This is a genomic window from Escherichia sp. MAL-1, from assembly GCF_052948035.1.
Map to the genome: position 1 here is coordinate 921025 of NZ_CM129609.1, position 115343 is coordinate 1036367.

Here is a 115343-nt window from a genome sequence, read left to right on the forward strand (position 1 = left end):
GGAGCACCCCTCTGATAGTGTAAGGCCAGAGGGAGAATGGCAGTGGGCCATTCCGGTTGGGACGGAACTCGCTCCGGCCGCATTAGTGTGGCTGGCGCACCAGCTGCGCCAGACGCCAGAGGCAAAATGGATCTACGGCGATCACGATCTGCTGGATGAAAAAGGAAAACGCCACTCGCCGGACTTCAAACCGGACTGGAACGAAACCCTGCTGCACAGCCAGAACTATGTCGGCTGGAGTGGCCTCTGGCGGGAACAGGGTACCTTCGCCATCCCGCAGGACGGGGGTGAAAACTACCGCGGCTGGTTGCAGCTGGCCCGGCAGCTCGCGCCCAAAGATATCGCGCATATCCCCGCCCTGCTGATGCACGTCCCGGACGCGCTGGTGCAGCACGATGGCTACGAAACCCTGGCAAACCAGCTGCAAGATTTACCCGTCGGGGTAACGCTGGAGTCAGCTCCGCACGGCATCTGCCGCTGGCGCTGGCCGCTGCCGGAACAGCTTCCCCGGGTGTCGGTGATCATCCCCACCCGCAACGGACTGGCGCATCTCAGGCCGTGTATCGAAAGCCTGGTGCAGCACACCCGCTACCCGAATATCGAAATCATGGTGATGGATAACCAGAGCGACGATCCCGACACGCTGGCTTATTTTGGCTACATTACCCGGGAGTACGGGGTGCGGGTTATCGCCTGGGACCATCCGTTTAACTACTCTGCGATCAACAATGCGGGCGTGCGCGAGGCCACGGGCGAGCTTATCTGCCTGCTCAATAACGACACCGAGGTGATTAACCCGCAGTGGCTGGATGAGATGGTCTCCCACCTGCTGCGCCCGGGCGTCGGCATCGTGGGGGCAAGGCTCTTCTACGGCGATGGCCGGGTCCAGCATGCGGGCGATGCCGTCGGGCCGGGTGGCTGCGCCGATCATTTTCACAGTGGGCTGGCCGCCGATGAACCCGGCTACCAGCGCAGGGCGGTGAGCGCCCAGGAGCTCTCCGCCGTAACGGCGGCCTGTCTGCTCACCCATCGCCAGCTCTTTTTATCCCTTAACGGCTTAGATGAAGTTAACCTGCCGGTGGCCTTTAACGATGTGGATTACTGTCTGCGGGTCGGCGAGGCTGGCTGGCGTATCGTCTGGACGCCCTTTGCCGAGCTGTATCACCACGAGTCGGTCTCCCGCGGCAAAGATGTCACGCCAGAACAGCTGGCACGCTCCCAGGGTGAGCTGCGCTATATGAAAAAACGCTGGGCGCAGCGGCTCACACACGATCCCGCATACAATCCCAACCTGAGCTATGACCGACCCGATTTCTCATTAAGTCATGCTCCTAATGTGGTGCTGCCATGGACGAACTGATCAGAAAGGCACTCTTTAAACCGTATCTGAAGTTGCATAAGCAAAGCAGCGAGACGCCTGCTGACAACTGGACGTGCCGCTCTCTGTTGATTCTGCATGAAGGGAATTCACCGACGCTGGCCTATTTTGAAGCGGCCATCCGGAGTCGCTTTCCCGGCGCGGTCTGTCAGCTGGTGGATACCTTAACCACGCCCACTATCGACGTGGATAAAGGGGCGGCCATTGTGGTTATCCGCTTTATCTCCGCCGAGTGGCAGCGCGAAATTGCGCGCAACATCGACGATCTCTCACAGGTGGTCTACTTCATGGATGACGATCTGTTTGACCCGTCCGCGTTAGGGGCGCTACCCAAAGCCTACCGGACGAAGATCATTCGTCGTTCTGCGGCCCAGCATCGCTGGATCACCTCGCACTGCGACAGTATTTGGGTGTCGACGCCCTACCTGGCCAGTAAATATGCCCACCTCAACCCCGATGTGGTGCCCGCGCAGCCCACGCCGCTGCTGCTGGCCGTTAAGCAACCGGTAAAAATTGCTTACCACGGCTCCAGCTCGCACCAGGCCGAAAAGTACTGGCTGCGCGAGGTGATGGGCGGGGTGCTGGCCCAGTGCCCGCAGGCCAGCTTCGAAATCTTTGGCGAACACGAAATCTATAAGCTCTATCGCGATCTGCCGCGCGTGACGGTACTGCATCCCATGAGCTGGCAGAACTATCTGGATTACACCCAGCATCACCGAATCGATATCGGTCTGGCGCCGTTACTGGCGTCAGAATTTAATATGGCGCGCGGGCCGGTAAAATTTTATGATTTCGTTCGCATGGGCGCAGTGGGGGTTTACAGCAACTGCGCGCCCTACAGTGACTTTATAGAGCAAAATATCAATGGCGTGCTGCTGAATAACGATCCACAGAAGTGGATCGATACCCTGGCGCTGCTGGTGAATTCCGGGCAAAAACGTCAGACGCTGGCGAAAAATGCGAAGGAATACTCGTACTCGTTAATCAGTTAAAAACGGGACGGCAAGGGAAATAATGATTTCCACCCTGTAACAGGCGTTGTATTTCAGACTGCCTGCCGCTAAAACACGGTCTGAACGGATAGCAGAGATTGTGTTCTGGTGACCATTTCATTCAATAGAAAAGTAAAAATCGCTTATGAAAATCCTTGTAACCGGTGGAGCCGGTTTTATCGGTTCTGCTGTTGTTCGCCATATCATCCGGGATACGCAGGATGCGGTGATCAACCTTGATAAGCTTACCTACGCGGGCAATCTGGAATCGCTGGCCGAGGTCGCAGCGAGCGACCGTTACGCCTTCGAACAGGTGGATATCTGCAATCGTGCAGAGCTGGATCGGGTCTTTGCCACCCATAAACCGGATGCGGTGATGCATCTGGCCGCCGAGAGCCATGTGGATCGCTCCATTACCGGCCCGGCTGATTTTATCGAAACCAATATCGTTGGCACTTACACGCTGCTGGAAGCGGCTCGCGCTTACTGGAGCGAGCTGGATGAATCCCGCAAGCAGGCGTTCCGTTTCCACCACATCTCCACCGACGAAGTGTATGGCGACCTGCCGCACCCGGATGAAGTGAGTTCGGGTAGTGAGCTGCCGCTCTTTACCGAGACCACGCCGTACGCGCCAAGCAGCCCGTACTCCGCGTCGAAAGCCTCCAGCGATCACCTCGTGCGCGCGTGGCGTCGTACCTATGGTCTGCCGACCATCGTCACCAACTGCTCCAACAACTACGGCCCGTATCACTTCCCTGAGAAGCTGATCCCGCTGGTGATCCTCAATGCGCTGGATGGCAAAGCGCTGCCCATCTACGGCAAAGGCGATCAGATCCGCGACTGGCTGTATGTGGAAGATCACGCCCGTGCGCTCTACACCGTGGTCACTACCGGCGTGGTGGGCGAGACTTACAATATCGGCGGCCATAACGAGAAGCAGAACCTGGACGTGGTCCACACCATCTGCGACCTGCTCGACGAGATGGTGCCGAAGGCCGGTTCCTACCGCGACCAGATCACCTACGTGACTGACCGCCCGGGCCACGACCGTCGCTACGCCATCGATGCCAGCAAAATGAGCCATGAGCTGAACTGGCAGCCGCAGGAAACTTTCGATTCCGGTATCCGCAAAACCGTGCAGTGGTATCTGGATAACCAGCAGTGGGTCAACAACGTGAAAAGCGGCAGTTATCAAGACTGGATCGCGAAGAACTATCAGGAGCGTAACTGATGCATATTCTGCTGTTCGGTAAAAATGGCCAGGTGGGCTGGGAGCTGCAGCGCGCGCTGTTGCCGCTGGGTCGCATCACCGCGGTGGATTTTGACTCCACCGACTACTGCGGCGACTTCAGTAACCCTGAAGGCGTGGCTGAGACCGTGCGTCTGCTGAAGCCGGACGTGATCGTCAATGCCGCCGCCCATACCGCGGTGGATAAAGCCGAGAGCGAGCGCGACTTTGCCGAGCTGCTCAACGCCACCAGCGTAGCCGCCATCGCTAAAGAAGCGGATGCGCTGGGCGCCTGGCTGGTGCACTACTCCACCGACTACGTCTTCGATGGCAGCGGTGAAAAACCCTGGGTGGAGACAGACCGGACCGCGCCGCTGAACGTCTACGGCGAAACCAAGCTGGCGGGCGAGCAGGCGGCTGCGCTCTGCTCCCGTCACCTGATCTTCCGCACCAGCTGGGTCTATGCCGCTCGTGGCGCTAACTTCGCCAAAACCATGCTGCGCTTTGGCAAAGAGCGCAGCGAAATGTCGGTGATCAACGATCAGTTTGGCGCGCCGACCGGGGCAGAGCTGCTGGCCGACTGCACGGCGCATGCGATCCGTATCGCCCAGGATAAGCCGGAGGTCGCCGGCCTTTATCACCTGATCGCCTCCGGCACCACCACCTGGTTCGACTATGCCCAGCGGGTGTTCGCGACTGCACGGGCGGCAGGCGTTGAGCTGGCGGTCAACCAGGTGAATGCAGTGCCGACCAGCGCGTTCCCGACGCCGGCGAAACGTCCGCATAACTCACGCCTCGATACCAGCAAGTTCCAGCGCACCTTCGGGCTGACGCTGCCGGACTGGACCCTCGGCGTCGATCGCATGCTTGCCGAAACCCTTGGAAAGTAAATGCATCAGGGTATGCTATGCATGCCTTGTTTTATCGACACGGACCTTTGTCAGGGAGCGACGCGTTTAGCTCCCTCTACAGCAATCAAACAGATGCCGGATGGCGGTTCGACGTCATCCGGAGCAAAACAGAAGAAATGAAGGATTATGAACAAGCGTAAAGGTATTATTCTGGCCGGTGGGTCAGGGACTCGGCTCTATCCGGTCACCATGGCGGTGAGCAAACAGCTGCTGCCAATCTACGACAAGCCGATGATCTACTACCCGCTGAGCACCCTGATGCTGGCCGGTATCCGCGACATCCTGATCATCAGCACCCCGCAGGATACGCCGCGCTTTGAGCAACTGCTGGGCGACGGCAGCCAGTGGGGCCTGAACCTGCAGTACAAAGTGCAGCCAAGCCCGGACGGCCTGGCGCAGGCCTTCATCCTCGGCGAAGAGTTTATCGGCGGCGACGACTGCGCGCTGGTGCTGGGCGACAACATCTTCTACGGCCACGACCTGCAAAAACAGCTGGAAGCCGCCGCAGCCAAACCTGCGGGCGCCACCGTCTTTGCCTATCATGTACACGATCCTGAGCGTTATGGCGTGGTGGAGTTCGACCGTGAAGGCACCGCGATCTCCTTGGAAGAGAAACCGCTGGAACCGAAGAGCAACTATGCGGTAACCGGTCTCTACTTCTATGACAACCGCGTGGTTGAGATTGCCAAAAGCCTGAAACCGTCCCCGCGCGGCGAGTTGGAAATCACCGACGTGAACCGCATCTACCTTGAGCAGGGCGATCTGTCGGTCGCCATGATGGGCCGTGGTTATGCCTGGCTTGATACCGGCACCCATGAGAGCCTGATTGAGGCCAGCAACTTCATCCAGACCATTGAAACCCGTCAGGGGCTGAAAGTGGCCTGTCCTGAAGAGATTGCTTACCGTCTGAAGTTTATCGATGCCGACCAGGTGCGCAAGTTAGCTGCGCCGCTGGCGAAGAATGCTTACGGGCAATATCTGCTGAAAATGCTCAAGTAGTCACCATTAACACCTGGGGCGTCATGCCCCATTTATCAATCAGGCCGTAATCATGAACGTAATTCAGACCGCAATCCCCGACGTCTTTATCTTTGAGCCAAAAGTGTTTGGCGATGACCGTGGCTTTTTCTTCGAAAGCTTTAACCACCAGCAGTTCGAAGCTGCCATTGGCCGCAGCGTCAACTTCGTGCAGGACAACCACTCTAAATCCTCAAAAGGCGTTCTGCGTGGCCTGCACTACCAGCTGGCGCCACATGCGCAGGGCAAACTGGTGCGTTGCGTGGCGGGTGAAGTCTTCGACGTGGCGGTGGATATCCGTAAAAGCTCCCCGACCTTCGGTCAGTGGGTGGGTGTGCATCTGTCTGGCGAGAACAAGCGCCAGCTGTGGATCCCGGAAGGTTTCGCCCACGGCTTTATGACCCTGAGCGACTCCGCAGAGTTCCTGTATAAAACCACCAACTACTACGCGCCGGAGAGCGACCGCGGCATCCGCTGGAACGATGAGACCATTGGTATTACCTGGCCAGAAATCGACAGCGAGATCCTCACCTCCGCCAAAGACAGCGTTGCCAAATCCTTCCCTGACGCAGAGTACTTCTGAGTCCCACGCCCCGCAGTGACGCGGGGCGTTTTCTGATGCACAGAGCGCACATGACATTCTATACAGATTCAGCCGGGATCCTGGCGCGAAAAGCGCAGCTTGAGCCGATGCTGGGCCACCCGTTACACGCCTTTAAAACCAACACAGAACTGGCGCAAGACGATGTCCTGGTCGGCTGGGGCCAAAAAGCCAATACCCGCCAAATCAGACAAAAAGCCCACGATCTAGGCCTGCCGTACTGGCAGCTTGAGGATGGCTTTATCGGGTATATTGGCCATCCCGCCAGGGGGGGCAAAGCCGTCTCCCTGATCGCCGATCCTGTGGGAATTTACTACGATGCCCGCCAGCCGAGCCGCCTTGAAGAGCTGATCGCGACCCCCTGCGATGACAGCATGCTGGCGCGTGCCGAAACGCTCACAGCTGAACTGCTGCGTCTCGGCATCACCAAGTACAACTGCTATACCGCAGATAGCGGCCTGCCGGATACGCTGACGGCCCGCCTGCATAGCGACCCGCGCCCTAAAGTGCTGCTGATTGACCAAGTGGCAGGGGATCTCTCCATTCCTGGTGCGCTGGCAAGCGAAGAGGATTTTGTCGCAATGGTGGCGGCGGCCCGCCGTAATCACCCCGATGCCCGCCTGCTGCTGCGTACTCACCCGGATACCCGGCTGGGTAAAAAAAGCGGCGTGCTGGCGCGGCTGGCGCTGGACGACGTGGAGGTAGTGGCCGAACACTGCCATCCCCACGCCCTGCTGAATAGCGTAGAGGCGGTTTATACCGTCTCCTCCCAGATGGGCTTTGAAGCGCTGCTGCTCGGGAAAGCGGTCCACTGCTTCGGCATGCCGTTTTACGCGGGCTGGGGGCTGACCCACGACAGCAAAACCTGCCCGCGCCGTCAGGGGCCGATCGCCCTGCCCCAGCTGGTGGCTGCGGCGCTGATCCTCTACCCGCGCTATCTGGACCCGATCCTGGGCCAGCGCTGCGAAGTGGAACAGGTGCTCGACATTATTGCCGGTCAGCAGAGCCCAGCCCCGCGCTATCGCCGCCTCTATATGGTGGGCTTCTCGCTGTGGAAGCGCGCCTTTATGCGCGCCTTCTGCCAGCCGCTGGCCGAAGAGCTGCGCTTTGTGCGCAAGCTGCCTGAAACGCTGGCCGACGACGAACAGGTGCTGGTGTGGGGCAGCCGCCATCCTGAACGCCAGAACGCCATCCGGGTGGAAGATGGTTTTATCCGCTCCCGGGGGCTGGGCTCAAACCTGTGCCGCCCTTCGTCGCTCTCCATCGACCCGGTGGGGATCTACTTCGACAGCCGCCGTCCAAGCGGGCTGGAGCAGTTGCTAAATCAGCATGAGCTTACCGACCAGGAGCTGGCTCGCGGCGAGACGCTGGTGGATCTGCTCCGCCAGCATGGGGTGAGCAAATATAACGTTGGCACCATCAAACCGTTCACCCCACCTGCTGATGGCCGTTCGCTGGTGCTGGTGGTGGGCCAGGTGGATGGCGATGCCTCGATCCTCACCGGCAGTCCGGTTATCCGCAGCAACGAAGCGCTGCTATGGGCGGTACGTGACGCCAGACCGGAGGCGCACATCCTCTTTAAACCGCACCCGGACGTGGTGGCGGGCAACCGGGCCGGGGCTATCTCTGCCGAATGTCTGGCCCACTGCGTTGACAGCCAGGTGCTGGATCTCGGCCTGACCAGTCTCTATCCCCATGTGGATGAGCTGCACACCATGACGTCGCTGAGCGGCTTTGAAGCGCTGGTGCAGGGGGTGAACGTCACCACCTGGGGCCAGCCGTTCTACAGCGGCTGGGGACTGACCGAAGACAGACATCCTGCCCCGCGTCGTCAGCGCCCTCTGCCACTGGCGGCGCTGGTCTATCTGACCCTGGTGGCCTATCCGCGCTATATCGACTGGCAGAGCGGGCTGTGGATGAGCCCGGAGCAGTTGATACGCCAGTTGGCCGCGCAGGGTCACTCCTCATCGCAAAAAGCCAGCCGCTGGCAGCGCTGGCAGTTAAAACTGAGCTATCTCGCGCAGACGCTTCGCTAGCGAACGATTTATCCTGATGTATTAAAGAAAAGCGGTCATCAAGCCGTTAATCACCTGTCTCATCAACGGAACGGATCTGGGAAAAGAAATGGAAGAGCAAGCCATACGCCATTTATTAAATGGCCGCCGATATCTTTTATTACAAGGACCGATGGGCCCCTGCTTTGCACGTCTGGCGACCTGGCTGCAGCACAGCCACCGCGAAGTGAAGCAGGTCTGCTTTAATGCCGGAGACGCCTGGTATGCCGCAAAAGAGACGTCGCTGCACTACACCGGCCCGGTGAAAAATTTTGCCTTCTGGCTGCGCGATCTGCACAAAGAGTACGCCTTCGACACCATCGTCTGTTTCGGGGATTGCCGCCCGATGCATGTCGAAGCGAAGAAGTGGGCGCGCGGTAAAGCCATCGACTTTCTCGTCTTTGAGGAGGGGTATTTCCGGCCATTTTATATCACCCTGGAAAAAGGCGGCGTGAACGCCTTCTCCTCGATGCCCATCGATGCGAAATACTATCGCGAGCAGCCGCTGCCGGAGCTGAAAACCCCGACGCCATGGAAGCCCAGCGCCTTTAACCGTGCCGCCCACGCCATGCTCTACTACGCGGCAGGCTGGTTTGGTCGCCATCGCTATCGCGGCTACCGCCACCACAAGTCATTCTCCCCGTGGTATGAGATGCGCTGCTGGGTCCGTGCCGGCCGTCGTAAGCTGTGGTATCGCTGGAAGCAGCGCCACATGTTGAGCCATATCACCGAAACGCTGGACAACGCGTACTACCTGGCGATTTTGCAGGTCTACAACGACAGCCAGATTATTCACCACAGCCCGTATAAAGATGTGCGTGACTATATCGAAACCGTGATCCGCTCCTTTGCCCGCCATGCGCCGAAAGAACACCATCTGGTGTTCAAGCATCACCCGATGGATCGTGGTCACCGCTATTATGGTGTGCTGATTAATACGCTGTGCGAGAAGTACGGCATTACGACAGACCGGGTGATCTATATCCACGATCTCTCCCTGCCCGCCCTGCTGACCCATACCCGGGGGGTGATCACCGTTAACAGCACTGCGGGGCTGTCGGCGCTGATCCACAACAAGCCGCTCAAGGTGATGGGCAAAGCGCTGTATGACATCGAAGGCTTAACCTGGCAGGGGCCGTTGAACCAGTTCTGGCAAACGGATTTCGCGCCTGACAAACAGCTGTTCCACCGTTTTCGTACCCACCTGCTCTACAACACGCAGATCAACGCCGTGTTTTACGGTAAGTCCGACTGGCTTAACGTCCCGACCGAACTCCCCCTGCCGGATTCTATTATCGATTCCGAACTCGAACGCTAATTCACCACTCTGCCGGGGAGATTGCCCCGGCGGATCCGATCTGCCCCTCGCTTTTATCCCCTCGTTGTAAAAATAACTAATGTTTATCCCTAATCTGGCCGTTATAACCTAAGACAAATTTTCACGCCGTTTTTTGCACTGACATATTTTGTCAGCCCGCACCGGCGTAATTCACAGCAATGTTTTAGATCACGGGAAAGCTATATGACAATTCCGACCAGGAGTCGCTCGGCTGAAAGGTTGGTAGATATTCTGCTGGAGCTTCATTTACACGGCGTGGTTAACCGCCAGGCATTGATGCATAAATTTAATATTACTGAGCGCACCGTCTATCGCGATCTGAATGCACTCTCGCCGATTGTGGAGTACACCGGAAACGGGCTGTACCGGCTTATTCATACCCCGCAGGGACACACCGGCCCGGGGCTGCATCACGTCATTGCTAACTTCCTGAATGTGGATGACTATTTTCCTGATAAAGGCCGTGAATTCTGGCAGAAACTGGAGTCACGGGTGGAGGAAAACCATATTATGATCCTCGGTAACGAGGCCGAGCGAAAAGAAAAATGGGATATTCACGCGCAGCTTGCGGCCTTTGAGAAGGCGATTAAGGACCAGCAGGTTTGCCAGATCCTCTATAAAGGAAAATCGCGGCAGGTTAACCCTTATAGGGGTCAGTTTGGATATCGAAAATTATTGTACTATAAGGGCTTCCCCGGCATGTCAACGCCGGTTTTATAGTTTCTGTCTGCTCGTCAGTAAAATAAAGGGGAGAGACTGCGGTACTATAAACGGCCATGATGAATCGGGTGATGCTGCCAACTTACTGATTTAGTGTATGATGGTGTTTTTGAGGTGCTCCAGTGGCTTCTGTTTCTATCAGCTGTCCCTCCTGTTCAGCTACTGACGGGGTGGTGCGTAACGGCAAAAGCACTGCCGGACATCAGCGCTATCTCTGCTCTCACTGCCGTAAAACATGGCAACTGCAGTTCACTTACACCGCTTCTCAACCCGGTACGCACCAGAAAATCATTGATATGGCCATGAATGGCGTTGGATGCCGGGCAACAGCCCGCATTATGGGCGTTGGCCTCAACACGATTTTACGTCACTTAAAAAACTCAGGCCGCAGTCGGTAACCTCGCGCATACAGCCGGGCAGTGACGTCATCGTCTGCGCGGAAATGGACGAACAGTGGGGCTATGTCGGGGCTAAATCGCGCCAGCGCTGGCTGTTTTACGCGTATGACAGGCTCCGGAAGACGGTTGTTGCGCACGTATTCGGTGAACGCACTATGGCGACGCTGGGGCGTCTTATGAGCCTGCTATCACCCTTTGACGTGGTGATATGGATGACGGATGGCTGGCCGCTGTATGAATCCCGCCTGAAGGGAAAGCTGCACGTAATCAGCAAGCGATATACGCAGCGAATTGAGCGGCATAACCTGAATCTGAGGCAGCACCTGGCACGGCTGGGACGGAAGTCGCTGTCGTTCTCAAAATCGGTGGAGCTGCATGACAAAGTCATCGGGCATTATCTGAACATAAAACACTATCAATAAGTTAGAGTCATTACCGGGTTTTATTACTGCGTTATTTATTCCCACCGGTTGGCTGCCTAACGAACATTTCGCCAAAATTGTCGGCCCGATGATTACCTATTTATTGCCCGTGATGATTGGTTCTACCGGTGGTCATCTGGTCGGCGGTAAACGCGGCGCGGTCATGGGCGGAATAGGTACTATTGGTGTGATCGTCGGCGCAGAGATCCCGATGTTCCTTGGCTCAATGATTATGGGGCCGCTCGGTGGGCTGGTCATAAAATATGTTGATAAGGCACTGGAAAAACGCATACCTGCTGGTTTTGAGATGGTTATCAATAACTTCTCATTAGGTATCGCGGGGATGCTCCTTTGTCTGCTGGGTTTTGAAGTGATCGGCCCGGCGGTGTTAATTGCCAATACTTTCGTCAAAGAGTGTATTGAGGCGCTGGTACATGCGGGTTATCTGCCATTGTTGTCAGTCATCAATGAACCGGCGAAAGTGCTTTTCCTCAATAATGCGATCGATCAGGGCGTCTATTATCCGCTGGGAATGCAACAGGCTTCGGTTAACGGTAAATCCATCTTCTTTATGGTGGCCTCTAACCCAGGTCCGGGCCTGGGGCTGCTGCTGGCGTTTACCTTGTTTGGTAAAGGGATGAGTAAACGTTCTGCGCCCGGGGCGATGATTATTCACTTCCTCGGTGGGATCCACGAACTGTATTTCCCGTATGTGCTGATGAAGCCGCTGACCATTATTGCCATGATTGCGGGCGGTATGTCTGGCACCTGGATGTTTAACTTACTGGACGGTGGTCTGGTGGCTGGCCCAAGTCCGGGGTCTATCTTTGCTTACCTGGCACTGACGCCGAAAGGCTCGTTCCTGGCGACAATTGCCGGTGTTACGGTAGGTACCCTGGTGTCCTTTGCTATTACTTCGCTGATACTGAAGATGGAAAAAACGGTGGAAACGGAGAGCGAAGATGAGTTTGCTCAGTCAGCCAATGCGGTTAAGGCGATGAAACAAGAGGGTGCATTCTCGTTAAGCAGGGTTAAGCGTATCGCCTTTGTTTGCGATGCGGGGATGGGCTCCAGTGCGATGGGCGCGACCACCTTCCGTAAACGCCTGGAAAAAGCGGGGCTGGCAATTGAAGTAAAACATTACGCCATAGAAAACGTGCCTGCGGATGCGGATATCGTCGTTACTCATGCCAGTCTGGAAGGGCGCGTGAAACGTGTGACGGATAAACCACTGATATTGATTAATAACTATATTGGCGATCCAAAACTCGACACTTTATTTAATCAATTAACCGCCGAACATAAACACTGATTACAGAGGTAAAAATGAAAACCAAAGTTGCTGCTATTTATGGCAAGCGGGATGTCCGTCTGCGCGTATTTGAACTGCCAGAAATTACCGATAATGAATTACTGGTAAGTGTAATTTCTGACAGCGTCTGTTTATCGACCTGGAAAGCGGCGTTACTCGGTAGTGAACATAAACGCGTACCCGACGATTTAGAAAATCATCCGGTCATTACCGGGCATGAATGTGCCGGGGTTATTGTCGAAGTGGGTAAAAATCTCACTGGCAAATATAAAAAAGGCCAGCGTTTTGTATTGCAACCGGCGATGGGGTTACCAAGCGGATATTCAGCGGGCTACAGCTACGAATATTTTGGCGGCAATGCCACTTATATGATTATTCCCGAAATCGCCATTAATTTGGGCTGCGTATTACCGTATCACGGCTCTTATTTTGCTGCGGCGTCGCTGGCAGAGCCTATGTGCTGCATTATTGGTGCTTATCATGCCAATTATCACACCACGCAATATGTTTATGAGCATCGCATGGGCGTCAAACCTGGCGGCAATATTGCACTGCTGGCGTGTGCAGGTCCGATGGGCATTGGCGCTATCGATTACGCCATTAACGGCGGCATACAACCGTCGCGGGTGGTGGTGGTCGATATCGACGACAAACGTCTGGCGCAGGTACAGAAGCTGCTGCCGGTGGAACTGGCGGCCAGTAAAGGCATTGAGCTGGTGTATGTGAATACCAAAGGGATGAGCGATCCTGTCCAGATGCTGCGGGCGCTGACAGGAGATGCCGGGTTCGATGACATTTTTGTTTATGCGGCGGTGCCTGCTGTCGTTGAGATGGCTGATGAATTACTGGCGGAAGATGGCTGTCTGAACTTCTTTGCCGGGCCGACGGATAAAAACTTCAAAGTGCCGTTTAATTTCTACAACGTCCATTACAACAGCACGCACGTCGTCGGTACATCTGGCGGTTCAACGGACGACATGAAAGAGGCGATTGCCCTTAGCGCCACTGGGCAGTTACAGCCGTCGTTTATGGTGACCCATATCGGTGGCCTGGATGCGGTGCCAGAAACCGTGCTCAATCTGCCGGATATCCCTGGCGGTAAAAAACTCATTTATAACGGCGTGACCATGCCGCTCACTGCCATTGCCGATTTTGCCGAAAAAGGCAAAACCGATCCGCTGTTTAAAGAGTTGGCGCGGCTGGTTGAGGAAACGCACGGCATCTGGAATGAACAGGCCGAGAAATATCTGCTGGCACAATTTGGCGTTGATATCGGGGAGGCCGCGCAATGATGTCCCTGGCGTGGCCATTATTTCGCGTTACGGAACAGGCAGCGTTGGCTGCCTGGCCGCAAACCGGATGTGGCGACAAAAATAAAATTGATGGCCTGGCGGTCACCGCGATGCGCCAGGCATTAAACGACGTCGCTTTTCGTGGACGAGTGGTTATCGGCGAAGGAGAAATTGACCATGCGCCGATGCTGTGGATTGGCGAAGAGGTGGGCAAAGGCGATGGGCCAGAAGTCGATATCGCGGTTGATCCCATTGAAGGCACGCGGATGGTGGCGATGGGGCAGAGCAATGCGCTGGCGGTCATGGCTTTCGCCCCTCGAGATAGCCTGTTACATGCGCCCGATATGTATATGAAAAAGCTGGTTGTTAATCGGCTGGCGGCGGGCGCGATTGATCTGTCTTTGCCTCTGACGGACAACCTGCGCAACGTGGCGAAAGCGTTAGGCAAACCGCTGGATAAGCTGCGCATGGTTACGCTGGATAAACCGCGCCTGAGTGCCGCGATTGAGGAAGCAACACAGCTGGGCGTGAAGGTTTTTGCCCTGCCGGATGGCGATGTCGCCGCCAGCGTGCTGACCTGCTGGCAGGATAATCCTTACGATGTGATGTACACCATCGGCGGTGCGCCAGAAGGCGTGATTTCTGCCTGTGCCGTTAAAGCATTAGGCGGGGATATGCAGGCCGAGCTGATTGACTTTTGCCAGGCTAAAGGGGATTACACGGAAAATCGGCAGATTGCAGAGCAGGAGCGCAAGCGTTGCAAGGCAATGGGCGTTGACGTTAACCGTGTGTACTCGCTCGATGAACTGGTGAGGGGGAACGATATCCTCTTTAGCGCTACGGGCGTGACGGGCGGTGAGCTGGTGAACGGTATCCAACAGACGGCGAATGGGGTGCGGACGCAGACATTACTGATCGGCGGCGCGGACCAAACGTGTAATATAATAGACTCCCTGCATTGATGGTGATCTATCGGAAGACCAATGGCGACGCTGACAGAAGATGATGTGCTTGAGCAACTGGATGCACAGGACAATTTATTTTCATTTATGAAAACTGCGCATACCATTTTGCTCCAGGGGATACGCCAGTTTCTGCCGTCGCTGTTTGTCGATAACGATGAAGAGATCGTGGAATATGCAGTGAAGCCGTTACTCGCCCAAAGCGGCCCGCTTGACGATATTGATGTTGCACTGCGTTTGATTTATGCGTTGGGGAAAATGGATAAATGGTTGTACGCCGATATCACGCATTTTTCCCAGTTCTGGCATTACCTGAACGAACAGGATGAAACGCCCGGATTTGCCGATGACATGACCTGGGATTTTATCAGCAACGTCAATAGCATAACCTGCAATGCGACGCTCTATGACGCGTTGAAAGCGATGAAGTTCGCCGATTTCGCCGTCTGGTCAGAGGCGCGTTTTAGCGGAATGGTCAAAACGGCGCTGACGCTGGCAGTAACGACCACCTTAAAGGAATTAACGCCGTGAAAATTGAATTAACGGTGAATGGGCTGAAGATACAGGCACAGTACCAGAACGAAGAGATTGAAAATGTACATAAACCGTTGCTGCACATGTTGGCGGCCTTACAGACGGTAAATCCGCAGCGGCGTACGGTGGTTTTTCTTTGCGCTCCGCCGGGGACGGGTAAATCAACCCTAACCACCTTCTGGGAATATCTCGCGCAACAAGACCCGGAACTGCCCGCTATTCAGACGCTCCCGATGGATGGTTTTCACCATTACAATAGCTGGCTGGATGCGCATCAATTGCGCCCCTTCAAAGGCGCACCAGAGACATTTGACGTTGCGAAACTGACGGAAAATCTGCGCCAGGTCGTGGAAGGGGATTGTACGTGGCCGCAGTACGATCGACAAAAGCATGATCCTGTTGAAGATGCGTTGCACGTTACCGCACCACTCGTCATCGTCGAAGGAAACTGGTTGTTACTGGATGATGAAAAGTGGCTGGAGTTGGCATCTTTCTGCGATTTTTCTATTTTTATTCATGCACCTGCTCAAATTCTGCGGGAGCGCTTGATTAGTCGTAAAATTGCGGGAGGATTAACGCGGCAAGTAGCCGAAGCATTTTATGCCCGCACCGATGGCCCCAATGTCGAGCGTGTGCTGATGAATAGCCGTCAGGCCAATCTGATAGTAGAGATGACTGAAGAAGGCCGGTATCACTTCACAAGCTGACAATTTATTCCAGTTATTGTAGGGTTATTATTACGCCAGCCTGGAATAAAGCTTCCCACAAAAGGGGATAAAAGTGTGATGTGAGTCAGATAAATGTCTTCTTCGGCTGGACAAACATTCCTTTTATTCCACGTTTCGCTTATCCTAGCTGAAGCGTTTCAGTCGATTAAATGTTCGACAATTAACCAATCAGTCGCAGTTTGCGACAGGTAAGGTTTCCCCGGACGATTTGCTGGATTACTCTGTCTGGCAAATTTGCTCAGGGAAAACCTTGCAGGAGATCTATGACCGTACGCGTAGCGATAAATGGCTTCGGTCGCATCGGGCGTAATGTGGTTCGTGCTTTGTATGAATCCGGACGCCGGGCGGAAATTACCGTGGTGGCAATCAACGAACTGGCGGATGCTGCGGGCATGGCGCATTTGTTGAAATATGACACCAGCCATGGCCGTTTTGCATGGGAAGTACGACAGGAACGCGATCAACTTTTTGTTGGTGATGACGCCATCCGCGTATTGCATGAACGTTCACTGCAATCGCTCCCCTGGCGTGAACTTGGCGTTGATGTAGTCCTCGACTGCACCGGCGTATATGGCTCCCGCGAGCATGGCGAAGCGCATATTGCCGCCGGGGCCAAAAAAGTGCTCTTTTCACATCCTGGCAGTAACGATCTCGACGCGACCGTTGTTTACGGCGTCAATCAGGATCAACTTCGTGCGGAACACCGCATCGTTTCTAACGCTTCCTGTACCACGAATTGCATAATTCCCGTCATCAAATTGTTAGATGATGCGTACGGTATTGAGTCCGGCACTGTGACCACAATTCACTCCGCCATGCACGATCAACAGGTTATTGATGCATACCATCCTGACCTGCGTCGCACCCGGGCAGCCAGCCAGTCGATCATTCCGGTCGATACTAAACTGGCCGCCGGTATCACACGATTTTTTCCGCAATTTAACGATCGCTTTGAAGCGATTGCGGTACGTGTGCCAACCATAAATGTGACGGCAATCGATTTAAGCGTGACGGTGAAGAAACCTGTAAAAGCCAATGAAGTCAACCTGTTGCTGCAAAAAGCAGCACAAGGTGCATTTCATGGTATAGTTGACTATACGGAATTGCCGTTGGTCTCTGTAGATTTTAACCACGATCCGCACAGTGCCATTGTCGATGGCACCCAAACCCGGGTCAGTGGCGCACACCTGATCAAAACGTTGGTCTGGTGCGATAACGAATGGGGCTTTGCTAACCGAATGCTCGACACGACGTTAGCTATGGCTACTGTTGCTTTCAGGTAAGACGCAAGCAGCGTCTGCAAAACTTTTAGAATCAACGAGAGGATTCACCATGTCTGTAATTAAGATGACCGATCTGGATCTTGCTGGGAAACGTGTATTTATCCGTGCGGATCTGAACGTACCAGTAAAAGACGGGAAAGTAACCAGCGACGCGCGTATCCGTGCTTCTCTGCCGACCATCGAACTGGCCCTGAAACAAGGCGCAAAAGTGATGGTAACTTCCCACCTGGGTCGTCCTACCGAAGGCGAGTACAACGAAGAATTCTCTCTGCTGCCGGTTGTTAACTACCTGAAAGACAAACTGTCTAACCCGGTTCGTCTGGTTAAAGATTACCTCGACGGCGTTGACGTTGCTGAAGGTGAACTGGTTGTTCTGGAAAACGTTCGCTTCAACAAAGGCGAGAAGAAAGACGACGAAACCCTGTCCAAAAAATACGCTGCACTGTGTGACGTGTTCGTAATGGACGCATTCGGTACTGCTCACCGCGCGCAGGCTTCTACTCACGGTATCGGTAAATTCGCTGACGTTGCGTGCGCAGGCCCGCTGCTGGCAGCTGAACTGGACGCGCTGGGTAAAGCACTGAAAGAACCTGCTCGCCCGATGGTGGCTATCGTTGGTGGTTCTAAAGTATCTACCAAACTGACCGTTCTGGACTCCCTGTCTAAAATCGCTGACCAGCTGATTGTTGGTGGTGGTATCGCTAACACCTTTATCGCGGCACAAGGCCACGATGTGGGTAAATCCCTGTACGAAGCTGACCTGGTTGACGAAGCTAAACGTCTGCTGACCACCTGCAACATCCCGGTTCCGTCTGATGTTCGCGTAGCAACCGAGTTCTCTGAAACTGCACCGGCTACCCTGAAATCTGTTAACGATGTGAAAGCTGACGAGCAGATCCTGGATATCGGTGATGCTTCCGCTCAGGAACTGGCTGAAATCCTGAAGAATGCGAAAACCATTCTGTGGAACGGTCCGGTTGGCGTGTTCGAATTCCCGAACTTCCGCAAAGGTACTGAAATCGTGGCTAACGCTATCGCAGACAGCGAAGCGTTCTCCATCGCTGGCGGCGGCGACACTCTGGCAGCAATCGACCTGTTCGGCATTGCTGACAAAATCTCCTACATCTCCACTGGCGGCGGCGCATTCCTCGAATTCGTGGAAGGTAAAGTACTGCCTGCAGTAGCGATGCTCGAAGAGCGCGCTAAGAAGTAAAAAATCACAGGGCAGGGAAACCTGCCCTTGTTTCAGCGCGCTTTTAGAGCACGCAATTTTTCATACTCTAAATAATTCGAGTTGCAGGAAGGCGACAAGAGAGTGAATCCCCAGGAGCTTACATAAGTAAGTGACTGGGGTGAGCGAACGCAGACGCAGCACATGCAACTTGAAGTATGACGAGTATAAGGCCCGACGATACAGGACAAGAGACATGTCTAAGATTTTTGATTTCGTAAAACCTGGCGTAATCACTGGTGATGACGTACAGAAAGTTTTCCAGGTAGCAAAAGAAAACAACTTCGCACTGCCAGCAGTAAACTGCGTCGGTACTGACTCCATCAACGCCGTACTGGAAACCGCTGCTAAAGTTAAAGCGCCGGTTATCGTTCAGTTCTCCAACGGTGGTGCTTCCTTTATCGCTGGTAAAGGCGTGAAATCTGACGTTCCGCAGGGTGCTGCTATCCTGGGCGCGATCTCTGGTGCGCATCACGTTCACCAGATGGCTGAACATTATGGTGTTCCGGTTATCCTGCACACTGACCACTGCGCGAAGAAACTGCTGCCGTGGATCGACGGTCTGTTGGACGCGGGTGAAAAACACTTCGCAGCTACCGGTAAGCCGCTGTTCTCTTCTCACATGATCGACCTGTCTGAAGAATCTCTGCAAGAGAACATCGAAATCTGCTCTAAATACCTGGAGCGCATGTCCAAAATCGGCATGACTCTGGAAATCGAACTGGGTTGCACCGGTGGTGAAGAAGACGGCGTGGACAACAGCCACATGGACGCTTCTGCACTGTACACCCAGCCGGAAGACGTTGATTACGCATACACCGAACTGAGCAAAATCAGCCCGCGTTTCACCATCGCAGCGTCCTTCGGTAACGTACACGGTGTTTACAAGCCGGGTAACGTGGTTCTGACTCCGACCATCCTGCGTGATTCTCAGGAATATGTTTCCAAGAAACACAACCTGCCGCACAACAGCCTGAACTTCGTATTCCACGGTGGTTCCGGTTCTACTGCTCAGGAAATCAAAGACTCCGTAAGCTACGGCGTAGTAAAAATGAACATCGATACCGATACCCAATGGGCAACCTGGGAAGGCGTTCTGAACTACTACAAAGCGAACGAAGCTTATCTGCAGGGTCAGCTGGGTAACCCGAAAGGCGAAGATCAGCCGAACAAGAAATACTACGATCCGCGCGTATGGCTGCGTGCCGGTCAGACTTCGATGATCGCTCGTCTGGAGAAAGCATTCCAGGAACTGAACGCGATCGACGTTCTGTAAGATATTCCTTTCTGCTTATCTCAAGGCCCGCTCTGCGGGTCTTTTTTTCGCCAAAAGCAAAATTGCCTGATGCGCTACGCTTATCAGGCCTACACGTATCCTGCAATATATTGAATTTGCAGGTTTTTGTAGGCCGGATAAGGCGTTCACGCCGCATCCGGCATGACAAAGCGCACATTGATATCTGTCTGAGCCCCGCTCTGCGGGGATTTTTTCGCCAAAAGCAAGGTGATTCAGATGAGAAATCTGTGATCTATTTGGCAAAATTATGCTTTATTGTTTACCCTTGTCAGACTGCCCGTCATAAGGCGGCGGAGTGTATTTCTCCATTTTGAGTCAGTTGAAAAGGAATATTGAATGGAAGATTTGAATGTTGTCGATAGCATAAACGGCGCGGGAAGCTGGCTGGTAGCTAACCAGGCGCTGCTGCTAAGTTATGCAGTAAACATCGTGGCGGCACTCGCGATCATCATCGTTGGTTTGATTATCGCGCGGATGATTTCCAACGCGGTGAATCGCCTGATGATCTCCCGTAAAATCGATGCCACTGTTGCTGATTTTCTTTCTGCATTAGTCCGTTACGGTATTATCGCCTTTACGCTAATCGCTGCACTGGGACGCGTGGGTGTACAAACCGCGTCAGTCATTGCTGTACTCGGTGCCGCAGGCTTAGCTGTTGGTCTGGCTTTGCAGGGGTCACTGTCTAACCTGGCCGCTGGCGTGTTACTTGTCATGTTCCGCCCGTTCCGTGCCGGAGAATATGTTGACCTGGGCGGCGTAGCCGGTACTGTGCTGAGTGTGCAGATTTTCTCCACCACCATGCGTACTGCAGACGGTAAAATTATCGTTATTCCGAACGGTAAAATTATTGCCGGAAATATTATTAACTTCTCCCGCGAGCCAGTTCGCCGTAACGAATTTATTATTGGCGTGGCGTATGATTCCGATATCGATCAGGTTAAGCAGATCCTGACCAATATTATCCAGTCTGAAGATCGCATTTTGAAAGATCGCGAAATGACTGTGCGCCTGAACGAACTTGGTGCATCGTCGATTAATTTCGTGGTCCGCGTCTGGAGCAACAGCGGCGATCTGCAAAACGTGTACTGGGATGTGCTGGAGCGTATTAAACGTGAATTTGATGCCGCCGGTATCAGCTTCCCGTACCCGCAAATGGATGTGAACTTTAAGCGGGTGAAAGAAGACAAAGCTGCGTAATCAACGCTGAGGCCAGATAATACTCTCTGGCCTCTCTCTTATTACTTTTTCTGATTGCCAATTAATATTATCAATTTCCGCTAATAACAATCCCGCGATATAGTCTCTGCATCAGATACTTAATTCGGAATATCCAACGTGTTTTCTTATTACTTTCAAGGTCTTGCACTTGGGGCGGCTATGATCCTACCGCTCGGTCCACAAAATGCTTTTGTGATGAATCAGGGCATACGTCGTCAGTACCACATTATGATTGCCTTACTTTGTGCTATCAGCGATTTGGTCCTGATTTGCGCCGGGATTTTTGGTGGCAGCGCGTTATTGATGCAGTCGCCGTGGTTGCTGGCGCTGGTCACCTGGGGCGGCGTAGCCTTCTTGCTGTGGTATGGTTTTGGCGCTTTTAAAACAGCAATGAGCAGTAATATTGAGTTAGCCAGCGCCGAAGTCATGAAGCAAGGCAGATGGAAAATTATCGCCACCATGTTGGCAGTGACCTGGCTGAATCCGCATGTTTACCTGGATACTTTTGTTGTACTGGGCAGCCTTGGCGGGCAACTTGATGTGGAACCAAAACGCTGGTTTGCACTCGGGACAATTAGCGCCTCTTTCCTGTGGTTCTTTGGTCTGGCTCTTCTCGCAGCCTGGCTGGCACCGCGTCTGCGCACGGCAAAAGCACAGCGCATTATCAATCTGGTTGTGGGATGTGTTATGTGGTTTATTGCCTTGCAGCTGGCGAGAGACGGTATTGCTCATGCACAAGCCTTGTTCAGTTAGGCGCTATCTGATGGAAAAATAAAACAGAGGCGCTAAGCTTGCCTCCAGAGGTCCTGAATTTTGGGCAAGTCAATTAACACGGAGAGACTAACGTGAAGTTCAAAGTTATCGCCCTGGCGGCATTAATGGGTATTAGCGGGATGGCAGCGCAGGCTAACGAATTGCCGGATGGACCGCATATTGTCACCTCCGGTACGGCAAGCGTGGATGCGGTGCCAGACATTGCCACTCTTGCGATTGAAGTTAACGTGGCCGCGAAGGATGCCGCTACTGCCAAGAAACAGGCAGATGAGCGCGTCGCACAATACATTTCCTTCCTTGAACTCAATCAGATCGCGAAAAAAGATATCAGCTCAGCGAACTTACGCACCCAGCCAGATTATGATTATCAGGATGGTAAAAGTATCCTTAAAGGCTACCGCGCTGTGAGAACGGTGGAAGTCACGCTCCGTCAGTTAGACAAACTGAATTCCTTGCTGGATGGCGCGCTGAAGGCGGGTCTTAACGAAATTCGTTCTGTGTCGCTGGGCGTGGCGCAGCCGGATGCCTATAAAGACAAAGCGCGTAAGGCAGCGATTGATAACGCGATTCATCAGGCGCAGGAACTGGCGAACGGCTTTCATCGTAAACTGGGGCCGGTATATAGCGTGCGCTACCATGTTTCCAACTATCAGCCCAGCCCAATGGTGCGGATGATGAAAGCCGATGCCGCGCCGGTGTCCGCCCAGGAAACTTACGAGCAGGCCGCTATTCAGTTTGATGATCAGGTCGATGTGGTCTTCCAGTTAGAACCTGTGGATCAACAACCCGCTAAAACACCTGCAGCACAATAATATTTGTAGCCCGACGTATTCGTCGGGCTAATGCCTTTACCCGATATTGCCTCCTTTTTCTGTAATTTTCTGTAAAACCATGACGTAATCACCTATCTTTGCTCGCGGTTTCATCAAGGATAGGCTGACTGAAACGGTTAAGCGGACAAGGATGCGGGGGAGGGGGATGGACATTTTTATTTCGAAAAAGATGCGCAATTTCATTTTATTAGCGCAAACCAATAATATTGCCCGGGCGGCAGAAAAAATCCATATGACGGCTTCGCCATTTGGTAAAAGCATTGCCGCGCTGGAAGAACAAATTGGCTATACGCTATTTACCCGCAAAGATAATAATATCAGCCTCAATAAAGCCGGACAGGAACTGTATCAAAAACTGTTCCCGGTTTATCAACGGCTTTCTGCGATTGATAATGAAATCCATAACTCAGGGCGTCGTTCACGAGAAATTGTGATTGGCATAGATAATACTTATCCGACAATTATTTTCGATCAGTTGATTAGTCTCGGAGATAAGTATGAAGGCGTGACCGCCCAGCCAGTTGAGTTCAGCGAAAATGGCGTTATCGATAATCTTTTTGACCGCCAGTTAGATTTTATTATCTCCCCACAGCATGTATCTGCACGAGTTCAGGAACTGGAAAACCTGACTATCAGTGAACTACCACCGCTGCGATTAGGCTTTCTCGTTTCTCGCCGTTATGAAGAGCGACAAGAGCAAGAGCTGCTTCAGGAGCTGCCCTGGCTACAAATGCGCTTTCAGAACCGGGCCAACTTCGAAGCAATGATTGATGCGAATATGCGACCTTGTGGGATCAATCCAACCATTATTTATCGTCCCTACAGTTTTATGGCCAAAATCAGCGCCGTGGAGCGCGGACATTTTCTGACGGTGATCCCGCATTTTGCCTGGCGACTGGTGAATCCGGCAACGCTGAAATATTTTGATGCACCGCACAGGCCGATGTATATGCAGGAATATCTTTATTCAATCAGAAATCATCGTTATACCGCCACGATGCTTCAGCATATTGCTGAAGATCGTGACGGGACGAGTCATTAACCCAGCATCGAGCCGGTTGCAATTAAATTACGGTGTAAGTCGAAGACGTGGCTAAGATCGTGGTGAATATGTCCGCCAGGCGCATTTTCCAGATAGCGATGCAGATAATCCCGATACATAGGATGTGCACAATTATCAATGATAGTGCGGGCGCGTTGAAGCGGGGAAAGACCGCGCAGATCGGCGATCCCTTGTTCGGTGATGATCACTTTGACGCTGTGTTCGCTGTGATCAACATGGCTGCACATTGGCACGACGGTTGAGATCTTGCCTTCTTTAGCAATCGACGGGGCCATAAAGATCGACAGATACGCGTTGCGTTCAAAATCACCGCTGCCGCCGATGCCGTTCATCAGATCGACCCCGGCTACGTGTGTTGAGTTGGCATGCCCGTAAATATCAAACTCCAGGCCGACGTTCAGAGCGATGACGCCCAGACGACGGATGATTTCCGGGTTATTGGAAATCTCCTGCGGACGCAACACAATGCGGCTGGCAAAGTAATCCATATTGTCGTAAATCTTGCGCAGGGAATCGGCCGAGATTGTCAGGCTGGAGGCGCTGGCCCCGCTGATTTTGCCGGTTTCCAGTAAATGCACCACCGATTCCTGTAGCACTTCCGAATACATCATAAACGGAGGAATTACCGGGTTTTCCCCCAGACGCGCCATTACCGCATTATTGATATTGCCCACGCCACTTTGCAGCGGCAGAAATTCCGGCGGAATACGCCCATGCGCCATTTCCTGCAATAAGAACGTGACCACGTTATCGGCAATCTGCTGGCACATGGGATTTTGCTTATCCAGCATATTACCGGCGTCGGGCAAGTTGGTTTCCACGACGGCGACAATCTTTTTCGGATCGATTTGCACATAGCGGGTACCGACGCGATCCATTGCATGGAAGATCGACACGCTATTGCGCCGCGGTGGCGCGCCAGGAATCACAATATCCGCCAGTTCTGCAACGCGCGGATCGTGATAGTGATTGAGTTCAATGATCACTTTCTTCGCCCGCAGCAGCCAGGTCGGCGCATTACCGATCCCGCTGGTTAACCAGACTCGACCATCCGGTGCCAGTGCCGATGCTTCAATGACGGCAACATCAATGTCGCCGAAGAAACCGTAATTGACCATTTGCGCCACTTCGCTCAAATGCAGGTCAACGAAACTCACCGCGCCCTGATTGATCTTTTTACGTAAACCGGACGATGTTTGATATGGCGCACGCCAGGAAACAGCATCGGCGTCAGAAAGTACATCGTCAGCGGCGGCGCTGATTGACGCACCCGTCAGAAGGCGAATTTGATACGGCTTTTTGGCCTCATGCTGTTCGTTAGCTCTGCGGGCAATCGCGGTGGGTAGGGCTTTCGGCGAACCCGCCGGGGTAAAGCCGCTAAATGCCACCATGTCGTTATGCTGGATAATTTCTGCCGCTTCATTGGCGGTCATCCTTGTCCACTGAGTTTCCATTTTTACTCCTTCGTTCGCAGGGATTAATGACCAACGAAATTAGGTTTACGTTTTTCGAGGAAAGCGTTCATCCCTTCCTGGTAATCTTCGCTGTCATACACCGCGCGGCGCATCCCCTGAATACGTTCAAATTCATCGGAGTTCATGGTGTGTGCTTCGCCCAGTACACGCAGCTCTTCTTTGATAACGGCAATGGCTAACGGCGCTTTCTCAGAGATGTGGTGCGCCATTTGTAAGGTGAAATCTTCCAGTTCTTCCACTTCCACAACATGGTTGAGGATGCCGACAGCCAGCGCGCGCTGGGCGGTGATTGGCGAAGCGGTAAAAATCAGCTCTTTGACAATGTGGAAGCCCGCGTCGCGGGTCAGGTTGTGAATGCCGACCAGGTTATACGGGACGCCGAGGTTTACAGGCGTCATTGAGAAGGTTGAGGTACTGGCGGCGATGATCAGATCGGAACTCATGATCATTTCAAATGCGCCACCCCAAACACTACCTTCCACCATCGAAATGATCGGTTTCGGGAATTTTTGGATCATGCGGGTGATTTGACGCAATGGATCATCATAGGAGAGCGGATCGCGACCGCCAGACGGCAGTTCGTGAATATCGTGACCTGCGGAGAAGACTTTGGATCCACTCGGTGCGCGCAAAATGATACAGCGAATTTCCGGCCGGTTGAGATCGCTTAACGCCTGCATAAGATCATCAATAAAGACTTTACTTAAGGCATTAAGTTTTCGGCCATAGTTAAACTCAATGACCGCCACTTTGTTGATAGTGACAACGTTAACATACTGATAAGACATAAAAATTCCTTTAATCAAAATATTGCGTCTGGATAAATTCACTGAGCTGCCGCAGGCCGGTGCGCGGTGAGAGCGTATTGTTTTTGACCGCTAAAAGCGTCTGGCGGTAATAGCGATCGAAATCTTCATTCGCGAACAGGTGATTCAGTACTTCTTCTTCGGTCTGCTTACGCAGCCATTCCACCGATTGTTGTTGCCGCACTTGTTGTAAACGACCACTGGCAGTTAGCGCGGTTTTGAAGTCGATGATGGCGTGCCAGATCTCATCGATTCCACGTTTTTCCAGTGCGCTACAAGTCAGAACCCGTGGCTGCCATTCGTCGTATTTACGTCGCAGAATATGCAGGGCACTCTCGTACATATGCCGGGCAATGGCGACATTGGTATGGTTATCGCCATCGTCTTTGTTGATAACGATCAGATCAGCCACTTCCATCAGCCCTTTTTTAATGCCCTGCAGATCATCGCCGCCACCGGCAATTTGCAACGAGATAAAACAGTCCACCATGCGGGCGACTTCTGTTTCCGACTGCCCGACGCCAACCGTTTCGACAATCACTACGTCATAACCCGCTGCTTCGCATAACAGCATTAATTCCCGCGCTCGCTGACTGGCACCGCCCAGATGACCGGAGGATGGTACCGGGCGAATAAACGCCGCTTCGGCACGCGCCAGGTCATTCATGCGGGTTTTATCCCCGAGAATGCTACCGCCAGTGACCGGGCTGCTGGGATCGACCGCAATAACCGCGACCTTTAATCCCTCTCGAATCAACAACATGCCAAAGGCCTCAAGAAAGGTACTTTTCCCCGCGCCGGGGGTGCCGGTAACGCCCAGTCGCAGGGTGTTACCGCAGTACGGCATAATGGCATCAAGCAGCTGCGTACTTAGTGCCTGATGACGCGGGTGACGGCTTTCCACCAGCGTCATGGCCTGGGCGAGTGTGGCACGCTCACCCTGACGTAAGCGGCGAATACTTTCTGCCAGCGTGGCTTCATTAATCATGATGCTGGCTTATCAGATTCAGTACGTCGCGCACACTGTCGAGCATAGGTGTACCTGGACCATAAATCGCCGCCACGCCGCGCTCTTGCAGGAAGGCGTAATCCTGCGGCGGAATGACGCCACCCGCGACCACGCAGATATCTTCGCGTCCCCATTTTTTCAGCGCTTCGACCAGTTCCGGGATCAGCGTTTTATGACCGGCAGCCAGTGAGGATGCGCCCACTACGTGAACGTCGTTTTCTACGGCCAGGCGGGCGATCTCTTCAGGTGTAGAGAACATCGGGCTTAAATCTACGTCGAAACCGAGATCGGAATAGGCGCTGGCGATCACTTTCGCGCCGCGATCGTGTCCATCCTGGCCCATCTTAGCGATCAGAATGCGCGGGCGACGACCATTGTCGGCAAGGAACTGCTCCGTTTGCGCAACAATGGCATCGAACTCGGAGGCCGATTTCTCAGACTGATGATAGCTTTGCGCAATCACGCCGGTAACACACTGGCTTGGCACCAGATAACGGTCGAAAGCGACTTCCAGCGCATCGGAAATTTCACCCAGGGTGGCGCGAACGCGAGCGGCATTAACAGCGGCAGCCAGCAGGTTTTCGTTATGCTGTGCGGCGTGAGTCAGGGCGTTCAACGCGGCGGTTACGGCGGCATCATCACGGGTGGCGCGAATGCGTTCCAGCGAAGCAATTTGCTCGTTACGCACCATCACGTTGTCGATCTCAAGTACATCGGTTTCGTCTTCGTGATCCAGTTTGTACTTGTTGACACCAACGATGACACGCTTGCCCTGGTCGATCAGCGACTGTTCGCGCGCTGAGGCCTCTTCGATCATTCGTTTTGGCAGACCTGCTTCGATCGCTTTCGCCATGCCACCGGCTTCGTCGATCTGTTGGATAATAGCTCTGGCTTGTTTGACGATTTGATCGGTCAGCGACTCAATGTAATAGGATCCGGCCAGTGGATCGACGGTGCGGCAGAGTTCTGATTCTTCCTGGATGATGATCTGGGTGTTGCGGGCAATGCGTGCTGAGAAATCGGTAGGCAAACCAAGCGCTTCGTCAAAGGCGTTGGTATGCAGTGACTGAGTACCGCCCAGCGTCGCAGCCAGCGCTTCAATGGTGGTGCGGATAACGTTGTTATACGGATCCTGTTCAGTCAGGCTCCAGCCTGAGGTCTGGCAGTGGGTACGCAGCGCCAGTGATTTCGGGTCCTGTGCGCCAAATCCACTGACCGCTTCGCTCCATAAATAACGTGCCGCACGCAACATGGCGACGTTCATAAACAGATCCATGCCGATGCCGAAGAAGAACGACAGGCGAGGAGCGAAGTCATCAATTTTCAGTCCGGCAGAGATTGCTGCTTTGATGTACTCAATCCCATCAGCGAGCGTAAATGCTACCTGCTGCACGCAGTTGGCACCCGCTTCACCCATGTGGTAACCGCTGATACTGATGGTATTAAATCGCGGCATGTTGCCGGAACACCAGGCGATGATGTCGGCGATAATGCGCATTGACGGTTTTGGTGGGTAAATATAGGTGTTGCGGCAGAGGTACTCTTTGAGAATATCGTTTTGAATGGTGCCGGTCAGTTTATCAGGTGTAACACCTTGCTCTTCTGCGGCGACGATATAAAACGCCAGTACTGGTAGCACTGCGCCATTCATGGTCATCGAAACCGACATTTTATCCAGCGGGATCTGGTCGAACAGGACTTTCATATCTTCCACGGTGTCGATAGCGACGCCCGCTTTGCCGACGTCGCCCGCCACGCGCGGGTTATCGGAGTCGTAGCCACGGTGGGTGGCAAGGTCAAACGCAACGGAAAGACCTTTTTGCCCGGCGGCCAGGTTACGGCGATAAAAAGCGTTGGACTCTTTTGCTGTTGAAAAACCAGCATACTGACGGATGGTCCACGGTTGGGCGGTATACATAGTGGCACGCGGGCCACGAACGTAGGGCGGCAAACCAGGAAGGGTACCTGTCACCTCCAGATTATCGAGATCGGCTTCGGTATACAGCGGCTTGATGGCGATCCCTTCCGCGGTTTGATGAACCAGCGAGTCGACAGTTTTCTCCCGACGGCTCAATTCCTTGTTGGCAAGCTGTTGCCACTCCTGCACGTTAGACATTATTTGCTCCGTAAAACGCAATCAAAATGAGGGTATTTGCGCCTACGGTGAGCTTTTTACGTGGGTTTGTCGCCAGCAAAAAAAATGCATTCAGACGTCGTTTTTTGCCGCCTGAGATTTGTCTATTTTGTGATGTGATTCAAGGAATACAAAAAGAAGTGAGGACAACGCCTGATATGTGCTATCAGGCATTATTTGATGGATTAATCCTGACGAAGGACTTTGTGACCATAATCGAGTAACGCATCAGTGACTTTACGCATCATGCGGCTTTCAGGAGCAAAGCGGTGCCAGTAGAGCATCCGTCGTTGAAATAGCCCAGGCGTTAAGTCAATCAGTTCACCGCTGGCCAGCTCTTTCTCGATTTGCAGGTGCGGGATCATACAGCAGGTGGTGCCCTGGCGAGCAAGTTGTACGAACGCTTCTGAAGAATTAACGATATGGCAGGGCACGCTGCCTGGAGGCAGATCGAAGTTTTGCTGCAAAAAGGCCTGGTGCATATCGTCAAGATGGTCAAACGCGACCACTGGCGCTTTCAGTAATGCCGAACGCGTTACGCCGTTAGGGAAATATTTTTCGGCAAAGGGTTTTGAGCTGACGAACAGATAGTCGAGCGCACCAAGTTTATCGACAAGACAACTCGGCAGCGCCTGATGTTGAATACTCACCGCGCCGACCACTTCGCCGCGGCGCAGACGTTCCTGAGTGCGGGTTTCATCTTCTACCTGCAAGTTGAGGCGGATAGGCGAATCAGCCAACACAGGAGCCAGTGCAGGAAGCAACCACGTCGCCAGACTGTCGGCGTTGACCGCCAGTGAAAGCAGCAGCGGAGTCGAACCGGTTTGTTCATCGCCCAGCCACTCTTCTTCCAGCAACTCCACCTGGCGCAGCAGTGCCAGCAGTTTTTGCCCTTGTTCCGTCGGGCGCGGCGGTACGGTACGCACCAACAGCGGCTGCCCGAACATATTTTCCAGTTGCTTAATGCGCTGTGAGACGGCTGATTGTGTAATGCACAGCTTTTGTGCCGCGCGCTCAAATCCTCGTTCACGTATCACCGCATCCAGTGCCTGTAATGTTCTGTAGTCCGGGCGTTTCATTGCTGTTGTCTGCTCCTGGTAAATGCTTTTTCCTGCACTATGACACAATTTTGTGTCAGGTTGCATATACCGAAGCCGTCGGCGGGTAACATTTGTATTCGTGGTTAAACGCGCAGCTTAAAAGATCAGGGATTTGCGCTAATGCATTTCGCTCAGCGAGTTCGCGCCCTGGTTGTGTTGAATGGCGTGGCGTTATTGCCTCAATTTGCCTGTAAACAGGGGCTTGTGAACGGTGAACTGGTGCGCCTGTTTGCTCCGTGGAGCGGCATACCCAGATTGTTGCATGCCTTATTTGCGGGGCGAAAGGGGATGCCTGCCATTGCGCGATATTTTATGGATGAGTTAACCACGCGGCTTGCCAACGGGGTCTGAATCGCTTTTTTTGTATATAATGCGTGTGAAATTTCATACCACAGGCGAAACGATCATGACGCAGGATGAATTGAAAAAAGCAGTAGGATGGGCGGCACTTCAGTATGTTCAGCCCGGCACCATTGTTGGTGTAGGTACAGGTTCCACCGCCGCACACTTTATTGACGCGCTCGGTACAATGAAAGGCCAGATTGAAGGGGCCGTTTCCAGTTCAGATGCTTCCACTGAAAAACTGAAAAGCCTCGGCATTCACGTTTTTGATCTCAACGAAGTCGACAGCCTTGGCATCTACGTTGATGGCGCAGATGAAATCAACGGCCACATGCAAATGATCAAAGGCGGCGGCGCGGCGCTGACCCGTGAAAAAATCATTGCTTCGGTTGCAGAAAAATTTATCTGTATTGCAGACGCTTCCAAGCAGGTTGATATTCTGGGTAAATTCCCGCTGCCAGTAGAAGTTATCCCGATGGCACGTAGTGCAGTGGCGCGCCAGCTGGTGAAACTGGGCGGTCGTCCGGAATACCGTCAGGGCGTGGTGACCGATAATGGCAACGTGATCCTCGACGTCCACGGCATGGAAATCCTTGACCCGATAGCGATGGAAAACGCCATAAATGCGATTCCTGGCGTGGTGACTGTTGGCTTGTTTGCTAACCGTGGCGCGGACGTTGCGCTGATTGGCACACCTGACGGTGTCAAAACCATTGTGAAATGATCTGACGGGGGAACCTCCCCCGTTAAAAAAATTCTCTTCATTAAATTTGGTGACATGTGTCACGTTTTTACCTGGCTATTGTTGATTGCTCTAAATAAATCTTCTAAACCAGCATATTCATCCAAGAATTACCTTTGCGTGATATTTCCTCAACATCGCGACGCAAACGTTCATATTGCCGCAATATTATTTTTTGATATGTTGAAAGGCGGACGCAAATCCGCACACAACATTTCAAAAGACAGGATTGGGTAAATGGCAAAGGTATCGCTGGAGAAAGACAAGATTAAGTTTCTGCTGGTAGAAGGCGTGCACCAAAAGGCGCTGGAAAGCCTTCGTGCAGCTGGTTACACCAACATCGAATTTCACAAAGGCGCGCTGGATGATGAACAATTAAAAGAATCCATCCGCGATGCCCACTTCATCGGCCTGCGATCCCGTACCCATCTGACTGAAGACGTGATCAACGCCGCAGAAAAACTGGTCGCTATTGGCTGTTTCTGTATCGGAACAAACCAGGTTGATCTGGATGCGGCGGCAAAGCGCGGGATCCCGGTATTTAACGCACCGTTCTCAAATACGCGCTCTGTTGCGGAGCTGGTGATTGGCGAACTGCTGCTGCTATTGCGCGGCGTGCCGGAAGCCAATGCTAAAGCACACCGTGGCGTGTGGAACAAACTGGCGGCGGGTTCTTTTGAAGCGCGCGGCAAAAAGCTGGGTATCATCGGCTACGGTCATATTGGTACGCAATTGGGCATTCTGGCTGAATCGCTGGGAATGTATGTTTACTTTTATGATATTGAAAATAAACTGCCGCTGGGCAACGCCACTCAGGTACAGCATCTTTCTGACCTGCTGAATATGAGCGATGTGGTGAGTCTGCATGTACCAGAGAATCCGTCCACCAAAAATATGATGGGCGCGAAAGAAATTTCACTAATGAAGCCCGGCTCGCTGCTGATTAATGCTTCGCGCGGTACTGTGGTGGATATTCCGGCGCTGTGTGATGCGCTGGCGAGCAAACATCTGGCGGGGGCGGCAATCGACGTATTCCCGACGGAACCGGCGACCAATAGCGATCCATTTACCTCTCCGCTGTGTGAATTCGACAACGTCCTTCTGACGCCACACATTGGCGGTTCGACTCAGGAAGCGCAGGAGAATATCGGCCTGGAAGTTGCGGGTAAATTGATCAAGTATTCTGACAATGGCTCAACGCTCTCTGCGGTGAACTTCCCGGAAGTCTCGCTGCCACTGCACGGTGGGCGTCGTCTGATGCACATCCACGAAAACCGTCCGGGCGTGCTAACTGCGCTCAACAAAATTTTTGCCGAGCAGGGCGTCAACATCGCCGCGCAATATCTGCAAACTTCCGCCCAGATGGGTTATGTAGTTATTGATATTGAAGCCGACGAAGACGTTGCCGAAAAAGCGCTGCAGGCAATGAAAGCTATTCCGGGTACCATTCGCGCCCGTCTGCTGTACTAATTCCCCTTCTCTGAAAATCAACGGGCAGGTCACTGACTTGCCCGTTTTTTTATCCCTTCTCCACACCGTTGCCGCGTTGCGCATTCTACTTTGCGAGTCTGCTCCAGAAAATAAATCAAAGTCAGATCAATGCGTTGTGTTTATTTAATGGGGATTTACGATGGCAGGGCAGCATGGGGCTGTAACGGTAAAGCCCTCACCGAAGCGAGGGCTTGAAGGAGAAGGGTTATGATGCGACTTGTCATCATACTGATTGTACTGTTACTCATAAGTTTCAGCGCTTATTAACAGTCAGTCTCAGGGGAGGAGCAATCCTCCCTTACCCTTACTCACTAAATTAGGTCAAAGAATCAACGATGTCAATCAGGGCGATGCAGGTGTGTCGCCCTTACCACTCCCAGACTTTCGACGGTGTAACCACCGCAGGCAGTGGGATATCCCACTCTTCAACGGGGAGTTTTTCCACCAACTGACAATCATGCGCATAACCCACCGGTTGCATTTTATAGTGCTGCCAGTTTTGTAAGGTCCGATCATAAAAACCTCCGCCCATTCCCAGGCGCTGACCGTACTCATCAAAGGCGACCAGGGGGGTGATCAGGACGTCTAATCGGGAAAGGGGGAGCACGTCACGCACATCCAATTTTGGCTCATGGATCTTCAACCTGTTCATCACCAGTTCGCTTTGCGGATGGTAATTCAGGAACAGCAAATTACCGGCACTAAAGGGATGCAAAACTGGAAGATATACGCGCTTACCGGCGCGCCAGAGTTGTTCTATGAGTGGCTGGGTGTCGAGTTCGCCATCAAAAGAGAGGAATACAGCGACCGTATGTGCCATCACCACCGGGGGATAAGTCATCATCCGGGTAGCGGCTTGTTGACCCATTTCCTGCTGTTGTTCCGGCGTTAACGCACGACGACGTTGCCGAATCATTTTGCGGATTTCTTGTCGGGATAATATCAGTGGGAGTTCTGGTAGTTGCGTCATGGCTGGTGCCAGATAAGAAGGGAATCTCCGAGATGCCGCCGCAGGCTGTAACCCTTGAACCCTTGGTTCAAGGTGAATGTGTCGTCGCAGTTTTAAGGCTTCTCGGACGGACCGAGCATGCTCACCAACCGCGGAGCGCCACATTCTTGTGGTATGAAATATCGGCTCAGGGGACTGGCCCGCTTGCGAACATCTCAGAGAAATTTTGTCTTCACGGTTACTCTACCACAGTAAACCGAAAAGTGTCATTCAAAGTTTTGGTTAGTTTTTTCGGTGATGCGACCTTGTTCAAGTAACGCTTGTTCTATGGTCTGCTGCAGCATCCGAATACGCTGTTCCATACTTGCCGCGTAGTCACGAGTCTTCGCTTTTTCTTGCGCTAACTCATAGCTGATATTCAATGCGGCAATGAAGACCAACTGTTCAGTATTTGTGACTCTAGTGCGTTCTTTCAGATCTTGCAACCGTTGGTTCAGATCGTCCGCTGCCTGATTCAACGCATCCCTTTGGTCAGGCGGGCAGTTCACACGCAGTGAACGGCCAAAAATTTGGATATCGACGGGTTGTGCAGACATGCCACCTTCCTGCTGATTGACTGCGCTGCCTTCGTCTTTAGACCCATGGTCTGCGAAGGGGCGACACTATAGCTACCCTGATGAGAAGAGACAAGCCCTTTTCTGGTCCACCAGGGCCCAAAGTGGTAGCATATCATGAATATTCCTCCCTTTGACGACGAATGCTTATGTCTATACAGAACGAAATGCCTGGTTACAACGAAATGAACCAGTATCTGAACCAACAAGGGACGGGTCTGACCCCAGCTGAGATGCATGGTTTAATCAGCGGGATGATATGTGGCGGTAACGATGACAGCTCATGGCTACCGCTACTTCACGACCTGACGAACGAAGGCATGGCTTTCGGTCATGAGCTGGCACAGGCACTGCGTAAAATGCACTCTGCCACCAGCGATGCCCTGCAGGATGACGGCTTCCTTTTTCAGCTTTATCTGCCTGATGGCGATGATGTCAGCGTTTTCGATCGGGCTGATGCATTGGCAGGTTGGGTCAATCACTTCCTGCTTGGTCTTGGCGTTACGCAACCGAAGCTGGATAAAGTGACCGGCGAAACCGGTGAAGCTATCGACGATCTGCGTAACATTGCGCAACTGGGTTACGACGAAGACGAAGATCAGGAAGAGCTTGAAATGTCGCTTGAAGAGATCATCGAATACGTTCGTGTTGCCGCGCTGTTATGCCACGACACCTTTACTCATCCGCAACCGACCGCGCCAGAAGTACAAAAACCGACTCTACACTAAAAACAAAAAACGTAAGGAGAGTGTTATGAGTGAGATATCCCGGCAAGAGTTTCAGCGTCGCCGTCAGGCCCTGGTGGAGCAAATGCAACCCGGCAGCGCCGCGCTGATTTTTGCTGCACCAGAAGTAACACGTAGCGCCGACAGCGAATACCCCTATCGTCAGAACAGTGACTTCTGGTACTTCACCGGCTTTAACGAACCGGAAGCGGTGCTGGTGCTGATTAAAAGCGATGACACTCATAACCACAGCGTTCTGTTTAACCGCGTTCGCGACCTGACGGCGGAGATCTGGTTTGGCCGTCGCTTAGGCCAGGATGCCGCGCCAGAGAAACTGGGCGTTGACCGCGCACTGGCATTCAGCGAAATCAATCAGCAACTTTATCAACTACTTAACGGCCTGGATGTGGTTTACCATGCCCAGGGCGAATATGCATATGCTGATGAAATCGTGAACAGTGCGCTGGAAAAACTGCGTAAAGGTTCGCGGCAAAATCTCACCGCACCGGCAACGATGATCGACTGGCGTCCTGTTGTTCATGAAATGCGCCTGTTCAAATCGCCAGAAGAGATTGCCGTACTCCGCCGCGCGGGAGAAATCACCGCCATGGCACATACCCGGGCGATGGAAAAATGCCGTCCGGGAATGTTCGAGTACCATCTGGAAGGCGAAATTCACCACGAATTTAACCGCCACGGTGCGCGCTATCCGTCCTATAACACCATTGTCGGCAGCGGTGAAAACGGCTGCATTCTGCACTACACCGAAAACGAGTGTGAAATGCGCGACGGCGACCTGGTGTTGATTGACGCGGGTTGCGAATACAAAGGTTACGCTGGCGATATTACCCGCACCTTCCCGGTCAACGGCAAATTCACCCAGGCCCAGCGTGAAATCTACGACATTGTGCTGGAGTCTCTCGAAACCAGCCTGCGCCTGTATCGTCCGGGAACTTCCATTCTGGAAGTCACTGGTGAAGTGGTGCGCATCATGGTTAGCGGCCTGGTAAAACTCGGCATCCTGAAAGGTGATGTTGATGAACTGATCGCTCAGAACGCCCATCGTCCTTTCTTTATGCATGGCCTTAGCCACTGGTTAGGACTGGATGTCCATGACGTTGGCGTTTATGGTCAGGATCGCTCGCGCATTCTGGAACCGGGGATGGTACTGACCGTAGAGCCTGGTCTGTATATCGCGCCGGATGCGGATGTGCCAGAACAATATCGCGGTATCGGCATTCGTATTGAAGACGACATTGTGATTACCGAAACCGGTAACGAAAACCTCACCGCCAGCGTGGTGAAAAAGCCGGAAGAAATCGAAGCGTTGATGGCTGCTGCGAGAAAGCAATGAGCGTAATCATCGTCGGTGGCGGCATGGCGGGCGCGACGCTGGCGCTGGCTATTTCCCGGTTAAGTCACGGGGCGCTGCCGGTACATTTGATTGAAGCGACTGCGCCAGAGTCACATGCTCATCCGGGCTTTGATGGACGAGCGATAGCGCTGGCGGCGGGTACCTGTCAGCAACTGGCGCGCATCGGCGTCTGGCAATCTCTGGCGGATTGCGCAACTGCCATCACCACCGTGCATGTCAGCGATCGTGGTCACGCTGGATTTGTCACCCTCGCCGCAGAAGATTACCAACTGGCGGCGCTGGGACAGGTTGTCGAATTGCACAATGTCGGGCAACGGCTGTTTGCATTGCTGCGTAAAGCACCTGGCGTAACGCTGCATTGCCCTGATCGCGTGGCTAACGTTGCCCGTACTCAGAGTCACGTTGAAGTGACGCTGGAGAGTGGCGAGACGCTGACGGGCCGCGTGCTGGTAGCCGCTGATGGCACCCATTCAGCGTTAGCCACCGCGTGCGGCGTTGACTGGCAGCAGGAGCCTTACGAACAACTGGCAGTGATTGCCAACGTTGCTACTTCTGTTGCGCACGAAGGCCGCGCTTTTGAACGCTTCACGCAACATGGCCCGCTGGCGATGTTGCCGATGTCTGACGGACGCTGTTCGCTGGTCTGGTGTCATCCACTGGAACGGCGCGAAGAGGTGCTGTCGTGGAGTGACGAGAAGTTTTGCCGTGAGCTCCAGTCGGCCTTTGGCTGGCGACTTGGAAAAATTACCCACGCCGGTAAACGCAGTGCTTATCCGCTGGCGTTAACCCGCGCCGCCAGAGCTATTACCCATCGTACCGTGCTGGTGGGCAATGCGGCGCAAACCCTGCACCCGATTGCCGGGCAAGGGTTCAACCTCGGTATGCGAGATGTGATGAGTCTTGCGGAAACCCTGACTCAGGCGCAGGAGCGCGGAGAAGACATGGGGGATTACGGCGTATTGTGCCGTTATCAGCAGCGTCGACAGAGCGATCGCGAAGCAACCATCGGCGTCACGGACAGCCTGGTACATCTTTTTGCCAACCGTTGGGCACCGCTGGTTGTCGGGCGCAACATAGGACTGATGACGATGGAATTATTCACCCCGGCACGCGATGTGCTGGCGCAGCGCACCCTCGGTTGGGTGGCGCGTTGAAGGCGGTTTTAAGGAATAAACAATGCAAAGTGTTGATGTAGCCATTGTTGGTGGCGGCATGGTGGGGCTGGCGGTTGCCTGCGGCTTACAGGGGAGCGGCTTACGCGTTGCCGTACTGGAGCAGCGCGTACCGGAACCTCTGGCGGCGGATGCACCACCACAACTGCGCGTTTCGGCTATCAATGCCGCCAGCGAAAAATTACTCACCCGTCTTGGCGTCTGGCAGGACATTCTCTCTCGTAGGGCCAGTTGTTATCACGGTATGGAAGTGTGGGACAAAGACAGTTTTGGTCACATTTCGTTTGACGATCAAAGCATGGGCTATAGCCATCTTGGGCATATCGTTGAAAACTCAGTGATTCACTACGCGCTGTGGAACAAAGCGCAGCAGTCGTCAGATATCACTCTGTTGGCCCCCGCAGAATTACAGCAGGTCGCCTGGGGAGAAAATGAAACTTTCCTGACGCTGAAAGATGGCAGCATGTTAACGGCGCGTCTGGTGATTGGCGCGGACGGTGCTAATTCCTGGTTGCGCAACAAAGCAGATATTCCGCTGACTTTCTGGGATTATCAGCATCACGCGCTGGTAGCGACCATTCGCACGGAAGAACCGCATGATGCGGTGGCGCGGCAGGTTTTCCATGGCGAAGGCATTCTGGCCTTTTTACCGCTTAGCGATCCGCATCTTTGCTCAATTGTCTGGTCACTGTCGCCAGAGGAAGCGCAGCGGATGCAGCAGGCAAGTGAAGATGAATTTAATCGCGCGTTAAATATCGCTTTTGATAATCGCCTGGGCTTATGCAAGGTTGAGAGCGCGCGTCAGGTGTTCCCACTGACGGGGCGTTATGCGCGCCAGTTTGCCGCGCACCGTCTGGTGCTGGTGGGCGACGCCGCGCATACCATTCACCCGCTGGCGGGGCAGGGAGTAAATCTCGGCTTTATGGATGCTGCAGAGCTGATTGCTGAACTGAAACGGTTGCATCGTCAGGGGAAAGACATCGGGCAGTACATTTACCTGCGCCGGTATGAGCGTAGCCGCAAGCACAGTGCGGCGCTGATGCTGGCTGGTATGCAGGGATTCCGCGATCTGTTTTCCGGTACCAATCCGGCGAAAAAACTGCTGCGTGATATTGGTTTGAAACTGGCCGACACGCTTCCTGGCGTTAAACCACAACTTATCCGCCAGGCAATGGGATTAAACGATTTGCCTGAATGGCTGCGTTAAAAATTTCTCTTCTGCTGTTTATTTGATACCCATCACACTTTCATCTCCCGGTTTTTTCGCCGGGAGATTTTCCTCATTTGAAATAAACTAATTTCACCTCCGTTTTCGCATTATATTTTCTAATGTCATTATTTTTTGATTTAGTGTTTTTTGACATTTTTTTAGCTCTTAATATTGCCTTATTCAAATTAGCTTTCTAATGGCATCATCTTTATATAGAAACTGGTGTGTTTTTTGGTTTTTTATTCTGTCGCGATTTTGGCGTTTTTTAACCATAAGCTAATGTGATGATCAATTTTACCTTATGGTTAACAGTCTGTTTCGGTGGTAAGTTCAGGCAAAAGAGAACGATTGCGTTGGGGACCGGGAGTGGCTCCGATGCTGGGTTTCGTGGTGATAATTTCACCATGAAAAGTTGTCAGCCCCGCTTATTCAATGAGGACAAGATGGCACAACAGACTCCTTTGTACGAACAACACACGCTTTGCGGCGCTCGCATGGTGGATTTCCACGGCTGGATGATGCCGCTGCATTACGGTTCGCAAATCGACGAACATCATGCGGTACGTACCGATGCCGGAATGTTTGATGTGTCACATATGACCATCGTCGATCTTCGCGGCAGCCGCACCCGGGAGTTTCTGCGTTATCTGCTGGCGAACGATGTGGCGAAGCTCACCAAAAGCGGCAAAGCCCTTTACTCGGGGATGTTGAATGCCTCTGGCGGTGTGATAGATGACCTCATCGTCTACTACTTTACTGAAGATTTCTTCCGCCTCGTTGTTAACTCCGCCACCCGCGAAAAAGACCTCTCCTGGATTACCCAACACGCTGAACCTTTCGGCATCGAAATTACCGTTCGTGATGACCTTTCCATGATTGCCGTGCAAGGGCCGAATGCGCAGGCAAAAGCTGCCACACTGTTTAATGACGCCCAGCGTCAGGCGGTGGAAGGGATGAAACCGTTCTTTGGCGTGCAGGCGGGCGATCTGTTTATTGCCACCACTGGTTATACCGGTGAAGTGGGCTATGAAATTGCGCTGCCCAATGAAAAAGCGGCCGATTTCTGGCGTGCGCTGGTGGAAGCGGGTGTTAAGCCATGTGGCTTGGGCGCGCGTGACACGCTGCGTCTGGAAGCGGGCATGAATCTTTATGGTCAGGAGATGGACGAAACCATCTCTCCTTTAGCCGCCAACATGGGCTGGACTATCGCCTGGGAACCGGCAGATCGTGACTTTATCGGTCGTGAAGCCCTGGAAGTGCAGCGTGAGCATGGTACAGAAAAACTGGTTGGTCTGGTGATGACCGAAAAAGGCGTGCTGCGTAATGAACTGCCGGTACGCTTTACCGATGCGCAGGGCAACCAGCATGAAGGCATTATCACCAGCGGTACTTTCTCCCCGACGCTGGGTTACAGCATTGCGCTGGCGCGCGTGCCGGAAGGTATTGGCGAAACGGCGATTGTGCAAATTCGCAACCGTGAAATGCCGGTTAAAGTGACAAAACCTGTTTTTGTGCGTAACGGCAAAGCCGTCGCGTGATTTACTTTTTTGGAGATTGATTGATGAGCAACGTACCAGCAGAACTGAAATACAGCAAAGAACACGAATGGCTGCGTAAAGAAGCCGACGGCACTTACACCGTTGGTATTACCGAACATGCTCAGGAGCTGTTAGGCGATATGGTGTTTGTTGACCTGCCGGAAGTGGGCGCAACGGTTAGCGCGGGCGATGACTGCGCGGTTGCCGAATCAGTAAAAGCGGCGTCAGACATTTATGCGCCAGTAAGCGGTGAAATCGTGGCGGTAAACGACGCACTGAGCGATTCCCCGGAACTGGTGAACAGCGAACCGTATGCAGGTGGCTGGATCTTTAAAATCAAAGCCAGCGATGAAAGCGAACTGGAATCACTGCTGGATGCGACCACATACGAAGCATTGTTAGAAGACGAGTAACGGCTTTATTCCTCTTCTGCGGGAGAGGATCAGGGTGAGGAAATTTACGCCTCACCCTCACTCTCTTCGTAAGGAGAGAGGTTCACAATTCACTGCACGTTTCAGGAACCATCGCTCATGACACAGACGTTAAGCCAGCTTGAAAACAGCGGCGCTTTTATTGAACGCCATATCGGACCGGACGCCGCGCAACAGCAAGAAATGCTGAATGCCGTTGGCGCACAATCGTTAAACGCGCTGACCGGCCAGATTGTACCGAAAGATATTCAGCTTGCGACCCCGCCGCAGGTTGGCGCACCGGCGACCGAATACGCCGCGCTGGCGGAACTCAAGGCTATTGCCAGTCGCAATAAACGCTTCACGTCTTACATCGGCATGGGTTACACCGCCGTGCAGCTACCGCCGGTTATCCTGCGTAACATGCTGGAAAATCCGGGCTGGTATACCGCGTATACTCCGTATCAACCTGAAGTCTCCCAGGGCCGCCTTGAAGCACTGCTCAACTTCCAGCAGGTAACGCTGGATTTAACCGGGCTGGATATGGCCTCTGCTTCTCTTCTGGACGAGGCCACCGCTGCCGCCGAAGCAATGGCGATGGCGAAACGCGTCAGCAAACTGAAAAATGCCAACCGCTTCTTCGTGGCTTCCGATGTGCATCCGCAAACGCTGGATGTGGTCCGTACTCGTGCCGAAACCTTTGGTTTTGAAGTGATTGTCGATGACGCGCAAAAAGTGCTCGACCATCAGGACGTCTTCGGCGTGCTGTTACAGCAGGTAGGCACTACCGGTGAAATTCACGACTACACTGCGCTTATTAGCGAACTGAAATCACGCAAAATTGTGGTCAGCGTTGCCGCCGATATTATGGCGCTGGTGCTGTTAACTGCGCCGGGTAAACAGGGCGCGGATATTGTTTTTGGTTCGGCGCAACGCTTCGGCGTGCCGATGGGCTACGGTGGCCCACACGCGGCATTCTTTGCGGCGAAAGATGAATACAAACGCTCAATGCCGGGCCGTATTATCGGTGTATCGAAAGATGCAGCTGGCAACACCGCTCTGCGCATGGCGATGCAGACTCGCGAGCAACATATTCGTCGTGAGAAAGCGAACTCCAACATTTGTACTTCCCAGGTACTGCTGGCAAACATCGCCAGCCTGTATGCCGTTTATCACGGCCCGGTTGGCCTGAAACGTATCGCTAACCGCATTCACCGTCTGACCGATATCCTGGCGGCAGGCCTGCAACAAAAAGGTCTGAAGCTGCGCCATGCGCACTATTTCGACACCTTGTGTGTGGAAGTGGCCGACAAAGCGGGCGTACTGACGCGTGCCGAAGCGGCTGAAATCAACCTGCGTAGCGATATTCTGAACGCGGTTGGGATCACCCTTGATGAAACCACCACGCGTGAAAACGTAATGCAGCTTTTCAACGTGCTGCTGGGCGATAACCACGGCCTGGACATCGACACGCTGGACAAAGACGTGGCTCACGACAGCCGCTCTATTCAACCTGCGATGCTGCGCGACGACGAAATCCTCACCCATCCGGTGTTTAATCGCTACCACAGCGAAACCGAAATGATGCGCTATATGCACTCGCTGGAGCGTAAAGATCTGGCGCTGAATCAGGCGATGATCCCGCTGGGTTCCTGCACCATGAAACTGAACGCCGCCGCCGAGATGATCCCAATCACCTGGCCGGAATTTGCCGAACTGCACCCGTTCTGCCCGCCGGAGCAGGCCGAAGGTTATCAGCAGATGATTGCGCAGCTGGCTGACTGGCTGGTGAAACTGACCGGTTACGACGCCGTTTGTATGCAGCCGAACTCTGGCGCACAGGGCGAATACGCGGGCCTGCTGGCGATTCGTCATTATCATGAAAGCCGCAACGAAGGGCATCGCGATATCTGCCTGATCCCGGCTTCTGCGCACGGAACTAACCCCGCTTCTGCACATATGGCAGGAATGCAGGTGGTGGTTGTGGCGTGTGATAAAAACGGCAACATCGATCTGACTGATCTGCGCGCGAAAGCGGAACAGGCGGGCGATAACCTCTCCTGTATCATGGTGACTTATCCTTCTACCCACGGCGTGTATGAAGAAACGATCCGTGAAGTGTGTGAAGTCGTGCATCAGTTCGGCGGTCAGGTTTACCTTGATGGCGCGAACATGAACGCCCAGGTTGGCATCACCTCACCGGGCTTTATTGGCGCAGACGTTTCACACCTTAACCTGCATAAAACTTTCTGCATTCCGCACGGCGGTGGTGGTCCGGGTATGGGACCGATCGGCGTGAAAGCGCATCTGGCACCGTTTGTACCGGGTCATAGCGTGGTGCAAATCGAAGGCATGTTAACCCGTCAGGGCGCGGTTTCTGCGGCACCGTTCGGTAGCGCCTCTATCCTGCCAATCAGCTGGATGTACATCCGCATGATGGGCGCAGAAGGGCTGAAAAAAGCAAGCCAGGTGGCAATTCTTAACGCCAACTATATTGCCAGCCGCCTGCAGGATACCTTCCCGGTGCTGTATACCGGTCGCGACGGTCGCGTGGCGCACGAATGTATTCTCGATATTCGCCCGCTGAAAGAAGAAACCGGCATCAGCGAGCTGGATATTGCCAAGCGCCTGATCGACTACGGTTTCCACGCGCCGACGATGTCGTTCCCGGTGGCGGGTACGCTGATGGTTGAACCGACTGAATCTGAAAGCAAAGTGGAACTGGATCGCTTTATCGACGCGATGCTGGCTATCCGCGCAGAAATTGACCAGGTGAAAGCCGGTGTCTGGCCGCTGGAAGATAACCCGCTGGTGAACGCGCCGCACATTCAGAACGAACTGGTCGCCGAGTGGGCGCATCCGTACAGCCGTGAAGTTGCAGTATTCCCGGCAGGTGTGGCAGACAAATACTGGCCGACGGTGAAACGTCTGGATGATGTTTACGGCGACCGTAACCTGTTCTGCTCCTGCGTACCGATTAGCGAATACCAGTAATTCACTGATTCGACTATCTTCTAAAGGCGCTTCGGCGCCTTTTTAGTCAGATGACAAAGTACAAAAGCGCTCAGACAGTCCCCTCACCCCTTTGGGGAGAGGGTTAGGGTGAGGGGAACAGGCCGGCACTGGCGCGAATATTTACCCTCACCCCGGCCCTCTCCCTGAAAGGGCGAGGGGAAAAGCGTGCCAACATTGAAGATTGAGCCAGTTTGTTAGCAATCTCAAAGATACGTCAACGAATTAATTTTTCTCGGAAAAACAAATGGCTATAGCACTTGTGACCGGTGGCAGTCGCGGCATCGGGCGGGCAACTGCATTACTGTTGGCGCAAGAAGGGTATACGGTGGCGGTTAATTATCAGCAAAACCTCCACGCGGCGCAGGAAGTGATGAACTTAATAACGCAAGCCGGTGGCAAAGCATTCGTGCTCCAGGCGGATATCAGCGACGAAAACCAGGTCGTTGCGATGTTTACAGCAATCGATCAGCACGATGAACCGCTAGCAGCGCTGGTCAATAACGCCGGGATCTTGTTTACCCAGTGCACCGTTGAAAACCTTACCGCAGAGCGAATCAACCGAGTACTTTCCACCAACGTGACGGGATATTTTCTCTGCTGCCGCGAGGCGGTAAAACGCATGGCGCTTAAAAATGGTGGCAGTGGCGGCGCTATCGTCAATGTCTCTTCGGTGGCCTCACGGTTGGGTTCGCCAGGGGAATATGTTGATTACGCGGCATCGAAAGGGGCGATTGATACGTTAACCACCGGACTATCGCTGGAAGTCGCCGCGCAGGGGATCCGCGTTAACTGCGTGCGGCCAGGGTTTATTTATACCGAAATGCACGCCAGCGGCGGCGAGCCTGGACGCGTCGATCGCGTTAAGTCGAACATCCCCATGCAGCGTGGTGGACAGGCAGAAGAGGTCGCGCAGGCCATTGTCTGGCTACTAAGTGATAAAGCCTCTTACGTCACGGGAAGTTTTATCGATTTGGCGGGCGGGAAATAAAACAGGGAAGTTGTCTGACCGGATGCAACAAGTATTGCATCCGGTACTTCATCGACTTAAAGCTTCTCGCCGTTGCTGGCAATCACCTCTTTGTACCAGTTAAAGCTCTTCTTACGTGAACGCGACATATCGCCAGTACCGTCGTCATGTTTATTCACATAGATAAAGCCGTAGCGTTTGCTGTACTGCCCGGTGGTGAACGACACGCAGTCGATGCAGCCCCACGGTGTGTAGCCCATCAGATCCACGCCATCGTAAGTCACCGCTTTTTTCATCTCTTCGATATGGGCGCGCAGGTAGTCAATGCGGTAGTCGTCGTTGATGCTGCCATCTTCTTCCACTTTGTCGTAAGCGCCAAAACCGTTTTCGACAATAAACAGCGGCCTCTGATAACGCTCATACAGTTCGCAAAGTGCATAGCGCAGACCTACTGGATCAATCTGCCAGCCCCAGTCAGATGCTTTAACATACGGGTTTGGTACGCTGCCTTCAAAACCAGAGATCGCATCGCCGGTGCCGCCTTCGGCCTTCACTGCATTGGTCATGTAATAGCTGAAACCAAGATAATCGCAGGTGCCTTCACGCAGCACATCCAGATCGCCGTCTTCCATTTTGATGTTAAATCCGCGACGCTCCCACTCGTTCAACACATAGGACGGGTAATAGCCGCGTAGCTGCACATCGGTAAAGACGTAGCGTTCGCGCATCGACTCCTGAGCGAACATCACATCGTCCGGGTTACAGGAGTAAGGATAGAGCGGCACCATCGCCAGCATACAGCCGACTTTCATCTCCGGGTTAATGCGACGCGCAGCTTTCACCGCCAGGGCGCTGGCGACAAACTGGTGATGCAGCACCTGATACATCGTCTCTTCCGGGTTTTCATGCTCGGTATACACCACGCCGGAGCAGCAGTAACCGAACAGCGGTGCACGCCAGTTACGCTGGTTGTTAATTTCGTTGAAGGTCATCCAGTATTTGACTTTGTGCTTATAGCGTTCAAATACCACTTCCGCGAAACGTACAAAGAAATCAACCACTTTACGGTTGGTCCAGCTACCGTATTGCTGCACCAGATGCAGCGGCATTTCAAAGTGGGAGAGGGTGATCACCGGTTCGATGTTGTATTTCAGCAGTTCATCGAACATATCATCGTAGAACTTCAGCCCTTCTTCGTTTGGCTGAGCTTCATCGCCTTTTGGAAAAATGCGCGTCCAGGCAATGGATGTACGAAAACATTTGAAGCCCATTTCGGCAAATAGCTTGATGTCTTCCTTATAGTGACCATAAAAATCAACGGCTTCATGGTTTGGATAGTATTTTCCTGGCAAGACTTCTTTGGTGATTTCGCGCGGCACGCCGTGTGCGCCACCGGTCAGAACGTCACAAATGCTCGGCCCTTTTCCGCCTTTGTTCCAGCCGCCTTCGACCTGATGAGCGGCAACTGCGCCGCCCCATAAGAAATCTTTCGGTAAGGTGAGTTTTTTCACTATCATAGGCTCCAGATGAGTCAATTCTTACAGGAAATAGTACCATGCAGCCAAACGACATCACTTTTTTTCAACGTTTCCAGGATGACATTCTGGCTGGGCGTAAAACCATCACCATCCGCGACGAGTCTGAATCGCACTTCAAAACGGGTGATGTGCTTCGTGTCGGACGTTTTGAAGATGACGGTTATTTTTGCACGATTGAAGTCACCGCAACCTCAACCGTAACGCTGGATACGCTGACGGAAAAACATGCAGAGCAGGAAAATATGACCCTGACTGAACTGAAAAAAGTCATTGCTGACATCTATCCCGGTCAGACACAATTTTATGTGATTGAATTTAAATGTCTTTAAATTGAACTCACGCCTGTTAGTTGAAATTTCGCATTTAATTTCATGATTTTTAGGAGATTAGTCTCAAATCAGAATTTATTTTAGCTAACAGGTGTTCACTGGAACTATTCTCAGTTACGCTGGAGAGGTATACATGTGCGTGTACGTTTCTCCGGAGTAAGTTATGGTTCAGAAGCCCCTCATTAAGCAGGGATATTCACTGGCAGAGGAAATAGCCAACAGCGTCAGTCACGGCATTGGGTTGGTGTTTGGTATCGTTGGGCTGGTGTTGCTACTGGTTCAGGCGGTGGATCTTAATGCCAGCGCCACAGCGATAACCAGCTACAGCCTCTATGGCGGCAGTATGATCCTGCTGTTCCTCGCTTCGACGCTCTATCACGCCATTCCTCATCAACGGGCAAAAATGTGGCTGAAGAAATTTGACCATTGCGCTATTTACCTGTTGATTGCCGGAACCTACACGCCGTTTTTGCTGGTGGGGCTGGATTCTCCGTTAGCGCGCGGGTTGATGATTGTTATCTGGAGCCTGGCATTGCTGGGTATTCTGTTTAAACTGACCATCGCGCACCGATTCAAAATTTTATCTCTGGTGACCTATCTGGCGATGGGCTGGCTGTCGCTGGTGGTAATTTATGAAATGGCAGTTAAGCTCGCGGCGGGCAGCGTTACCTTACTGGCGGTAGGCGGCGTGGTTTATTCGCTCGGGGTGATTTTCTACGTCTGCAAACGCATTCCATACAACCATGCCATCTGGCACGGCTTCGTGCTCGGCGGTAGTGTGTGCCACTTTCTGGCGATCTATTTGTATATTGGGCAGGCGTAATGGGTGTGCCTTTGTAGGCATGATAAGACGCGTCAGCGTCGCATCAGGCATCGGAGCGCAACCGCCGGATGCGGCGTGAACGCCTTATCCGACTTACGGGCCTCGCCCCTGTTGTGATAAAGGTATCAAATCCCAGGCATGATAAGACGAGTCAGCGTCGCATCAGGCGATAAATGCCTGATGCGATAAAGAGATTTACTCTTCGAGCGAATACGGCAGCGGCTCGATATGCAATGTATTCGCATCGTCGCGTACGCGGAAGATGCTGTCCGGTTCCATATCGTTATTCATGACGACTTGTACCACGACCTGGCCATCTTCCAGTTTTACCGCAGCCAGCACCGTACCGGTGCGACGCCAGTTCTCGCCCATTTTCAGCTCTAAGTCTTCACCAGCTTCCGGCAGTCGGCTGGCACTACCTGTCAGCAACCAGAGCGCGCGTTTGTTGGCACCACGGAATTTTGCTCGCGCCACCATCTCTTGTCCGGTATAGCAGCCTTTCTTAAAGCTGATACCGCCCAGCGCCTGGAGGTTGGTCGCCTGTGGGATAAACTGCCCGCTGTTGGCGGCATCAATCACCGGGAAACCAGCTTCAATGTTTAATGCCAGCCACTGTTGGCTATTGTTCAGTTCCGCTTCACCGCGCAGTTTATCGGTCAGCATATTGGCAGTAGCTTCATCGGTTACGATCAGGAAACGTTCTGCCGGATGTTCAAACCATAGCAGGGTAGTCGCATCTTCTCTGATAACCTGCTTTTCCTTCGAAGGTAATACACTAAAGAGGTTTGCCAGCGCGGCGCGCGCCTGAAAACCGGCAACACCAAGCAGCACACGCTCGTCGTCTGGCGCGATGGTCACTTTAGAGAATACCGCATATTTTTTCAGTTCAGTCAGCTGCGGTTCACGCACGCTGCGCCGTTCAATCCACGCAAAGCCATCGCCGTCGCGGAACAGACGTAAATTGCTCCACATTTTACCTTTGGCGTCGCAATGGGCGGCCAGCAGGTGCTGATCTTCTGTCATTTGGCTAACGTCTGCTGTCACCTGACCCTGCATATATTTTTCGCTGTCCGCGCCAGTAATGGTGGCAAGCGCCCAGTCATCAAGCGTCATCAGTGTCAGTGGCAAACGGGCAGAAGCCGTAGGCTGACGGGGCGGAAAAGGTGTAAAAGCCATAATAGAGTCCTGAGTTGCTTAACGGCGTATTAATGACTAATGGTAAAAGAGCTATGAGGCAATGCAAGTGCTTTCACTACGCGATCTGTGCCTTCTGCGAGGCGACTTCCAAAAAAATGAAGCCCTTGAATTGTTGTGAATTAATTTCGCGATCGCGATTGTGTTTACTGATATTCCCGTAAAAGAAGTCGAAAAACACGTTACAATAGCGGGGTACTGGATTTTCGTGAGACAGGAAGACGATGGACATTAACAACAAAGCCCGCATTCATTGGGCATGCCGCCGTGGTATGCGCGAACTCGATATTTCAATCATGCCGTTTTTCGAACATGAGTATGACAGCTTAAGCGATGACGAAAAACGCATCTTTATTCGTCTGCTGGAATGTGACGATCCGGACCTGTTTAACTGGCTGATGAATCACGGTAAACCGGCCGATGCAGAACTGGAAATGATGGTCCGACTCATCCAGACACGGAACCGGGAACGTGGTCCTGTGGCAATCTGATTTGCGCGTCTCCTGGCGCGCACAGTGGCTTTCCTTGCTGATTCATGGGCTGGTTGCCGCTGTTATTTTACTCATGCCCTGGCCGCTCAGTTACACCCCGTTATGGATGGTGTTACTTTCGCTGGTGGTGTTTGATTGCGTTCGCAGCCAGCGGCGTATTAATGCTCGCCAGGGGGAAATTCGCTTGTTGATGGACGGGCGTTTGCGTTGGCAAGGGCAGGAGTGGAGCATCGTCAAAGCACCGTGGATGATTAAGAGCGGCATGATGCTGCGTTTACGTTCTGATGGCGGTAAACGGCAACATTTATGGCTGGCAGCCGACAGCATGGACGAAGCCGAATGGCGGGATTTACGGCGGATATTGTTGCAACAAGAGACGCAAAGATAAAGATGACGGCAAAGCATATGTGCTAAGCCGTCAGTGACATCAGGCGTAATGCTCTGCCATTTCGTTGAGGATTTGCTCGCACCAGCTCTGAATACGCTCGTCGCTAAGGTCATACTGGTTAGTTTCATCCAGCGCCAGACCCACGAACAGTTGCCCGTCAGCAATCACCGGTTTCGGGCTGGTAAATTCATATCCTTCCGTTGGCCAGTAGCCGACGAACTTTACGCCTTTGGTCGAGAGTTTGTCATGCAGCATACCGAGCGCATCGAGGAACCACTCGCCGTATCCCAGTTGATCGCCAAGCCCATACAGCGCAACAATTTTACCTTCGAGGTTCAGGTCGTCGAGCTGATCCCAGACGGCTTCCCAGTCTTCCTGGATTTCACCAAAATCCCAGGTCGGGATACCCAGAATGAGCACATCGTACTGCTCCATTAATTTCGGGGAGTCGTCCTTGAGGTTATGTAAGGTCACCAGTTCTGGGCCGATAATATCGCGGATTTTTTCTGCCGCCATTTCGGTGTAACAGGTGCTGGAACCGTAAAAAAGACCCATATTCATAACGTAAGCTTCTCGATTCTGCTGTGGCTTTTGTGGCTAGTGTATCAGAATCGCTTTAGTCACGGCACAATAAGGCATAATGGATCAAATGAGTGACCATAAGGGGCGCAAGTGAAACAGGATCTGGCACGCATCGAGCAGTTTCTTGATGCTCTGTGGCTGGAAAAAAATCTGGCTGAAAATACGTTGAACGCTTACTGTCGCGATCTGTCAATGATGGTGGAGTGGTTGCATCACCGCGGGTTGACGCTGGCGACGGCGCAAAGTGACGATTTGCAGGCATTACTGGCAGAACGGCTGGAGGGCGGGTATAAAGCCACCAGCTCAGCGCGTTTGCTGAGTGCAGTGCGCCGATTGTTCCAGTATCTTTATCGCGAAAAGTTTCGTGAAGACGATCCCAGTGCGCATCTCGCTTCACCGAAATTGCCCCAGCGTTTGCCAAAAGATTTAAGCGAAGCGCAGGTTGAACGTTTATTACAGGCACCATTAATTGATCAGCCACTGGAGCTACGCGATAAAGCCATGCTTGAAGTGTTGTATGCTACCGGGCTGCGTGTCTCTGAACTGGTCGGGCTGACAATGAGTGATATCAGTCTGCGTCAGGGCGTAGTGCGGGTCATTGGTAAAGGCAACAAAGAGCGCCTGGTGCCGTTAGGTGAAGAGGCGGTTTACTGGCTGGAAACCTATCTGGAACATGGGCGTCCGTGGCTACTGAATGGTGTGTCAATTGACGTGTTGTTTCCCAGCCAGCGTGCGCAGCAGATGACGCGACAGACCTTCTGGCACCGCATTAAACATTATGCCGTGCTGGCGGGTATCGACAGCGAAAAGCTGTCACCGCATGTGTTGCGTCACGCTTTTGCCACTCACTTATTAAATCATGGTGCGGATTTACGCGTGGTGCAGATGCTACTGGGCCACAGCGATCTCTCCACCACGCAAATTTATACGCATGTCGCTACCGAGCGTCTGCGGCAACTTCATCAACAGCATCACCCGCGGGCGTGATGTCTGAAAAGAACGGGAAGATTTATGAAGAAAGGTTTTATGTTGTTTACTTTGTTAGCGGCGTTTTCAGGCTTTGCTCAGGCTGATGACGCGGCAATTCAACAAACGTTAGCCAAAATGGGCATCAAAAGCAGCGATATTCAGCCCGCGCCCGTAGCTGGCATGAAGACAGTTCTGACTAACAGCGGTGTGTTGTACATCACCGATGATGGTAAACATATCATTCAGGGGCCAATGTATGACGTTAGCGGCACGGCTCCGGTCAATGTCACCAATAAGATGTTGCTAAAGCAGTTGAATGCGCTTGAAAAAGAGATGATCGTTTATAAAGCGCCGCAGGAAAAACACGTCATCACCGTGTTTACTGATATTACCTGTGGTTACTGCCACAAACTGCATGAGCAAATGGCAGACTACAACGCACTGGGGATCACCGTGCGTTATCTTGCTTTCCCGCGCCAGGGGCTGGACAGCGATGCAGAGAAAGAAATGAAAGCTATCTGGTGTGCGAAAGATAAAAACAAAGCGTTTGATGATGTGATGGCAGGTAAAAGCGTCGCACCAGCCAGCTGCGACGTGGATATTGCCGACCATTACGCACTTGGCGTCCAGCTTGGCGTTAGCGGTACTCCGGCAGTTGTGCTGAGCAATGGCACACTTGTTCCGGGTTACCAGCCGCCGAAAGAGATGAAAGAATTCCTCGACGAACACCAAAAAATGACCAGCGGTAAATAATTCGCGTGAAACAACAGATACAACTTCGTCGCCGTGAAGTCGATGAAACGGCAGACTTGCCCGCGGAATTGCCTCCCTTGCTGCGCCGTTTATACGCCAGCCGGGGAGTACGCAGTGCGCAAGAACTGGAACGCAGTGTTAAAGGTATGCTGCCCTGGCAGCAACTGAGCGGCGTCGAAAAGGCCGTTGAGATCCTTTACAACGCTTTTCGCGAAGGAACGCGGATTATTGTGGTCGGTGATTTCGACGCCGACGGTGCCACCAGCACGGCTCTAAGCGTGCTGGCGATGCGCTCGCTTGGTTGCAGCAATATCGACTACCTGGTACCAAACCGTTTCGAAGACGGTTACGGCTTAAGCCCGGAAGTGGTCGATCAGGCCCATGCCCGTGGCGCGCAGTTAATTGTCACGGTGGATAACGGTATTTCCTCCCATGCGGGAGTTGAGCACGCTCGCTCGTTGGGCATCCCGGTTATTGTTACCGATCACCATTTGCCGGGCGACACATTACCCGCAGCGGAAGCGATCATTAACCCTAACTTGCGCGACTGTAATTTCCCGTCGAAATCACTGGCAGGCGTGGGTGTGGCGTTTTATCTGATGCTGGCGCTGCGCACCTTTTTGCGCGATCAGGGCTGGTTTGATGAGCGTAACATCGCAATTCCTAACCTGGCAGAACTGCTGGATCTGGTCGCGCTGGGGACAGTGGCGGACGTCGTGCCGCTGGACGCTAATAATCGCATTCTGACCTGGCAGGGGATGAGTCGCATCCGAGCCGGAAAGTGCCGTCCGGGGATTAAAGCGCTGCTTGAAGTGGCAAACCGTGATGCACAAAAACTCGCCGCCAGCGATTTAGGTTTTGCGCTGGGGCCACGTCTCAATGCTGCCGGACGACTGGACGATATGTCCGTCGGTGTGGCGCTGTTGTTGTGCGACAACATCGGCGAAGCGCGCGTGCTGGCAAATGAACTCGATGCGCTAAACCAGACGCGAAAAGAGATCGAACAAGGAATGCAAATTGAAGCCCTGACTCTGTGCGAGAAACTGGAGCGCAGCCGTGACACGCTACCCGGCGGGCTGGCAATGTATCACCCCGAATGGCATCAGGGCGTTGTCGGTATTCTGGCTTCGCGCATCAAAGAGCGTTTTCACCGTCCGGTTATCGCGTTTGCGCCAGCAGGTGACGGTACGCTGAAAGGTTCCGGTCGCTCCATTCAGGGGCTGCATATGCGTGATGCGCTGGAGCGATTAGACACACTCTACCCTGGCATGATGCTGAAGTTTGGCGGTCATGCGATGGCGGCGGGTTTGTCGCTGGAAGAGGATAAATTCAAACTCTTTCAACAACGGTTTGGCGAACTGGTTACTGAGTGGCTGGACCCTTCGCTATTGCAAGGCGAAGTGGTATCAGACGGTCCGTTAAGCCCGGCCGAAATGACCATGGAAGTGGCGCAGCTGCTGCGCGATGCTGGCCCGTGGGGGCAGATGTTCCCGGAGCCGCTGTTTGACGGTCATTTCCGTCTGCTGCAACAGCGGCTGGTGGGCGAACGTCATTTGAAGGTGATGGTCGAACCGGTCGGCGGCGGTCCACTGCTGGATGGTATTGCTTTTAATGTCGATACCGCCCTCTGGCCGGATAACGGCGTGCGCGAAGTGCAACTGGCTTATAAGCTCGATATCAACGAGTTTCGCGGCAACCGCAGCCTGCAAATTATCATCGACAGTATCTGGCCAATTTAGCGTCATCTTCTCTATAAAAAAGAGCGTGGATTGGGTACAATCCCGCTCTTATCACCGCATTTTGACTAGCTCAATAAAAGAAATCAGACCATGTTTGAAATTAATCCGGTAAATAATCGCATTCAGGACCTCACGGAACGCTCCGACGTTCTTAGGGGGTATCTTTGACTACGACGCCAAGAAAGAGCGTCTGGAAGAAGTAAACGCCGAGCTGGAACAGCCGGATGTCTGGAACGAACCCGAACGCGCACAGGCGCTGGGTAAAGAGCGTTCCTCCCTCGAAGCCGTTGTCGACACCCTCGACCAAATGAAACAGGGGCTGGAAGATGTTTCTGGTCTGCTGGAACTGGCTGTAGAAGCTGACGACGAAGAAACCTTTAACGAAGCCGTTGCTGAACTCGACGCCCTGGAAGAAAAACTGGCGCAGCTTGAGTTCCGCCGTATGTTCTCTGGCGAATATGACAGCGCCGACTGCTACCTCGATATTCAGGCGGGGTCTGGCGGTACGGAAGCACAGGACTGGGCGAGCATGCTTGAGCGTATGTATCTGCGCTGGGCAGAATCGCGTGGTTTCAAAACTGAAATCATCGAAGAGTCGGAAGGTGAAGTGGCGGGTATTAAATCCGTGACGATCAAAATCTCCGGCGATTACGCTTACGGCTGGCTGCGTACAGAAACTGGCGTTCACCGCCTGGTGCGTAAGAGCCCGTTTGACTCCGGCGGTCGTCGCCATACGTCGTTCAGCTCTGCGTTTGTTTACCCGGAAGTTGATGATGATATTGATATCGAAATCAACCCGGCGGATTTGCGCATTGACGTTTATCGCGCGTCCGGCGCGGGCGGTCAGCACGTTAACCGTACCGAATCTGCGGTGCGTATTACCCACATCCCGACCGGGATCGTGACCCAGTGCCAGAACGACCGTTCCCAGCACAAGAACAAAGACCAGGCCATGAAGCAGATGAAAGCGAAGCTTTATGAACTGGAGATGCAGAAGAAAAATGCTGAGAAACAGGCGATGGAAGATAACAAATCTGACATCGGCTGGGGCAGCCAGATTCGTTCTTATGTCCTTGATGACTCCCGCATTAAAGATCTGCGCACCGGGGTAGAAACCCGCAACACGCAGGCCGTGCTGGACGGCAGCCTGGATCAATTTATCGAAGCAAGTTTGAAAGCAGGGTTATGAGGAACCAACATGTCTGAACAACACGCACAGGGCGCTGACGCGGTAGTCGATCTTAACAATGAACTGAAAACGCGTCGTGAGAAGCTGGCGAACCTGCGTGAGCAGGGAATTGCCTTCCCGAACGATTTCCGTCGCGATCATACCTCTGACCAATTGCACGCAGAATTCGACGGTAAAGAGAACGAAGAACTGGAAGCGCTGAACATCGAAGTCGCCGTTGCTGGCCGCATGATGACCCGCCGTATTATGGGTAAAGCCTCTTTTGTTACCCTGCAGGACGTTGGCGGTCGTATTCAGCTGTACGTTGCCCGTGACGATCTTCCGGAAGGCGTTTACAACGAGCAGTTCAAAAAATGGGATCTCGGCGACATCCTCGGCGCGAAAGGTAAACTGTTCAAAACCAAAACCGGCGAACTGTCTATCCACTGCACCGAGCTGCGTCTGCTGACCAAAGCACTGCGTCCGCTGCCGGACAAATTCCACGGCTTGCAGGATCAGGAAGCGCGCTATCGTCAGCGTTATCTGGATCTCATCTCTAACGATGAATCCCGCAACACCTTTAAAGTGCGTTCGCAGATCCTCTCTGGCATTCGCCAGTTCATGGTAAATCGCGGCTTTATGGAAGTTGAAACGCCGATGATGCAGGTGATCCCAGGCGGTGCGGCTGCGCGTCCGTTTATCACCCATCATAACGCGCTGGATCTTGACATGTACCTGCGTATCGCGCCGGAACTGTACCTCAAGCGTCTGGTGGTCGGTGGCTTCGAGCGTGTATTCGAAATCAACCGTAACTTCCGTAACGAAGGTATTTCCGTACGTCATAACCCAGAGTTCACCATGATGGAACTCTATATGGCTTACGCAGATTACAAAGATCTGATCGAGCTGACCGAATCGCTGTTCCGTACTCTGGCACAGGATATTCTCGGTAAGACGGAAGTGACCTACGGCGACGTGACGCTGGACTTCGGTAAACCGTTCGAAAAACTGACCATGCGTGAAGCGATCAAGAAATATCGCCCGGAAACCGACATGGCGGATCTGGACAACTTCGACTCTGCAAAAGCGATTGCTGAATCTATCGGCATCCACGTTGAGAAGAGCTGGGGTCTGGGCCGTATCGTTACCGAGATCTTCGAAGAAGTGGCAGAAGCACATCTGATTCAGCCGACCTTCATTACTGAATATCCGGCAGAAGTTTCTCCGCTGGCGCGTCGTAACGACGTTAACCCGGAAATCACAGACCGCTTTGAGTTCTTCATTGGTGGTCGTGAAATCGGTAACGGCTTTAGCGAGCTGAATGACGCGGAAGATCAGGCGCAGCGCTTCCTGGATCAGGTTGCCGCGAAAGATGCAGGTGACGACGAAGCGATGTTCTACGATGAAGATTACGTCACCGCACTGGAACATGGCTTACCGCCGACAGCAGGTCTGGGGATTGGTATCGACCGTATGGTAATGCTGTTCACCAACAGCCATACCATCCGCGACGTTATTCTGTTCCCGGCGATGCGTCCGGTGAAATAAGCATTACGTTATGCTCATAACCCCGGCAAATGTCGGGGTTTTTTAATTGTGCTGCGCGAAAGCAGACAACAATTTTCTTGCTTCACTATTGGCTGCCTGCATCACCATCCACGGACTGAACGCCCACGGCGTGGCATCAATACCGTGTAATACATCTGCTAAATCACACCATTGATAATCCATCACTTCATCATCATTGATCTGTAACGCACTGGTCGTGCGTGCGGCAAATACCGGACACACTTCATTTTCCACAATGCCACTCGGATCGGTGGCGCGGTAGCGAAAGTCAGGATAGATAGATTCAGGAGGCGTAATTTCCACGCCAAGCTCATAACGGCAACGGCGGATCACTGCGTCTTCGTTGCTTTCTCCCAGTTGTGGGTGCCCACAAACCGAGTTAGTCCACACGCCAGGCCATGCTTTTTTGCTCAGTGCGCGGCGGGTAACTAATAATTGTCCTTTGGCATTAAACAGCCAACTGGAGAACGCGAGATGTAAGAGGGTGTCTGCCGTGTGTGCGGCATACTTTTCCAGCGTACCCGTGGGAACTCCCTGTGCATTCAATAAAATGACGTGTTCCGTTTGCATAATTTCTCACATGTAATTCTGATCACTCATCATTATAGATAATTGAAGAGTGAAATGATTAACCAAGTGAGCGTTTATCGACAACCGCCCGTTTTGAGCGGATGCCGACAGGTAAAAACCATTTAAAAAAGTAGCATCATATATTTGAAGCGACTTTCAATGGCCATTGCAACACAGTCAGAAATGACAGGAATAGAGAGAGTAAAAAGCAACAACAGACTGAATATAGCGCGCATTAAAAGATTCATATTATTCTCCATGCTCATTTTTCTTCAGCTTGCGCATCAGAAGCCACATACGTACTGTCCTGACTTTTAAATCTTTATCAGAGACGGATTCCTTCACCAGGTCAGCATGATGCTGATAGCCATTAAAGAAGACGTTCAGCACAACGGCGCTAAGGGTTGCGAGCATAATGCCGCTATGTAGCAGCGGTTGCAGTACGGCCGGTAACTTAGAAAAGAAATCGTGAGAGAGCGTCGGAGTCATGCCAACGCCGAGACTGATCGCCACAATATAGAGGTTGTAACGGTTGGTGGTGTAGTTACAGCGCGACAGAATTCGAATCCCTGTCGCCAGTACCATGCCGAACATCACCAGCCCAGCGCCGCCCAGCACAAATTGCGGAATGGAGGCGACCAGCACCGCCATTTTTGGCACCATGCCAAACAGGATTAATATAATTCCCGAAGAAATACACACCCAGCGGCTATGAACACGCGTCACGCTAACCAGGCCAACGTTTTGTGAAAATGACGTGTGGGGGAAGCTGTTAAACGTTCCGCCTATCATTGTCCCTACGCCATCGACACGCAGCCCGCGAATAATATCGTGTGAAGAGAGTTTACGACCGACTATTTCACCCAGTGCCAGGAACATCCCCATCGACTCGATAAACACGATGATTAACACGGCAGTCATGGTCAGAATGGAAACGGGATCGAAAATCGGCATACCAAACGACATCGGGGTGACAATCGCAAACCACGAGGCATCATGTAGCCCGGATAAGTTGACTTCATTCATCATCCACGAAAGTAAAAAGCCAAATACAATCCCCAGTAATACGGCGACGTTGGACATAAATCCTTTCGCATAGCGAGTAATGAGCAAGATAAAAATTAAGACGGCAAAGGAGATACCTAAATAAACGGGATTACCATATTGCGGATTCCCTTTACCTCCGGCGGCCCAGTCAATACCCACCTGAATGATGCTAAGCCCAATAGAAGTAATAACCACACCGGTAACCAGTGGCGGGAATAAAGGCATCAAGCGACCGATAAGTGGCGCTAATAATGTGGTGATAAAACCCGCGGCGATAGTGGCACCAAAGATCCCCAGCAGGCCGATATCCGGGTTCATCCCAATGGCTATCATTGGTGTTACAGCAGCAAAGGTCACCGACATAATCACCGGCAGGCGGATCCCCATAAAGCGGCCGATACCGATACATTGCAATAATGTGACGATCCCGCAGCAAAAGAGATCCGAGCTAATGAGCATCGCAATAGCTTCTTTTGAGAGGCCCAGTCGGTCACCAATCATAAGAGGAACAGCGACTGCACCTGCGTACATGACAAGGACGTGTTGCAGACCGAGTATGATCAGCTTTCCTGGTGATAATATGCGGTCAACCTCATCAGTTGGGCGGTCTTGCCCAGAAGATGAGGGAAGTTGGGAATCTATGGCGCTCATCAGTGTTTCTCCTTTCGCCCGCCAGAGTAAAAAGCAACCGTTTACGTTAATGAAACTGTCTAAACACATGCTCGTGGAGTGCCAGTTTTTGCGAGGAAGGGGAGTTAGAGACAGGAATTGCGGAGGCAATCACATAATCGTGGTTAAACCACGAAAATGAGAAGAGAACCTGACAATGGAATTATCTGTAATTTTCTCATATTGATATTTCATTAATCATTCTGGCATGTCGTACTCTCGCATTTAATCGTTTTTATCTGGATAGCACTCTTTTGATCGGCAATGTTGAAATAATGAAAGCGGCATAGATTGAGGGGCAATAATTTGAACTCAGTCGCAAAATTATAATTAAAACGGTCATGCTACCTAATATATGCCCGTTTATTGCATCGCGAAATTTGAGAAGACATAACTCATTAAATGAAAGGGATGCAAATGAATAAGTTTATCGCTGCTGAAGCTGCGGAATGTATAGGCTGTCATGCTTGTGAAATTGCCTGTGCGGTGGCACACAATCAAGAAAACTGGCCGCTGAGTCACAGTGACTTTAGACCGCGTATCCACGTTGTAGGGAAAGGCCAGGCTGCGAATCCGGTGGCCTGCCATCACTGCAACAATGCCCCTTGCGTTACGGCTTGTCCGGTTAATGCTCTGACTTTCCAGTCCGATAGCGTACAACTGGACGAGCAAAAATGTATTGGTTGTAAAAGATGCGCAATCGCTTGCCCCTTTGGCGTCGTTGAGATGGTCGATACGATTGCGCAGAAATGCGACCTTTGTAACCAGCGCAGTTCCGGCACGCAAGCCTGTATTGAAGTTTGCCCAACACAGGCGTTACGACTGATGGACGATAAAGGGTTACAGCAGATAAAGGTGGCCCGCCAGCGCAAAACGGCAGCAGGAAATGCGTCATCAGACGCTCAGCCATCTCGCAGTGCAGCGTTGCTCCCCGTTAACTCGCGTAAAGGCGCAGATAAAATTTCAGCAAGTGAACGGAAAAACCACTTTGGCGAAATCTATTGCGGGCTGGATCCACAACAAGCGACTTATGAGAGTGACCGCTGTGTTTATTGTGCCGAAAAAGCTAACTGCAACTGGCATTGCCCGCTGCATAACGCTATTCCGGATTACATCCGTCTGGTACAGGAGGGAAAGATTATTGAAGCGGCAGAACTTTGCCACCAGACCAGTTCCTTACCAGAAATCTGCGGCAGGGTATGTCCACAGGACCGTCTTTGTGAAGGCGCATGTACTTTGAAAGATCACTCTGGCGCAGTCACTATCGGTAATCTGGAACGCTACATCACCGATACCGCGCTGGCGATGGGCTGGCGTCCCGATGTCAGCAAAGTTGTTCCCCGTAGCGAAAAAGTGGCGGTGATTGGCGCTGGGCCAGCAGGGTTAGGGTGTGCTGATATTCTGGCGCGCGCAGGAGTTCAGGTTGATGTCTTTGATCGCCATCCAGAAATTGGCGGTATGCTGACTTTTGGCATTCCTCCTTTCAAACTCGATAAAACGGTATTAAGCCAGCGGCGAGAGATATTCACCGCAATGGGAATCGACTTTCATCTCAACTGTGAAATTGGCCGCGATATTACCTTTAGCGATTTAACTTCTGAATATGATGCAGTTTTCATCGGCGTGGGGACTTACGGGATGATGCGAGCAGATCTGCCGCATGAAGATGCGCCCGGTGTCATTCAGGCTCTACCGTTCCTGACTGCCCATACCCGCCAGCTCATGGGATTGCCGGAGTCTGAAGAGTATCCGCTGACGGACGTGGAAGGTAAGCGAGTCGTGGTATTGGGCGGTGGCGATACGACAATGGATTGTTTGCGGACTTCCATCCGCCTCAATGCCGCCAGCGTGACCTGCGCGTATCGTCGTGATGAAGTCAGTATGCCGGGCTCGCGCAAAGAGGTGGTTAATGCGCGCGAGGAAGGTGTCGAGTTTCAGTTCAATGTTCAACCGCAATATATCGCTTGTGACGAAGATGGGCGTTTAACTGCGGTGGGCCTGATTCGTACCGCCATGGGTGAGCCGGGGCCGGATGGTCGCCGTCGTCCTCGTCCGGTTGCGGGTTCAGAGTTTGAATTGCCCGCCGATGTTCTCATTATGGCCTTTGGTTTCCAGGCGCATGCCATGCCGTGGTTGCAGGGCAGCGGAATTAAACTCGATAAATGGGGCCTGATTCAAACCGGTGACGTCGGGTATTTACCTACCCAGACGCATCTGAAAAAAGTCTTTGCTGGTGGGGATGCAGTTCATGGCGCGGATCTGGTTGTCACTGCAATGGCCGCAGGAAGGCAGGCGGCGCGCGATATGTTAACTCTGTTTGATACGAAGGCATCGTGATGAAATCGTTAATTATCGTTAATCCGGCTGACTGTATTGGCTGCCGTACTTGTGAAGTAGCCTGTGTGGTCGCTCACCCTTCAGAACAGGAGTTGAATGCCGATGTCTTTTTACCCCGGCTGAAGGTACAGCGACTGGACAGCATCAGTGCGCCGGTGATGTGCCATCAGTGTGAAAACGCCCCTTGTGTTGGCGCTTGCCCCGTGGGGGCGCTGACGATGGGCGAGCAGGTGGTGCAGACCAATTCTGCCCGTTGTATTGGCTGTCAGAGTTGCGTCAGTGCGTGCCCGTTTGGAATGATCACCATTCAGTCGTTGCCGGGGGATACCCGGCAACAAATCGTGAAATGCGATCTCTGTGAACAGCGGGAAGAGGGGCCAGCCTGTGTTGAATCTTGCCCGACACAGGCGCTGCAGTTGCTTACTGAAAGAGAACTCAGGCGAGTCCGCCAGCAGCGTATTGTTGCCAGCGGTGAGAATCCTCTGTGAAAGAAATCTCCGCGCTGAAAGGCGCGGAGAATCTATTAGATTGCCCAACCACCCGCGTAAAATGCGACCAGTGCGGCAGTAATGATCACCGTACCAATATTCAACTTTTGCCATTCGCGAGCAAAGACACGGCCTACGACCAGTATCACAAAGCCCAGCATAATACCGGTAACGATATTACAAGTCAGAACGATGAACACGGCACACACCAGGCCAGCCATTGCGTCAATAAAATCGTTGAAATCCAGCTTCGAGACGTTACTTAACATCAGCAAACCCACGTACATCAGAGCGGGTGCAGTGGCGTAACCAGGGATCAAAAATGACAGCGGTGATAAGAACAGAATCAGCAGGAATAACGCCCCCACTACGGTTGCGGTCAACCCTGTTTTACCCCCGGCGGCGGTTCCTGCCGCTGATTCGATATAAACCGCTGCGGGCGCTGCGCCCACCAGACCGGAGAATATTGAACTTACTGAGTCACTGGTCAGGGCTTTGCCGCCATTGATGATCTGGTTGTCTTTATCCAACAAATTCGCCTGACCGGCGACGGCACGGATGGTGCCAGTGGCGTCGAACACTGCGGTCATCACCAATGCCAGTACACTCGGAAGTACGGTTGGCTGGAGTGCGCCCATAATATCGAGGCTGAAAATCAGAGACTTACCATCTTCGCCAGTCAGGCTTGGCATCGCCACCAGACCGTGGTACTTCACCGCTGGATCAAAGATTAAGCCGATGATCGAAATTGCAATAATCACCAACAAGATCCCGCCGGGTACGCGACACTTCTCCAGACCGAAGATGACCGCCAGCCCCAGCAAGCTCATCATCACCGGGAAGGAGGTAAACGCACCGAGCGCCACTGGCAAGCCTTCAATCGGGTTTTTGATAACCATACCCACACCGTTAGCAGCAATCAGCAGCAGAAACAGGCCAATACCGATACCTGTACCGTGAGCGATACCCATCGGCAAATTACGTAAGATCCAGGTACGCACACCGGTTACGGAAATGGCGGTGAAGATGACGCCCATCAGAAATACCGCGCCCAGTGCGACAGGAACGCTAATTTGTTGCCCGAGTACCAGACTGAATGCGGTAAACGCCGTCAAGGAAATCGCGCAACCAATCGCCATTGGCAAATTGGCCCATAATCCCATCAGCAACGAGCCGAAGCCCGCGACCAGACAGGTGGCAACAAACACAGCTGCGGGAGGAAAACCTGCTTTGCCCAGCATTCCCGGAACGACGATAACGGAATAAACCATGGCCAGAAAGGTCGTTAAGCCAGCCAGTACTTCCTGACGAACGGTACTGCCACGAGCGGTAATTTTAAAATAATTATCCAGCGCGCCCTGTGGCTTTGGTGCGTCCGGTGTTTGTAGGATGTCTCCAGACATAATGATGTCCTCACGAGGATGTTAAAGTTTTATTATTAGTTGCGTTCGTACACCAGACGACCATCAACGTAGGTGCGGTAGATCGAACGGTCATCGCCCAACGTCATCATCACGAACAATTTGTCGACTAAAGAAACAGAGTTGTCATAGCGCAGCTGCTGTAGCGGAGTGGCGGTGGGTTCCATCACCACGAAATCAGCCTCTTTGCCAGGTAAAAAGTTGCCAATCAAATCGTCAAGGCCCAGAGATTTCGCTCCGCCGAGCGTGGCCAGGTAAAACGCTTCATATGCCGAGAGGCGATAGCCTTGTAATTGCAACACTTTGTAGGCTTCGTTCAGCGTTTGCAGCATGTTGAAAGTGGTTCCGGCACCGATATCCGTTCCCATGCCCACTTTAACTTTCTTCTGCCATGCTTTTTTCAAGTTGAATAAGCCGCTGCCGAGGTAAAGGTTGGAGGTCGGACAGAAAGCAATGCTGGATTTGGTTTCGCTGAGACGATCCCACTCTTTTTCTTCGAGATGGACGCAGTGAGCAAAGACACAGTTTTTACCGGTCAGGCCGTACTGATGGTAAACATCCAGATAACCATCATGGTCAGGATAAAGCGATTTCACCCAGGCAATTTCATCTTTGTTTTCACAGAGATGGGTATGTACCCACGTATCCGGATATTCTTCTTTCAGACGTTGCGCCATCGCCATCTGTTCAGGAGATGAGGTCGGGGCGAAGCGTGGCGTAATCGCATATAGCAGACGACCATTTTTGTGCCAGCGTTCAATCAGTTCTTTGCTTTGGTGATAGCTGCTTTCGGCAGTGTCGAGCAGATAATCCGGTGCGTTACGGTCCATCATCACCTTACCGGCAATCATACGCATATTGATATGACTGGCGGCTTCAAACAGCGCATCAACGGATTGCGGATGAACAGTGCCAAACACCAGCGCCGTGGTGGTTCCGTTACGTAAAAGCTGCTTGATGAAGAACGCCGACATTTCGCGGGCGTACTCTAAATCCTCATAACGCCGTTCAGTAGGGAAGGTGTGTTTATTCAACCACTCCAGCAATTGCTCACCATAGGCCCCCACCATTTCACTTTGCGGATAATGGATATGTGTATCGACAAAGCCCGGTACTATCAGTTTGCCGCGATAGTCGCGCACGCGAATGGTGTCAGGAATTTGATGCTTTCCGTTTTCCCATTCGCCAAACCATTCCACTTTTCCCTGTTTAATGAGTAATAAACCATCCTCAATAAACCGCAGCGCAGAGGCAATCTCTTCCGGGTTATCGACCGTACGGGTGACATCAATAAAACTGCCTCGTACCGCTTTTAACGTGTGTTCTCCTGACATCATTGACTCCTTTACTGTTAATCCATCTCTTCCGCTGAGGTAATACCAGGCAGAACGTTTTCCTGTCGGTAGCCACCAGGGAGGATAATATTTAATAAAATCGCAGTTAACCCGCCAGCACAAATAGGGTTTTCAACTAATACATAAATAGAGGCTGGCAATATTTTAAAAATTTCGGGATCGTAGGAGACGCCAAGCCCTAAACCTAAAGAAGTGGCGACAATAAGTGTTTCACGCCGCTTTAATCCGTTGGTGATGATGATGCGAATCCCAGCGATGGCAATCATGGAAAACATCAACGTCATTGCGCCTCCCAGAACTGCCGAGGGAATGGTCGTGAAGAAGCCGCCAATCATCGGAAATAAGCCGAGGATAACCAGCATTACCGCGATGGTTCGCCCGACATAACGTGAAGCGACGCCAGTCATCTGAATAACCCCATTATTTTGCGCAAACGTGGTTAATGGTAATGAACCGACAGCGGAGGCGATAACAGAAACCAGACCATCTGCCAGCACGCCGCCTTTCAGTCGGGACTGATACTCTTCCCCCTGAATGGGGCGGCGGGAAACCATTGCCGTGGCGGTGATATCGCCGACTGCTTCCAGCACGCTAAGCAGATAAATCGTGCCAACCACCAGGAACTGATGGAAGCTAAAACTAAAGCCGTATTTGAACGGATGCGGGATGGTGATTAACGGCAAATTGCGCATACTGCTGAAATCCACCATGCCCAGGCATAACGATGCGATATAGCCGACACATAGCCCAATGGCGATCCCTCCCATGCGTAGCAACGGACTGCGACAGCAGTTAAAGCCGATCACCACAATTAAAACCAATAAACCAACGCCGAGATGTTCGTAATTGCCGAACGTACCGCTGCTTTTGGCTGCAAATCCTCCACCAAAATCGATAATGCCGACTTTAATCAGGCTTAAGCCGATCATCAGTACCACAATACCGCTGACGGTAGGCGTAATAACCCGACGTAAATAGGGCAAGATAAATGAAGATCCGACAACCAGAAATGCGCCAACGAAGGAGACGCCGAGAAGCGACGACATGATTAACTCTTCGTGAAAACCGTCGCTTTTCATGCTGCTGCCCAGCGCAATCATGACCGTAACAAATGAAAAATTGACTGACTGAATTGAGAGTAGGCCAGAACCGACGATGCCGTAGCGGTTTACTTGTAACCAGGTACCAATACCAGAGGCGATCATCGCCATAGAAACAAGATAGGCAGTTGTTTCAGCGGAAAGCTGTAAGGCCGCACCCACGATTAACGCGGGGGTTACCATAGGAACGAAAATTGCCAACAGATGGGTAATGGCACCAACGAGAGCCTGATGAAAGGGAGGGCGATCCTCCAGTTCAAATATAAGGTCAGAACCTGCATGGTTTATATCAGACATCCCTTCACTCCTTTTAAAGTAAATTTGATCATCTGAATTAGTAAAATAAATTCCCACGAATTTGGGGCGCAGGACGCCTTGAGAACGGCTTATCTCATTTTCGCAGTCACTATTTAGTCATCGTTCAAACAGAGAAACAGGCCGCCGAAGCGGCCATTTATTATTTATATTTTTTCCAGCGCAGTGAGTATTTTCTCCGGTGTGAAATGCCATTCGCGTAACCAGATGCCGCATGCATCGTGAATTGCGGTAGCAATCGCCGGAGCTGCGCCATTTACACCGATTTCCGAGATCGATTTCGCCCCGAACGGGCCGACTTTATCGTCGCTCGGCACCAGCACAGCGCGGAAATCACGCGGAATGTCACCAATTTTCGGTGCGCCGTAACTGCGTAAATCACGCGTTAACGGGTGACCTTCGGCGTCATAAATGATCTCTTCGCTCATACTGTGGCCGATAGCACGCAGGGTGGCACCGTAGATTTGTCCCAACGCTAACTCTGGATTGACCGGTGTACCGCAGTCCAGCAAGGCGTAGAATTTATCCAGGCGGATTTCACCCGTACGCGTGTTGACGGCAACTTCAGCGAAGTTTGCGCCATACGGGAAGGCGAAATCAGGCGTGATATAACTGCCAGTTCCCACCAGTGAACCAAAGCCGGTGCCGGTTTCGCCTTTATGGGCAATATCCCCGAAACTAACTTCGCCTTTCTTGCCGCGCACGACGCCCGGCGTTGCCAGTTGAACATCTGCCACTGGCTCACCCAACATTTGCGCGCCGTGGAACAGAATTTTCTCCCGTAGATTTTCCGCTGCCAAACGCGCCGCGTTACCCGAGAAGCAAGTACCGGACGAGGCATATGCGCCTTTATCAAACAACGCATGATCGGTATCACCGGAGATAACATGCACGTCCTGCGGTGGGCAGTGCAGCACTTCTGCTGCCAGTTTCGTCACTACAGTATCCAGACCAGTACCAATATCCGCACCGCCAGAATGAACGATAAAGGTGCCGTCCGATTCCAGTTTGATCATGCAGTTAGCCTGATCGATATCCGGGATACCCGATTTCTGCATGATAATGGCGACGCCGCGACCGATGTGCCAGTCACCATTTTGCGGTTTCGGTGACGACCATTGGATCATCTCGCGACCCTGACGCAGGATCTCTTCCAGTGCACAGCTGGCGGCGGAAGGAACGGAGGTCGGCGCTTTACCTTCACCGATTGCACCGAGAATTTTCAGCTCTTGCCCTTCGTGTACCCGGTTACGTTCGATAATTTCCAGTTGGTCGATCTGTAACTGTTCAGCCAGTTCCGCTAATGCCATGGTGATAGCGAAGTTACCTTTCGGTGCGCCATAACCCTGATAAGCACCATTTGGGCAAATGTTGCTGTAGTAGGTGGTGACCTGGAAATCGACGTTATCGCACGGATATAACGGCAGCGACAGCGCCGGTCCGTTACACGGTACGGTGAGTGAGTGGTTGCCGTAAGGGCCAGTGTTGGCGCGGAAATCCATCTTCACTGCCGTCAGGCGACCATCTTTTTTCGCTCCCAGTTTGACGGTGACTTTCGCGACGTGACGAGAGGTGTTAGCAATAAACTCTTCTTCACGGGTGTAGCGGAACAGTACCGGACGCCCGGTCACGCAGGTTGCCCAGGCGCACACTTCTTCCAGCAGGATGTCCTGTTTGGAACCAAAACCGCCGCCAACTCGCTCTTTAATGACATGAACTTTATGCTGTTTCATGCCCACGAGGCGCGCGACCTGGCGGCGTAAGTGCCATGGTACCTGGGTGGAGGCGTGGATAACCAGACGATCGCCGTCCATACGAGTAAAGCAGATATGTGTTTCAGTCGGGCACTGCTGCGCTTGCGTTGAGTTATAGGTTCGCTCAATGATCACATCGGCATCGGCAAAGCCTTTGTCCATATCGCCAATATGACCATGAATACTGGCGGCGATATTTTTGCGAGGGCGAGAACCGATCGGGAAGTTGATGATCATATGCTCGCCGCGCTGGGCTGCATGGCTGTTATCGTCTTCCAGAGTATCTGGCGCACCAGCAACATACACCACCGGTTCATCGTGCACGACAGGCGCATCTTCCGCCATTGCTTCGTCGATCGACATTACCGGCTTAAGCACTTCATATTCAACGTCGATGAGCTTCAGTGCTTCGAGCGCAATTTCTTCACTTTCTGCGACGACCGCAGCAACACGATCGCCGACGTGACGCATTTTCTTGCCGAACATACGGCGGTCAAGCGGTGACGGTTCCGGTGCGCTCTGACCACCCGGGGTATAGTAGATATCCGGGCAATTCAGGTGAGTAATAACGTGAACGACGCCCGGTAAGGCTTCAGCTTTGCTGACATCCAGATGAGTAATCAGTGCGTGAGCGTGTGGGCTACGTAACATTTTAATGACGCAGGCGTCAGCCGTTACGCGGTCTTCAACATAGCAGGGTTTCGCCTGCACCATTTTCGCGGCATCAGTTTTAGGATAATGCTTACCAATGACTTCTAGGTCGTCACGGAAAGTCGGAGCGATATCAATGGTGGCCTGCGGATTATTTTTACGTGCAACCGCCAGTTCAATGACCTGATAGTATTGCTGCCAGCCAGCATCGCGGCTGAACAAACCAGAAAGCGCGTCGTCGATCTCTTCGCGGGTAGGTGCGGCGATGCGATCGAGAAGATCGGTGATAATCAGAGCTGCAGCTGGATCGTTATAACCAGACTGCACCACGCCAACATCAACCATTGCCTGTTGAACCAGACTTAACTCGTTCCATTTGCCCAGAGATTCTGCGGTACGAATATCTGCCTTCTCTAACTGTGCGGCAATAAGCAAGGACGCGTTAACGATATTACCGTTAAAGATTATTGCGTCAGAACCGGCAAACCCGAAACCATCATCACTGTTGCGTACAGAGTGCATTCCCATGTTAAACAACAGCTTTTGCACGTTTTCGCCTGGATTAACGGTTAGCTCCTGAGGCGCGCCATTTAAAGTAAAGTGGATGATCATACGGCTTCCTCCCCAGCCTGTTGGCAGTCGGCATACAGGTCGGCTACCAGAACTCCCGTGATATAGCGTTTATAGGCCACGCTGCCCCGCAAATCTTCCTGCGGGAAAATGGCGTTGGCGACAGCCTGTTCAAGTGCATTGCCTTCCAGATTTTGTTTTTCGACATCATGCAGACGCAGTGCTTTACTGGCGACGCCATCCAGCGCAATTCGCATACCGTCGTGGTCTGTCATTGCAACGGCTGCCGTCACGACGGTTAAACCTGCCTGAGAACGGCTAATTTTGCGGGTCGCACAGGTGCGATACGGATCTTTAATGATAATTTCGGTTAGCAGGCGATCGCATGGGCAGGCCAGGTAGTCCTCGATTGACAGCGTTTCGCCGTTGCCAAAAACCAGTTCAGCATCCAGTGCCAACAGGACGGGAAGCAGCACCGACTCTTCCTGGCGGGCGGCGATTTCACCACCAATGGTCGACTGATTACGAACATGGCGTGAGTAAACAAAACCGAGGGCTTCACGCAGCGCTGCAGGAATAAATCGCGCATCACGCAGTGGCTGCAAGCGAGACATTGCGCCAATCCGCAGTGCACCGTTATCCCAGTCAACCCAGTCCAGTTCCAGATCCTGTAAGGAAATGGCAATCTTTTTATCGGTACGGGTTGGTGTAGCATTGAGTTTGCTGCCCCCGGCGAACCAGACGGCTTCATCCTGGTAGCGGCGCTTCAGTTCCAGCGCCTGTTCGACAGAGTCGGGCCTGAAAAATTGTTCAATCATCTTCTTTCCTTATTTAACCCTCTTCCCTGCGGGAAGAGGGCATCTGTCATTTATGCCAGCGCATCCATCCGACGCCACATACTGGCAGCGGCTTTTCTGGCTTGTGCATAAATGGAATCGCAATCGAAGTTAAACTGACGGTCTTCATAGACCATCACACCATTGACCATCACGCTGTGAACGCTGCCTGAGCCCATACCGAAAGCGATATGCCCGGCGATATTGTCTGCCAGCAGCGGCGTCGGCGAGTTGTAATCGCAAATGGTTAAATCAGCTTTGTAACCGGCTTCCAGAAGCCCAAATTTCGCGCCAAAGTTGCGGCTCATCAGTTCGTTACCGTTAGTCAGGGCTTTGGCAAAACTGTCAGGCCACAGCGGACCACCCGCATCGCGATGTTTAAAGAAGGCAAATTTCATCTCTTCAAACATGTCCGAACCAATGCCGTCCGTTCCCAACGCCAGATTGCGGATGTCGCTAAGGTGATGGTTGTAGCCGACATGGTTGTTCATGTTTGAACGGGCGTTATGCACCAGGAACGCATCGCGCTGATTGAGTAGGGTGATGTCATCTTTCGACAAGTACAGCCCATGAGCGACCAGCGTTTTGCTGTCGATGAGATCGAATTGCGCCAGTCGTGCCAGCAGGTCTTTGCCGTACCAGTGGTGACTGTAGGAAACGTCGTAAAGGTCTTCCGCAGCGTGAATATGCAAACCACGGCCTGTGGCTTTCACGGCTTCACGCAGCATCTCCAGACCGGCATCCGGCACGGTAAACGGCGCGTGAGCACCGATATGTGCTTCCACCAGATACGGCTCGCTTGTCGCTTTCTTCGCCTCATCAATCAAACGGGCGAAACGGATGTTTTCTTCTACACCTTCCTGCAACTCTTTGATGCCGTTGTTACGGTCAGTAGTTTCAAAACAGGTCATCGCGCGCAGGCCAACTTTTAAAAATGCGTCGCGCAATGTGGAGAGCGACCCGCCGATATACGCCGGAGAGGCATGGTGATCGATAACCGATGTACATCCGCTCTTAATCGCTTCCAGGGAACAAATCAGTCCGCTGTAATAGAGCGACTCTTCATCAAGGGCGCGATCGAGCCGCCACCAGAGATTTTTCAGCGTTGAGATGAAATCCGGGCAAGGGGCGATGTTTGCCATAATTCCGCGGGAAAGCCCCGAGTAAAAATGGTTGTGCGAGCAGACAATCCCTGGCATCACAATCCGGCCATGCATCTCTTTGAAGCTGGCGTCGGGGTAGCGTTGCGTCAGGGCATCGCCGATAGCGACAATCACATCGTTTTCGATGGCGATATCAACGCCTTCCTGCACTTTTGCCGGGTGTAGCTGTACCGCAGTGACATTCTTCAGAATCAACATGATTACACCTCCACGCGGCCCAGCAGATAATGATGATGCTGGTGGACATGGCTGATGATGCGGCACATATCGTTCAGCTCCGGTGGTACGTTGTTAAACTGACCTTTGCTGTCGATGTTTAACACCCAGCTTTGGTTATTCAGACGTACTCGTACCCGGCAATCTTCCACAAGGAAGCCTGGGTTGCTGCTGTTATCAAAGTCTTGCGCCAGGCTGAAGACGGTGATTTTGTCTTTGTACGGTTTACCGTTCCACGGACAGAACTGAGCGCAGTTGCCGCATTCGTTACAGTAAGCGTCGAGGTGCAGCGTCTGGAAACGGTTCTGGAAGCCTGGGACCGCAATGGAGACGTTGGCGCGGTTCGGGCAGACATCCACACACTTGCTGCAAACGTAGTTACATTCGAGGCAGCGAGCGGCTTCCTGGGCGACAAACGCGTCACGATCGTCACTGTTCACCAGCGTGATAGAGATATCGCCTTTACGTTGATAGATTTCCGCTGGATTGACGTTGTTCCAGTATTTATCGTTCTGGTGGGAACGGATATTTTCCCGACTAAGGATGGCATCGGTCGCCCGACGCGCGGTTCCGACAGCAGCGACAATGGAGGATGGTCCGCGCTGTACGTCGCCGATCATAAAGACGTCAGTCAGACGAGTTTCGCCATTATGGTCGACGTCTGGCCAGCCGTTTTTGTCCAGCGGCACGCCCATCGCATTCAGGGCTTCAGTATCCTGCTGTTCACCAATGGCGGTGATCAGGCTGTCTACAAGCAGTGTTACTGTTTCATTGGTTTCAACCGGACGACGACGACCTTTCTCATCCGGTTCGCCAAGCGACATAACGCGCAAGGTTAAGGTGCCATCAGCATCGAAACGTTCCGGATTATTCAGGAAACGGAACTCTACGCCGTCGTGCAACGCTTCTTCATACTCTTCGCGCCATGCGGGCATCTCTTGTAGTGAACGACGGTAAACGATCGTTGCTTTTTCTACGCCTGGAACGCGTAACGCCGCACGAGCGCAGTCCATTGCGGTGTTACCCGCCCCGACAACGACCACATGTTTGCCCAGCTTGAGCGCTGTACCCTTGTTGTATTCACGCAGGAAGGGGAGTGATTTCCAGACATTTTGGTTGTCGCCCGCCAGTTTCACACCGCTATTTTTATCAGTGCCGGTGGCAATCAGAACATAGTGGAAGCCCTGATTTTTTAACTGCTCAATGGTTAAATCGGGTGAGCAGCCATACTCAAATTTCACGCCGTGAGCGGCAACAAAATCGATATCGTGCTGAATTAACTCTGCAGGAATACGGAACTGAGGAATGATATTTTTCACCACGCCGCCCGCATTGGCTTCGCGTTCAAACAGCGTAACCGGATGGCCCGCTCTGGCAAGGAAGTAACCTGCTGCCAGACCCGCCGGACCTGCACCAATCACGGCAACCGGATGGCGTGAACCAGAACCGGCTGGTTTGTGCCAGCGTTGCTTATATTCATCCCAACCTTTTTCCAGCGCGACTTTTTTCAGTTCGCGGATATTCAGCGCACTGTCGTAATCCAGGCGGGTACAGTTGTATTGGCACTGGTGATCGCAAATATGACCGGTAATGGCGGGCAGGGCGTTGCGTTGGTAGATAAGTTCCAGCGCGTCGGCATAGCGGTGTTCGCCAAGCAGACGGATGTATTCCGGAATATCTTGCTTGATAGCGCAGGCAGTAACACAGGGGGCAACGTAGCAGTCGGTCAGCGGCAGGTCTTCTGCCACTTCAATACGCTCTTCTGGCTTCCAGTGTTTCTGGGTGTATTCCATGGTTAGCGCGTCTGCTGCCAGTCTGTTCAGTCGTTCGACGTCAACATGGTCAAGTCCCCAGGCGTCGGAGCCTTCCAGCTCGCGCATGCAGGCACTTAAGCGCAGATAGCCACCAGGTTTCAGCAGGTCGGTTGCCATCGTGATAGGGCGAATACCAGTATCAAAAATATCGCGGATAGTCAGCTGACTGGCACCACCGGAATAAGAAATGGGCAGTTTGCCGTCAAAGGCGCGTGAGAGAACTGCTGCAACATTGATGGAGAGCGGGAACAGCGCACGGCCTGACATATACATCTCTTCACCGGGCAGTGCGCCTTTATTGTTGATGGTGCCGAGAGTGTTAGTCAGTTTTACGCCAAAGCCGAGTGATTTTTCTTTTGCCAGTGCCATCAGGCGTTCCAGCATTTCCAGCGCTTGCGTCAGCTTGAGGTCGTGATCAAATGACTCTTCTTTTAAGCCTATGTAACCGAAACCGCAGACATCGAGGATCTCACGAACACGCGCGTACCCCAGTAAGGTTGGGTTAAGTTTGACAAAGGTGTTGAGCCCTTTTTCTTCCAGCATGTAACGGCAAATGGCTTCGATTTCATGCGGAGGACAGCCGTGCATGGTGGAGAGGGTGACGCCCTGCACCATACCGGTGGGGATGCGAGCGGGTAAAGCTTGCAAGCTTTCGCGTTTTTCCTGCAATCCGTGGCGGGCTAAAAATGCGTCATCCTGGAGTAATTTATTCAGCGTATCGCGATATTGCGCGAATTTCGGATGGTCAGATGCGTCCATCATATTGTCGATGAACTGTTGCATCGGCGGTTGCTTAATACCTTCAAGGTTGTAACCGACGCTCATATTAAAGATGAACGATTTACCGGAATCAGAAGGCTGGAACATCGCTTCGAGAAGGTGCAGGGCAAACCAGGCTTTGAGGTATTCATCCCAGGCTTTAAGCAGGGTAAATTCGGTAGACCATTCGGTGTTAAAGCACTCGTCTTCGGCATCGATACAAGGCTTTTCCAGCTCCAGGCGGTCAAGAATTTGGACGGTTTTTAGTTCGATGAAGCGTCCGCCAGTCAGCCAGGAAGTGACAATATTTTGCGCGAGCTGCGTGTGCGGGCCAGCGGCAGGGCCGACGGGAGTGGCACAGGTTTCACCGAAGACGCTAACAGTTTTACCTTTTACGGGTGAGTAAAACTGTTGCTCGGGAATACCAAAGATTGAGCGTTGTTGTTGGTATTCATCAAATATGCGCGTCAAAAGTTCCTCAAACGGAATGGGACGCATAATATCCCCCATAACCCTCTCCTTAGCTTATACAGATATCATTGAGTGACCGGTGTTGAGAAATCCGGTGGTTTAGGGGGATAGAGCAACAATCGCACCACTCTTGCCAGGTTTGGCGGGAAATATAAAAAAATGTGAGGCGGCTCGAAACTTAAGGGCTTTTTGTGAATGAACTCACAGGTGCCAAATGAGAATTAAAATCACTCCTGAAAATTATTATTGCCAGCCCATTTATCACTTTTTCTCTTTTCTCAAAATCAGTGATTCCTTATCATTATGATAAAGAGTGCTGGAGGGGTTAAATATTTGAACGCAATCGTTTAACTACATTTTCTAAATTTCAGTATACCTTTTCTTCGCTGTAATAAAGTCGTCCGGAGTATCAATATCTAAAATTATTTCTGCATTTTCTATTTCGACGGAATAATGATCTCCCATAAGGAGTGCCTGACGCATATTGGTGACATTGGGTCGCTGGAATGCCTGCATCAAGCATGGTTTTGACACTAAAATCGGATGGCCGGGGATGCCATTATGGAGTGGCAGTATTGCGCCATCATTTCGTAACGACCAGATTTTTCTAAAAATATTAATGGTGAGGGTTGGCATGTCACCGTGGGTGAGAAAACAATGTTCTGTTTGCACTGCGGGTACTGCGGCCTTGACTGATGTTAGTAAACCCTGGGCATAATCTGGGTTGTGAATAATAGTGATATTACTCTGGTTCGCATAACGTTCGTGCAGTTCATTACCACGATAGCCGGTGACTAAAATAATTCGGCTACAAAACTGCAACGCATTTTTGATACTTGTATCAAGAATTGTTCCCTGTTGCCAGGGTAACATCATTTTCCATTGCCCCATTCTTGATGATAATCCGGCAGCGGTAATTATACAGTCGATGGCTGACATAGTGGTTCCATTATTTATAGGGGCTAATAACGCCTGATAATTGCGTTACTTCCTGTTGGATTAAGTTGGGGGTAATTTATCCCAGAGAGGTCATAAAGACTCGTGAAAAGTATAGTTGACCCATCGGCATTATTCATTGATTTAGGTGCGCAGAAACGTCCCACTGTGATTTCTGTTGTTGGTGCTGGGGGGAAAACCAGCTTGCTTTTTTGGCTGGCAGAACTGCTCCAGACTCGCGGCAGGCGTGTGTTAATCACTACGACGACACATATGTTTATGCCAAAGTCACACTGGCCCGTGGTTTTCTGTCGTGATCCCGCCATGCTTCTTCATGCGTCTCTTACATCCCCCATTTCATTTTGTTTTCACAGCTGGAAAGCGAACCAGGGAAAAGTGCAGGGATTTACGCCAGAAGCGATTGATGCACTGGTGCAACGACCAGAGTGTGACGTAATTCTCATTGAAGCAGATGGCTCGCGTGGAATGCCGTTAAAAGCGCCTGATGAGCACGAACCTTGCATACCCAAAAGCAGTTGCTGCGTGATTGCTGTGATGGGAGGACATACTTTGGGCGCGAAAGTGAGCACAGAAAATGTCCATCGCTGGTCGCAGTTTGCTGATATTACCGGGTTAACACCTGATGCAACCTTGCAACTGAGCGATCTCGTTGCGCTGGTTCGCCACCCTCAGGGGGCGTTTAAAAACGTACCGCAAGGTTGTCGGCGAGTCTGGTTCATTAACCGTTTTTCTCAATGTGAGAATGCGATTGCACAAAGCGAGCTCCTTCAACCGCTGCAACAACATGACGTAGAGGCAATCTGGCTGGGCGATATACAAGAACATCCTGCAATCGCGCGCAGATTTGTGAATTAGCGGCCCGGGTATTCCGGGTTACTGAAAGGATATCCATTGAGGTTGGTATGAATATTTTCACAGAGGCTGCAAAACTCGAAGAGCAAAATTGTCCGTTTGCGATGGCGCAAATTGTTGATAGCCGAGGCTCGACTCCCCGCCATTCTGCACAAATGTTAGTGCGCGCCGATGGTTCTATCATCGGTACAATTGGTGGCGGAATGGTTGAGCGGAAGGTGATTGAAGAGTCGCTTCAGGCATTGCAGGAACGTAAGCCGCGATTATTCCATGGACGTATGGCTCGTAACGGTGCGGATGCTGTCGGGTCAGATTGTGGAGGTGCAATGTCAGTATTTATCAGCGTCCATGGTATGCGTCCACGTCTGGTGTTGATTGGCGCGGGGCATGTCAACCGGGCGATAGCCCAGAGTGCGGCGCTATTAGGATTTGATATTGCCGTTGCCGATATTTATCGCGAAAGCCTCAATCCTGAACTATTCCCACCATCAACCACGCTTCTCCATGCTGAGTCGTTTGGTGCGGCAGTGGAAGCACTGGATATTCGCCCTGATAATTTTGTCCTGATTGCCACGAATAATCAGGATCGTGAAGCCCTCGACAAACTCATTGAACAGCCCATTGCATGGTTGGGGTTGCTGGCAAGTCGTCGCAAGGTTCAGCTTTTCCTGCGCCAATTGCGTGAGAAAGGCGTGGCTGAAGAACATATTGCCCGTTTACATGCGCCCGTTGGTTACAACATAGGTGCGGAAACGCCGCAGGAGATCGCCATCAGCGTGCTGGCAGAAATATTACAGGTGAAAAATAACGCGCCGGGTGGGCTGATGATGAAACCTTCTCATCCTTCCGGACACCAGCTGGTGGTGATTCGCGGTGCGGGAGATATCGCCAGTGGTGTGGCGCTACGTCTGTATCATGCGGGTTTTAAAGTGATCATGCTGGAAGTGGAAAAACCGACAGTGATTCGTTGTACCGTGGCGTTTGCCCAGGCCGTGTTCGATGGCGAAATGACGGTCGAAGGCGTCACTGCTCGCCTGGCAACCAGCTCTGCGGAAGCGATGAAACTTACCGAACGCGGATTCATTCCTGTGATGGTAGATCCCGCCTGTTCATTGCTTGATGAACTGAAACCGCTTTGCGTGGTGGACGCTATTCTGGCGAAACAGAATTTGGGAACGCGGGCAGATATGGCACCAGTAACAATCGCGCTTGGGCCGGGCTTTACTGCTGGGAAGGATTGTCATGCGGTAATTGAAACAAATCGCGGGCACTGGCTCGGTCAGGTGATTTACTCTGGTTGTGCGCAGGAGAATACCGGTGTTCCTGGCAATATTATGGGGCATACCACCCGACGGGTGATCCGTGCTCCTGCTGCAGGCATTATGCGATCCAACGTGAAATTAGGCGATCTGGTGAAAGAGGGCGATGTGATTGCCTGGATTGGTGAGCATGAAATTAAAGCACCGTTGACGGGGATGGTGCGTGGCTTGTTGAACGACGGCCTGGCAGTGGTTGGTGGTTTTAAAATTGGTGATATCGATCCTCGTGGTGAAACCGCTGATTTCACCAGCGTTTCTGATAAAGCCCGGGCGATTGGCGGCGGCGTACTTGAGGCGTTAATGATGTTGATGCATCAGGGCGTGAAAGCGACAAAAGAAGTGCTGGAAGTGGCTTAAATGAAAATGGCCGGATGGTATTACCCACCCGGCCTGAGACTGATGACAAACGCCAAATTGCCTGATGCGCTACGCTTATCAGGCCTACAAGTGCATTGCAATCTATTGAATTTGCGATGTTTTGTAGGACGGATAAGACGCTCGCGCCGCATCCGGCATCAACAAAGCGCACTTACTTGACAATCTTTGGCCGGATGGTATTACCCACCCGGCCTTTAAATTACTGACAAATCACCGTTCCTGTTTTGCCTTCAATCCCTTCTTTCGCTTTGCTCAATACGGTAATCAGTGCTTCACGACCTGCGCGAGAGCGAGCAAACGAGGCGGCAGCTTCCACTTTAGGCAGCATAGAACCTTTCGCAAAATGACCTTCTTCGATAAAGCGTTCAGCATCACTTAATGACAGGCGATCGAGCCACTGTTCATTCTCTTTACCGAAGTTAATGGCCACTTTTTCTACCGCAGTCAGAATGATCAGCATATCGGCATCAATCATTTCTGCTAAACGGGCGCTGGCCCAGTCTTTATCGATAACCGCGCTGGCACCACGCAGATGGTTACCTTCACGAATAACAGGGATACCACCACCGCCAACGGTGATCACCACCTGACCTGCATCTACCAGAGCTTTAACCGTTTCTTTTTCAATGATATCAACCGGTTTTGGCGAGGCAACAACACGGCGATAGCCGCGACCAGCATCTTCTTTCAGAGTGTAACCCTGTTTTGTCAGTTGCTCTGCTTCTTGCTCGGTAAAGAACGAACCGATCGGCTTGGTCGGGTTGAGGAATGCCGGATCGTTAGCGTCGACTTCGACCTGAGTAACCAGCGTTGCTACAGGTTTATTAATGCCCCGAGAAAGCAGTTCTTCTCTTAAAGCGTTTTGTAGATCGTAACCAATATAACCCTGGCTTAATGCAACACAGACAGACATCGGCAGCATTGGCGAGTGCGCTTCAGTTTTTGCGGCAGCTTCAAAGGCCTGGTTAATCATGCCCACCTGCGGCCCGTTACCATGAGTGACGATAACTTCATGTCCCTGGGCAATTAAATCAACAATTGCCTGAGAAGTAATTTTTACCGCTTTCATTTGCCCGGCCAGGTCATCGCCCAGCGCATTCCCGCCCAGGGCGAGAACAATTTTCTTACTCATTTTTCCTCACTCATCATTCTTGATTGTGTATAGATCCCTGGCAGTGGTTAGAGCACGGGAGGGACAAACGGTTTGCGTCGCAGGAAACGACCTCGCCCGGCTTTGCCTGTAAAGGTGCCGTCACAGAAAATCGTTTCACCACGGGATAAGGTTCTGACAATCGCGCCCTGACAGGTAAAACCCTCCCATGGCGAGTAGTCGGCGTTGTCGTGGAGATGGCGATGCTGAATTTGTTGGCTCTGACGTGGGTCGATAATCACCACGTCGCCGTCGGAACCGGGCGCTAATAATCCTTTTTGCGGCCACAGGCCAAACAGCCTGGCGGGCATTGCGCTGGTTAATTCAACAAAGCGTTCCGGTGTTATACGTCCCGTCATCACGCCACTGGAAAACAGTAACTGCATGCGGTTTTCCACACCGGGTAAGCCATTTGGGCAGCGACTGAAATCGCCTTTAGAAATTTGCAGGCGTTGAGCCATCGAGAAGGTGCAGTGATCGGTTGCCACCACGTCAATCGCACCATCGCTGATGCCACACCACAGTTTGTCCTGCTCGCGTACGTTACGCAGCGGTGGGCTAAGAATGAACTTCATGCCATCTTCTGTATCGTAACTGCGTTCGTCCAACAGGAGATATTGTGGGCAGGTTTCAACCCAGACTGGCTGGTGATTCGCACGGGCAAGACGCAGATAATCCAGACCTAAGCCGTTAGACAGGTGCACGATATAGAGCGGGGCGTTACCGGCAATTTGTGCCAGGTTAATCATGCGGGCGATGGCTTCCGCTTCGCATTCCAGAGGGCGACTCAAGGCGTGATAGCGCGGCGCGGTTAACCCTGCGGCGATAAACTCCGCCCGCTTGCTGGCGATAGCCGCATCATTTTCCGGGTGCACGGTGGTCAGCGCGCCGGATTCATGCAGACGGCGTAATGCCTGCAAAACCTCGTCATCGTTGAGTTTGTATTGATAGGTTAAATAGAGTTTAAAACTGCTCAGTCCTTCCTCGACCATCATCGGGATTTCGTCGAGGATTGCGTGATTAATGTGCTGGATCACACCGTGAAAGCTGTAATCGATGACCGCTTTATGGGCGGCATAACCACGATAAACCTCCAGTTGATGGCGTAACCGACAGCCGTTTGGGCCAAATCCCATATGGTCAATAATGGTTGTTGTACCGCCACACGCAGCTGCGCGGGTACCGGTAAAAAAATCATCACAACTGCGCGCGATGCCGACATCAATATTGAAATGCGTATGGACATCCACGCCGCCAGGGAAAACGTAACAGCCAGTGGCATCAATTTCTTCATACGGGAGCTGCGGCGAAATATTGTTGCCCAACTGGCGAACAATCCCGCTTTCAATCAGCAAATCCTGTTTGGCTTGTCCATCTGCGTTAACGACAGTGCCGTTTTTGATCAATACGCGCATAGCAAACTCCAAAAACCCTCCGGCGAACCGGAGGGGAATAAGTGAAGAGTAATTATTCGGTTGCCAGCCAGCTTAACGGGATTGCAGCGTACATCGCGGCACAGGTCACCAGGTGAGATTTCCAGGTTTTTTCGTTAGGTGCATGCGCTTCAGGTTCTTTACCCGGGCCAAAGCCGATCACCGGAATGCCGTGACGGCCCATGATAGATACGCCGTTAGTTGAGAAGGTCCACTTATCAACAACCGGCGCTTTGCCAAACAGCCCTTCGTAGGCATTCACCAGTGCTTTAACGGTGAAGTGATCTTCTTCCACTTTCCAGGTCGGGAAGTAGCATTCGGTTGGGTAAACCAGGCCAGTCCAGGACGGACGGTCGTAGTTGTACATAGAAACAACCGCGTTAGCTTTCTGTACTGCAGGCAGGGCGCGGATTTCGTCCAGCGCGCCTTCCCAGGTTTCGCCCCAGGTCAGACGGCGGTCAATAGAGACGGCGCAGCTATCTGCTACAGCGCAACGGCTTGGGGATGTGAAGAAGATTTCAGAAACGGTGAGGGTGCCTTTGCCGAGGAATTCGTCATAACCCAGACGTTGGGAGAGTTCTTGTAATTCGCCAAGAATCGGACCCATTTTGAAAATGGCGTTGTCACCGCGTTCTGGCGCAGAACCGTGGCAGCTAACACCCTGAACATCAATACGAATTTCCATACGACCGCGCTGACCACGGTATACCTGGCAGTCGGTTGGTTCGGTACTGACCACAAATTCCGGGCGAATGCCGGATTGTTCAATAATGTACTGCCAGCACAGACCGTCGCAGTCTTCTTCCTGCACAGTACCGGTAACCAGCAGGGTATATTCATCTTCCAGACCGAGGTCTTTAATGATTTTACCGGCATAAACCATAGATGCCATGCCGCCTTCCTGGTCGGAAGTACCGCGACCACCGATTAGCTCATCAGTTTCCATGCCTTCGTACGGATCGAAGTTCCAGTTTTTGATGTTGCCAATGCCGACGGTATCGATATGAGCGTCCATTGCCACCAGACGCGGGCCGTGGCCGATATAACCGAGAACGTTGCCCATCGGGTCGATTTCAACTTTATCGAAGCCGACTTTTTCCATCTCTTCTTTAATACGATGTACTACGCGTTTTTCGTCGCAGCTTTCACTGGGAATAGCAACCATGTCGCGCAGGAAGCGAGTCATGTCCGCCTGGTAATCTTTTGCTTTTTCAAGAATCAGTTTGAATGGAATATTCTTAGCCATTATTTTTCTCCAGATTTTTTACTCCCCGTTTTGCAGGGAGTAGTTCCAATAGGGTGATTAAGGTGCTACAGCGTGTTTGCCTTCCCAGACAACTTCGCGGTAGTGCTTCACGTCGGTGTCGCCTTCAGTACTGATAACCAGCACTACGGCATCTTTGTTCAGCGCCAGTTTTTCCATCAGGCTTTGACGTTGCGGGTGATAATGAACCGCTGCGAGAACGCCCAAACCGACAGCGCCGGATTCACCGGAGATGATGCGCGGGTCGTTGCCGTACGGATTACCCAGCACGCGCATACCTAATGCGGCAACGCTGTCCTGGCAGGAGATGAATTGGGTGGCGCAGTTACGTAGGATTTCCCAGCCCAGCGGGTTAGGTTCGCCACAGGCCAGGCCCGCCATGATGGTGGCCATATCACCGCCAACGTTGACGATGTCGCCTTTGACGCCGGAGCGATAAATACAGTCAGCTTTGTCAGGTTCAACAATAATGCTGTGCAGATTTTGCGGGCTGTAGACGTCGACCAGATAACCCAGCACACCACCGGCCATTGCTCCGACACCGGCTTGCAGCAGAACGTGCGTCGGGGTTACGCCCATTTCACGCATTTGCTCGACGGCTTCATCTGCCAGGGTTGCGTAGCCTTGCATGATCCAGGTTGGGATTTTGGTGTAACCTTCCCATGCCGTGTCCTGTACCACTTCCCAGCCGTGCTGCTGCGCGTGTTGCATGGTCAGGCGAACGGTATCGTCATAGTTCATATCTGTGACGATGCACTCGGCACCGAGGTTCAGAATGGCGTCAACGCGTTCCTGAGCAGAACCTTTCGGCATGTAAATCACCGCATTCTGTCCGAGTTGCTGTGCTGCCCACGCCACACCGCGCCCGTGGTTGCCGTCGGTGGTGGTCGCGAAAGTCATTTTTTCGCCGATGGTATTTTTCAGGTGCTCAAATGACAGCGTTTCGATATCAAGATGATATTTTTCACACAATAATTGAGCGATGGCGTACGCACCGCCAAGCATTTTGAAGGCGTTCAGACCGAATCGTTTTGATTCGTCTTTGACGAGAATTTTCTTCACACCAAAAAGGTTTGCGAGATCGTCCAGCGCACAAAGCGGTGTTGGGCGATAACCAGCTATTTTCTGGTGGAACTGGCGCGCCAGTTTGGCTTGGCTTTGCGAAAAGAGCGGTGATGTTTCGCCGTTGAAAAATTTGTTATCGGCGATATCAATCTTCAATGAGAAAACGGACATATCCTATCCTTTTGGCCTCTGGAAATAGAGGGCCGACCAGCTGATCGGCCCGAGGGGTTATTTCACGCGTTCTTGCGCTTCTTTCAGCAGTTGCTCGAGCAGTGCACCTGGTTTGGCGTATTTACGGGACAGGATCATCGCGGCGATGATATAAGGCTTCCAGCTGGCTTCTTTGTAGGTAGCGATACGGTATTTTTCGAATACGCCTTCAGTCACTTCACCTTCTTTACAGGATACGCCGCTGATATCAGCTGGCAGGCAGTGCATGTACAGGGCTTCGCCATCACGGGTCAGTTCCATCATCTCTTCAGTACAATGCCAGTCTTTGTGTTGCGCGTTCTGTGCCAGACACTGTTTTTCCAGTGCTTTTAAGCCTTCGTGATCGTTCGCACGCAGCAATTCAGTACGCTCTTCCATCACTTTGTAAGGTGCCCATGACTTCGGATAAACGATGTCTGCGTCTTTGAAGGCTTCTTCCATGCTGGTGACCTGACGGAAGCTACCACCGGAGGCTTTAGCATTGTTTTTCGCCACTTCAACCACATCCGGGATCAGGTCGTAGCCTTCCGGATGGGCCAGGGTGACATCCATACCGAAGCGAGTCATCAGACCGATGATGCCTTGTGGTACAGAGAGCGGTTTGCCATAGCTTGGAGAGTAGGCCCAGGTCATGGCGATTTTTTTACCTTTCAGGTTTTCCAGTGAACCAAAGTGTTCACGTAACCACGCGAGGTCAGCCATTGACTGAGTCGGGTGGTCAATATCGCATTGCAGGTTCACTAAAGCCGGACGCTGTGGCAGTACACCCTGCTTGTAACCGTCATCAAGTGCAGCGCCAACTTCACGCATATAGGCGTTGCCTGCGCCCAGATACATATCGTCGCGAATACCAATAGCGTCGGCGCAGAAGGAGATCATATTGGCGGTTTCACGCACGGTTTCGCCGTGAGCGATTTGTGATTTGCCTTCGTCGAGATCTTGTTGTGCAAGGCCGAGCAGGTTAAGCGCGGAAGCATAAGAGAAGCGGGTACGGGTGGAGTTGTCGCGGAATACGGAAATACCTAATCCACTATTAAAGACTTTGGTTGAGATGTTTTCAGCACGCAGTGCTTTTAATGCTGCGGCAACGTCCAGTACTTGTTTCAGTTCATCTGGCGTCTGTTCCCACGTTAACAAAAAATCTTTCTCGTGAAGGTGAGAGGTCAGCGAATTGATATCCTTAATCAGCTCATTAACAGTTTTCATCATAAAGTCCCGGTAGTGGAATGACAGGCAAAGTGGTTTATTTCACTGTGACTTGCCAAAGTGATTGGTGTTTTCACAGCTATACCTGGGACTAACAATAAGTGTGCCAGAATTATCCGCGCGGCTGCAAAAGACTAATTTGACGGATAATGTGTGGGGTTGATCACAAATTGATGCCAGCTTCTGGTTGTTTGTAAAATACGAAAACGTTTGGCTTTTTTTATCGCGTTATTTATTTGCTGCTAAGTATCAGAAATAAGATAAAGGGGCAGGCTATCTCTCTTCAGTTTGATAAACTCACCGCCGTAATTCTCATATTGATATAGAAATGTGATATCTCTTCCATAATTTCATTAGAAAATGATAAAAATCTTATATTTTTATCAAAGCCAATTTCGCCTGAGTTAATATCATCATGATCTGTGAACCATCAACGTCTTCAATGATCGACTTTTAAGTAAGTCTGGAAGGTAAAGCTATGGAGCTTGCTACTACGCAGTCAGTATTGATGCAAATTCAACCGACAATTCAGCGTTTTGCCAGAATGCTTGCCAGCGTTTTGCAGCTTGAGGTTGAGATCGTTGATGAAAACTTGTGTCGCGTCGCCGGAACGGGCGCGTATGGGAAGTTTCTTGGTCGCCAGTTGAGCGGCAACTCACGCCTGCTCCGCCACGTCCTGGAAACGAAAACTGAAAAAGTTGTGACACAGTCTCGCTTCGATCCCCTTTGCGAAGGTTGCGATAGTAAAGAAAATTGCCGCGAAAAAGCATTTCTGGGTACGCCTGTCATTTTACAGGATCGTTGTGTTGGGGTGATAAGTTTGATTGCCGTTACCCACGAGCAACAAGAGCATATCAGTGATAATTTACGCGAATTTTCTGATTACGTTCGCCATATATCCACCATTTTTGTTTCGAAACTTCTGGAGGATCAGGGGCCAGGAGATAACATCAGTAAAATATTTGCGACCATGATCGATAATATGGATCAGGGCGTATTAGTTGTAGATGATGAAAATCGGGTTCAGTTTGTTAATCAGACTGCCTTAAAAACATTTGGTGTTGTGCAAAATAATATTATTGGGAAACCTATCCGTTTCAGACCATTAACATTTGAGAGTAATTTTACCCATGGACATATGCAGCATATTGTTTCATGGGACGATAAAAGTGAATTAATCATTGGTCAATTGCATAACATTCAGGGACGACAATTATTTTTAATGGCGTTTCACCAATCGCATACCAGTTTTTCTGTAGCAAATGCACCTGATGAACCGCATATTGAACAATTGGTTGGCGAGTGCCGTGTTATGCGGCAATTAAAACGACTCATTAGCCGTATTGCACCCAGCCCATCCAGCGTTATGGTGGTTGGTGAAAGCGGCACGGGTAAAGAAGTCGTCGCCCGTGCAATCCATAAGTTGAGCGGAAGACGGAATAAACCCTTTATTGCTATCAACTGTGCCGCGATTCCGGAGCAGCTTCTGGAGAGCGAACTGTTCGGTTATGTTAAAGGTGCATTTACTGGCGCTTCTGCCAACGGTAAAACAGGGTTGATTCAGGCGGCGAATACGGGCACGCTGTTTCTCGATGAAATAGGTGATATGCCATTAATGTTGCAGGCTAAATTACTGCGCGCTATTGAGGCACGTGAAATTCTGCCGATTGGTGCCAGTAGCCCAATACAAGTCGACATTCGCATCATTTCTGCAACTAATCAGAATTTGGCCCAGTTCATTGCCGAAGGTAAATTCCGCGAAGATCTCTTCTACCGACTTAATGTTATCCCGATAACTCTGCCACCGCTGCGTGAACGTCAGGAAGATATTGAACTATTGGTGCATTACTTTTTACATCTGCATACCCGTCGTCTGGGATCGGTTTATCCTGGCATTGCTCCCGATGTCGTCGAAATATTGCGTAAGCATCGTTGGCCCGGAAACCTGCGCGAGTTAAGCAATTTGATGGAATATCTGGTTAACGTGGTTCCTTCAGGTGAAGTTATCGACAGCACGCTATTGCCGCCAAATCTGCTGAATAATGGCACAACGGAGCAAAGTGATGTAACAGAGGTCAGTGAGGCGCACCTGTCACTCGATGATGCGGGCGGCACGGCGCTGGAGGAGATGGAAAAGCAAATGATCCGCGAGGCGCTTTCACGTCATAACAGCAAGAAGCAAGTTGCTGATGAACTGGGCATCGGCATTGCTACGCTCTATCGCAAGATTAAGAAATATGAGTTGTTAAACACATAACCTCAGTGAATCCGGCCTGAATTCAGGCCGGATATCCTTTTACTTCGTTTTCTCGCAATCCAGAACTGTATTTACAATCATCTGATACCCCGTGCAGCGACAAAGATTTCCCGCCAGTCCGCGACGAATTTCCGTAATGGTTAATGGCTTCTCGCGTGGTTTCGCCAGCATTGCCGTGGTAGCCATAATCAGGCCAGGCGTACAAAACCCGCACTGCACTGCGCCGGATTTCGCATAAGCCTGCTGAACATGAGAAAGTTTTCCGCCTTTCGCTTCACCTTCCAGCGTGCGGATCTCTTTTCCTTCAGCCCAGGCGGCAAGGTATAAGCAACTGTCTATTGCTGTGCCGTCGACCAACACCGTACAGGCACCACATTCACCCACGCAGCACCCTTGTTTGACACTTAGCAGTCCTTGTTCGCGGAGTAATTCCGAGAGCGGCGTGCCTGGTGCGGCGTGAAGCTGAAAAGGCATCCCGTTAATGGTGCATTCGATGGTAATTGTTTCGCTGTGATTCATTGCAATTTTCCCCCCGCCGCGGCGACGGCTTCGCTAATCACTTTTTTGGTCATCGTCTGGATGAGATGCAGACGAAACTCTTTACTGGCCCGCCATGAAGAACGCGGGGCGACATCTTGCAGGACAGATTCGCTGATAGCTTCCAGCGTTTGCAGGTTTAATGGCGCATTTTGTGCAGTCTGTTCGGCATGTTGGCAGCGAATCGGCGTTGGCGCGGCAACACCAAATGCCAGGCGTAATTCGCTGAAATTGCCGTTATCCAGTCGGCAATGTGCGGCGCAGCCAATCGTTGAAATATCCATTGCGTCGCGCATGGCATATTTAAAATGCGCGCTGCCCGCGTGTTCTTTCGGCTGTGGCGGAAAATGAAAGGCGACGAGGATTTCGTCATGCTCAAGAGACACTTTGCCCGGCCCGGTGTGAAAGCCATTAATCGGGACGAAACGAACACCGCGCGGGGAGTGGATCTCCAGTTTCGCGTCATAAATTAGCGTTGGCGTGGCAGAATCTGCGCTGGTGGCACCGTTGCAAATATTTCCACCGTAGGTAGCGACGTTACGGATCTGCGGTCCAGCAATGGACGTGGCCGCAGCACATAACGCCGGGAGATGACGTTGAGTTATAGGATCTTCTATTAGCTGGGTAAATGTCGTTGCAGAGCCGATACGTAGCGAGCCATCTTCCGCCAGCGTAATTCCCCGCAGCTCCGCCAGATTATGAATATCAACAATATGGCGATAACGGTCATTGTGATGGTGGAGCTGAATCAGTACGTCAGTGCCACCGGCGAGCAGTTTGGCCTGCGGGTTGTCAGCCAGCAGGTTGATGGCATCGGCAAGGGTTGCTGCGCGATGGTAAGAAGCAAAATCAAACATGATGTTATCCTCAAATCAATCCTGCCAGATGGAACTCTTCATATAACCGTTTTGGCGTCAGCGGCAGTGTATTGATTGCAACACCGGTAGCCATCTTCACCGCGTTACGAATAGCAGCGGCAACAGGAATTATTGGTGGCTCACCCAGTGACTTATGTCCGTATGCGGATTGCGGCTCATTGATTTCGACGAACGCGCTTTCCAGTTGTGGCAGATCCGGCATGGTCGGCATTTTGTAATCCAGCAGATTGGGGTTACGGACCACGCCGCTTTTAGCATCGATGATCATCTCTTCAAATAGCGCCCAGCCAATGCCCATTCCCATTCCGCCGTGTACCTGACCTTCTGCCAGCAGTGGATTAAGAATATGCCCTGAATCATGAACGTTGAGGATGCGGTTGATGGTGACTTTGCACAGCGCAATATCGACCGTCAGATCAACAAAGGTACAGCCAAACGCCGGTGGGTTAGTGGTGGTTTTGATGGAGCTTTCAGCAGAGAGCTGCCCGCCGCGTTCAGGGTGGTAGAAAGCGTCCATCGCCAAATCTTTTAACGACATTAACGGCTCTTCCGGTCGTTCAACCAGCACGATATGGCCTTTTATCAGGGTCAGATTCATCGCTGACTGATGTAGCATGACTGCGGCGTGAGCGATGATTTTCTCTTTTAATAATAGTGCCGCACTGCGCAGCGCAGGCGCGGCAACATAGCTCTGGCGTGAGGCAAATGCGCCGGGATCGAACGGCGTAACGTCGGTATCTTGAGTTGAAATAACGCGAACGTCGCTGACCGGAACCCCCACGGTTTCTGCCACCATTTGCGAGAAGACGGTGTCGGCACCCTGACCGATTTCCGTCGCGCCGCTTTGCACGTTGATGGTTCCATCCTGATTCATCAGAAGGCGCGCGCCTGCTATTTCTACGCCGACAGGCCAGGTGTTAGAGGTGTAGCTAAAACAGGCGACGCCAACGCCGCGGCGCAAATTGCCTTGCTGGTTCTGGCATTCTGCACGGCGTTTTTCCCATTCAAAGATTTTCCGGCCTTTTTCAAGACACTCCGGCAACCCTGCGCTGTAAATACGTTTGCCCGTGAGCGGATTAGCATCTCCTTCGCGGGCGGCGTTGCGTAAACGAATTTCAACAGGATCAATACCTAACGCTGTCGCGGCGTCATCAAGCATAGACTCAACGGCAAATACGACTTGTGGCGCGCCATAACCACGCATCGCACCAGCCGAGGGGAGGTTGGTATAGCAGGTCTTTGAACTGTAAGCGTAGGCACAACGAGGATAAAGGTAAGCGACTTTATTCCCCCCCGCAGAAGCGATGGAGTGCCCGTGAGATGCATAAGCGCCGGTGTTAGACAGAACATCCAGACTATAACCTTTCAATGTTCCGTCGCGGTTCACGCCCATTTGCCCGTCAATGGTAAAAGCGTGGCGGGTACGGGTTGCGAGGAAACACTCTTCACGGCTAAGGGAAACTTTCACCGGAATGCCGCCAAGCTTGCTGGTCAGGAATGCCGCCATTGGCTCTTCCAGTACATCCTGTTTATTACCAAAACCGCCACCGACAAATGGTTTGATGACTCGTACGCATGACCAGGGAATATCCAGCGCCTGACCAACCACGCGGCGAACAATGTGCGGGATCTGGGTGCTGGAAACGATGGTAATTCGCGAGTCATCCTCCATCCACGCCAGCGATGTTACGCTTTCCATGTGACAATGTTGAATAACGGGGGTCTGATAGTGCCCCTGTACCTGGTAGTCGGCGGCATCGATTGTTTGTTGGACATTACCCGTCGACATCGTGCTTTGTTTCAGTAAATTGCCACCGTTATGGATTGGTGCAGCGTCTTCTGCCAGCGCCGCTTCTGGCGTGGTGATAACGGGTAATTCTTGCCACTCAATGCTGACCAATTGCGCCGCTTTTTCTGCCGTGAGTTCATCGCGGGCCACGACGATGGCAACGGCGTCACCATGATGACGAACATGGCGAGTTAGCAGTGCGCGATCGGCGGTATCGCGCTTGTTTTCGTCAAGTGTCCAGGCATGCCCAGCTGTAGCGAATGGAATATCAGGCACATCTTCCCAGGTAAAAATCGCCAGTACGCCCGGCAAACTTCTGGCTTGTTCATCATTAATACTTACGGCATAACCATGTGCGATAGGGCTACGTACATATTTCGCATAACACATGCCCGCCATAACATAATCGTCAGTATATCGTGCCCGCCCGGTGACCTTAGCAATGGCATCGACGCGCATGCATGATTCACCCGTAGCGGTTGCTTCCCGCGCTTCCATAGAAATCCCCTCGATTTGAACATTTGGTTCTTATGGCAAAGATTTAGTCTAAGCAGGCAAGATTTACGCCAGAAACGACGATAAGCGTTAGGGGAGGTAGGAAGTGTGATGACGTTAAAAAAACACAGATATGATACGAAACAGGACTCTGAATAGGGGCAGTGATACGTATCAATATGAGTGGCGATAAAATCAATGTGATAAATTGGGATTATTACGCATCAGGATGGGAAATAGGGTAAAAAGTCAGGAAGTTCGATACCTCTACAGCGAATATTTTGCTGATGATACTTCCCTTTGCCAAATGAAATTAACCTCTTTCTCTATTACCACGTTTTTCCAGAAGCAAGAGATTGGGTATCAAGAGGCTGGCTGCTATGATAAGGCGTCTTGTTTTTTAAGCGAGGAAAGATTTTGAGTGCGGGACGCCTGAATAAAAAATCTCTGGGTATCGTGATGTTGTTATCGGTTGGACTGCTTTTGGCGGGCTGTTCGGGTAGCAAATCATCCGATACAGGAACGTATTCCGGCTCCGTTTACACCGTGAAACGGGGGGATACGCTATATCGTATTTCGCGCACCACGGGAACCAGCGTAAAAGAACTGGCGCGACTGAACGGCATTTCCCCCCCTTACACCATTGAAGTTGGTCAGAAACTAAAACTGGGTGGGGCGAAAAGTAGCAGTATTACACGTAAATCAACCGCCAAATCAACGACCAAAACCGCATCGGTTACACCGTCATCAGCGGTACCGAAATCATCCTGGCCGCCAGTAGGGCAACGTTGTTGGTTATGGCCAACGACAGGGAAAGTTATCATGCCGTATTCGACAGCAGATGGCGGCAATAAAGGGATTGATATCTCAGCTCCACGGGGTACACCTATTTACGCCGCGGGTGCAGGAAAGGTGGTGTATGTGGGCAACCAGCTGCGTGGCTACGGTAATCTCATCATGATTAAACACAGTGAAGATTACATTACGGCTTACGCCCATAATGACACGATGCTGGTAAATAATGGGCAAAGCGTGAAGGCTGGGCAAAAAATCGCCACTATGGGGAGCACGGATGCGGCATCTGTTCGCCTGCATTTCCAGATTCGTTACCGTGCAACGGCAATTGATCCGCTACGTTACTTGCCGCCTCAGGGCAGCAAGCCAAAATGCTGATGGCGAATTAATCAGCAGTCAGCAGCGTGGCACTTGCTAAGGAGAGCGTAAGGTTTATAATGCCTTACGCATCTCGAAGCGGGCGTAGTTCAATGGTAGAACGAGAGCTTCCCAAGCTCTATACGAGGGTTCGATTCCCTTCGCCCGCTCCATGACCTTTCTTAAAGTACTCCAACCTACTGAATCCTAAGGGATACGGCTTTAAGCCTTCCGCTAGTTTTACTCACTGTAACCAACACTGTAACTAAATTTGTTGAAATAGTGAGCAGACTTAAGATCTCAGTACATGCTCAACTCAAAAACCTATCTTTATCAGCGCAATGGCGTCTTTTATATCCGCCTCAGGATGAAGTCCACAGATCGCCTGACCGTTTCACATCCTTCCCATAGCCGTTATAAAATAGCGTCAGTATCACTACGGACTAAGGATAGACGTACAGCTATGGCTTACTCACGGCAAATCAAGGCAGCACTTAGGGCAATCCATGCAGACAGACCCAACGCCTCCTATGAGGAAATGAGGGAACACCTGAGGGACATCGCAGAGTGGGAGTTGTCTACAGGTCGTTCAGACCTCTTCGAGCCAGATATGAGAGATCTATACCGTGACCAGTATGGGGAAGTGGGAGAGAATCTTGTCCATGCTCTGGCAAGCGAGCCACTGACTATTGACCAGCATCGCTATATTAATGAGGCTCTTAATGTACTCAAGGCCTGCATGAAGCGCATTGAAGCGGGAGATAGCCAGCCACTTATAGATTATATAGATGGATTTGATGCTGCTGCTGGGGCTAATGGCCAAGCCTCTGCAACTCTATCTGTTAGTGCTCCCCAAAAAACAAGCATTACTGAAGGCAAACACTGCGTAACCGTTGCTTCTCTCTTTGAGCAGTACGAGCAGGAAAACGCCCAGAACTGGAAGCCAGCAACATTACGAGAAAACAAAGCTTCTCATGCTGCGTTAATCGAAGTTTTTGATTATCTGGGCCTCAATGCTGACGCCAATGTGTTAGCTCGTGCGGATATGCTTAGGGTTCGGGATATCCTCCAGCAATTGCCGAAGAATCGTAAGCAGCGTTTCAAAGATGTTCCGTTGGTTGACCTGCTAGGTCGTGAGGATAAAACCGATTGTCTGGATATTGTTACCATCAATAATAAATATCTCATTAAGATGGCGGCTGTTTTCAAGTGGGCCGTGCGTAATGACCTGATTAAAAAGAATATGACAGAAGGGCTAGAGCTTAAGGTTCCCCAGCGTAAAGCCTCTGAGGCGCGTAATGCTTTCTCTACGGAGCAGGTAGGACAACTACTGGCTGCCGCCCAAGTTTACTCACAGAGACCTTCTGGTAAGCCGTATCATTATTATGTTACCGCCTTGGCTGCTATCACTGGGGCGAGACTCAATGAAATAGCCCAACTACAGGTCAAAGACGTCAGGACCACTGAGGCGGGAACCGTTTATATTCATATCAATGAAGACGGTGATGCTGCCAACTTACTGATTTAGTGTATGATGGTGTTTTTGAGGTGCTCCAGTGGCTTCTGTTTCTATCAGCTGTCCCTCCTGTTCAGCTACTGACGGGGTGGTGCGTAACGGCAAAAGCACCGCCGGACATCAGCGCTATCTCTGCTCTCACTGCCGTAAAACATGGCAACTGCAGTTCACTTACACCGCTTCTCAACCCGGTACGCACCAGAAAATCATTGATATGGCCATGAATGGCGTTGGATGCCGGGCAACAGCCCGCATTATGGGCGTTGGCCTCAACACGATTTTACATCACTTAAAAAACTCAGGCCGCAGTCGGTAACCTCGCGCATACAGCCGGGCAGTGACGTCATCGTCTGCGCGGAAATGGACGAACAGTGGGGCTATGTCGGGGCTAAATCGCGCCAGCGCTGGCTGTTTTACGCGTATGACAGGCTCCGGAAGACGGTTGTTGCGCACGTATTCGGTGAACGCACTATGGCGACGCTGGGGCGTCTTATGAGCCTGCTGTCACCCTTTGACGTGGTGATATGGATGACGGATGGCTGGCCGCTGTATGAATCCCGCCTGAAGGGAAAGCTGCACGTAATCAGCAAGCGATATACGCAGCGAATTGAGCGGCATAACCTGAATCTGAGGCAGCACCTGGCACGGCTGGGACGGAAGTCGCTGTCGTTCTCAAAATCGGTGGAGCTGCATGACAAAGTCATCGGGCATTATCTGAACATAAAACACTATCAATAAGTTGGAGTCATTACCCCCTTGATAAGCTTGTTGAGCTCAGAACTAGAAAAAAAAGAATAAACATGATAAACGATCTGAAGAGTATATTGTTAAAATCCTCAGAGGAAGTTGATGTTTTTATCAAAATTTTTGAAAGTTGGAGAAAAAAATTACCGGCAATATCAGGTCCTGTAAATCTCTATATACCTACCAGTTTCAAAGATAAGTATCTTGAAGTAGAGTCATATTTTGTCGACAAATCAATATGGAATGTCCATATTACATTTCATGATGATAAGCGTTTTGTGTTTTTTACCGATCAATTTATTGCTGAATTTAGTCCGCAGGAATTTGTGGATAATTGTGAGCAATATTTAATTAATAATCATTGTTTCTCCCCTGACAAGGTTAACGAAATCTGCGAACAAGCCAGACATTATTTAGTTGAAAAAATGTTTGAAACACATTCTTTGGATATGAATAATTCTGTTTTGGCAAGCCCTGAGGACTTATAGCTCACTGGCTCAGGTTTAATGATTTGAATATAATCTAATTGTAATATTTTAATCATCTCATTATTTTTTAATGTCTGTGGTATTTTTTTACGCAAAAATTTTATTTTTAATTATATTTCATTATTATTTCATCAATGTATTCTTTGGATTTTGCTTATAATAATGGAAGGGATGATTATAAATGAATACGTTAAAGCATTTACACTCAGGATGAATATATGGGAAAAATTAAAATTGTAGTTTCAGATCAGCAGCCGTTTATGATTGATGGGATAATTGGATTTCTCGGACATTATCCTGATTTATATGAGGTTGTTGGGGGCTATAAAGATCTGAAGAAAGCTATAGCGGAGTGTAACAAATCTACAGCCCAAATATTTATTTTAGGAGAATTTGCAGGTGGAATGATGGGGTCCGAACTCGTAAAATGGGTTAAATCGCATAAGATAGATGCTCATATTATTACATTTGTAGCAAAGATGCCGTATATTGATTCAATAAAATTGCTTGAAGCAGGTGCGAAAGGATGCGTATGGAAAACCAGTCACCCGGCGAAACTAAATCGTGCTATTGATTCGATTAGTAATGGTTACACTTATTTTGATAGTGTACATATGGATTGTGAAAAAATATCTTCCAGGTATTCCTCTGATAATCAACTTACAAATCGTGAGTCAGAAATATTACAACTCATAGCTGATGGTAAAACAAACAAAGAAATCGCTAATTTCTTGCAGTTAAGCAGGAAAACAGTCGAAACTCATAGACTCAATATCATGAAGAAATTAGATGTTCACAGTGGTATCGAGTTGATCAAAACAGCTTTACGTATGGGTGTTTGCACTATATAAAAAAAAGAGGCTTTAGGCTCATTTTGCTGAAGCCTTACGATTGTCTAGTTCATTAAGCCTGGTATATACAATATATATTTTGGGGCATATTGCTGTCTCTTTTTTTGGTTATCCATTGCAAAACCCGCATTATAAGTCCCCAGGCATTGCCACGTTACTCCACAACGTGAAAAATGGTTATATAAAATCTCGGTTCCTATTTTAATGTTCAGACAAGGGTTATCTAACAAATCTCGTTCATCTTTTATTATTCCACGTTTTTTTAACAGGGGAATATGCATCTGGTTTATCTGCATTAACCCATAATCTAAACTCTTTATATTGTTATTCTTATCTCTGTTCTTGCCTATGCTATCCTTTTTTAGATTGCTTTCAACAAGAGCGATAGCTTTAATTAAATTTGGTTCGATTCTGAACATTGTTCCTGCTTCATTAGAGCAAGAGTTGCTGGCGAAAGACTGTTTGTAATAAATATACAAAACGTGAAGATGGTTAAGAATTTAACTTTTGGTGAGTGCATATTTTTTCATGTGTGAGGATTGAATGAAAGGAACGAGATACTATTATAAAAGTATCTCGTTATGATTTATTTGGTCAATCGTCTACCATTCAATTTTATAGTAAGGTGAGATAGGATTATCTTCTGAATACATATCATTTTGAAAAGACGCCATCCATGTTGAAACTATAAATGCTTGTATTTGATCTGTATCAGTAGCACTGGTGTTGATGTGTTTATCTAATGATACGACTTCATCACCCGTTGCATTCGCTATATTTGAACTTTGAGATAAATTATTGATACCGATTGGATTAGTCATAAAGCTCCCTTTTTTAATTGTCCAGGCCAATGGTCTTTACATCATACTTTTAACTCTAGAGCATTTTAAATACCTTGCAATAAGGTGAATATCTTAGATATTTTTATCTCTGTTGTTTAAATAACAAGTTGCATACATCTAAATAATAAAATTGCGTCAATAAAAATTTATCGCATACAAATTCTCGTCAGCTGCTTTAATTTCAAAATGTTGTCAATTATAACTCGATGGCTTTCACTCTCAGTTTCTTTATAGTAGAGTTTAATGTTGTTTTTGAGCGGGTTAGGCACATACATATCTACACATTCTTTTATCACAACTGCTTTTCGTCTTCTGGGTTCGAGTTGTAGTGATTTGTCTATACAAATCCTTGCCTCTTCAATTTTTTCATTATGAAAGTGGACTAGTGCCCTATAGTAGTAGAGAGAGGCTATATCAGTTGAGTGTATCTTAGCCTGTTCAAATAAGATATGAGATACTTTTGCTTGTCCAGACAGACCAGTTATCAGTCCCATAATAGCTAAAATTTTTCCATCGACAGTGGTTATGTCTGATACATAATCTAAAAGCTCTAATGCTTTTTGAGCAGCAAGTTCAAGTTCACTTTTTCCATGAAGTGCCAAAGACATATGGCATTCCGCTAGAAGGCAATAACATTCTGTTTTTAGCGTCTGTATATCACTTTTATTTTGTAATCTATCAAATATAGTCATGGCCCTGTAAATGCTTTCAGGGGTGAAGTCGTAAAGTTCTTTCTTTCCGGCTAACATTTCATCTGATAAATAATGATTCTTATATCCTTGGTCCTGCTTAGCTAATCTTACAGATCGTTCTGGTTTATGTACCGTTTGAAGGATATTATCTATAATAAATTGTGATGTATTATGTAGTTCATCAACAGGGAGATGATTACTGGCGATGAGGAAAAGGTTTTTAGCGTCGATCAACTCAATGTATAAAGTGTTCACTGCATTATTCTGGTTTATTCTTCCTGTAACGAAATAATCTGGCTTGAATCTGCTCAAGAATGAATTTTGAGATATGTGATCATTACAAAAATTTGTCGCAGCCATCGGATAGGTATAGAGACCATCGATTTTTTTATTTGAAATGATTTGCACTAATTCCTGATTAAGTATTAATGGATCCAGTGTATTCAATGAAGTAGTGAAAGGGAATATAGCTATGGAATAGTCTGAAGTATTATCTTCATTAATTTTAGTTTTGAAAACCTGCCCGCTGAAACGATAACCTTTCCGGTAGATTGTTTCTATGCAACGATCATAGCCAATTTTTTCAAAAATGCAGCGCAAAGAATAGATACATCTTGTCAGGGACTCGTCACTAACAATAATATTTTTCCATACTGATTCGATGATCATATCTTTCAGTACAACATGACCAGCGGATTCAAGTAATACTATTAATACACCTAACTCTTTCTGTGGAATATAAACTTGCTCATTTCCTTGAGTAAGAATTCCATCTTCCGTGAGCGTTAATCCCTCAAGAAAATGATATGAGAATTTATTTTCTAAGTCCATTAGTTAACCTCTATGAAAAAATTGGTTTCTTGCATCCTGCTTAAGCAATAGAAATTATGGCTATTCATATTTATGTGTCATTAATGCTACAGGAAATTACATTCGACATATCTATGGTTGTGTTCACTAATTTATCTTAGGAATTCAGTGATGTAATCTGAAATAACCTTATTCAATTTTTATAAAGTAGATTGTTCTCTAACGCATTGAAAAATAATGATTTATAGTATGCTCTTAACTGTTTTAAGATGCTGATTTAAGAAAACATAATAGGTGCTGGTTATAGTGGTTAACTGCACTATAACCAGCAAATTTAACCAAATGATTGTAATGCTTAGCCATTATCTTCTGAATTATCGTTTAAGAGTTCAATATATGCCTGCGCTTTACTCTTAACACTATCATCCTCACAATTGTTAATAATGTGATAGAAACATTGCATTGCGTTATCGATATTTTTAGCCCCAATCTGACATTGACCCATACGATAAATAACTGAATAGTCATCATACGGGGAGTAATTGTAACTTAGTTTGTAAAGGTCATATGCTTGTTGATATTTCTTTTTTGGCTGACATACTGATGCAAAATCTTTTAGATACTCATGATTTTCGAACGCATAAATGCACAAAAATTTATAATAAATTTCTGCGTCCGTTATATTACCCTTTTCATGGTAGTCGAATGCATATGCATATATTCTATCAAGGATATCAGGAGTTAAACCATGTAGTAATGCCAGATTTTCTCCTTTCGATAATGCGTGTTTTAGTTGATTTGCCCATTCATCACTATTATTGAATATTTCAATTGTTTCTGTGCTCATAATATTCCTCTGTGATGTGTCTCGTGATGCTAAATTATTATTGATTGACTCATTAATATTTTTACATTTATCTTTTTTAAATTATTAGTTTTAAGCTTGCATTGCTTATGGTATATTTTCATTATTGGTAAAAGTACTGTTCACTACAAACTAATAATATCATTAGTTGTTTTACTAATATTCACCTTATTAGTTATCTTAATTACGACATTACATAAATGCCTTAATGTGTATGACCTGGATTCATAGTATCAATTGCCATTTTTTCAATGAAAATTAAAAAGGGGATTTTTGAGAAGGGTAGAATGTCGTTTGTTTTTTTCTTTATTATGTCTGGTGACGAGGGGGGATAGAACGTCTGTGCATATAGTAGTGAATTTATTCAGGTCTACATTATTCTCTATTTTGGTCAGTTTTATGAGTTCATTTACAGCCATACTCATTAAATCATCTGTTATCGAAAATTTATATATGCTCATAGCAGATAATATTGCTTGCTGAATTATCTCTTCAGAAATATCCGCTATCTTTATTGACAAATCATGTGTTAGATATTTTCCTCCAAGAGATTCTTGTTCAATATAATTTAAACCAGACCCCATTGTGATTTTAACTGGATTAACGGATTTCTCTTCATTTTTCTTATTTTTGTTCTCCTGATCAGGAACTAATGGTTGCAGTGGTAGGCTATTATTAATATTTCGTGGCTTCATTTTACATTTCTCTCATTTGATTAGAGCAAAATCCGAATTCGCAGCTTCTGATAATGTCAAATATCACCTTTTCTCATGCTTTATTCTATCAAAAATCGCTCATTTTTACTTTTTTTACCATAATGTTACTAAGTAGCATCGGCAATTTACATAACTTACACGTTGTTTTTTATATCTCGAAAAAACAGATAGATAGTGTGCGCACTCGAAATGATATTGGTAACATAAATAGCTTTATTCGTGATAAACATCTCAAAAGATTTCCTTTATTATATTCGAAATTCATTTGATCAAGGTTATCACCTTATGGAGACGTTACGTAGAATGACTATATTTGTTATCGGCACATTAGGGGTATTAATTTTAGTATTGATGGAAGGTGATTATTGAACAGTAACATCGAGTCACGGTAAAAATGTGAGGTATACAATGGACATTGAATTTTCGCAGATTCATGAAATGGTCTATATGCATGATATTGTAAATTCGGACTCGAAAAAGAAACCAAGGATTCCGTTAAAAAAATTCCTTAATGCTGAGAATGTTCTCACGCAAACAACATCATGGACATTAAAATCAAGATATGTGAATGTTAATTCTGTCAATAAAGTCAACGTAAAGAGTAAAGTTAAAAACAGTTATATCTCACGATCTGTCAATGATGAGTTTAGTTTAACAGATGATGAAATCAATTCTTTTAAAGAAACGTTAGTCCTTTCCTCTATTGATTCACTGAGTAAACTGGTTCTTAATAATCCTCTTTCTGTATTGTTTACATCGACTGTACGAAGGAATAATAATCGAGCTAAGATGAATGTCGAGTTCGACTCATGGATTTGCACCAGATGTTGTTGATACATGATATTTTACATTGCAAGGAGATGTCTAAAATGAAAGATGTTGATCAAAACTTTGATGCTCTAGACTGCCATATACTGCGAGAATATTTAATTTTATTGTTTTATGATTAACGAGGTTCCATCTTTTTGTTATCTATTTTAGTTTACCTTGCACAATGCATTATTGCTCTGTTACCAATGCTCAAAATAAAAGCATGCTTACCTTGCTTTAGTATATTATAGCTTACACTTTTTTCTGGAAAGACATAAAAATCAGGAATAAGTTGTGCAAGTCTATCATCATCAACTTGATCCATAATCTCAAACTTATTAACTTTCTTTGATGTTAAATGGGCTGTGTCATAGTTTTCAATCCATGTGTATTCAATATTTCGCCGTATTGATTTACTTTCTCTGTTACCTTGTTGCCAGGTTCCACTCAACGCAACAGTTCCTGTTTTATTTTTTTTGTTATACATAAAGTCGATGGTAAGATTTGCTCGTCCCTGGTCATTAAAAATTACCCAATTTGCAGTGCATGTTTCGTTATATATCATTTTTTCTGCAGTGTAAGAATAGACAGTGAAGAGAATAAACCCACTGATAAAAACTAAAATAAATAATAAGTTTTTTTTATAATCAATCACGATTAACCTCACGGTAAGACAGGGTTAAACAGTCTGCCACTTCATGTTGGTTATAGTTTTTATTGCATGCCATAACAATCATCCCCGGTGAGGATTTTGCAAGAGGGAAGTATAACCACGGATGTTTTTTACAGTTAATCCCCGAATCCAGTATCCGTGTTTTATATTTATCGAACTCTTTCAACCCATCAATTGTATCTTCTGTTACATTAAAATGGCAGCCATTAATTTCCGCAACAGTCTTGTAATCCTTGAAAAATGGCTTCGGTTGATTATTATTCCATAGCCAATATGCAGAATATGCGCCTATGACAAATGCGCTCAACATAATTAGATGACTTTTTATATGTTTGAGGATTTTGTTATTGAAATTCTTTGCGCCACCAATGCTCTCTTTGTATCCCGCATTAACTTTTATGGCAGGTGGGGCATTGTGTGTATGTGCGTCTGTTGACGAGTTTATTACATGATTTTGTATGTTAATGTCATTATGGATCTTGAATCCTCTTCTCGGCACGGTTGCAATTAGCGAGTGGGTAGTATCACCAACAGCGCGAAATCCGCGTCTGATAATGGATATGTTCTGATATAACGTGTTAGTAGGCACACGCATACCTTCTTCTTCCCAGACTCTGGTGAAAAAATCTTGTTGTGCAACCACATCAGGAAAAGCTTCAAGTAGAAGTGATAAACATCGACTGGCTGGCGTTGTCAGAACGACGTTAAGATCGGCGTTATGTACCGATATTAATTTTCGGTGCTCAGGCCAGAACTCGATATTATCGTTAATAATCCAGTGCATACGTCAATAAACACTAAATCAATCGAAATGGAGATCACATAGTTTGCTAAGTATATTGGTATTTACGGCATAAATATATATTAATTTTATATTTATCATGATGATTGAAATGAGGCTTTAATGTTGCAACGTAAAACTTTACGTAAATTAACATGGTTAACATTTATGCCACTATTGTTTGTAAATTCATATTTCGTAATGCTTCTGAATTTTTCGTGTGATGGTTTTAAATACTATGGTGTTTACTCTTGAGGGGACGGCCTATTTATAAAATACGGACATTTCAATAAATGCCCGTATAAACAGAGTATGATTCTGGCTGGTCGTTGAGTATCAATGTTGGACCGAATGTGAACGAATAAATAATTCGTTTATTTTACCACCCATTCTCTTTTCGATTCGTTGCTTGTACGCGTAGATGCTACGGATATCCATATCCAGAACTTCAGCAATCTGATATGGATTATAACCAGAAACCATATACCCCATTATGGTGAATTCCATCTGAGTTAATGTGTTACCTCTGGTAAATGATAAATAACGACCAATAAATAGTTGTCTGATCTTTTCATTGGCAACATCAAGACCATCATCATTATATATGACAGCAGATATTGCTGAGTTGTGTTTTCGCCAGTAATTAGCTAACGATTGCATATTGCGGTCGCTGACTAAAACAATCCCCATGTCAGTACTTGCAAGATAGTCAATCCAGTCTTTTTCAAGGAATAGACGTAAAAAACTTACTGAAAAATCGACAAAAATATATCCGCTTAATCTCGCATTGTGGTTTTTTGTTAAGATACCTTCTACCACACCACGATTAAAATATGAACTTTCTTCGGGCCACATACAAAAACACGAGTTTGCGCAGTACTGCAAACGCGGTGACTCTTCTGGCATTATTTGGCAATGCATTGAGCAACTATTGCATGTAAGACTTTTATAACGACTACAAAGCCCCATGTTAAGAACCTCCCTATCCGTATATAATTGCATAATTTCATTGGTGATTGATGATGTCAATACACCATGATTTTGTAATTTTGCTGGGAAAAATTGCGATTAATCTGTATTTGCTATAATTCTGATTAAGACATTTTAAAATGCATTTCTCGTTATTAAATATGATTATGTTTCACTGATTTAATCTTACCTGGTTGAGGGTGGTTCAGATAACTATCTCATGGTATGAGAATATCTATATCGCAAATTGTTTTTGAATGACCGGAAGATATCTTGCGAATCTAAGTTATGCATCTTAAATAGTCTTATTTAAGATGTTCAGATCTCTTTGTGTGTTTAACTAACTGATAATACTAGGATATGATGAGGGAAGTGATAGTGCGGAATAATAACGAATGAACATTATGAAAACTGGAATGGTTCAAAATTGTAGCAATTTTGAACCATTCACAATGGATATCAGCTAAAGAACATTACCGATACGCACAGGATACCCACGATCAGCGTAATCAGATTTCCGATGGAACGCCAGGGTTTAAGCGCCGGGATCAGATACGTTGACAACGTAGGCATGATGAAAAGTATCATGGCAATGAGCGGGCCGCTGATCGCGTAAATCATCGAAATCGCGTTCGGGTTAATGCAACAAACAATGAAGGTGATCAGCGATACCAACATAATTGATAGTGCGCGGTTAAATGCACGACTTTTCTTTACACCAACCTGCTGTAGTGTTGTTTTGACGACCTCCGTGGCACCTTCAATAACGCCAAAGTACGTACCCAGGAATGATTTCGACATCGCAACTACTGCGACAATAATCCCGGAAATTGACAGCCATGCTGGGGCGTTCGGCAGCATAGAAAGCGCCGATAAAATGGTGACCCCTTCTTCTTTAGCCGCTTCAATATACGAAGGTGGAATAGAAAGCAGGCAGCTAAAGACAAAGAACAGTACACTTATGCAGATGATGAGATAAGCGACTTTCATAATTTTTTTGCATTTATCCATAGCGTGTTCGCCATATTTTTCACGTCTGTCTATGGCAAACGTAGAAATAATGGGCGTATGGCTAAAGGCGAAAACCATCACGGGAATCGATATCCATATCTGGTGAAGGGTATTCTGATTGAACTCTACCTGGGTCGTTAATAGATCAGGTTGCCAACTACCGACAAGGTAAATGGAAAGAAATAAGAAATAGGCAATCAATGGGAATACCAAAAAACCCATTACCCGAATGGTTGCATGGCGTCCCATCAGAAAAATGAGATTCAGGATTAATACAACACCCAGACTCACCAACATACGGATGCGAAGATCAATAACCATATGCTTTGCCAGCTGTTCCGTAAGTGAGTTGGTAATTGCCACTGCATATATCAACACGACGACAAAAAAGGCGATGAAGTACAGCGTGGTAATCAGATTACCAATCTTCTTGCCATAGTAGTGTGTTACTGCGCCCGTTATCCCTTCACCTGCTGATGTTTTCGATGAGAGGATGAACTGGCATAAGGCTTTATGTGGCCAATATGTTAAAGGCCAGGCGACCAGAGCAGTAATAAACAGGACCACAGCCCCTGCCGAACCTAACTGAATAGGAAGGAAGAGCGTGCCTGCACCAACGGCTGTGCCGTAGAGCGCGAAACTCCACAGAGTTTCTTCTTTAGACCAAATATTAGACATTATCTGAACGTATCATCTACAAATTAAACAAAATGGAGGGCAATTTACCATAAACCAGGTTAAGTATGGGAGATTAACGCCCTATCTACCCCTCTATTGGTGGGTTAGTGGTTGCAAACCTTACGTGCCAGTTATGACTCTGACTACTGCTCAGGCATATTTCCTTTGTGATAAAAATCACTTTTTTTAAACAATTAAGATAACTGTAATTAACAATCATTTACTATTGCACTGTTAATTGGTGCGAGGTTGTGATGAAAGACGTTGTGATTGTCGGGGCGTTACGGACACCTATCGGCTGCTTTCGCGGTGCGTTAGCGGGTCATTCCGCCGTGGAACTTGGTAGTCTGGTCGTGAAAGCGTTAATAGAACGTACCGGCGTTCCTGCATATGCGGTGGATGAAGTAATTCTTGGTCAGGTGTTGACTGCAGGGGCAGGGCAGAATCCGGCAAGGCAATCGGCTATTAAAGGTGGTCTGCCTAATAGCGTTTCTGCAATCACGATTAATGACGTCTGCGGTTCCGGACTTAAAGCACTGCATCTGGCTACTCAGGCGATACAGTGTGGCGAGGCTGATATTGTCATCGCCGGTGGCCAGGAAAACATGAGCCGCGCACCACATGTTCTGACTGATAGCCGCACCGGTGCACAGCTTGGCAATAGCCAGCTGGTTGACAGTCTTGTGCATGATGGGTTATGGGATGCCTTCAATGATTATCATATTGGTGTCACCGCCGAAAATCTGGCTCGCGAATATGGCATCAGCCGTCAATTGCAGGATGCTTACGCACTTAGCTCGCAACAAAAAGCGCGAGCGGCGATTGACGCCGGACGATTTAAAGATGAGATCGTCCCGGTAATGACCCAAAGTAACGGTCAGACGTTGGTTGTTGATACCGATGAACAGCCACGCACTGACGCCAGTGCAGAAGGTTTAGCCCGTTTAAATCCTTCATTTGATAGTCTCGGTTCTGTGACAGCGGGTAATGCATCATCCATAAACGATGGCGCAGCTGCGGTAATGATGATGAGCGAAGCCAAAGCACGAGCGTTGAATTTACCCGTGCTGGCCCGCATTCGCGCATTTGCCAGCGTTGGTGTAGATCCGGCATTGATGGGAATTGCGCCGGTGTATGCGACCCGCCGTTGCCTGGAGCGTGTAGGCTGGCAGTTGGCTGATGTCGATCTTATCGAGGCTAATGAAGCGTTTGCTGCACAGGCGCTTTCGGTTGGCAAGATGCTTGAGTGGGATGAGCGTCGGGTCAATGTCAATGGTGGTGCGATCGCACTTGGTCACCCGATAGGCGCTTCCGGTTGCCGAATCCTGGTTTCTCTGGTTCATGAAATGGTGAAACGTAATGCCCGCAAAGGACTGGCAACGCTTTGTATCGGCGGGGGCCAGGGTGTGGCATTGACCATTGAACGTGACGAATAGCTCTGCATTTCCTCCTTACCGATAAATATCTGCCGTCATTAATCTGTTGAATAATGATGGCTGGCAAGTCGACATACATTTTCTGGGCTCCCTCATTTTTCCATTCTCATGACATATTCGTGATCGACACTGCACTTTTTTTAATCCTTAACTTAAAAATGAAACATTGTTTTATTTTTAATTGAAAACCCTAGCCCATGGGCATATCATCCCTTTATAGAGAAAACAAAACAGTGTTTCACTATCGTTTTCTATTTTCACGCTTCACTGATTATCGGAGGTTGATGTGGACGTAAGACAGAGCATCCACAGTGCGCACGCAAAAACGCTGGATACCCAAGGGCTGCGCAATGAATTTTTGGTTGAAAAGGTATTTGTCGCCGATGAGTACACCATGGTTTACAGCCACATTGACCGAATTATTGTTGGCGGCATTATGCCGATAACTAAAACGGTTTCCGTTGGCGGGGAAGTTGGTAAACAACTCGGCGTAAGCTATTTCCTTGAACGTCGCGAGTTAGGTGTTATCAATATTGGCGGTGCCGGTACGATTACTGTCGATGGCCAATGCTATGAAATCGGTCACCGCGACGCCCTGTATGTTGGTAAAGGTGCAAAAGAAGTTGTCTTTGCCAGTATTGATACCGGCACTCCGGCGAAGTTTTATTACAATTGCGCACCCGCGCATACGACGTATCCCACCAAAAAAGTCACCCCGGACGAAGTATCTCCAGTCACGTTAGGCGATAACCTCACCAGTAACCGTCGCACTATTAACAAATATTTTGTCCCGGATGTGCTGGAAACCTGCCAATTGAGTATGGGGCTGACGGAGCTGGCTCCAGGTAACTTGTGGAACACCATGCCGTGTCACACCCACGAGCGCCGGATGGAAGTTTATTTCTATTTCAATATGGATGATGACGCCTGCGTTTTCCACATGATGGGGCAACCGCAAGAAACGCGTCACATTGTGATGCATAACGAGCAGGCGGTGATCTCCCCGAGCTGGTCGATCCATTCCGGCGTCGGAACCAAAGCTTATACCTTTATCTGGGGCATGGTTGGTGAAAACCAGGTCTTTGATGATATGGACCATGTGGCCGTTAAAGATTTGCGCTAGTTGTGGGCATAAACGAATAAGGTATTGTTATGATTTTAAGTGCATTTTCTCTCGAAGGTAAAGTTGCGGTCGTCACTGGTTGTGATACTGGACTGGGTCAGGGGATGGCGTTGGGGCTGGCGCAAGCGGGCTGTGACATTGTTGGCATTAACATCGTTGAACCGACTGAAACCATCGAGCAGGTCACAGCGCTGGGGCGTCGTTTTTTAAGCCTGACCGCCGATCTGCGAAAGATTGATGGTATTCCAGCACTGCTGGATCGCGCGGTAGCGGAGTTTGGTCATATTGATATCCTGGTGAATAACGCCGGATTGATTCGCCGCGAAGATGCTCTCGAGTTCAGCGAAAAGGACTGGGACGATGTCATGAACCTGAATATCAAGAGCGTATTCTTCATGTCTCAGGCAGCGGCGAAACACTTTATCGCGCAAGGCAATGGCGGCAAGATTATCAATATCGCGTCAATGCTCTCCTTCCAGGGCGGGATCCGTGTGCCTTCTTATACCGCATCAAAAAGCGGCGTGATGGGTGTGACGCGATTGATGGCGAACGAATGGGCTAAACACAACATTAATGTTAATGCGATAGCCCCGGGTTACATGGCGACCAACAATACTCAACAACTACGGGCAGATGAACAACGTAGCGCGGAAATTCTCGACCGCATTCCAGCTGGTCGTTGGGGACTGCCGAGTGACCTGATGGGGCCGATAGTGTTCCTTGCCTCCAGCGCTTCAGATTATGTGAATGGTTATACCATTGCCGTGGATGGCGGTTGGCTGGCGCGTTAATTCATTCTTCTTACTTTTATGACCCTGCCGCATGGCAGGGTTTTTTATACCTGTAGATCATCATAATCCATATCATGGTTATGAAATAATCCATATTAATTATCAATTAATGAACTTTATGAATTTTATCTGCTGTAAAATTAGGTGGTTAATAATAATCTCAATAATTCAACTTAATTTGAAAATTGGAATATCCATCACATAACGACATGTCGCAGCAATTTAATCCATATTTATGCTGTTTCCGACCTGACACCTGCGTGAGTTGTTCACGTATTTTTTCACTATGTCTTACTCTCTGCTGGCAGGAAAAAATGGTTACTATCAATACGGAATCTGCTTTAACGCCACGTTCTTTGCGGGATACGCGGCGTATGAATATGTTTGTTTCGGTAGCTGCTGCGGTCGCAGGATTGTTATTTGGTCTTGATATCGGCGTAATCGCCGGAGCGTTGCCGTTCATTACCGATCACTTTGTGCTGACCAGTCGTTTGCAGGAATGGGTGGTTAGTAGCATGATGCTCGGTGCAGCAATTGGTGCGCTGTTTAATGGTTGGCTGTCGTTCCGCCTGGGGCGTAAATACAGCCTGATGGCGGGGGCCATCCTGTTTGTACTCGGTTCTATAGGGTCCGCTTTTGCGACCAGCGTAGAGATGTTAATCGCCGCTCGTGTGGTGCTGGGCATTGCTGTCGGGATCGCGTCTTACACCGCTCCTCTGTATCTTTCTGAAATGGCAAGTGAAAACGTTCGCGGTAAGATGATCAGTATGTACCAGTTGATGGTCACACTCGGCATCGTGCTGGCGTTTTTATCCGATACAGCGTTCAGTTATAGCGGTAACTGGCGCGCAATGTTGGGGGTTCTTGCTTTACCAGCAGTTCTGCTGATTATTCTGGTAGTCTTCCTGCCAAATAGCCCGCGCTGGCTGGCGGAAAAGGGGCGTCATATTGAGGCGGAAGAAGTATTGCGTATGCTGCGCGATACGTCGGAAAAAGCGCGAGAAGAACTCAACGAAATTCGTGAAAGCCTGAAGTTAAAACAGGGCGGTTGGGCACTGTTTAAGATCAACCGTAACGTCCGTCGTGCTGTGTTTCTCGGTATGTTGTTGCAGGCGATGCAGCAGTTTACCGGTATGAACATCATCATGTACTACGCGCCGCGTATCTTCAAAATGGCGGGCTTTACGACCACAGAACAACAGATGATTGCGACTCTGGTCGTAGGGCTGACCTTTATGTTCGCCACCTTTATTGCGGTGTTTACGGTAGATAAAGCAGGGCGTAAACCGGCTCTGAAAATTGGTTTCAGCGTGATGGCGTTAGGCACTCTGGTGCTGGGCTATTGCCTGATGCAGTTTGATAACGGTACGGCTTCCAGTGGCTTGTCCTGGCTCTCTGTTGGCATGACGATGATGTGTATTGCCGGTTATGCGATGAGCGCCGCGCCAGTGGTGTGGATCCTGTGCTCTGAAATTCAGCCGCTGAAATGCCGCGATTTCGGTATTACCTGTTCGACCACCACGAACTGGGTGTCGAATATGATTATCGGCGCGACCTTCCTGACGCTGCTCGACAGCATTGGCGCTGCCGGTACGTTCTGGCTCTACACTGCGCTGAACATTGCGTTTGTGGGCATCACTTTCTGGCTCATTCCGGAAACCAAAAATGTCACGCTGGAACATATCGAACGCAAACTGATGGCAGGCGAGAAGTTGAGAAATATCGGCATCTGATTTCACGGGCCGGATGTGCTGTACATCCGGCCCTTTTTTCGTTAATAGAGATCGGGCACTTGGCCGTTGAGGCGTTTGTCTCGTTCCTTATTCAGCCTTGTTGCGGTAACGCACATCAGGAGAGAGGAATGAAAACAATTGGTTTGCTGGGAGGAATGAGCTGGGAATCCACCATTCCTTACTATCGTTTGATAAATGAAGGCATTAAACAGCGGCTTGGTGGGCTTCACTCTGCGCAAGTGCTGCTACATAGCGTCGATTTTCATGAAATAGAAGAGTGCCAGCGTCGCGGGGAATGGGATAAAACCGGGGACATTCTGGCTGAGGCGGCGCTTGGCTTACAGCGGGCGGGCGCAGAAGGTATTGTGTTATGTACCAATACGATGCATAAAGTGGCGGATGCCATTGAGTCACGTTGCACTCTGCCTTTCTTACACATTGCGGATGCCACCGGACGTGCAATTACCGGGGCCGGAATGACTCGTGTGGCGCTGCTGGGTACGCGTTACACCATGGAACAGGATTTTTATCGCGGGCGGCTGACGGAACAATTTTCCATCAATTGTCTTATTCCTGAAGCGGATGAACGGGCGAAAATTAATCAGATTATTTTTGAAGAACTGTGTCTGGGGCAATTTACCGAAGCGTCACGCGCTTATTATGCGCAAGTGATTGCTCGCCTTGCAGAACAGGGCGCACAGGGCGTCATTTTTGGCTGCACAGAAATTGGTTTACTGGTGCCAGAAGAGCGCAGTGTTTTGCCTGTGTTTGATACCGCGGCGATCCATGCCGAGGATGCTGTCGCTTTTATGCTGTCGTAGCTGACGACAAAATAGCGTCAAGAGAAGTGACCAGTTTCGGTAACCCCGCTTGTAAATGCCCACTAAACGCCTGAACCAGCGCTGATGACGGGCGGTGCAGGGGGCGGATCAGGCTGACGGTGAACGGAACCGCAATACTGAACCGCCGCACCACTAAACCGCTTGCCGCATAATCTAGTGCGGTGAGCGGGTTAACCACCGAAACACCTACCCCCGCCCGTACCATTGCGCAGACTGACGCGGCGCTGTGGGTTTCTACGATCATGCGTCGTTTAACCTGATGTTCAGTAAATAGCTGATCCAGCAACTGGCGATAGCTGTCAGTACGGGAAAGGCTGATGTAGTTCTCACCCTGAAAATCATCCGGCGTTAATACCTTTTTTACCGCCAGCGGATGACCCGGAGGTAACACACACACTTCATCTAAAGAGAGTAATTCGGTACGTTCTGTTCCCGCAGGCGTATGGAGCGTTTCAGTGAGTCCTAAATCATGACGCTGGGCCGAGAGCCACTCTTCAAGTAGCGGTGATTCCTGGGGCACGATATTTAAGCTGACATCGGGATAACGTGCCAGAAAGGGTTGCAGGAGCTGCGGTAAAAAAGATTGCGAAAAGACCGGCAGGCAGGCAATAGACAGTTCTCCCTGGCGAAACTCGCGCAGACTTTCTGCGGCGCTGACAATGCGATCCAGTCCGTACCAGGATCGTTGCACTTCTTCAAACAGACGCAGTCCTTGCACGGTAGGATGTAATCGCCCACGTACGCGCTCAAACAATTTCAGCCCGATCACCTTCTCAAAGCGCGCAAGTTCGCGGCTGACGGTTGGCTGTGAGGTGTGTAGCAGGTGTGCCGCCTCAGTCAGGCTTCCGGCGGTCATTACCGCATGAAAAATTTCAATATGACGTAAGTTAACGGCGGCCATTAGCGCTCTCTCGCAATCCGGTAATCCATATCATTTTTGCATAGACTCGACATAAATCGATATTTTTTATTCTTTTTATGATGTGGCGTAATCATAAAAAAGCACTTATCTGGAGTTTGTTATGCCACATTCACTGTTCAGCACCGATACCGATCTCACCGCCGAAAATCTGCTGCGTTTGCCCGCTGAATTTGGCTGCCCGGTGTGGGTCTACGATGCGCAAATTATTCGTCGGCAGATTGCAGCGCTGAAACAGTTTGATGTGGTGCGCTTTGCACAGAAAGCCTGTTCCAATATTCATATTTTGCGCTTAATGCGTGAGCAGGGCGTGAAAGTGGATTCCGTCTCGTTAGGCGAAATAGAGCGTGCGTTGGCGGCGGGTTACAATCCGCAAACGCACCCCGATGATATTGTTTTTACGGCAGATGTTATCGATCAGGCGACGCTTGAACGCGTCAGTGAATTGCAAATTCCGGTGAATGCGGGTTCTGTTGATATGCTCGACCAACTGGGCCAGGTTTCGCCAGGGCATCGGGTATGGCTGCGCGTTAATCCGGGGTTTGGTCACGGACATAGCCAAAAAACCAATACCGGTGGCGAAAACAGCAAGCACGGTATCTGGTACACCGATCTGCCCGCCGCACTGGACGTGATACAACGTCATCATCTGCAGCTGGTCGGCATTCACATGCACATTGGTTCTGGCGTTGATTATGCCCATCTGGAACAGGTGTGTGGTGCTATGGTGCGTCAGGTCATCGAATTCGGTCAGGTTTTACAGGCTATTTCTGCGGGCGGTGGGCTTTCTGTTCCTTATCAACAGGGTGAAGAGGCGGTTGATACCGAACATTATTATGGTCTGTGGAATGCCGCGCGTGAGCAAATCGCCCGCCATTTGGGCCACCCTGTGAAACTGGAAATTGAACCGGGTCGCTTCCTGGTAGCGCAGTCTGGCGTATTAATTACTCAGGTGCGGAGCGTCAAACAAATGGGGAGCCGCCACTTTGTGCTGGTTGATGCCGGGTTCAACGATCTGATGCGCCCGGCAATGTACGGTAGTTACCACCATATCAGTGCCCTGGCAGCTGATGGTCGTTCTCTGGAACACGCGCCAACGGTGGAAACCGTCGTCGCCGGACCGTTATGTGAATCGGGCGATGTCTTTACCCAGCAGGAAGGGGGAAATGTTGAAACCCGCGCCTTGCCGGAAGTGAAGGCAGGTGATTATCTGGTACTGCATGATACAGGGGCATATGGCGCATCAATGTCATCCAACTACAATAGCCGTCCGCTGTTACCAGAAGTTCTGTTTGATAATGGTCAGGCGCGGTTGATTCGCCGTCGCCAGACCATCGAAGAATTACTGGCGCTGGAATTGCTTTAACTGCGGTTAGTCGCTGGTTGCATGATGACTTGCCTCCAGCGACGGAGTTGACACTGAATGACGACGTACCAGCGTCGGACTAAAGACATTAGTGATTTCCGGGAGAGGGCGATTATCCGCCAGCGCCAAAGCCAGTTCGGCAGCCTGGGTCGCCATCGTCACGATTGGGTAACGCACGGTGGTCAGGCGCGGACGCACATAGCGTGACACCAGCACATCATCAAAGCCAATTAACGAAATCTCACCCGGTACATCAATACCATTATCATTGAGAACGCCCATCGCACCCGCCGCCATTGAATCGTTATAACAGGCTACCGCAGTGAAATTTCTTCCTCGTCCCAAAAGCTCGGTCATTGCCTGTTCGCCGCCGCTTTCGTCTGGTTCGCCAAATGTCACCAGCCGGTCATTGGCCGCAATACCACTTTCAGCAAGGGCATCGTAATACCCTTGCAGACGATCTTCGGCGTCAGAAATAGAGTGGTTAGAGCACAGATAACCAATGCGGGTATGACCTTGCTGAATTAAATGACGCGTTGCCAGCCAGGCACCGTAACGATCGTCAAGAGCAATACAACGGTTTTCAAAGCCAGGCAGGATACGGTTGATCAGCACCATACCGGGCATTTGTTTCATTAATGAGGCTAAATCGGCATCCGGGATCATTTTGGCATGGACGACCAACGCAGCACAGCGATGGCGGATCAGTTGCTCAATAGCCTGACGCTCTTTTTGTTCGTTGTGGTAACCGTTGCCAATCAATAAGAAATTACCGGTGTGATAAGCCACCTGTTCGACCGCTTTCACCATTGCACCGAAAAACGGATCGGAAACATCACCAACGATCAGACCGACCGTTTCAGTGGTCTGCTGCGCCAGCGCACGGGCGTTGGCGTTCGGGTGATAGCTAAGAGACTCCATTGCACTATGCACAGCCAGCCGGGAAGCTTCACTGGCTTTAGGTGAATTATTAATGACGCGGGAAACGGTGGCGACTGAAACGCCTGCCAGTCGGGCTACATCCTTTATGGTCGCCATGAAAATACCTTAGTGGGTAAACGCTTACATTCTTTCAGTGTTACGGAAAACGCCCGTTGGTTCAAGGGGTGGCGTGTTTTCATCGTGGGAATGTGAGCCAAACGCAAATAAGTAAGACAAAAAAAGAGATTGCAAACCTTTGGTTACACTTTGCGAAACGCTGTTGCGATTGACCGCTGGTGGCGTTTGGCTTCAGGTTGCTAAAGTGGTGATCCCAGAGGTATTGATAGGTGAAGTCAACTTCGGGTTGAGCACATGAATTACACCAGCCTGCGCAGATGCGCAGGTTTTTTTTGGCCGGTCATCAATCTGTAACAGTAACCGACAATTTACACACCTCGTTGCATTTCCCTTCATTCCTTTGCGTTTTCTCGCTGGCGAAGAGTCGTCGTGCAGACCACAATCAAGATCCCAGAGGTATTGATTGGTGAGATTATTCGGTACGCTCTTCGTACCCTGTCTCTTGCACCAACCTGCGCGGATGCGCAGGTTTTTTTTCGCACCTAATTTACTGTCGCTCGCGTTCTTTATCTCGTGTAATCTCCCTCCATTCGCTTTTACTGAATCAGAGCAAAGGGAGTTGGAATGCTTTTTAGCTTTTTTCGAAATTTGTGCCGTGTTTTGTATCGCGTTCGCGTTACGGGTGACACCCAGGCACTGAAGGGCGAGCGCGTTCTAATTACGCCTAATCACGTCTCTTTTATTGATGGCATTTTGCTTGGACTGTTTTTACCTGTGCGTCCAGTGTTTGCCGTTTACACCTCAATAAGCCAACAGTGGTATATGCGTTGGCTGAAATCATTTATCGACTTTGTTCCTCTCGACCCGACGCAACCTATGGCTATTAAACATCTGGTACGTCTGGTGGAACAGGGCCGACCAGTGGTGATTTTCCCTGAAGGACGCATCACCACTACAGGCTCGCTGATGAAAATCTACGATGGCGCGGGTTTTGTCGCGGCGAAGTCTGGTGCAACGGTTATTCCTGTGCGTATTGAAGGGGCGGAACTTACGCACTTCAGCCGCCTGAAAGGTCTGGTTAAACGTCGCTTGTTCCCGCAAATTACTCTGCATATTTTGCCACCAACGCAGGTGGCGATGCCGGATGCGCCGCGTGCCCGTGACCGTCGCAAAATCGCTGGCGAAATGCTGCATCAAATAATGATGGAAGCGCGAATGGCGGTGCGCCCGCGTGAAACGCTGTACGAATCTTTACTGAGTGCAATGTACCGCTTCGGAGCCGGGAAGAAATGTGTCGAAGACGTCAACTTTACCCCAGACTCCTATCGCAAATTGCTTACGAAAACGCTGTTTGTTGGACGCATCCTTGAAAAATACAGTGTTGAAGGCGAACGCATCGGCTTAATGCTGCCCAATGCAGGCATCAGTGCGGCAGTGATTTTTGGGGCCATCGCCCGTCGCCGCATTCCCGCAATGATGAACTACACTGCCGGGGTGAAAGGGCTGACCAGTGCTATTACGGCGGCTGAAATCAAAACCATCTTCACTTCCCGCCAGTTTCTCGATAAAGGCAAACTCTGGCATCTGCCGGAGCAACTTACTCAGGTGCGCTGGGTCTATCTGGAAGATTTAAAAGCAGATGTCACCACTGCCGACAAAGTATGGATCTTCGCTCATTTGCTGATGCCGCGTCTGGCACAGGTTAAACAGCAGCCGGAAGAAGAGGCGCTGATCCTTTTTACCTCCGGTTCTGAAGGCCATCCAAAAGGCGTCGTCCATAGCCATAAAAGCATTCTGGCGAACGTCGAGCAGATTAAAACGATTGCCGACTTCACCACCAACGATCGCTTTATGTCGGCATTACCGCTGTTTCACTCCTTTGGGCTGACGGTAGGCCTGTTTACGCCACTGCTTACAGGTGCAGAAGTGTTCCTTTATCCAAGCCCGCTGCATTACCGCATTGTGCCGGAGTTGGTGTATGACCGCAGTTGCACCGTGTTGTTCGGTACCTCGACTTTCCTCGGTCACTACGCGCGTTTCGCCAACCCGTATGACTTCTATCGTCTACGCTATGTGGTGGCAGGCGCAGAAAAACTACAAGAAAGTACCAAACAGCTTTGGCAGGATAAATTTGGCCTGCGCATCCTTGAAGGCTATGGTGTAACCGAGTGCGCGCCTGTCGTTTCTATCAACGTACCGATGGCGGCGAAACCCGGTACGGTAGGGCGTATTCTACCAGGAATGGATGCGCGCCTGTTGTCGGTTCCTGGTATCGAAGAGGGCGGACGCCTGCAACTGAAAGGGCCGAACATAATGAACGGCTATCTGCGGGTGGAGAAGCCAGGTGTACTGGAAGTGCCCACCGCCGAGAATGTTCGCGGCGAAATGGAGCGCGGCTGGTATGACACTGGCGATATTGTGCGTTTTGACGAGCAGGGCTTTGTGCAGATTCAGGGCCGCGCAAAACGCTTTGCCAAAATTGCAGGCGAAATGGTGTCGCTGGAAATGGTGGAACAACTGGCACTTGGTGTTTCGCCAGATAAAGTCCATGCCACTGCGATTAAGAGCGATGCCAGCAAAGGCGAGGCACTGGTGCTTTTCACCACAGATAACGAACTGACGCGCGATAAGTTGCAACAGTATGCCCGCGAGCACGGCGTGCCGGAGCTTGCTGTACCGCGCGATATTCGCTATCTGAAACAGATGCCATTACTTGGCAGCGGCAAACCTGACTTTGTCACGTTGAAAAGCTGGGTAGACGAAGCGGAACAACACGATGAGTGAGTCAGTGCACACTAACACTTCGTTGTGGTCGAAGGGGATGAAAGCGGTTATCGTGGCGCAGTTTCTCTCTGCGTTTGGCGATAATGCCCTACTGTTTGCCACTCTGGCGTTACTGAAAGCGCAGTTCTATCCGGAGTGGAGCCAGCCCATCCTGCAAATGGTGTTTGTAGGTGCTTACATTCTTTTTGCGCCGTTTGTCGGGCAGGTGGCGGATAGCTTCGC

At 50.3% G+C, this 115343-nt stretch carries 100 protein-coding genes, 1 tRNA gene, 1 other RNA gene and 5 pseudogenes (2 of these 107 only partly in view); 65 read left to right on the forward strand and 42 right to left on the reverse strand.

What is annotated here, in order from left to right:
* From ACU8XX_RS04560 to srsR, 22 genes and pseudogenes are all read left to right on the forward strand, one after another.
* Positions 1 to 1360, forward strand: the 3' portion of a protein-coding gene (locus ACU8XX_RS04560; RefSeq protein ID WP_094314099.1) for a glycosyltransferase family 2 protein. It extends 650 nt beyond the left edge of the window; 1360 of the gene's 2010 nt are visible here — the last part of the coding sequence; its start codon lies off the left edge, out of view; it ends in the stop codon at positions 1358 to 1360.
* The gene (locus ACU8XX_RS04565) at positions 1348 to 2370 is read left to right on the forward strand and encodes a glycosyl transferase group 1 family protein (protein WP_032175619.1); all 1023 of its coding nucleotides are present in this window, start codon (positions 1348 to 1350) and stop codon (positions 2368 to 2370) included. Before ACU8XX_RS04560 ends, ACU8XX_RS04565 begins: the two co-directional genes overlap by 13 nt.
* A 145-nt stretch (positions 2371 to 2515) precedes the next feature.
* A complete protein-coding gene (rfbB, locus tag ACU8XX_RS04570) occupies positions 2516 to 3601 on the forward strand; it encodes a dTDP-glucose 4,6-dehydratase (RefSeq protein WP_032175617.1) in 1086 nt (361 codons plus the stop codon).
* The gene (rfbD, locus tag ACU8XX_RS04575) at positions 3601 to 4488 is read left to right on the forward strand and encodes a dTDP-4-dehydrorhamnose reductase (protein ID WP_032175616.1); all 888 of its coding nucleotides are present in this window, start codon (positions 3601 to 3603) and stop codon (positions 4486 to 4488) included. Before rfbB ends, rfbD begins: the two co-directional genes overlap by 1 nt.
* 147 nt (positions 4489 to 4635) lie before the next feature.
* Complete coding sequence (rfbA, locus tag ACU8XX_RS04580; RefSeq protein WP_032175614.1) at positions 4636 to 5508, forward strand: glucose-1-phosphate thymidylyltransferase RfbA; 873 nt, start codon at positions 4636 to 4638, stop codon at positions 5506 to 5508.
* A gap of 52 nt (positions 5509 to 5560) precedes the next feature.
* Complete coding sequence (gene rfbC / locus ACU8XX_RS04585; protein WP_032175613.1) at positions 5561 to 6109, forward strand: dTDP-4-dehydrorhamnose 3,5-epimerase; 549 nt, start codon at positions 5561 to 5563, stop codon at positions 6107 to 6109.
* 50 nt (positions 6110 to 6159) lie between these two features.
* The gene (locus ACU8XX_RS04590) at positions 6160 to 8163 is read left to right on the forward strand and encodes a capsular polysaccharide biosynthesis protein (RefSeq protein WP_032180186.1); all 2004 of its coding nucleotides are present in this window, start codon (positions 6160 to 6162) and stop codon (positions 8161 to 8163) included.
* An 88-nt stretch (positions 8164 to 8251) separates the two neighbouring features.
* On the forward strand, positions 8252 to 9499 hold the full coding sequence (locus ACU8XX_RS04595) for a capsule biosynthesis protein (RefSeq protein ID WP_016240566.1): 1248 nt from the start codon (positions 8252 to 8254) through the stop codon (positions 9497 to 9499).
* A 204-nt stretch (positions 9500 to 9703) separates the two neighbouring features.
* Positions 9704 to 10240 (forward strand): helix-turn-helix transcriptional regulator, encoded by a 537-nt coding sequence (locus ACU8XX_RS04600; protein WP_112034150.1) that lies wholly within the window; start codon positions 9704 to 9706, stop codon positions 10238 to 10240.
* Between the two features lie 122 nt (positions 10241 to 10362).
* Positions 10363 to 11060, forward strand: a protein-coding gene (locus ACU8XX_RS04605; protein ID WP_103215986.1) for an IS1-like element IS1A family transposase whose coding sequence is annotated in 2 segments (ribosomal slippage) — positions 10363 to 10612 and positions 10612 to 11060 — 699 coding nt in all. Because the reading frame shifts where the segments join, the coding sequence is not laid out codon by codon here.
* A 16-nt stretch (positions 11061 to 11076) separates the two neighbouring features.
* A pseudogene (cmtA, locus tag ACU8XX_RS04610) lies at positions 11077 to 12372 on the forward strand (PTS mannitol transporter subunit IICB); the annotation flags it as partial.
* Positions 12373 to 12386: 14 nt separating this feature from the next.
* The gene (locus ACU8XX_RS04615; RefSeq protein ID WP_000853247.1) at positions 12387 to 13664 is read left to right on the forward strand and encodes a zinc-binding dehydrogenase; all 1278 of its coding nucleotides are present in this window, start codon (positions 12387 to 12389) and stop codon (positions 13662 to 13664) included.
* On the forward strand, positions 13661 to 14626 hold the full coding sequence (gene glpX, locus ACU8XX_RS04620) for a class II fructose-bisphosphatase (RefSeq protein WP_000987283.1): 966 nt from the start codon (positions 13661 to 13663) through the stop codon (positions 14624 to 14626). Before ACU8XX_RS04615 ends, glpX begins: the two co-directional genes overlap by 4 nt.
* A 21-nt stretch (positions 14627 to 14647) precedes the next feature.
* Positions 14648 to 15157 (forward strand): fumarase E, encoded by a 510-nt coding sequence (gene fumE, locus ACU8XX_RS04625; RefSeq protein ID WP_000224146.1) that lies wholly within the window; start codon positions 14648 to 14650, stop codon positions 15155 to 15157.
* Positions 15154 to 15867, forward strand: a complete 714-nt coding sequence (locus ACU8XX_RS04630) for a nucleoside/nucleotide kinase family protein (RefSeq protein ID WP_000687705.1) — start codon at positions 15154 to 15156, stop codon at positions 15865 to 15867. Before fumE ends, ACU8XX_RS04630 begins: the two co-directional genes overlap by 4 nt.
* 284 nt (positions 15868 to 16151) lie before the next feature.
* Positions 16152 to 17171 (forward strand): erythrose-4-phosphate dehydrogenase, encoded by a 1020-nt coding sequence (epd, locus tag ACU8XX_RS04635; RefSeq protein WP_000218480.1) that lies wholly within the window; start codon positions 16152 to 16154, stop codon positions 17169 to 17171.
* Between the two features lie 49 nt (positions 17172 to 17220).
* The gene (gene pgk, locus ACU8XX_RS04640) at positions 17221 to 18384 is read left to right on the forward strand and encodes a phosphoglycerate kinase (RefSeq protein WP_000111269.1); all 1164 of its coding nucleotides are present in this window, start codon (positions 17221 to 17223) and stop codon (positions 18382 to 18384) included.
* A 214-nt stretch (positions 18385 to 18598) separates the two neighbouring features.
* Positions 18599 to 19678, forward strand: coding sequence for a class II fructose-bisphosphate aldolase (gene fbaA / locus ACU8XX_RS04645; protein ID WP_000034372.1), 1080 nt, complete (start codon positions 18599 to 18601; stop codon positions 19676 to 19678).
* Between the two features lie 357 nt (positions 19679 to 20035).
* Positions 20036 to 20896 carry a small-conductance mechanosensitive channel MscS gene (gene mscS, locus ACU8XX_RS04650; protein WP_000389818.1) on the forward strand — a complete coding sequence of 287 codons (861 nt, stop codon included), beginning with the start codon at positions 20036 to 20038 and terminating at the stop codon, positions 20894 to 20896.
* Between the two features lie 138 nt (positions 20897 to 21034).
* Positions 21035 to 21670 carry an arginine exporter ArgO gene (gene argO / locus ACU8XX_RS04655; RefSeq protein WP_000493352.1) on the forward strand — a complete coding sequence of 212 codons (636 nt, stop codon included), beginning with the start codon at positions 21035 to 21037 and terminating at the stop codon, positions 21668 to 21670.
* 92 nt (positions 21671 to 21762) lie between these two features.
* Positions 21763 to 22503 carry an oxidative stress defense protein gene (locus ACU8XX_RS04660; protein WP_000669834.1) on the forward strand — a complete coding sequence of 247 codons (741 nt, stop codon included), beginning with the start codon at positions 21763 to 21765 and terminating at the stop codon, positions 22501 to 22503.
* A gap of 166 nt (positions 22504 to 22669) precedes the next feature.
* Positions 22670 to 23566, forward strand: coding sequence for a LysR family transcriptional regulator SrsR (gene srsR / locus ACU8XX_RS04665; protein WP_000350807.1), 897 nt, complete (start codon positions 22670 to 22672; stop codon positions 23564 to 23566).
* On the opposite strand, the gene scpC is transcribed toward srsR, so the two are convergent.
* The 5 genes from scpC to argP form a co-directional block, all read right to left on the reverse strand.
* Entirely contained in the window at positions 23563 to 25041 is a 1479-nt protein-coding gene (scpC, locus tag ACU8XX_RS04670) for a propionyl-CoA:succinate CoA transferase (protein ID WP_000449965.1), read from the reverse strand. The two genes, srsR and scpC, sit on opposite strands and share 4 nt — an antisense overlap.
* Positions 25042 to 25064: 23 nt before the next feature.
* Complete coding sequence (scpB, locus tag ACU8XX_RS04675) at positions 25065 to 25850, reverse strand: methylmalonyl-CoA decarboxylase (protein WP_000122080.1); 786 nt, start codon at positions 25848 to 25850, stop codon at positions 25065 to 25067.
* 10 nt (positions 25851 to 25860) lie between these two features.
* Positions 25861 to 26856 (reverse strand): methylmalonyl Co-A mutase-associated GTPase MeaB, encoded by a 996-nt coding sequence (meaB, locus tag ACU8XX_RS04680; RefSeq protein ID WP_000606525.1) that lies wholly within the window; start codon positions 26854 to 26856, stop codon positions 25861 to 25863.
* On the reverse strand, positions 26849 to 28993 hold the full coding sequence (gene scpA / locus ACU8XX_RS04685) for a methylmalonyl-CoA mutase (protein ID WP_000073223.1): 2145 nt from the start codon (positions 28991 to 28993) through the stop codon (positions 26849 to 26851). The genes meaB and scpA overlap by 8 nt, the downstream gene beginning before the upstream one ends.
* 203 nt (positions 28994 to 29196) lie before the next feature.
* Positions 29197 to 30090 carry a DNA-binding transcriptional regulator ArgP gene (argP, locus tag ACU8XX_RS04690; protein WP_000828351.1) on the reverse strand — a complete coding sequence of 298 codons (894 nt, stop codon included), beginning with the start codon at positions 30088 to 30090 and terminating at the stop codon, positions 29197 to 29199.
* A 141-nt stretch (positions 30091 to 30231) separates the two neighbouring features.
* Here argP and ACU8XX_RS04695 point away from each other — a divergent pair, with 141 nt between their 5' ends.
* The 4 genes from ACU8XX_RS04695 (at position 30232) to ibsC (ending at position 32953) form a co-directional block, all read left to right on the forward strand.
* Positions 30232 to 30462, forward strand: a complete 231-nt coding sequence (locus ACU8XX_RS04695; RefSeq protein WP_001322018.1) for a hypothetical protein — start codon at positions 30232 to 30234, stop codon at positions 30460 to 30462.
* Between the two features lie 55 nt (positions 30463 to 30517).
* Entirely contained in the window at positions 30518 to 31177 is a 660-nt protein-coding gene (gene rpiA / locus ACU8XX_RS04700; protein WP_000189743.1) for a ribose-5-phosphate isomerase RpiA, read from the forward strand.
* A gap of 255 nt (positions 31178 to 31432) precedes the next feature.
* Positions 31433 to 32665, forward strand: a complete 1233-nt coding sequence (gene serA, locus ACU8XX_RS04705; protein ID WP_001151604.1) for a phosphoglycerate dehydrogenase — start codon at positions 31433 to 31435, stop codon at positions 32663 to 32665.
* A gap of 228 nt (positions 32666 to 32893) precedes the next feature.
* Positions 32894 to 32953, forward strand: a complete 60-nt coding sequence (gene ibsC, locus ACU8XX_RS04710; protein WP_010723220.1) for a type I toxin-antitoxin system toxin IbsC — start codon at positions 32894 to 32896, stop codon at positions 32951 to 32953.
* A gap of 100 nt (positions 32954 to 33053) precedes the next feature.
* Here ibsC and ACU8XX_RS04715 read toward each other — a convergent pair whose 3' ends face one another.
* The 3 genes from ACU8XX_RS04715 to zapA form a co-directional block, all read right to left on the reverse strand.
* Complete coding sequence (locus ACU8XX_RS04715) at positions 33054 to 33656, reverse strand: 5-formyltetrahydrofolate cyclo-ligase (RefSeq protein ID WP_000192742.1); 603 nt, start codon at positions 33654 to 33656, stop codon at positions 33054 to 33056.
* A gap of 20 nt (positions 33657 to 33676) precedes the next feature.
* Positions 33677 to 33860: non-coding RNA, 6S RNA (ssrS, locus tag ACU8XX_RS04720), on the reverse strand.
* Positions 33861 to 33901: 41 nt separating this feature from the next.
* Positions 33902 to 34231 carry a cell division protein ZapA gene (zapA, locus tag ACU8XX_RS04725; RefSeq protein ID WP_001276008.1) on the reverse strand — a complete coding sequence of 110 codons (330 nt, stop codon included), beginning with the start codon at positions 34229 to 34231 and terminating at the stop codon, positions 33902 to 33904.
* A 167-nt stretch (positions 34232 to 34398) separates the two neighbouring features.
* On the opposite strand from zapA, the gene ygfB reads away from it, so the two are divergent.
* From ygfB to ubiI, 4 genes are read left to right on the forward strand one after another with little or no spacing between them, the layout of a single operon-like run.
* Positions 34399 to 34977, forward strand: coding sequence for a UPF0149 family protein YgfB (gene ygfB, locus ACU8XX_RS04730; RefSeq protein WP_001295378.1), 579 nt, complete (start codon positions 34399 to 34401; stop codon positions 34975 to 34977).
* A 25-nt stretch (positions 34978 to 35002) separates the two neighbouring features.
* Entirely contained in the window at positions 35003 to 36328 is a 1326-nt protein-coding gene (pepP, locus tag ACU8XX_RS04735; protein ID WP_001290123.1) for a Xaa-Pro aminopeptidase, read from the forward strand.
* The gene (ubiH, locus tag ACU8XX_RS04740) at positions 36325 to 37503 is read left to right on the forward strand and encodes a 2-octaprenyl-6-methoxyphenyl hydroxylase (protein WP_000111199.1); all 1179 of its coding nucleotides are present in this window, start codon (positions 36325 to 36327) and stop codon (positions 37501 to 37503) included. The genes pepP and ubiH overlap by 4 nt, the downstream gene beginning before the upstream one ends.
* A gap of 22 nt (positions 37504 to 37525) precedes the next feature.
* Positions 37526 to 38728, forward strand: a complete 1203-nt coding sequence (gene ubiI, locus ACU8XX_RS04745; protein ID WP_001192185.1) for an FAD-dependent 2-octaprenylphenol hydroxylase — start codon at positions 37526 to 37528, stop codon at positions 38726 to 38728.
* 73 nt (positions 38729 to 38801) lie between these two features.
* On the opposite strand, the gene ACU8XX_RS04750 is transcribed toward ubiI, so the two are convergent.
* A complete protein-coding gene (locus tag ACU8XX_RS04750) occupies positions 38802 to 38885 on the reverse strand; it encodes a hypothetical protein (RefSeq protein ID WP_122056850.1) in 84 nt (27 codons plus the stop codon).
* A gap of 289 nt (positions 38886 to 39174) precedes the next feature.
* On the opposite strand from ACU8XX_RS04750, the gene gcvT reads away from it, so the two are divergent.
* The 4 genes from gcvT to ACU8XX_RS04770 all read left to right on the forward strand — a co-directional run bounded on the left by gcvT (position 39175) and on the right by ACU8XX_RS04770 (position 44682).
* Positions 39175 to 40269 carry a glycine cleavage system aminomethyltransferase GcvT gene (gene gcvT / locus ACU8XX_RS04755; protein ID WP_060773221.1) on the forward strand — a complete coding sequence of 365 codons (1095 nt, stop codon included), beginning with the start codon at positions 39175 to 39177 and terminating at the stop codon, positions 40267 to 40269.
* Between the two features lie 23 nt (positions 40270 to 40292).
* Positions 40293 to 40682 carry a glycine cleavage system protein GcvH gene (gene gcvH / locus ACU8XX_RS04760; RefSeq protein ID WP_001338825.1) on the forward strand — a complete coding sequence of 130 codons (390 nt, stop codon included), beginning with the start codon at positions 40293 to 40295 and terminating at the stop codon, positions 40680 to 40682.
* Between the two features lie 117 nt (positions 40683 to 40799).
* Positions 40800 to 43673: an aminomethyl-transferring glycine dehydrogenase gene (gcvP, locus tag ACU8XX_RS04765; protein WP_240765369.1), complete on the forward strand. Its 2874-nt coding sequence runs from the start codon at positions 40800 to 40802 to the stop codon at positions 43671 to 43673.
* Positions 43674 to 43938: 265 nt separating this feature from the next.
* Entirely contained in the window at positions 43939 to 44682 is a 744-nt protein-coding gene (locus ACU8XX_RS04770) for an SDR family oxidoreductase (protein ID WP_000951964.1), read from the forward strand.
* Between the two features lie 56 nt (positions 44683 to 44738).
* Here ACU8XX_RS04770 and bglA read toward each other — a convergent pair whose 3' ends face one another.
* Positions 44739 to 46172 carry a 6-phospho-beta-glucosidase BglA gene (gene bglA / locus ACU8XX_RS04775; protein WP_001336277.1) on the reverse strand — a complete coding sequence of 478 codons (1434 nt, stop codon included), beginning with the start codon at positions 46170 to 46172 and terminating at the stop codon, positions 44739 to 44741.
* A gap of 44 nt (positions 46173 to 46216) precedes the next feature.
* Between bglA and yqfB the strand changes: the two genes are divergently transcribed.
* Entirely contained in the window at positions 46217 to 46528 is a 312-nt protein-coding gene (gene yqfB, locus ACU8XX_RS04780) for a N(4)-acetylcytidine aminohydrolase (protein WP_001182957.1), read from the forward strand.
* 163 nt (positions 46529 to 46691) lie between these two features.
* Entirely contained in the window at positions 46692 to 47351 is a 660-nt protein-coding gene (gene trhA, locus ACU8XX_RS04785) for a PAQR family membrane homeostasis protein TrhA (RefSeq protein ID WP_000250274.1), read from the forward strand.
* Positions 47352 to 47546: 195 nt separating this feature from the next.
* Here trhA and ygfZ read toward each other — a convergent pair whose 3' ends face one another.
* Positions 47547 to 48527 carry a tRNA-modifying protein YgfZ gene (gene ygfZ / locus ACU8XX_RS04790; RefSeq protein WP_000886083.1) on the reverse strand — a complete coding sequence of 327 codons (981 nt, stop codon included), beginning with the start codon at positions 48525 to 48527 and terminating at the stop codon, positions 47547 to 47549.
* A 242-nt stretch (positions 48528 to 48769) separates the two neighbouring features.
* Here ygfZ and sdhE point away from each other — a divergent pair, with 242 nt between their 5' ends.
* Positions 48770 to 49036, forward strand: coding sequence for an FAD assembly factor SdhE (gene sdhE, locus ACU8XX_RS04795; protein WP_000354046.1), 267 nt, complete (start codon positions 48770 to 48772; stop codon positions 49034 to 49036).
* The gene (locus ACU8XX_RS04800; RefSeq protein ID WP_000244777.1) at positions 49017 to 49424 is read left to right on the forward strand and encodes a protein YgfX; all 408 of its coding nucleotides are present in this window, start codon (positions 49017 to 49019) and stop codon (positions 49422 to 49424) included. The genes sdhE and ACU8XX_RS04800 overlap by 20 nt, the downstream gene beginning before the upstream one ends.
* 39 nt (positions 49425 to 49463) lie before the next feature.
* Here ACU8XX_RS04800 and fldB read toward each other — a convergent pair whose 3' ends face one another.
* Entirely contained in the window at positions 49464 to 49985 is a 522-nt protein-coding gene (gene fldB / locus ACU8XX_RS04805; protein ID WP_001055874.1) for a flavodoxin FldB, read from the reverse strand.
* 111 nt (positions 49986 to 50096) lie between these two features.
* Between fldB and xerD the strand changes: the two genes are divergently transcribed.
* The 5 genes from xerD to lysS all read left to right on the forward strand — a co-directional run bounded on the left by xerD (position 50097) and on the right by lysS (position 56183).
* Entirely contained in the window at positions 50097 to 50993 is an 897-nt protein-coding gene (xerD, locus tag ACU8XX_RS04810; protein WP_000806628.1) for a site-specific tyrosine recombinase XerD, read from the forward strand.
* Positions 50994 to 51017: 24 nt separating this feature from the next.
* Positions 51018 to 51728 (forward strand): bifunctional protein-disulfide isomerase/oxidoreductase DsbC, encoded by a 711-nt coding sequence (gene dsbC / locus ACU8XX_RS04815; protein WP_000715214.1) that lies wholly within the window; start codon positions 51018 to 51020, stop codon positions 51726 to 51728.
* Between the two features lie 5 nt (positions 51729 to 51733).
* Positions 51734 to 53467 (forward strand): single-stranded-DNA-specific exonuclease RecJ, encoded by a 1734-nt coding sequence (gene recJ, locus ACU8XX_RS04820; protein ID WP_000813201.1) that lies wholly within the window; start codon positions 51734 to 51736, stop codon positions 53465 to 53467.
* 90 nt (positions 53468 to 53557) lie between these two features.
* Positions 53558 to 54656 (forward strand): peptide chain release factor 2 gene (prfB, locus tag ACU8XX_RS04825; RefSeq protein WP_001701073.1). Its coding sequence is split into 2 segments (ribosomal slippage): positions 53558 to 53632 and positions 53634 to 54656, totalling 1098 coding nucleotides; the frame shifts between segments, so codons are not numbered across the junction.
* A 9-nt stretch (positions 54657 to 54665) separates the two neighbouring features.
* Positions 54666 to 56183, forward strand: coding sequence for a lysine--tRNA ligase (lysS, locus tag ACU8XX_RS04830; protein WP_000003071.1), 1518 nt, complete (start codon positions 54666 to 54668; stop codon positions 56181 to 56183).
* A gap of 42 nt (positions 56184 to 56225) precedes the next feature.
* Here lysS and idi read toward each other — a convergent pair whose 3' ends face one another.
* A complete protein-coding gene (gene idi, locus ACU8XX_RS04835; protein ID WP_001192794.1) occupies positions 56226 to 56774 on the reverse strand; it encodes an isopentenyl-diphosphate Delta-isomerase in 549 nt (182 codons plus the stop codon).
* A 54-nt stretch (positions 56775 to 56828) separates the two neighbouring features.
* On the opposite strand from idi, the gene ACU8XX_RS04840 reads away from it, so the two are divergent.
* Positions 56829 to 56900 (forward strand): protein YqfH, encoded by a 72-nt coding sequence (locus tag ACU8XX_RS04840; RefSeq protein ID WP_120795390.1) that lies wholly within the window; start codon positions 56829 to 56831, stop codon positions 56898 to 56900.
* Here the strand turns inward: ACU8XX_RS04840 and yqfG are convergent.
* Together yqfG and uacT are read right to left on the reverse strand one after the other, a co-directional pair.
* Positions 56897 to 57022, reverse strand: coding sequence for a protein YqfG (yqfG, locus tag ACU8XX_RS04845; RefSeq protein WP_001050745.1), 126 nt, complete (start codon positions 57020 to 57022; stop codon positions 56897 to 56899). The genes ACU8XX_RS04840 and yqfG overlap by 4 nt on opposite strands.
* A gap of 1 nt (position 57023) precedes the next feature.
* Positions 57024 to 58472: a urate/proton symporter UacT gene (gene uacT / locus ACU8XX_RS04850; protein WP_001295374.1), complete on the reverse strand. Its 1449-nt coding sequence runs from the start codon at positions 58470 to 58472 to the stop codon at positions 57024 to 57026.
* A gap of 435 nt (positions 58473 to 58907) precedes the next feature.
* On the opposite strand from uacT, the gene ygfT reads away from it, so the two are divergent.
* Both ygfT and ACU8XX_RS04860 read left to right on the forward strand, forming a co-directional pair.
* Positions 58908 to 60827 carry a formate-dependent uric acid utilization protein YgfT gene (ygfT, locus tag ACU8XX_RS04855; protein WP_016242369.1) on the forward strand — a complete coding sequence of 640 codons (1920 nt, stop codon included), beginning with the start codon at positions 58908 to 58910 and terminating at the stop codon, positions 60825 to 60827.
* Entirely contained in the window at positions 60827 to 61315 is a 489-nt protein-coding gene (locus ACU8XX_RS04860; protein WP_000838428.1) for a 4Fe-4S dicluster domain-containing protein, read from the forward strand. Before ygfT ends, ACU8XX_RS04860 begins: the two co-directional genes overlap by 1 nt.
* Before the next feature lie 35 nt (positions 61316 to 61350).
* Here the strand turns inward: ACU8XX_RS04860 and ghxQ are convergent, their stop codons facing one another.
* The 8 genes from ghxQ to mocA all read right to left on the reverse strand — a co-directional run bounded on the left by ghxQ (position 61351) and on the right by mocA (position 74679).
* Complete coding sequence (gene ghxQ, locus ACU8XX_RS04865) at positions 61351 to 62718, reverse strand: guanine/hypoxanthine transporter GhxQ (protein ID WP_016242368.1); 1368 nt, start codon at positions 62716 to 62718, stop codon at positions 61351 to 61353.
* Positions 62719 to 62753: 35 nt separating this feature from the next.
* A complete protein-coding gene (guaD, locus tag ACU8XX_RS04870) occupies positions 62754 to 64070 on the reverse strand; it encodes a guanine deaminase (protein WP_001299798.1) in 1317 nt (438 codons plus the stop codon).
* Between the two features lie 17 nt (positions 64071 to 64087).
* On the reverse strand, positions 64088 to 65488 hold the full coding sequence (xanQ, locus tag ACU8XX_RS04875; RefSeq protein WP_001280192.1) for a xanthine/proton symporter XanQ: 1401 nt from the start codon (positions 65486 to 65488) through the stop codon (positions 64088 to 64090).
* Between the two features lie 164 nt (positions 65489 to 65652).
* A complete protein-coding gene (locus tag ACU8XX_RS04880) occupies positions 65653 to 68523 on the reverse strand; it encodes a molybdopterin-dependent oxidoreductase Mo/Fe-S-binding subunit (protein ID WP_000583615.1) in 2871 nt (956 codons plus the stop codon).
* Complete coding sequence (gene ygfM / locus ACU8XX_RS04885) at positions 68520 to 69299, reverse strand: molybdopterin-dependent oxidoreductase FAD-binding subunit (RefSeq protein ID WP_000572462.1); 780 nt, start codon at positions 69297 to 69299, stop codon at positions 68520 to 68522. The genes ACU8XX_RS04880 and ygfM overlap by 4 nt, the downstream gene beginning before the upstream one ends.
* Positions 69300 to 69349: 50 nt before the next feature.
* On the reverse strand, positions 69350 to 70678 hold the full coding sequence (gene ssnA / locus ACU8XX_RS04890; RefSeq protein WP_000906252.1) for a putative aminohydrolase SsnA: 1329 nt from the start codon (positions 70676 to 70678) through the stop codon (positions 69350 to 69352).
* 2 nt (positions 70679 to 70680) lie between these two features.
* Positions 70681 to 73779 (reverse strand): putative selenate reductase subunit YgfK, encoded by a 3099-nt coding sequence (gene ygfK, locus ACU8XX_RS04895; RefSeq protein ID WP_000502388.1) that lies wholly within the window; start codon positions 73777 to 73779, stop codon positions 70681 to 70683.
* A 321-nt stretch (positions 73780 to 74100) separates the two neighbouring features.
* Positions 74101 to 74679, reverse strand: coding sequence for a molybdenum cofactor cytidylyltransferase (mocA, locus tag ACU8XX_RS04900; RefSeq protein ID WP_240765371.1), 579 nt, complete (start codon positions 74677 to 74679; stop codon positions 74101 to 74103).
* Between the two features lie 102 nt (positions 74680 to 74781).
* Here mocA and yqeC point away from each other — a divergent pair, with 102 nt between their 5' ends.
* Entirely contained in the window at positions 74782 to 75552 is a 771-nt protein-coding gene (gene yqeC / locus ACU8XX_RS04905; protein ID WP_001300448.1) for a selenium cofactor biosynthesis protein YqeC, read from the forward strand.
* A gap of 47 nt (positions 75553 to 75599) precedes the next feature.
* Positions 75600 to 77225: a selenium-dependent molybdenum cofactor biosynthesis protein YqeB gene (gene yqeB, locus ACU8XX_RS04910; protein WP_016242367.1), complete on the forward strand. Its 1626-nt coding sequence runs from the start codon at positions 75600 to 75602 to the stop codon at positions 77223 to 77225.
* A 220-nt stretch (positions 77226 to 77445) separates the two neighbouring features.
* On the opposite strand, the gene arcC is transcribed toward yqeB, so the two are convergent.
* Genes arcC through ygeW form a run of 5 tightly spaced genes read right to left on the reverse strand, consistent with a single transcriptional unit; the run spans position 77446 to position 83574 of the window.
* The gene (arcC, locus tag ACU8XX_RS04915) at positions 77446 to 78378 is read right to left on the reverse strand and encodes a carbamate kinase (RefSeq protein ID WP_000037992.1); all 933 of its coding nucleotides are present in this window, start codon (positions 78376 to 78378) and stop codon (positions 77446 to 77448) included.
* Positions 78379 to 78425: 47 nt separating this feature from the next.
* Positions 78426 to 79811, reverse strand: coding sequence for a D-phenylhydantoinase (hyuA, locus tag ACU8XX_RS04920; protein WP_001264452.1), 1386 nt, complete (start codon positions 79809 to 79811; stop codon positions 78426 to 78428).
* A 52-nt stretch (positions 79812 to 79863) separates the two neighbouring features.
* Positions 79864 to 81075, reverse strand: a complete 1212-nt coding sequence (locus ACU8XX_RS04925) for a YgeY family selenium metabolism-linked hydrolase (RefSeq protein ID WP_240765373.1) — start codon at positions 81073 to 81075, stop codon at positions 79864 to 79866.
* A gap of 57 nt (positions 81076 to 81132) precedes the next feature.
* Positions 81133 to 82329: a diaminopropionate ammonia-lyase gene (gene dpaL / locus ACU8XX_RS04930; protein ID WP_000110501.1), complete on the reverse strand. Its 1197-nt coding sequence runs from the start codon at positions 82327 to 82329 to the stop codon at positions 81133 to 81135.
* 57 nt (positions 82330 to 82386) lie between these two features.
* Positions 82387 to 83574: a knotted carbamoyltransferase YgeW gene (gene ygeW / locus ACU8XX_RS04935; protein WP_000859787.1), complete on the reverse strand. Its 1188-nt coding sequence runs from the start codon at positions 83572 to 83574 to the stop codon at positions 82387 to 82389.
* Between the two features lie 478 nt (positions 83575 to 84052).
* On the opposite strand from ygeW, the gene ACU8XX_RS04940 reads away from it, so the two are divergent.
* Positions 84053 to 85831 carry a sigma-54 interaction domain-containing protein gene (locus ACU8XX_RS04940; protein WP_089640234.1) on the forward strand — a complete coding sequence of 593 codons (1779 nt, stop codon included), beginning with the start codon at positions 84053 to 84055 and terminating at the stop codon, positions 85829 to 85831.
* A 39-nt stretch (positions 85832 to 85870) separates the two neighbouring features.
* Here ACU8XX_RS04940 and xdhC read toward each other — a convergent pair whose 3' ends face one another.
* From xdhC to xdhA, 3 genes are read right to left on the reverse strand one after another with little or no spacing between them, the layout of a single operon-like run.
* Complete coding sequence (xdhC, locus tag ACU8XX_RS04945; RefSeq protein ID WP_001016605.1) at positions 85871 to 86350, reverse strand: xanthine dehydrogenase iron sulfur-binding subunit XdhC; 480 nt, start codon at positions 86348 to 86350, stop codon at positions 85871 to 85873.
* Positions 86347 to 87225 carry a xanthine dehydrogenase FAD-binding subunit XdhB gene (gene xdhB, locus ACU8XX_RS04950; RefSeq protein WP_000459182.1) on the reverse strand — a complete coding sequence of 293 codons (879 nt, stop codon included), beginning with the start codon at positions 87223 to 87225 and terminating at the stop codon, positions 86347 to 86349. The genes xdhC and xdhB overlap by 4 nt, the downstream gene beginning before the upstream one ends.
* 10 nt (positions 87226 to 87235) lie before the next feature.
* The gene (xdhA, locus tag ACU8XX_RS04955; RefSeq protein WP_000388150.1) at positions 87236 to 89533 is read right to left on the reverse strand and encodes a xanthine dehydrogenase molybdenum-binding subunit XdhA; all 2298 of its coding nucleotides are present in this window, start codon (positions 89531 to 89533) and stop codon (positions 87236 to 87238) included.
* 414 nt (positions 89534 to 89947) lie between these two features.
* Here xdhA and actS point away from each other — a divergent pair, with 414 nt between their 5' ends.
* The 6 genes and pseudogenes from actS (at position 89948) to ACU8XX_RS04985 (ending at position 94281) form a co-directional block, all read left to right on the forward strand.
* Positions 89948 to 90703, forward strand: coding sequence for an amidase activator ActS (actS, locus tag ACU8XX_RS04960; protein WP_001301085.1), 756 nt, complete (start codon positions 89948 to 89950; stop codon positions 90701 to 90703).
* Between the two features lie 78 nt (positions 90704 to 90781).
* A tRNA-Gly gene (locus tag ACU8XX_RS04965) sits at positions 90782 to 90855 on the forward strand.
* 134 nt (positions 90856 to 90989) lie between these two features.
* Positions 90990 to 92183, forward strand: a pseudogene (locus ACU8XX_RS04970) (integrase); the annotation flags it as partial.
* A 55-nt stretch (positions 92184 to 92238) separates the two neighbouring features.
* Positions 92239 to 92936, forward strand: a protein-coding gene (locus ACU8XX_RS04975) for an IS1-like element IS1A family transposase (protein ID WP_240765375.1) whose coding sequence is annotated in 2 segments (ribosomal slippage) — positions 92239 to 92488 and positions 92488 to 92936 — 699 coding nt in all. Because the reading frame shifts where the segments join, the coding sequence is not laid out codon by codon here.
* An 18-nt stretch (positions 92937 to 92954) separates the two neighbouring features.
* A pseudogene (locus tag ACU8XX_RS04980) lies at positions 92955 to 93430 on the forward strand (hypothetical protein); the annotation flags it as partial.
* Between the two features lie 218 nt (positions 93431 to 93648).
* On the forward strand, positions 93649 to 94281 hold the full coding sequence (locus ACU8XX_RS04985; RefSeq protein ID WP_000516289.1) for a LuxR C-terminal-related transcriptional regulator: 633 nt from the start codon (positions 93649 to 93651) through the stop codon (positions 94279 to 94281).
* 18 nt (positions 94282 to 94299) lie between these two features.
* On the opposite strand, the pseudogene ACU8XX_RS04990 reads toward ACU8XX_RS04985, so the two are convergent.
* From ACU8XX_RS04990 to ACU8XX_RS05010, 5 genes and pseudogenes are all read right to left on the reverse strand, one after another.
* Positions 94300 to 94801, reverse strand: a pseudogene (locus ACU8XX_RS04990) (lytic transglycosylase domain-containing protein).
* Positions 94802 to 94883: 82 nt separating this feature from the next.
* Positions 94884 to 95102, reverse strand: coding sequence for a protein YgeI (gene ygeI, locus ACU8XX_RS04995; RefSeq protein WP_000184092.1), 219 nt, complete (start codon positions 95100 to 95102; stop codon positions 94884 to 94886).
* Positions 95103 to 95269: 167 nt separating this feature from the next.
* A complete protein-coding gene (ygeH, locus tag ACU8XX_RS05000) occupies positions 95270 to 96646 on the reverse strand; it encodes a HilA family transcriptional regulator YgeH (protein ID WP_000362702.1) in 1377 nt (458 codons plus the stop codon).
* A 334-nt stretch (positions 96647 to 96980) separates the two neighbouring features.
* Positions 96981 to 97472, reverse strand: a complete 492-nt coding sequence (locus tag ACU8XX_RS05005; RefSeq protein WP_000102786.1) for a tetratricopeptide repeat protein — start codon at positions 97470 to 97472, stop codon at positions 96981 to 96983.
* Positions 97473 to 97695: 223 nt separating this feature from the next.
* A pseudogene (locus ACU8XX_RS05010) lies at positions 97696 to 98185 on the reverse strand (hypothetical protein).
* 429 nt (positions 98186 to 98614) lie between these two features.
* Here ACU8XX_RS05010 and yqeK point away from each other — a divergent pair.
* Together yqeK and ACU8XX_RS05020 are read left to right on the forward strand one after the other, a co-directional pair.
* Complete coding sequence (gene yqeK, locus ACU8XX_RS05015) at positions 98615 to 99040, forward strand: protein YqeK (protein WP_001356275.1); 426 nt, start codon at positions 98615 to 98617, stop codon at positions 99038 to 99040.
* Positions 99041 to 99075: 35 nt separating this feature from the next.
* Positions 99076 to 99156, forward strand: a complete 81-nt coding sequence (locus ACU8XX_RS05020) for a hypothetical protein (RefSeq protein ID WP_000655821.1) — start codon at positions 99076 to 99078, stop codon at positions 99154 to 99156.
* Between the two features lie 32 nt (positions 99157 to 99188).
* Here the strand turns inward: ACU8XX_RS05020 and yqeJ are convergent, their stop codons facing one another.
* The 4 genes from yqeJ to ACU8XX_RS05040 all read right to left on the reverse strand — a co-directional run bounded on the left by yqeJ (position 99189) and on the right by ACU8XX_RS05040 (position 103128).
* A complete protein-coding gene (gene yqeJ / locus ACU8XX_RS05025; RefSeq protein ID WP_000568339.1) occupies positions 99189 to 99671 on the reverse strand; it encodes a protein YqeJ in 483 nt (160 codons plus the stop codon).
* Positions 99664 to 100473 carry a winged helix-turn-helix domain-containing protein gene (locus tag ACU8XX_RS05030; RefSeq protein WP_016242365.1) on the reverse strand — a complete coding sequence of 270 codons (810 nt, stop codon included), beginning with the start codon at positions 100471 to 100473 and terminating at the stop codon, positions 99664 to 99666. The genes yqeJ and ACU8XX_RS05030 overlap by 8 nt, the downstream gene beginning before the upstream one ends.
* 333 nt (positions 100474 to 100806) lie before the next feature.
* On the reverse strand, positions 100807 to 101439 hold the full coding sequence (locus ACU8XX_RS05035; RefSeq protein ID WP_001305805.1) for a helix-turn-helix transcriptional regulator: 633 nt from the start codon (positions 101437 to 101439) through the stop codon (positions 100807 to 100809).
* A gap of 459 nt (positions 101440 to 101898) precedes the next feature.
* Complete coding sequence (locus tag ACU8XX_RS05040) at positions 101899 to 103128, reverse strand: amino acid permease (RefSeq protein ID WP_000065950.1); 1230 nt, start codon at positions 103126 to 103128, stop codon at positions 101899 to 101901.
* 254 nt (positions 103129 to 103382) lie between these two features.
* On the opposite strand from ACU8XX_RS05040, the gene ACU8XX_RS05045 reads away from it, so the two are divergent.
* The 5 genes from ACU8XX_RS05045 (at position 103383) to ygeA (ending at position 109032) form a co-directional block, all read left to right on the forward strand.
* On the forward strand, positions 103383 to 104564 hold the full coding sequence (locus ACU8XX_RS05045; RefSeq protein WP_000656029.1) for an acetyl-CoA C-acetyltransferase: 1182 nt from the start codon (positions 103383 to 103385) through the stop codon (positions 104562 to 104564).
* A 286-nt stretch (positions 104565 to 104850) separates the two neighbouring features.
* Complete coding sequence (gene kduI, locus ACU8XX_RS05050; RefSeq protein ID WP_000383237.1) at positions 104851 to 105687, forward strand: 5-dehydro-4-deoxy-D-glucuronate isomerase; 837 nt, start codon at positions 104851 to 104853, stop codon at positions 105685 to 105687.
* Between the two features lie 29 nt (positions 105688 to 105716).
* Positions 105717 to 106478 (forward strand): 2-dehydro-3-deoxy-D-gluconate 5-dehydrogenase KduD, encoded by a 762-nt coding sequence (gene kduD / locus ACU8XX_RS05055; protein ID WP_000603502.1) that lies wholly within the window; start codon positions 105717 to 105719, stop codon positions 106476 to 106478.
* Between the two features lie 314 nt (positions 106479 to 106792).
* The gene (gene araE / locus ACU8XX_RS05060; protein WP_000256437.1) at positions 106793 to 108211 is read left to right on the forward strand and encodes an arabinose-proton symporter AraE; all 1419 of its coding nucleotides are present in this window, start codon (positions 106793 to 106795) and stop codon (positions 108209 to 108211) included.
* Positions 108212 to 108339: 128 nt separating this feature from the next.
* On the forward strand, positions 108340 to 109032 hold the full coding sequence (gene ygeA, locus ACU8XX_RS05065) for an amino acid racemase (RefSeq protein WP_000848664.1): 693 nt from the start codon (positions 108340 to 108342) through the stop codon (positions 109030 to 109032).
* Here ygeA and lysR read toward each other — a convergent pair.
* The gene (gene lysR / locus ACU8XX_RS05070) at positions 109019 to 109954 is read right to left on the reverse strand and encodes a DNA-binding transcriptional regulator LysR (protein ID WP_000741828.1); all 936 of its coding nucleotides are present in this window, start codon (positions 109952 to 109954) and stop codon (positions 109019 to 109021) included. The two genes, ygeA and lysR, sit on opposite strands and share 14 nt — an antisense overlap.
* A 121-nt stretch (positions 109955 to 110075) precedes the next feature.
* On the opposite strand from lysR, the gene lysA reads away from it, so the two are divergent.
* A complete protein-coding gene (gene lysA, locus ACU8XX_RS05075) occupies positions 110076 to 111338 on the forward strand; it encodes a diaminopimelate decarboxylase (RefSeq protein WP_240765377.1) in 1263 nt (420 codons plus the stop codon).
* A 6-nt stretch (positions 111339 to 111344) separates the two neighbouring features.
* On the opposite strand, the gene galR is transcribed toward lysA, so the two are convergent.
* Positions 111345 to 112376, reverse strand: a complete 1032-nt coding sequence (gene galR / locus ACU8XX_RS05080; RefSeq protein ID WP_000201048.1) for an HTH-type transcriptional regulator GalR — start codon at positions 112374 to 112376, stop codon at positions 111345 to 111347.
* Positions 112377 to 112961: 585 nt separating this feature from the next.
* On the opposite strand from galR, the gene aas reads away from it, so the two are divergent.
* Together aas and lplT are read left to right on the forward strand one after the other, a co-directional pair.
* Positions 112962 to 115121, forward strand: coding sequence for a bifunctional acyl-ACP--phospholipid O-acyltransferase/long-chain-fatty-acid--ACP ligase (aas, locus tag ACU8XX_RS05085; RefSeq protein WP_000899049.1), 2160 nt, complete (start codon positions 112962 to 112964; stop codon positions 115119 to 115121).
* Positions 115114 to 115343, forward strand: partial view of a lysophospholipid transporter LplT gene (gene lplT, locus ACU8XX_RS05090; RefSeq protein WP_000004618.1) — the start only. It continues 964 nt past the right edge of the window; the window shows 230 of its 1194 coding nt (coding positions 1-230); it begins with the start codon at positions 115114 to 115116; its stop codon lies beyond the right edge, outside the window. The genes aas and lplT overlap by 8 nt, the downstream gene beginning before the upstream one ends.

Bases quoted from the DNA above. Each gene is read 5' to 3' on its own strand.
- aas (WP_000899049.1), top strand. From the start codon at position 112,962: ATGCTTTTTAGCTTTTTTCGAAATTTGTGCCGTGTTTTGTATCGCGTT.
- ygfZ (WP_000886083.1), bottom strand. From the start codon at position 48,527: ATGGCTTTTACACCTTTTCCGCCCCGTCAGCCTACGGCTTCTGCCCGT.
- ACU8XX_RS04565 (WP_032175619.1), top strand. From the start codon at position 1,348: ATGGACGAACTGATCAGAAAGGCACTCTTTAAACCGTATCTGAAGTTG.
- ACU8XX_RS05045 (WP_000656029.1), top strand. From the start codon at position 103,383: ATGAAAGACGTTGTGATTGTCGGGGCGTTACGGACACCTATCGGCTGC.
- galR (WP_000201048.1), bottom strand. From the start codon at position 112,376: ATGGCGACCATAAAGGATGTAGCCCGACTGGCAGGCGTTTCAGTCGCC.
- srsR (WP_000350807.1), top strand. From the start codon at position 22,670: ATGGACATTTTTATTTCGAAAAAGATGCGCAATTTCATTTTATTAGCG.
- uacT (WP_001295374.1), bottom strand. From the start codon at position 58,472: ATGAGCGCCATAGATTCCCAACTTCCCTCATCTTCTGGGCAAGACCGC.
- ubiI (WP_001192185.1), top strand. From the start codon at position 37,526: ATGCAAAGTGTTGATGTAGCCATTGTTGGTGGCGGCATGGTGGGGCTG.
- ACU8XX_RS04940 (WP_089640234.1), top strand. From the start codon at position 84,053: ATGGAGCTTGCTACTACGCAGTCAGTATTGATGCAAATTCAACCGACA.
- xdhB (WP_000459182.1), bottom strand. From the start codon at position 87,225: ATGTTTGATTTTGCTTCTTACCATCGCGCAGCAACCCTTGCCGATGCC.
- ACU8XX_RS04880 (WP_000583615.1), bottom strand. From the start codon at position 68,523: ATGATCATCCACTTTACTTTAAATGGCGCGCCTCAGGAGCTAACCGTT.
- ACU8XX_RS05020 (WP_000655821.1), top strand. From the start codon at position 99,076: ATGAAAGATGTTGATCAAAACTTTGATGCTCTAGACTGCCATATACTG.
- glpX (WP_000987283.1), top strand. From the start codon at position 13,661: ATGATGTCCCTGGCGTGGCCATTATTTCGCGTTACGGAACAGGCAGCG.
- scpA (WP_000073223.1), bottom strand. From the start codon at position 28,993: ATGTCTAACGTGCAGGAGTGGCAACAGCTTGCCAACAAGGAATTGAGC.
- idi (WP_001192794.1), bottom strand. From the start codon at position 56,774: ATGCAAACGGAACACGTCATTTTATTGAATGCACAGGGAGTTCCCACG.
- arcC (WP_000037992.1), bottom strand. From the start codon at position 78,378: ATGAGTAAGAAAATTGTTCTCGCCCTGGGCGGGAATGCGCTGGGCGAT.
- ACU8XX_RS05035 (WP_001305805.1), bottom strand. From the start codon at position 101,439: ATGGGGCTTTGTAGTCGTTATAAAAGTCTTACATGCAATAGTTGCTCA.
- ACU8XX_RS04715 (WP_000192742.1), bottom strand. From the start codon at position 33,656: ATGACGCAACTACCAGAACTCCCACTGATATTATCCCGACAAGAAATC.
- rfbB (WP_032175617.1), top strand. From the start codon at position 2,516: ATGAAAATCCTTGTAACCGGTGGAGCCGGTTTTATCGGTTCTGCTGTT.
- yqfG (WP_001050745.1), bottom strand. From the start codon at position 57,022: ATGAATCTTTTAATGCGCGCTATATTCAGTCTGTTGTTGCTTTTTACT.
- ACU8XX_RS04925 (WP_240765373.1), bottom strand. From the start codon at position 81,075: ATGGCTAAGAATATTCCATTCAAACTGATTCTTGAAAAAGCAAAAGAT.
- rfbC (WP_032175613.1), top strand. From the start codon at position 5,561: ATGAACGTAATTCAGACCGCAATCCCCGACGTCTTTATCTTTGAGCCA.
- gcvH (WP_001338825.1), top strand. From the start codon at position 40,293: ATGAGCAACGTACCAGCAGAACTGAAATACAGCAAAGAACACGAATGG.
- hyuA (WP_001264452.1), bottom strand. From the start codon at position 79,811: ATGCGCGTATTGATCAAAAACGGCACTGTCGTTAACGCAGATGGACAA.
- fumE (WP_000224146.1), top strand. From the start codon at position 14,648: ATGGCGACGCTGACAGAAGATGATGTGCTTGAGCAACTGGATGCACAG.
- ygeH (WP_000362702.1), bottom strand. From the start codon at position 96,646: ATGGACTTAGAAAATAAATTCTCATATCATTTTCTTGAGGGATTAACG.
- trhA (WP_000250274.1), top strand. From the start codon at position 46,692: ATGGTTCAGAAGCCCCTCATTAAGCAGGGATATTCACTGGCAGAGGAA.
- ssnA (WP_000906252.1), bottom strand. From the start codon at position 70,678: ATGTTGATTCTGAAGAATGTCACTGCGGTACAGCTACACCCGGCAAAA.
- zapA (WP_001276008.1), bottom strand. From the start codon at position 34,231: ATGTCTGCACAACCCGTCGATATCCAAATTTTTGGCCGTTCACTGCGT.
- sdhE (WP_000354046.1), top strand. From the start codon at position 48,770: ATGGACATTAACAACAAAGCCCGCATTCATTGGGCATGCCGCCGTGGT.
- ghxQ (WP_016242368.1), bottom strand. From the start codon at position 62,718: ATGTCTGGAGACATCCTACAAACACCGGACGCACCAAAGCCACAGGGC.
- fbaA (WP_000034372.1), top strand. From the start codon at position 18,599: ATGTCTAAGATTTTTGATTTCGTAAAACCTGGCGTAATCACTGGTGAT.
- mscS (WP_000389818.1), top strand. From the start codon at position 20,036: ATGGAAGATTTGAATGTTGTCGATAGCATAAACGGCGCGGGAAGCTGG.
- ACU8XX_RS05040 (WP_000065950.1), bottom strand. From the start codon at position 103,128: ATGTCTAATATTTGGTCTAAAGAAGAAACTCTGTGGAGTTTCGCGCTC.
- ACU8XX_RS04985 (WP_000516289.1), top strand. From the start codon at position 93,649: ATGGGAAAAATTAAAATTGTAGTTTCAGATCAGCAGCCGTTTATGATT.
- ACU8XX_RS04695 (WP_001322018.1), top strand. From the start codon at position 30,232: ATGCATTTCGCTCAGCGAGTTCGCGCCCTGGTTGTGTTGAATGGCGTG.
- argP (WP_000828351.1), bottom strand. From the start codon at position 30,090: ATGAAACGCCCGGACTACAGAACATTACAGGCACTGGATGCGGTGATA.
- ygfB (WP_001295378.1), top strand. From the start codon at position 34,399: ATGTCTATACAGAACGAAATGCCTGGTTACAACGAAATGAACCAGTAT.
- dpaL (WP_000110501.1), bottom strand. From the start codon at position 82,329: ATGTCCGTTTTCTCATTGAAGATTGATATCGCCGATAACAAATTTTTC.
- kduD (WP_000603502.1), top strand. From the start codon at position 105,717: ATGATTTTAAGTGCATTTTCTCTCGAAGGTAAAGTTGCGGTCGTCACT.
- araE (WP_000256437.1), top strand. From the start codon at position 106,793: ATGGTTACTATCAATACGGAATCTGCTTTAACGCCACGTTCTTTGCGG.
- ygeW (WP_000859787.1), bottom strand. From the start codon at position 83,574: ATGAAAACTGTTAATGAGCTGATTAAGGATATCAATTCGCTGACCTCT.
- yqeK (WP_001356275.1), top strand. From the start codon at position 98,615: ATGGACATTGAATTTTCGCAGATTCATGAAATGGTCTATATGCATGAT.
- scpC (WP_000449965.1), bottom strand. From the start codon at position 25,041: ATGGAAACTCAGTGGACAAGGATGACCGCCAATGAAGCGGCAGAAATT.
- rfbD (WP_032175616.1), top strand. From the start codon at position 3,601: ATGCATATTCTGCTGTTCGGTAAAAATGGCCAGGTGGGCTGGGAGCTG.
- lysS (WP_000003071.1), top strand. From the start codon at position 54,666: ATGTCTGAACAACACGCACAGGGCGCTGACGCGGTAGTCGATCTTAAC.
- pgk (WP_000111269.1), top strand. From the start codon at position 17,221: ATGTCTGTAATTAAGATGACCGATCTGGATCTTGCTGGGAAACGTGTA.
- ACU8XX_RS04750 (WP_122056850.1), bottom strand. From the start codon at position 38,885: ATGTCAAAAAACACTAAATCAAAAAATAATGACATTAGAAAATATAAT.
- ygfK (WP_000502388.1), bottom strand. From the start codon at position 73,779: ATGGGGGATATTATGCGTCCCATTCCGTTTGAGGAACTTTTGACGCGC.
- ACU8XX_RS05005 (WP_000102786.1), bottom strand. From the start codon at position 97,472: ATGAGCACAGAAACAATTGAAATATTCAATAATAGTGATGAATGGGCA.
- ubiH (WP_000111199.1), top strand. From the start codon at position 36,325: ATGAGCGTAATCATCGTCGGTGGCGGCATGGCGGGCGCGACGCTGGCG.
- ygeI (WP_000184092.1), bottom strand. From the start codon at position 95,102: ATGACTAATCCAATCGGTATCAATAATTTATCTCAAAGTTCAAATATA.
- fldB (WP_001055874.1), bottom strand. From the start codon at position 49,985: ATGAATATGGGTCTTTTTTACGGTTCCAGCACCTGTTACACCGAAATG.
- ygfM (WP_000572462.1), bottom strand. From the start codon at position 69,299: ATGATTGAACAATTTTTCAGGCCCGACTCTGTCGAACAGGCGCTGGAA.
- dsbC (WP_000715214.1), top strand. From the start codon at position 51,018: ATGAAGAAAGGTTTTATGTTGTTTACTTTGTTAGCGGCGTTTTCAGGC.
- xdhC (WP_001016605.1), bottom strand. From the start codon at position 86,350: ATGAATCACAGCGAAACAATTACCATCGAATGCACCATTAACGGGATG.
- yqeB (WP_016242367.1), top strand. From the start codon at position 75,600: ATGAATATTTTCACAGAGGCTGCAAAACTCGAAGAGCAAAATTGTCCG.
- lysR (WP_000741828.1), bottom strand. From the start codon at position 109,954: ATGGCCGCCGTTAACTTACGTCATATTGAAATTTTTCATGCGGTAATG.
- xdhA (WP_000388150.1), bottom strand. From the start codon at position 89,533: ATGGAAGCGCGGGAAGCAACCGCTACGGGTGAATCATGCATGCGCGTC.
- epd (WP_000218480.1), top strand. From the start codon at position 16,152: ATGACCGTACGCGTAGCGATAAATGGCTTCGGTCGCATCGGGCGTAAT.
- ACU8XX_RS04770 (WP_000951964.1), top strand. From the start codon at position 43,939: ATGGCTATAGCACTTGTGACCGGTGGCAGTCGCGGCATCGGGCGGGCA.
- ygfT (WP_016242369.1), top strand. From the start codon at position 58,908: ATGAATAAGTTTATCGCTGCTGAAGCTGCGGAATGTATAGGCTGTCAT.
- gcvP (WP_240765369.1), top strand. From the start codon at position 40,800: ATGACACAGACGTTAAGCCAGCTTGAAAACAGCGGCGCTTTTATTGAA.
- ACU8XX_RS04860 (WP_000838428.1), top strand. From the start codon at position 60,827: ATGAAATCGTTAATTATCGTTAATCCGGCTGACTGTATTGGCTGCCGT.
- serA (WP_001151604.1), top strand. From the start codon at position 31,433: ATGGCAAAGGTATCGCTGGAGAAAGACAAGATTAAGTTTCTGCTGGTA.
- ACU8XX_RS04595 (WP_016240566.1), top strand. From the start codon at position 8,252: ATGGAAGAGCAAGCCATACGCCATTTATTAAATGGCCGCCGATATCTT.
- meaB (WP_000606525.1), bottom strand. From the start codon at position 26,856: ATGATTAATGAAGCCACGCTGGCAGAAAGTATTCGCCGCTTACGTCAG.
- yqfB (WP_001182957.1), top strand. From the start codon at position 46,217: ATGCAGCCAAACGACATCACTTTTTTTCAACGTTTCCAGGATGACATT.
- rpiA (WP_000189743.1), top strand. From the start codon at position 30,518: ATGACGCAGGATGAATTGAAAAAAGCAGTAGGATGGGCGGCACTTCAG.
- ACU8XX_RS05030 (WP_016242365.1), bottom strand. From the start codon at position 100,473: ATGCACTGGATTATTAACGATAATATCGAGTTCTGGCCTGAGCACCGA.
- guaD (WP_001299798.1), bottom strand. From the start codon at position 64,070: ATGTCAGGAGAACACACGTTAAAAGCGGTACGAGGCAGTTTTATTGAT.
- scpB (WP_000122080.1), bottom strand. From the start codon at position 25,850: ATGTCTTATCAGTATGTTAACGTTGTCACTATCAACAAAGTGGCGGTC.
- ACU8XX_RS04590 (WP_032180186.1), top strand. From the start codon at position 6,160: ATGACATTCTATACAGATTCAGCCGGGATCCTGGCGCGAAAAGCGCAG.
- pepP (WP_001290123.1), top strand. From the start codon at position 35,003: ATGAGTGAGATATCCCGGCAAGAGTTTCAGCGTCGCCGTCAGGCCCTG.
- ACU8XX_RS04615 (WP_000853247.1), top strand. From the start codon at position 12,387: ATGAAAACCAAAGTTGCTGCTATTTATGGCAAGCGGGATGTCCGTCTG.
- xanQ (WP_001280192.1), bottom strand. From the start codon at position 65,488: ATGTCTGATATAAACCATGCAGGTTCTGACCTTATATTTGAACTGGAG.
- ACU8XX_RS04600 (WP_112034150.1), top strand. From the start codon at position 9,704: ATGACAATTCCGACCAGGAGTCGCTCGGCTGAAAGGTTGGTAGATATT.
- rfbA (WP_032175614.1), top strand. From the start codon at position 4,636: ATGAACAAGCGTAAAGGTATTATTCTGGCCGGTGGGTCAGGGACTCGG.
- lysA (WP_240765377.1), top strand. From the start codon at position 110,076: ATGCCACATTCACTGTTCAGCACCGATACCGATCTCACCGCCGAAAAT.
- gcvT (WP_060773221.1), top strand. From the start codon at position 39,175: ATGGCACAACAGACTCCTTTGTACGAACAACACACGCTTTGCGGCGCT.
- mocA (WP_240765371.1), bottom strand. From the start codon at position 74,679: ATGTCAGCCATCGACTGTATAATTACCGCTGCCGGATTATCATCAAGA.
- ygeA (WP_000848664.1), top strand. From the start codon at position 108,340: ATGAAAACAATTGGTTTGCTGGGAGGAATGAGCTGGGAATCCACCATT.